Consider the following 115343-nt stretch of genomic DNA (forward strand, 5'->3'; position numbering starts at 1 on the left):
CTATCCAAGCTTCCCGAAGTTCGGTTAAATGCTCCAGCACTTCTGTGGCAGAATTCGTACTTTTTTTAACATTAGCTACTATAAGTTGATTAACCATATAATCATAAATGGACAATAAATCCTTAGATATAGGATAGTCGAAATTAAGAGAAGAAATAAGTTCATGTATTATGGCCTGTGCCTTACACAAATTCGTATTTGTCTTCTCAATATTCTGCTCTTCAATTCCTTCAATTCCAGAACGAACAAAACGGATGGCACCGTCATAAAGCATGATTAGAAGTTTGGGCTTTGATGCGGTCTGAGTCTGTACCTGTTGATATTTTTGATAGGGGGAGTTAATCAATGTTGTAACCTCCTTTATGCCGTGAAACCTGCAAGACTTGAAGATGCACTACTATATCGGTTAATTGCTGTCTCCATAGCGGTGAATTTTTTGAAATAGTTAGTTTCAATTCTATTCAGACGGCTCGTCATATCACTAATTCGGCGGTCTAAAACTGAAAGTTGTTCACCCATGAAACTGGTCCCTAAGAAAGAAGCTGCCAAATCACTGCTGACTTTGGAAGTACCTGCTGTATCCGCCATCTTCTGAAGACTAGTATTCGTAATTTTCTTTAATTTTGCAAATACTCCATCTTGCTGTGTATATTTGTTAGTTAGGGCAGTAGAAGAATCCTGCTTCCCAAAAAAATTGTTGACGATATCAGGATCGGCTTCAAGAGCCTTACGCAGTTTATCTTGATCCAGAATCAGTTTACCCTTTGTATCATATGTTCCTGTTGTGATACCCAGCTCAGAAAGCATTAATGGTTTACCACTGTCTCTACCAATATCAACACCCTGGAGCATAGCAGTACGCATCTCAGAAATTGTCTCTTGGAGAATACTGTCATTCTTCAGCATACCGCTTTTCGCTTTCGAGTTCCAGAGCTTGGCCTCCTCATCACTCATTGCTGCTCTTTCTTCTGTACTAAGAGGGGTATATTTTTTATAGCGTTCTTCACTCACCTTACTATTTAAAAGACCCAAAACATCGTTATAGGCATCCACAAAACTTTGAACTGACTCAACAAGTTTATCTGTGTCTTTAGTAACCTCGATACGTGTCGCCACTCCATCGGTAGGTGTAGGTTGCTTTAATGTAATCGAAACTCCATTTATATCGAATGAATTGGACGGTTTGGTAATGGTCAGACCGTTGACCGTTAGGGTAGCATCAGAACCTGGTTTAGATTGTAACTTAAATGCTGATGCTACATCAGGATGTATATTAATGTTAGTTTCACCAGTTGTTTTACTGGTTAATGATAAGCCTGATTTTTTGTCATATATGGCAGTAACACCGGCGTCTTTACTGCTATTGATTTTCTGAACAAAAGATTCTATCGTGTCCTCAGCCGTTACTTTGATAGTTGTTCCGCCAATTTCATAATCCCCGGCAATCATTTTAGGATTCATATTAGAGAGCAAGGTTGAACTATCCATATCAAAAGTGGTAGTATCAGCGGTCACCATTCGTGAAGCTGTTGCCAAGTTCTTTACCGTAATTTCCATCGTTCCACTAGCTGTAGCCGAGGCTGTTGCAGAAACAGCATCAGTATTGCCTGTGACGGTTGCCTTCTGAGCACCAATCGAACTACTTAGACTCAGCTTCGAAAGCTTATCTTGAAGAAATGATACTAATTTCGTACTAGTCTCACGATAATTTTCACGTTTCCACTCCAATAATTGCTTTTGCTGATTTAGCTTATCAAGAGGCTTACTCTCCGCCTGCATCAATTTTTTTACCATTGAGTCTATATCCATACCAGATGCCAAACCACTTATTCTGGTTACCATGCTATCATCTCCTTATACCTTCTTATCAATGATGACCCCTGTTATCTCCATCATTCTTGCTGCCAGGTCTAGAATTTTTTCTGGCGGGACTTCTCGAATCAAGTCTCCAGTCTCTTTATTCATAACTTTAATCATCACAGCATTCGTTTTTTCGTGAATCGAGAATTCTAGCGTCTTTTGTGGCCCTTGTATAGCATCTATCGCTTTTTGCAACTGAACAATAGCTTCTTCCATGGATTGCTGTGTTCGGTTTGCTCCTTTTACCGCAGGGAAAGCCTGCATAGCAGACTGACTCTTGTCCATCTCTGGACCCGAAACATCGCGTTTCGGTACAGTTGTTTGAGAAATACCATTTCCAGTGCTTGATGATATCAATGGTTCCATCTAAATAACCTCCACATACTATTTATATGAGTAAGTTCGGTCAAGGCTGACTTTGTAGATACTATTACTTTATATATCGGACAATCACTCCGGATATTTATGAAAAACACAAAAAAAGATCCTGCAAAAGCAGGATCTTTTGAAAATTCAAGCTGCAATCTCTGGCAGATTAACGAAGCAGAGACAGAACGCCTTGTGGAGCAGAGTTCGCTTGTGCGAGCATCGATTGGGAAGCTTGCAGCAAGATATTGTTCTTGGACAGACTAACCATTTCCTTCGCCATATCAGTATCACGGATACGGGATTCAGAAGCAGTCAGGTTCTCAACAGTCGTACCCAAGTTGTTGGAAGTGTACTCCAGTCTATTTTGGATCGCACCTAAGTTAGAACGTTGAGTTGCAACCTTTTCAATTGCAGTAGTTACAGCTCCAAGACTAGTGCTTTTTGTCAAATTAGAGAATCCTGAAGTACTTACACCTTTAATCGTGATTTTAAATGTAGAATCATCTGCTTGGATTTTAATGTTAGAAGTAATATTCTTGCCATTGAACTTTGTATTTGTCATAATAGCGTCGATTTGTTTTCCTAGTTGATCCAACTCGGAATCAATATTATTTGTATCGGAAGTTGTGTATGTTTCATTGTTTTTCTGTACGTTCAATTCTTTCATCCGAGTCAACATGGAGCTAACTTCGTTCATTGCACCCTCAGCTGTTTGTGCGAAAGAGATCCCGTCTTGAACGTTACGTTGTGCTTGTTCTAGACCACGGATTTGACCACGCATTTTTTCGGAGATCGAAAGACCTGCAGCATCATCAGCAGCACGGTTGATACGAAGACCGGAAGACAATTTCTCCATGTTCTTACTAGTTGCGTTTGTGTTCAGACCCATGTTACGGTGTGTGTTCAAAGCTGGAATGTTGTGGTTGATAATCATTATTTATTTCCTCCCTGAAATGGTTTAATTCCCACATCCTTGTGGTATGAGCGTCTTCACAGGTCGGCCGCCCTGAAGAATTACCGCTCTATTATATATATCGTCAGGAAGGATCTACATTTAATAGCAAAGTTCACTTTTTTTAATTTTTATTTTTTTGATCTACCATTTTTATTAAAGCGTTCATCCCAGCCTGTGTAGGAGCTGCAGACTCTTGATTAGACTCTTGAATTGAGAGATACACTTCCTTACGGAAAATATCGACCTGTTTCGGAGCCTTGATCCCGACACGAACCGTTTCCCCCTCTACGCTGAGAACGGTGACTTCAATCTGATCTTGAATAACGATGGATTCCCCAACTTTACGTGAGAGTACTAGCATAGTTTAAACACCTTCCCTTCCATTCTCATCAACAGAATCATTCCAGAGACGATGGTTGGTCCGATACGGCACTCCTTGAAGTACAACTTGTTTACCCAATCTCTCTTGAGGGTTGAACACAAGTGGGGCAAGCAGATTGATACTCGATTCTTCTATCTTTTCTCTTACCGTAATCATGCATTTCACGGATAGAGCATCATTGATACGTAACTCCTCGGCGTCACTATCAGGTAACTCAAACTCGTAATCCGGATAAAAAACAAATGGGTCAACAACCACAAACGTGAGATGCTTTTGTTTCAAGGATTGCATATACACAAAAGGGTTATTCTCTTCATGAATAAGAGCAAACTGGTGCTCTTCCTCAAAACCCGGTATTCCTTTAGGAAAATGATAGATATTGCTCTCCGGCGTATCCAATTCTCCCCACATCGACGTTTGAATAATCATAAACAACTCTCCAATCCTAAATAAAATGAAAGAAAGCCATAGACTGACTTACCGCCATCTACAGCTTCCAAGGTTTTGAAATTCGAAATCACTACTATTTCATTATCTCAGGAAATCAACCAAAGTGGGTTGAATAATTTTAGCACCGGCTGATAGAGATGCGTTGTAAATATTCTCCTGTATTTTAGAACGCATTATCAATTCTCCATAGTCAGCATCCTCTGTTTTAGACTGAAGATCCGTCAAGTTAAGTTCAAGGTCGCCCAAACGACTCTCCATAAGTTCAATTCGGTTGGTCTTCGCCCCTACTTCGGCACGCATACTAAGGAGACGGTTCGTGCTCGACTCAATATTAGTTAATTCAGTACTAACATCATCATGTTTTCCGTCCTTAAGAGCTTGGGAAATACGGTCCATCATAGCAAAGACATTGTCATTCCCACTACCAAAAACATCATTCCCAGTAACGTTGATACCGATTTTCACACTTTCACCCACCAAGTATTCAACTGAACCTTGATCAGTGGTTATAGTGGCAGCCGTGGTAGTATCCAAAGACCCATCAGGATTTTTCGGAAAATTATACGGCATCTTGTCATATTGCTGTCCATTAAACACATATTTTCCATTTAGTTTGCTATTGGCTATATCCACAAGTTGCTGCTTCAACTGGATGACTTCCTGATTAATGCTATCCAATCCAGATTGTTCGTTGGTCTCTGAAGAAGCCTGAACAACCAGAGATTTCAAACGATTCAATACCTCACCGGCTTGATTCATCGTACTATCACTAAAATCCAGCCAGGATACTGCACTATCCACATTCTTCTGATACTGCTCATTTGAAGAAAGCTCTCCACGGTAACGCAGAGAATACGTGATTCCTACCGGATCATCGGATGGCTTATTAAGCTTACGACCAGTCGATGCCTGCAATTGTGTCTCGTTCATTCGCGAAGCATTCCGGTTTAAGTTCAGCATCAACTGGCTGCTCATCATATTTGAAGTGACTCTTAACATACTAGGCTACCTTCCTTCCTCATTATCTTCCCACCACGCCAGTGGAATTGATCAACTTGTCCAGCAACTGGTCAAAAGTTGTTAAGAAACGGGATGCTGCGCTATAGGCGTGTTGAAATTTAATCATGTTGGTCATTTCTTCGTCCAAGGAAACACCACTTACAGACATGCGACGTGTGTCAACTTGTGAGACCAGGAAGGAGGAATTCTCCGCCTGACGCTGTGTCTCTTGTGTCTGAACACCCAGTTGTCCAACCATCGAGCTGAACAATCCATCCACTGTCGAAGTGTTAGTGCTGCCCGGTACGGTGAATGAGGAATTCTTAAGGTTTGTGAGTAACTTCGCTAAATCATTATTACCCTTGATCACAGAGTTGCCGTCCGTTGAAAGTCTCATGGAAGTAGCAATCTTATCTGGATTATCCGAGATAATCTGATTTAGACGAATATTACCTGCAGTAATATCTGTGCCCCCATCTGCTGCCGTAAAGAACGGTACACCCTTATCTGTAGAACCATCCATCGTATAACCAAGCTGATGCAGGCCGTTAAAACCTTTTACAATAGTAGAGACATCTTTGTTCAGTGTAGCACCACTAGGTATAGGTTGACCCGCTGGTATAATGGATACCTGACCATTAATCTTCACTTCTGCATCAGCAGTTAAAATCGTTCCTTCAGGAGGCATTGCTCCTGCGGGAAGCTTTACCTCAACGTTACCGTTAACCAGTGTATTGGCAAGCGAGTTCATCTGATTGCGATAGTCCTCCACAAGGATATCCTTGGAGATAATCATCCCGTGAACTTCTCCGCCTTTAAGATCACCGCTTTCGTAAGCGGTGTTCAAGAAAGCACCATCAACCGTCGCAGCGACGGTATCACCCTCTACAAGGCTCTGTCCTCCAAGGGATACATTGTATCCTCCCTCGCCATCCGTTACGGTAATATTCATAATTTTGGACAACTTATCAACCATCAGATCTCGCTGGTCACGAAGATCGTTAGCCTTATCACCCAGCTGCTCAATCCGAGTTATCGAACTGTTCAAATCCGCAATCGCCGTTAAGTACCCTTGTGCTTCGGTCGCCTTAACATCGATGTTTGAATTCAAATCTCTGCTTAAATTATCAAGCTGCGTGCTCATGTGATTGAAGGCATCAGTCAGGGCTTCTGCCGTCTGCTTTACAATTTTGCGTGCCGTGGGATCATCCGGGTTCTTGGACAATTCCGAGAATGAGTTCCAGAAATTATCCATTACCTTACGAATACCACTATCAGATGGCTCATTAATAATGGCCTCTAGTTTATCCAATGTGTCATACTGAATGTTCCAGCTACCAAAAGAACTATTCTCCCCGCGAAACTGGTCATCCAAAAACTTCTCCCTAATACGCTCAATGCTATTAAACTCAACCCCTGTTCCGAGTTGACCCGCAGCCGTTGAGCGGTTAAGTCCATAGGCCTCCATCGGGATAGATGCTTGCATTTTTACAACTTGACGGGAATAACCTTCCGTATTGGCGTTTGCTATATTATGACCTGTCGTCCCGAGTGCGGCTGTTTGTGTAAACAGGCTTCGCTTGGCCGTTTCAAATGAATGAAATGTAGATCTCATTACAATATCCTCCTGTTTACGCTCGGGTATCGAACAGACCCGGTCGTCCTGTACTGCCGCCTCTATCAGACGGGTGATGATAAATGGCTTCGTCTTGTGATGACTTTCCAGTCAGCATATCAAGTGAGAAGTCGATGAAATCGAGTGATTGAACAAGCAGTTGCTGATTCAGATCATTCTTCTCCTTCAGTTCTTGCAGTGTGCGAGACAGCCGTGACTGAATCTCCAGTAGCATCGTTTTCTCCTCCGGATCGAACACAAGCCTAGCAAGCTCTGTTAGTGTCAGCTCTAACTGTGACTTAACACCGCGGCTCTGTAAAAAAGCAAACGATGCTTCGATGCGTTCCCGCTCCAGCTGCTCGATTATCTTCATTCCTTTAGACTCTCGATTAAGTAGCTGAACGACGGTATCAACATCGTTCTTCACAATCGCCGCTCTCTTCGCTTCAGCCACGTCTAGCATGTCATTGTACACCGTTTCGAGCCGTTGTAATGAATCAATTAACGTCTGTACTGTCATATTAGACATCCCTAGCTCTCAGGAAACTGCTTGAAATAAGGTAGCAGCTTCTCCGCAAGTTTATCAGCACTCACATTATAGGTTCCTGAAGAAACCTGTTCTTTCAAAGATTGAATCTTCTGTGCGCGAGCTGGATCACCAGCACGCTCCTGAGCCTGGAGCATCTCCATCGCTTCGGTTGAAATAGACACCTCGTCCTTGCGGCGAGTTTTAGTGTGTTGTTCCTGTCGGTTAGTCTCCATGTTCCGTTGATACGAATGGACAGCGCCGACGCGTCCGGTTTCGTTAATCTTCATAACGCTCACCTTCCTTTTATATAGAAAAAGAATTTGAAATTGTTCCTCGTACATACATTTTACATAAACCTAAAGATAATGTGAAAAACCGATAACCTTTACTAAGATTATCGGCCGGGATTGTAACATAGTTAATAGTTCGATTGTAGCGTTTTAGTATTTGCGTAATTTGTCAACCGCTCTATAGGTTAGGTCGTCCTTCTTATTGGAACTGTCATTTCCGGACTGATCATCCCCAGAAACACTTCTTAATTCCTTAGTCAATCGTGTTCGACACGATTCACACATATTACTCTCGCGTATCAGCGTGCCGCAAACCTCGCAAGGATAAGACAGGTTCGGTGCGTTAGCAATGGAAATACGGCCTTCACGAATAAACTTCGTGATCTGACGAATCGACACTCCTGTTGCTTCAGATACTTCATGGATTGTAGCACCTCTAGATTCTCTTAAAAACTGGGCGCATTCCTGATATTCCACCTCAATGCCTTTCAAACAGTCAGAACACATATCCCGGAAGTTTAGCGCATATAATTTGCCGCACTTCGGACAATTCCCCAAATTCATACTAACCGCCCTCCATGTCGCATAAATCCTTTGATACTTATAACCATAGATTACCGTATAATAGGTCCTCACGTCTATCATTAATAGGAAAAATATGCGTATTTATCCCTAAGACAATTAAGACCGTGCCCAAGTAAGACTATACACCTCTACCGATATCCCCTGAGATTGGCCCGCATTCTTAAGTGCCTGAGAGCATGCATTAATTGTACTGCCTGTCGTGTATATATCATCTATCAATAGAATCCGGAGCGAAAAAGGCACCTTTGTGGGAGCAATCGATCTTAGATGTCTTTTTCTATCACTTGAAAAGATTCGATTCGCTTGTAACTCTATCAAATGCCCCGCTTCCGGTAGAGTACGAAAAATCCCCTCCATATCTTTCAATCGATCCATCCGGCTCTTAAAGCTTTGCTTATTCGTATGCCGATCCCGCTGAAGAAGCTCTGCATACGGGAGATTAATAGCATCAGCTAAACCGCGAGCCAGTACCTCAGCCTGATTGAACCCCCGCTCTTGAAGTCTTTCATAACTTACCGGTACGGAGGTAATCATATGAGCCTGCCAATGTTCCTGAACCCGAGACTTATTACTAGCTTCACGAGACGATACAAACTGCTGCCTATTCCTAAATTCCCGCTGCATTTGACGGTATCCCCTCTCCATCATCCGTATCAAAAGGGGCGCATATGATTCGTTCCCACGATACTTGTATTGTGCCAACCATTCTCTCATATCGGCGCTATACGTTACTGCACTTCGATTACATACAAAATGCCAGGGTCCTGCACCTTCACGCGTACAATCTGGACACCCGATCGTTCTTCCGCAGTATACGCATCTCAGACTTGTGATCCATGGAATCAACAAAGAACAAGGTCGGCATATTCCAAAGTGTTCTCGTGATAAGGATGTCGTTCTCCCACAGGTCAAACATTTCTGCCCGGTTACTGCTAGCAAACGATAGAGCGGCTTTAGGATTCGGTCGAGTGTATCGATCAACATGAGTAGTAGCCTCCTTACGTCGATTAGAGGAATGATAGAAGAAGCATAAGATTGAAAGCATAAGGTATATAGCATTCATCAGATCCAACACTCTACATCTCTGACTCCCATCTGACAAAGCCTTTTCCACGTTCAGCGCTTCAAATATCCACCCCGCCACGCAATCCGGTTCATTCGCTTAATCTGGTTCATCGCGGATCGCTGACATCTTGTCCACTGGGGCGAGCCAAATACAACCCTTCCCGCTGGATCATCCTTGGAACGCCCCGCCCGACCGGCCATCTGGATCAGCGCCGCCTCATCAAAAAGCTCACTGTCCGCATCCACGATAAACACATCACTCTTAGGTACGGTGACACCGCGTTCAAGTATCGTTGTCGTTACTAACAAGCGAATGTCTCGATTACGGAATGACATTACTTTCTCTGCCCTACTAGGATCAACAGAAGATGTTCCTTCTATAGAAATGTCCTTGAAATAACGGCGTAATAGCTGTAAAAAAGGTTCAATGTGACGTATCCGTGATACGAACAAAAAGACCTGCGCTCCCCGCTGTAGTGACGCCTTAAGCTCGCGTACTAATCCTGAAGGAAGACTCTTCTGCGTTAGAGAACGCTGAACTGAAGGGATTTTCAGTGCCTTTGGCACAGGTAAGGGATGTCCGTGAAAACGAGCTGGTACTTTCGCATGAGGCAACTTTCCTGCAGCAGCCTCACGTTGGAGCTTCGCAGGAGGAGTCGCGGACAAATAAATATATTTCCCTCCGGGCTTGCACGCGCCCTTGGCTGCAAAATCCAGCATCGGATCGTTATGATACGGGAATGCATCAATCTCATCTATAACTACCAGATCAAAAGCGTGGCGAAAACGAAGCAACTGGTGAGTTGTCGCTAAAGTAATACTCCCCCGCTTCCAGCGGTCTGGGCTTCCGCCGTATAGTGTCGCTATGCTCTCACCCGGAAAAGCGGTGGCGAGACGTGGTGCCAACTCCAGCACCACATCCCTTCGAGGCGCCGCCACCAGTACCCGCCCGCCGGCATCCAGCACGGACTGAAGCAACGGGAAGATCATCTCCGTCTTCCCGGCGCCCGTCACCGCCCAGATCAGGAAGCGGGCGGCCGCGGAGCCCGCCTCCGGCGGCTCCGCCAAGAACCGCAGCGCAGCGCCTGCGGCGGCGCTTTGCGCTGCGCTAAGCCCCCACCGGCCCAAGGCCGCAGTGGGGAAACCCCCGGCCGTGCCCCGCACGGCCGGATGCGCTGCGCCCTGCAGTAGCAGCGCACAAGAGCGGCTGCGCCCCATAGCGAGGCAGGCCTCGCAATAGGCGCAAGCCGCCGAGCCGCACGTGGCGCATGCCGTGCGGCTAAGGGCCTCGCTGCCGCAGCGCCGGCAGCGAAGGGCCATGGCCCGGCTGCGGCGCAGCCAGCCGGGCTTCTCCCGCGGGGTGGGCTGTGCCAGCCCCGCTTCCAGGCGCAGGTGGCCCAGCAGGTAGCCAAGCTGGGCCGCGGCAAGCCAGCCGGCGCGCATCCCTGCGCCGCCGCCATATCGTGCGGCGTTATCCCCCGCCGCACCGCCCACTTGAGGCTTCGCACCAATAGAAGCCTCATAACCCTCCTCCAGCAATAACTCCATCTCTCCAGCCAACAGTGCTCGGCCTGCCAATCGCTGTATTAACTCCTCCGCTTGCGTATGGAGCTTGTCCCAAACGACCGGATCATCCAGATCCGTGCTTATCTGCTCTCTCTGCCCTGTTATCCACATTGCCATGTCATCTGGCTTACCCAGTAACAGATCTCCCTGCCTTTGCGGCTCTAAAGCCAAATTGTCAGCGAGTGCCTGACGAACATAATGGCGCCATTTTTTTAATCCCCAACTATCCATCTGCCGCTCCGAATGAAGTCCATCCCGCAGGCTAACTGCCCACCCTAATGGCATACCTCTAGCTAAGAGAATGAATCTATCTAATTCATGGGACATTCGTTCACCCGCGTCAACTCCCCTAGCTGACTCATCACCCCTACCATTCACCCAAGCTCCCACCTGCTGTTCATTACCTTTCTTCTTACCAGTTCCTAGCGCATCACTTCTCTTCCATGCAGATTCCCTATCTCCCATTCCGCCTAACATCCACCAACGTATATCCACTCGAATATCCAAAGAAATGTCAACACACCAATAATCTTTAATCTTCACCGCATAAACAGCTACTTGCACGCCCCTCCCCCCTTTCACACAATCAACACGTACGCCATTCCCTCCATCACCCCACACAACACAAAAAAGCACCCTCCTCTCCCTTTTCAGGTTGGAGTGTGCTTCACACCATCATATTTATAACCCGGCTAACACCATCACGTTCCAATAGTCTAGCTCTGGACATAAGGGATTCGGACAACCTCACTTACATTACGCAAATCAAGCACAATACGTTGTTCATCATCTTCTAAAGTCGGAGGAGATATCTGCTGTACGCCGGCACTCGTGCTTTCATTTGCACCTAAATTTGCGCTTGCACTTGTACTTCCACCTATACTCGTACTTACGCCTGAACTTGAACCTCCGCTTAAACTGCTACCTATTCCCACAACCGAATTCCACTCACCTACCGTAAGCTCAATACCGGATAAGTTCACCAAGCGATGTACAATTCTCAAGGTATCATCCACGGACCGATCATCAAGGACGGTTACGCGCACCCGCGTCCCGCTTAGCAGGGCATATAGTGAAAGGGCTCTCAAATACCATTCCACCTGCCGCTCATGGTTGGAAGTAATCAATACATAATGCATTCTAGGGCGCTGTTGTGATGATTCTCTGCCACGCCGACGAGCATACAGAACATGCACCAATACAACTGCGACTCCATATATGGCCAGTATCCACAGCAAATGGGCAACCATGAGACTCACCTCCTTCTCTTAAAGGCAGTATATGCCGAACGAGAAAGAGCGGTGACAAGGATACCAAACACAACCCACACTGATAACCAAGGTCACGGCATTTCGCATATTACGAACACACTTAAGTCGGATAAGGTATTCCAATTTTTATTCCATATTTTCATTTGATATTCCACTATACTACACACTCTACGCATAGCTCGGAGCACGCTCGAATGACTGTCTACCGCACCCACACCTATCCATTACTTATGCCTGCTTAATTGGAATAGGAATCTAGGGGGGTATATTGACACGTTAATACCGTAGCATCGTATCATCAAATTGCTATTTCATCTCCCCTAAACACACAAAAGGAACCGCCAAAATCCTTGGCGATCCCCTCTCCCATGTGTTAAGCCATATCCGTACTTCGGATTACAACCTACAGTGTCACCCAGCCATACTTGATGGAGTTGATAACCGCTTGTGTGCGATCGTCGACCTCCATCTTTTGCAAAATGCTGCTGACGTGGTTTTTTACGGTTTTTTCACTAATGAATAGGTATTCCCCGATCATCTTGTTGCTCTTACCCTCAGCCATCAGACGAAGAACTTCAGCTTCGCGGCGCGTTAATGGGTTGTTCTCACCAGCTACGAATTTAACACCAGCTTCACGAGTTCCACCTTCGGCCATAGCCCCAGCTTCATTCACGTAAGTCATGCGGCGCAGCTGCTGGATAAGCTTACCCGTCACCTTCGGATGAATGAACGCATAGCCCTCATGAACGGAGCGGATCGCGTTGATCAGCGACTCGGCCTCCATGTCCTTCAGTAAATATCCGTTCGCTCCTTTACGGAGTGTCTCAAACACATAACTCTCATCATCGTGAATCGAAAGAATAATCACTTTAATCTCTGGGAATAACTCGCGCAGCTTCTCTGTAGCCTGCACGCCATTCTCCGTAGGCATGTTGATGTCCATTAGAACGATGTCCGGCTTAACCTGATTGCAGAATTCCAGCACTTGAATGCCGTCTCCACATTCACCGATGACGTCAATGTCATCCTCCATGTTCAAAATACGTTTCAATCCTTCACGGAAAAGCTGGTGGTCATCCGCTAATAGTACTTTAATGACCGGAATTTCATTCTCCAAATGTTCCATCCTGTTACTCCTTTCTCTTCTCTACGTTCGTCGGGATATGGATTATGATCTTTGTACCTTCATTCTCGGCTGATATAATTTCCATTCTCCCTTCGAGCAGTTCGACCCTCTCCCGCATGCCGATTAACCCAAAGTGGTCCTTGCTCTTCTGTTCCAGTAATTCAACCTTGAATCCTAGTCCGTTGTCTTGTACGACGATTTTAACCATTTGCGCCTGGTATGTAAGCTCCACTAGCACATATGTAGGGTAAGCATGTTTGGCCGCATTCGAAAGTGCTTCCTGCACCAACCGGTAGATGGCCGCCTCCATCGCAGAAGAGAGACGATGCTCCTTGCCACGTGTTTCAAACAACATGCGGATTTTGGACTTTTCTTCAAAATCATGCACGTATTTACGGAGTGTAGGAATAAGCCCCAGATCATCGAGTGCCATTGGACGCAGATTAAAAATAACTTTACGCATTTCTTCTAAACTTGACCGAACCTGTCCCTTCAAATCTACTATTTCGTCTTGGACCATCTTAAATTCCTGCTTAAGAAGCATTCTTTCAACAATTTCTGTCCTAAGAACCAGATTCGCCAGTAACTGAGCCGGTCCGTCATGAATTTCGCGTGCGATCCGCTTGCGTTCTTCTTCCTGCGCCAAAATAATCTTCAATCCGATAACCTGACGATTTTTGGCGGATTCGATAATTCGGGATACTTGTCCTAGTTCACCAGACAAATATTCCAAAACCACACCCATCTGCGAACCGATAGATTCTGCTCGTTCTACCGAGTTCTCAACACTACGAACCCGTTTCTGGAGTTCGTCGCGCCTTGCCTTTAAGTACATTTCCTTCTCGCGATAAATCATGAGGTCAAGCTGAAGCTGAGTTGCCTTTTCGTACGCCTGCTTGATGTCTTCTTCCTTATACCGGACAAAGTCCCGACTGACTTCCGTCAGCCGGATCCGGGAACGGCGGTAGTTCAGCTCCAACTGGTCTACCTTTTCCAAGGTTTCCGTCGTTTCTTTCAGTACCTGCTTCAGTTCCTGATTGAGAGACACGAGCTCATCGCGCGATGTCTCTAATATTTCAAACATCTGGTATTTGCTGTCTTCCATCACTTGGATGGCGTTCTTTATGACACGGTCGATGGCATCAGCTTGATAATCCACGCACTCTACTCCATTTCTAACGTTTCATACTCACATCATACCATATCACGATTCTATCGTAACGGTCTTCGTGTTCTTGTCCCATTTTACTTTCAGGCCCAATTGCTCTGAAACGAGACGCAGAGGGACCAAAGTCCTACCACCTTGAATCATCGGTGCTACTGCAGTAGATATTCTTTTCCCGTTTAAGACTAGTTCCTTCTTCCCTACTGTCAGATCCATCAGCTTACTACCGCGAAGTACAGTTACTCGCTGAGCTGTTTTATCCCATGTAGCCTGACCGCCGAATGCGTCGAGCACATGTTTGATCGGAACATAGGTTGTTCCACCTTTTAAGAGTGGGGCTGAATCAATCGCTATCTTGTTTCCATTCATCGTGAGTGACTTCTGACCAATTGTCATCACAGCCTTACCTGTTGGTAGACCTGCATCACTCGAAAGCGCAGGCATCGTAAACCGGATATCGTCAAAAGATACCGAGCCCGTCAATGCACGCTCATCCTGACCTTCCTCTACGTTAACAACGTACATTCTTTTCAGCTGTGCTGGGAAAGCAATGTTATAACCGCTCAGATCAAGATTAAGCGTCTTCCACCCTGTCCAATCGATCACTTTTGCGAGATCTATATAAACAGTTTTGCCGTTTTTGTCTTTTAACTCCGCGCGGAGCCAGTTTAGACTATTATCCCCTTCCACGTCAAGTGTCATGGCGGTAGCTGCTGCTGGGATGGTTTTGCCGGTAGAACCGTTAAACTGAGCGTAGGCGTACATTTTTTGCCCAATTCCACCGTTCATATCGTAATCCAGCTTCAAAACTTTGGAAGTCGAATGCGTTCCACTTCCCTTCACAATCGCTGCTTTTCCTGTAACGCCGGATACATTCGTTGTGAAGCTAACCGGATAGTTCACATTCTCAAAATTCTCCCACGTGCTTTCACCCGCCGCCGAGAGAACAACGACGGTGCTGAAACCGTCATAACGAGCAACCGCGTAGCCGACTTTTGCATTCGCATTCACTGAAGTTACGGTCAGTCGTCCGTCTGTCACTTTGCCTTTGAAGCCGATAAATTCCCATTTCAGTGCGCTATCCGGAACTTGAATACTCTCCCCACTGCTCAGCGTCGCACTGACAGGTACAGAGACAGTTGTTCCTGCTGCTAACGGAGCCGCTGATGTACTCGCCTGTAAGGACACGACATCTTCTGCACCAAGGACTTTTACCTGCATGGTCGCTTTAGCGTTGCCACTAACCGCTGTAACTGTTGATGTTCCTGGTGATACGGCTTTCACCGTCTGTCCGCTCACCTTAATATTAGCGTTACTAGACTTCCAGGTTGGCGTTACCGTCTGCATATCTACCGGATTGTAATACGTATCATAGCCCTTCAACTGGTAGTTTCCAGTCTGTCCGATTAATAGGGTCGTGTTCCCACTTACTTTAAAACCCTTGAGTGCGCCTTTCGGAGCAGTCGAGAACACACCAAGCGCGTTAACGATGCTGCGCTGCGCGGTACCGTATTCCGTGTTAAATGTTAGTCTCGTATCCATCTCCGCCAAAGGACGGTTAATCATCGTTGTCGATCCGCCGCCGTCCAGGTTCAATCCCTTCCACACGCCGATACTTGTCATGAAGCTTTGCAGCTGACTCAGGGACATACCTGTGCTTCCTGCATGCTTCTCTGTTGCTATGAGGTAAGCATAACGACCATCCTTCGAATAACCTAACGAGGTACGTGCACGATAGCCACCGATACTACTTACATCTCGTGAAAAAGATGTCGCTTTTCCATCATTCACAAGAATCGTATGACCGCCAATCATCACCTGAAGCGAGTCCGGATTAACTTGTTTCCCGGTTTTCTTAGAGACAAGAGAATAATCAGCTGTAAGTCGTTGTCCAACTTGCAGATTATTTTTCACAAAATTCGCCGCCGTACCATGTGTACGCAGAATAAAACTTCCTTTAGGAATGGATGATTGAATGCTCGCTTTGTCCGAGATTTCCGTGATCACCCCATCTGTTACCATAACCTCGGTTGGCGTTGTCGAACTGTTCGTTGGACGTTCAACTGCCTTCCAAGCACTTGTGTATATATAAGCTGCATTCAAATGGCTAAAGTTAGAGGAGCCTCCCTCTGGTACATAAGCCGATTTGTTCATACCCGCCAGCGTAAACTTCTCACCATTCTCTGCCGTCACACTACCGGAGAACTCGAACTCATCGACCATCGGTGTGCCGTCTTTCGTCACGGCAAAAGCATACATGCCCTTCAGCATAGATGGTGTGGACATGAGCAGTCCGCTTGATACCTGTCCACCCATTGGAGCCCCTTGTGCTCCTGTGTTAAAATAGTCACCGTTAATCGCAGCAACTGCACCATTTTCTTTCGCCATGCCACCTGTTGATTGTTTGGTTGTAAAATACCCTTCCTTACCTGTCATCACATCCAGCTTCACGTTCTTATTCTTAAGATCTACCTGAATGACATTGGCAAGTGAGGTCTGCGAACCTGTGTTATATTGATATTTGATCAGCGTTGCACCCGATGTTATGATCTCCTCACTTAGCTTCTTAACAGAGGATGCTGCCGCTTCGACTATAGAATTAGATAATGGCCCGTTCAGTACCGGAACACCACTTCCTAGCACTGGACCGATCCAGATCACACCGGCTAAAGTAACGATGGCCCATTTCTTCCCCGACTGACTCTTTCTCGACGTTTTTAACTCTTCCTTACGTATCATGTGAATTGTAACTCTCCCATCTTTATGTCCAGACTTCCAATCTATCTGCTGAACATTTAAGTCTCTACTTTAATAGACTGAATTTTAGAGGAAAAGTTACGAAATTAGTCCAACAATCTACTAGTTTCACATCATTTTTCTTGGAATCTACGACATTTTCTTAGAATGTCTTGTTATTAGAGGGTAACTAATCTAGTAAACCTAATTATGAGGACAAAAAAAGAAGCCAATACCTGTTACCAGATATCGGCTTCTTCAATCATTCATGGACATTTCATGTCCTCATATTTATATTACACCCAAGATGTAACAGGTTGTTACACTACTTAGATGCCAGCCTGAGCTTTCAACAGCTCCGCTTTATCCACTTGTTCCCAAGGCAATTCTACATCAGTACGTCCGAAGTGGCCGTAAGCTGCAGTCTGCTTGTAGATTGGACGACGAAGGTCGAGCATACGGATAATTCCAGCAGGACGAAGGTCGAAGTTGTTACGAATGAGTTCAACCAGCTTCTCTTCGCTTACTTTACCTGTGCCGTAAGTGTCTACGCTAATGGAGACAGGGGTTGCTACACCGATCGCGTAAGCAAGTTGAATCTCACATTTGTCAGCAAGACCTGCGGCAACAAGGTTCTTCGCTACATAACGAGCTGCGTATGCTGCAGAACGGTCTACTTTTGTAGGATCCTTACCGGAGAATGCACCGCCGCCATGACGAGCATAACCGCCATAGGTATCAACGATGATCTTACGTCCAGTTAGACCTGCATCCCCTTGAGGTCCGCCGATTACGAAACGGCCTGTCGGGTTAATGAAATATTTCGTTTCTTCATCCAAAAGTTCCGCAGGAACAACTGGAAGAATAACTTGTTCTTTAATATCTTTCTGGATTTGCTCCAGTGTTGTTTCTTCAGCATGTTGAGTGGATACAACGATTGTATCTACACGAACAGGTGTATTGCCATCATACTCAACTGTAACCTGAGTTTTACCATCTGGACGAAGGTAGCTCAGTGTACCATCCTTACGCACTTCCGACAAACGGCGTGCAATACGGTGGGACAATGCAATTGGAAGAGGCATCAATTCAGGAGTTTCGTTGGTAGCAAAACCGAACATTAAACCTTGGTCGCCGGCTCCAATGTTCGCAGTTTCCTGATCCATTTGGGATGGGTCACGATTCTCTAGTGCAGCGTTTACCCCTTGTGCAATATCAGCTGACTGCTCGTTAAGCGATGTCAATACAGCACAAGTATTGAAATCAAAACCGTATTTAGCACGGGTATACCCGATTTCTTTCACGGTATTTCTTACGATGGACGGAATGTCCACATATTCGGATTTAGTGCTAATTTCACCAATTACGAGTACCAGACCTGTAGCTACAGATACTTCGCATGCAACGCGTGCGTTGGGATCGTTGGCCAAGAAAGCGTCGAGTACCGCGTCGGAAATCTGGTCGCAGATTTTATCCGGATGTCCTTCAGTTACGGACTCAGATGTAAATAAACGTCGCCCTGTTACAGACATGAGATCAACCTCCCATATGGATAGTATTATACTTGCGAAACAAATCATTCGTCTTTCTCACAAAACGATGCTTGATTCCACAAGAAAATATAAGCAAATATAAATGGCTATTATACTTCTTATATTATTAAAGAGGTCCTACACAAAAAATGAACCTTTTCCAATTGGAAAAGGTTTGAATGTACAATCCTCAACATGCATATTAACGTATTTGAAACCTGGTGTCAATCCAGCTGACAAGCAGTTTTTCAAGGTTTTTCGCTGATTTTCCACACTTTTTCATTCTGAAAAAAATTCATGTAATAAGTACCTGTTTTTTATGAAAAAATACTACAGCTGACCATACATACTTTGTTCCGCTTGACGCACCAAACGCTTCGTTATTTCTCCGCCTACAGAACCATTATCACGAGAAGTTAGGTGTCCCCATCCAGGACGTCTGGATGATGAACCTCCGCCCATAGCTCCCAGCTCAGAACCGAACTCGGTATCTGCCCCATAAGAGCTGCTACCGTGTCCTACGTTCAATCCAAACTCTGCTGCGATCTCATACTTCATCTGATTCAACATCTGACGGCTCTCTGGCACAACCTGACGACTACTGCGATTACTATTTGCCATGTTACTACTACACCTCCTGCAATGTTGGTTTACAGGAGTATTATCTGTGTTTCTTTCCTTGTTAACACGTATAAAACGTTGTCACATATGGCAATAATTATTAGTAAGGAAATTTATTAAGGGCAATTGAATATGATAATAATAACTAGTGCTGATCAACACTATTGCTGGTTCTGTAGCGTGTAACCACCACGAACCATAACAACCATATTGCTGTTCAGTCCATCTTTAACCTTAATCCCGCGACCTTCCCTTGGGAACGACAGCAAATGGTTCGATGGTGCAGCTTGTCCATTCAGTAGATCCACACCGTCCGTCAGATCAGCCACACCGTTAGCGTCTTGTGTGTAGATAACAGCCTTACCGGAACGCACAATAAACTCAGCGCCGGCTTTAGCGATCAGGATTTTGCCTGGCTTGATCGTTACGACTTTGATCTCGTCTCCACTCTGAGATGGCTCAGATGGTGTTCCCGGGTTGCTTGGTTCAGTTGCGCCACCACCGTTGCCAAGTGCCTTCTGAATTTGTTGTTCTACGTAGCTTTTGGTTACGACCGGGTCGTCGGTTGTGCCGGGTTGGGTGGAGCTTGCTCCGTCGGCTGATGTATTAAGTATTGCCCCAACAATAAACCCTACAATAAGTACAACTAATACTGGTATAATTTTTTGATTCTTTTTCATTGTTTCCACCTGCTATAGATATAATTTAGAAGTTGTCACCTATACATTTAAAGGGGAGTTCATTCTTAAGAATGAACTCCCCTGATTAACTAAGTACTTCAGCTATTAGTTAGCTTTTTTAATTGCAACTGCGTTAGCAGCGTTACCTGCTGCGTCAGTCACAAATTTAGCCGAAGCAAAATTACTGCTGGAGTAGATTTCAACAGTTTTTCCTGCAACAGAAGCAGCCTTAAACGTAACATCTACTTTGTTAGTGCCGTTAATTTTCACTTCTGTAACGTCAACTGGCTCACCATCTACATGTACAACAAACGCAGTTGGGTTATTGAATACAACTAAAGCTTCATCAAATGTCAATGTAGCAACAGTGTTGTTACCACTTGCATTGAATACTACGCTATTTTCAACATAAGATGGGCTAATTGCATCTGTAATGTTTTTACTTCCACTAGCTTTTAAGCCATTATTGTTCACAGTTTGAACTACATGACTTCCACCTTTTACGCTGAGAGTTACATTTTGCCCAACTTCTGGAGCAAGTTTATTATCACCAGCAAGATCAAAAGTGACAACGCCGTTATTATTGCTTATAACAACAACATCATAAGTAGCTGCGCCAGCTGTAACAACAAAGTCTGAAGCTTGAACATATGAAAGCGGTCCTTCAAATTCAGCTACAATTGTATTGTTGTCAGTAGCCTTAACTTTATCCAACTCAACAAATTGTTGTCCTTTTTCGCTAACAGTCGTAGTTACAACATTATTAGCAATGTAGTTCCCCTTAGCATCAGCAACGTTAACTACACGAAGGCTGATTGCTTGATTTCCTGTTACATATCCACCTTCTTTAGCAGGCAAGGAAATACGTACTGTTTCGGCATTAATTGCAGAAACACTTGCATTTACTGGTAATGGAAGGTATGTTGAAGAACTTGCAGTAGAAGCATAATTGTATTTATTAGCTTCAAGTGCGTTTCCTACGCCATCAAATGCCATTGCTTTACTGTAATGAACAATAATATCCAAACCAGTAAATGATGAAGAGTTACCAGGCTGAGTTACTTCATAGTATGAAGTTGACAGCACTTTTGGCTTCTCAATATCAGCTAAGTCGATAGTTGTAGAATATGGCAACATAGTGTTACCGATAGCAGCTACATCACGGATGTTACTGATTTCCAGAGTATAAACACCGGAAGCCAATTGACCGATAGAAGTAATCTTAACTTTTTTGTTTTGCGAACCAGTTACAAATTCAGGAGCTTTAACTGGGTTACCTTTAGTGGTAAAGCCTTTACCAGTCACAACTTTACCATCTTTATCTTTAAGAACATAGTTAGCTGTCTCAGTGACATCACCAAGCTGTACAGCTTCACTGAATTCTACAGTAAACTCATGGTTACCATTTTTAACGTCTGCTTCAACACCAACTACTGTAGGGCGTTCTGTGTCAAGAACAGGGGTAACTTTAACTTCGCGGTTTGCAGAGTTACCGCTGTAGTCAGTTACGCCTTCAAGATAAATTGTTGTTTCTGCCAAGCTGAGTTTGTTAGTACCAGAGAAAGTTGCAATTACTTTGTTGTCAGAGACTGTGTAAGTAGCTGTTTTGCTAGCAGAAGTTTGATACACTTTGCTCACTGATTTGATTGTTTCATTGAATTCAATTTCAACTCTTGTCAGATCGTTAGTAGTTGCACCTACAACTTCTGGAGCAGTTTTATCTTCAGCAACAGTGAAATTTGAAGTAGCAGTAAGATTTGTGAATCCTGCATAATCCTTTACATTTTTAACAGTCAGTTCGTGGGAACCAACAGCAAGGTCTGTGCTAATGATTGCAATGTTAGGATATTGGTAAGTAACGTATCCACTAACCGCTTTACCATCTACCATAAAGTTTGAAGTTGAAACAACAGAAGACTGTTGCACTGGCTCAGAGAATACAACTTTAAATGCTTTTGTTCCCAATCCAACTACTTCTTTAACTTCTGGCAATGTAGTATCAACTGGTGAGAACTTCACAGCATCACTGAAAGTTTTAGTTCTATCAGCGTTTTTAACACCTTTAAGGTTAATTGTGTATTCTTTCTGACGATCCAATACTCCACTATCTTGAGCGATAGTCAAAGTAACTGTTTTAGCATCTTCACTCAAAGCTGCTGCAGAGAAAGCAAGACCTGTGATGGAATAGTTCGAAGGATTAGTTGCAGTAGCTTTATCAACATCTCCATCAAATGCTACAACAACTTGTTTATAGTTGCTAGCAGATACGCCTTGTACTTTAGTTGCTGCGGTTACAGTCCAAGTTACTTTGTGGCTGTAATCGTAGTTACCGTTTTTAAACTTAACTTCAGTTTCTACGTTAGCTTTCAGAGGAGTTTCAAGAGTTACTTTCACAACTTCTTCGTTAGCAAGTTTGAATTCAACTACTTTACCATCTTCCTTAACTTCGTAAGAAACTACTTTTGGTTGTTGTTGATCGATCCAGATTGCATATGCAGTGTCAACCATTTGAGCTCTAGTTGCATTTGCTTTTGGAGCAGCATCTTTGGAGATGATGCCAGCGTTAACTGCTGCTTGAACATAACCTTTAGCCCAAGCGGATGCAGCGTTGTCGGTTTCAGCTGGTACTTCAAGTTTCATTGCACGTACCAATACTGCAGCCATTTCTTGAACGGTAATTTTACCGTTGTAGTCGAAGATCATCTTCGTAGTGTTCTTACCTTCCATCAGGCCAGCAGAGTATACTGCTTCGATGTAAGGAACAGCCCAATTCTTAGCTGTGTAACCTTTGTCTTTGAAAGACAGTTGACCAGTGATTGGCTTAAGGCCCATCAAGCTGGATACAACTTTCGCGAACTCAGCGCGAGTCAAGTCTCTGTCCAGACCAGCGGAACCATCTTGGTAACCAGTCAGGATCTTAGCGTCTTTCAATACGTCAAACTTTTGTTGGGATGTAAGTTTTGCATCGTCACCGAATGCAACAGAAGCAAACATGGAGAATGCCATTGCTGTAGACAGTGCTACGGATAAAATTTTCTTCATAACCTTTTTTTCTCCTCCTTGAATCGTAACCTGATTATTTTCTTTAATTTGTTTAGAATGATAGCTCGTGTTACTCATTCGTCGTACACCTCCTTCCTCGAGTGTGAGCAGAAATCATATAAATGATGTCTGTGACGGGTATCACAGAAACATGTTAACAAAGAGAACATTACAAACTAGCGTAGTTTCCTATAATCCTACCTAGGTATTATACAATGAGTCCCATAGACCGTAAAGAAGATTTTTCTAATTAATAGACAAGTTTCTTCAATCGGTACATATTGGGTGTTTCATTGTGTTCTACATCTTAAACGTTCTACAGAGGAAAAAGTTGCGGATGTTTCCAAGTTTTTTTTATTTTTTTTAAAAAAACTCAAATAATCCGCTGCAACTTCATCTAACATATCACTTTCGTGGCATTAAAACAAAAAAAGACGCCTTTCGGCGCCTTTGTCATAATCTAGCGGATCTTCATAGCAAGCTGGATAACCCGAGCACGCATTTCTGGATCTTCATTAAGCTTGCTGTACATCATCTCAATCTCAACTTTATTATCACGATAAGTCTTCTCATGTTTAATGGTAACGTGGGACCACTGGATTAGGGCGTTCTCTGCCAGTGTCAATTCATTAAATGCATCGTGGAAGCCTGTCTCCATTACGAGTCCTTCCATGATTTCTTGTGTAATCTCATCATGAACACCGCGAGCAAGCTCAATCTTCTTCTCCATAACCTTGGCTCTATCTTCGAATTGAGTCTTCGCCTTCATATAGTCCAACTGTGCTTTCGATAAAATCGGCTTCATAAATTCTTCTTCACCCTCTAAAAAATAGTATGTGCTCTGGTTATTGTAGCGCATTCTAAATCAAATTACAAAGAATTGTAAGCTTGATAGGATTATTGTCAATAGATAGCTAGACTTAATATAGAGAAAAATAAGAGGAGAGCCGGACCATACCGCTCTCCTCTTATACTTGATTCTAACGAGATTTCTGGGATGCCTATATAGGGAGAACTATTCCCATAACCTCAGCCTAACTCAAGTTCTTAGGGAAGACATTCGTGCTCTTCTTCAGAAGCTCAACGGCAATTTTACCAGCTTCTGCACGAGTCAGATTGCCTTTTGGGTTGAAGCTATATTGCGGTTTTTTCTGCCCAGCAGGTGTGGACGCCGAACCTTCCATGATCTTAGCTTTGGATACGGCCAGTACTGCAGGACCCGCATATTTATCAATTTTGCCTGAATCGACGAAGGCTTTAGCCAATGAGGCTTCAAGTTTTGCATCGTTATTAGCTAGCTTGAGTTTCAGTGCACGGGCAATCATGACCGCTGCCTGTTCACGAGTCAGTGGTTGATCTGGAGCAAATACTCCATCCGTAAGACCCGCCACGATCCCTGCTCTTGCTGCTGTCTCGATACTGTCATAATCCCATGTTGCAGACCGCGATCCTGGTACGATGTCTACAAATGTACGATTGTCATCAGAGTTAATTGGCAAACTCAAACCTTTTACAAGAAGTGTTGTGAACTCCCCTCTCGTAGTCTGATCGTCTGTACCGAACTGTTCAAAGCGAAGGTTATTCATAAAGCCTTTCGCATAAAGACCATTCAAAATATTACGTGCCCAGTTATGGTTCGTCACGTCATTATAGCTACGGCTTAATTTCATGACTTTATAATAACCAAACTCGTCGAATGGAACGCTAATGGTATGGTTCTTCATGTTGACTTCTCCACCAATGTTCTCCCATTGCCGTTTTGCTGTATATCGATAGACGGTAATAGTTGCACCTGCTTCATCTACCACATTCGAGTTAAAGGACAACGTCAGAGTTCCGCGTTTCGATGGTGTAATTCTCCGCTCAGCAGGAATCTGTGGATCACCAAACAATCCTTCCACCGAATAAGGCGTCAATCCATTCGTCTTACCCGCATAAGTGGCTGTCCCCAGATCACCCTTCTCCCCAAGTCCTCCACTAATCCAGTAGACTTGTGAAATTCGCCCAAAGTTGCTGGACTGCGATGTCGACCCGAATTTAAGTAAGTATTCATCTGGTATGCTCCATGATGGAGCTCCACTATCCTCACCGGTTCCAGGGAAACCAATGATATTCCCGTAATCATTCTTACGTTCAACGATCCCCGTTATTGGATCCGCAATGCCGAACAAAAGCTTCGTATCCGGATAATATTTCGCGATTCCTCTAGTATCTGTACTCTGCATTACCGTCCCTTTAGGGAGATCAAGCAGCAATTCCTTGTTAAAGACAGTATACTTATTAGCTACTTTCGGAGCCATGTATTGTGCATCTACACCAACTGTCCCCGTATAAAACACTTCGATGGTATCTGAAATCTTGGTGCCTGCCCGATTAATTGTGATCTTGATCTTATTGGATTTATCTTGCTTCAACCCAACATAATCATATACAAAGCGATGCTCGCCTAAATCCGTTCGCTTCGCTGCCGGTTCATTACCTATAATGACCTCTGTTGCACCCTCTGCTTCAATATCGAAACGAACAAAGTTCTTATTCACCACAATTTGCTTACCTACGGTTGGTTGTGGAGCGAGAATGCGATATGCACTTACCTCACGAACCAATTCTAGTCGCTGGGTTGTCTTAGCCCCAGTCTCATTCAACAATTCTAATGTATACACATTCGTTCCTGGTGCACTTGCCGTAATATCATGAATTCGCATAATAAAGTCATTCTGGGTACCTGCGAAATCATACGTATACCGCTCACCATTAAATGTAACTACTTCGTTCGTCGTAGTAACCGCTGGCAGATCCACGGACAAAATGTTCTTTGTACCTTGGTTCAAGTTCAGCTTGACGGCACCACTTCCACGGAATACAAGGTCGTACGTACCTAAGCTTGTTGTAAACTTATTATCATTGTAAATAAATTCAGGTGTTAAGTTAAAGATCTGTTTCAAGAGCGGATCAGCTGCAATGAAATCTCTTGGTGGGAAGCTAGGACGATCCTTACCAAGTGCTGGCTGGAAATTCGCAATCGTCGATACATTGTTATCTACGATATAAATACGAAGCTCTTTGCGGATCTCTCTGGCTTGTCCCTTATCATCTGTACCAATACCCGTAAGGATAATTTTATTCTCCCCGAATACTAGCGGACCATCTATCATAGAGATATTCAATTGGATATTGAACTGACCATTGCTTTTAGTCAACCACGTAGGGTCAAGCCCCTCTGTTGTATTGGTTGATTTTTCTTTCTTGCCGTTTACAAACACTTCAGCAAGAAAATGATTGCTGTTAATTGTGTTACCAAATCCAATATATTGACCTTTTACATTCAATTTAGTTCCATTTGCAGAATCCAGGGTATAAGTCTGTCCATCAATTAAATTCTCAATATAAATATAGTTCTTGGATGCAAATGAAATTGTGGCGTCTTTGTATGCCGTCGAACCGTTATAGTTAAAGCGCACAGTCTGATTACCGTTCTTCAAACCAACAATTCTGTACACGTAACTGGTGGCAGATACATCCTCCACGTGTACAATCTGAATTGAGCTTGTTCCAAGCGGAAGATAGTTAGCTCTTAGACCGTTTACTGAATTAGCAGGCTTTCCATTCGTATTGACCATAATATAGAAATCACCCGAATCTACCTTAGCTCCGTTCAGTGCTTCTCCTGTCGGAATCGTTCCACCCGGTTCATATCCTTTAAGATATTTCAATCCCGTAATAACCGTCTGTCCTTTCATATACTGAAAGTCCATTCGCTTGTTTATTGTCTTAGTGCCATAAGTTACGGATAACACATGCTTCTGACTAAGTAATCTCTCTCCGCTTGTATCCTTGTTGAGCGCCAACTTAGGGATTTCAAATGTTACCATCCAGTAAGAAGGAGTATTCCCCTTAACACTTGGAATGAAGAGTTCCTCCGTAAACGACGGTGTCACCTTATTATCATTGACCAATATCTCTGCACTTTCACTAAACTTTGTATTATTCGCAGTATCTTCAGGAACCAGCATTTGCACTCTTACCATCGCATTGTCTGTGTCCTCTGTAAAGATTGGCTGCACTCCTAGGAGACTTTGTGGATTTTTACCAGTCGAATCCAACAAATCAAGGAGTACGATCGGATTCTTCTCATCGTAATAAAACAAGGAGTAGTTGAATGTAAGCGAGTCAGAGCCATTCTGTGCTACCAGCTTCAGGCTATTCAATCCTGGATTCAGCTTAAGCTGTGGTGAGAAGAAGCTACCATCTTGCAGCAATGATGTTGACAAGGCTGATCCATTATTGATCGATACAGTTACCTTGGTCGTATTCATCGCTTTACCCTGCAAAGTAATTTCATCTCGATTTACAACGATCTGAGCGCCTTCATTCAAATCGAGGTTGTCTGAACCACCTAGTACCTGTAACTTCTCAACATAAGGCACTTGATCAAACAGGATATAAAACGTCTCAGAGCGTTCAACTTGACCCTGCTGCCCTGTAAAAGTAACTCGGTTCATACCAGGATACAAGGTAAGGTTGGCCTTGAATCGTTGGTCCGGTCTTTCGTGATCAAGTGTAACCACGGCCGGCGCAATACGACCTGAATCCTCTATCCACTCTTTCTTATTTTGATCCCAGTTAAGTAATTGGACATTGGCTCCGAGTGTGGAGTCCGTGACCATTCTGTATGTCCCTGTAATCTCTTGCTGTGCATCAGTTACCTTATACACATTGCCTCTACCTAGCTGGTTATTTCCTTGAGTCAAGGTTAAGTCAACCGTATTTCGTAGATCTGAAATATCCGGAGTAAAATAACTAGTAAGCTTGTCAGCTGCCGATGCCGTCGGTACAAGCCCTGCTGGTATCAACGACACAATCATAGCCACCATCATCAGCCAAACAATCGGCTTCTTCGTACGCTGCATTCGATCATCTCTCCTCAGTTAAGTCAATTACCTCTTATATCGGCACCATCCCCCCCTTATTTTAGAAGAAAACACAAAAAAACCTCACCCTAATTCGGTGAGGTTGCTTGTACACATACTGTGTAGTGATATGAGAAAAAGTTACGATAACTGAAAACTTCATTTAATAGTAGGTTATTAAAATTATTAATACCTAAACTTGTTACTTCGTGCGGGACTCTGCGTTCGTCTTCACTCGTATCCGGTTGATGAGTCCGAGCAGTGGGCGCTTGGTCTTACCGACCAATCCAATTACCTCTGCACCGATCTGCAGGAAGAACATCATGATACAGATCACGACGAATGTGACCCAGTTCGCTTCATACATCGCAGCTGAGGACTGAATGATAGCCAGCACTCCGAAGAATGCAGCAATACCATAAATAATCAGGACCGACTGGCGATGGCTGAAACCAAGTTCGCGCAGGCAGTGATGTAAATGTCCTTTATCCGGAGCAAAGATCGGTTTCTTTTGGATCTTCCGGCGGATAATCGCGAAGAGAGTATCCGACAAAGGCACACCGATAATGATCAGTGGCGTGATGAAGGAGACAATCGCAATCTGCTTAAATCCGAGCAAGGACAGCATGGCCAAACTGAACCCAAGGAACAGCGAGCCTGCGTCACCCATAAAGATCTTAGCCGGATGGAAGTTAAAGAAGAGAAATCCGATAATTCCGCCGAGCAAGAGCAAGCAGAGCAGTGCTACTGTCGTATTCCCCATCAAGAGGGACATGACAAGAATCGTACTAATGGCAATACCGGATACACCGGCAGCCAGACCATCAAGCCCATCGATCAGGTTAATGGCATTCGTCACACCAACGATCCAGAAAATCGTTAGCGGAATGGAAATCCAGGCTTCAAGCGTCGAGTAACGGTCCTGGAAAGGTATATTAACAAAATCAACTGTAATATTAAATCCAAACACAACAACACAGGCAGCAATAATCTGCGCCAGGAATTTCACCTTAGCAGACAGTTGAAAACGGTCGTCCAATGCTCCGATCAAGACGATCATCGATCCGCCAATGAGAAATGCTTTCATAAAGTTTGCGTCACGTGGTGAAAGACTTTCAGGAATAAAAGGGAGCACGGCAATCAATCCGAGGATAAATGCCAGATAAATTCCTAATCCGCCCAGCCGGGGCATGATTCGTGTATGCACTTTACGGGCATCCGGAACGTCCACAGCGCCAACCTTTACCGCAAATTTTTTCACGAGCGGTGTCAAGAACAGAGCCAGTACCAACGACACGACAAACCCGATGATGTATATCGTTACCATGTAATCATTCAACCCCCAATATTGTCTACCGTGTTGAATTATACTCCCTTCGCTTCCGAAAACCAATGTTAATTTCCGGCGATTTACCGGATTTTACCCACAAAAAAGAGTTAATTAGCTTGTTTTCGTAACTTTTTCTTTCTCGCGCAGCACTTTAACTGCGAATTTCGGGAGCGCAAGCATTCTTTTGGCCCGGAATGGCTCACGTAATAGACGATAGAACCACTCCAAACGGAGCTTTTGAAATACTTTGGGTGCCCGTTTGGACTTCCCCGAAATAATATCAAAGCTTCCCCCAACACCCATCATGACAGGTACCCCGAGACGTTCTTTATATCGAGCAATCCATGGCTCCTGCGTGTCTGCCCCACGGGCCACAAACAGCAAGTCTGGAGACACAGCTCTAATCTCTTCAATAACCTCATCATCTTGTTCTGGTCCAAAAAATCCATCACGATATCCGGCAATCACAGCTGCCGGATACTGCATTTGTAACCGCTCGGCTGCTGCCTGAATCACTTCCGGTGTCGTACCCAGCAAATAGAATTTCCATCTATAGCTTTCGCCAACCTTCATTAATTCATGTAGCATATCAAAACCGGTTACGCGTTCGTTAAGCGGATCGCCACCTACGTTCGCTGCCCATACGATCCCCGTACCATCAGGAACAATTAAATCTGCATTTTGCATCATGGTCTTGTACTCCGGGTTGTCGAGTGCAGTCATAACCATGATTGGATTCGCGGTAATAACCTGATGCGGTCTTCCGGATTTAACGGCTTCTGTTAGGTATGCCACCGTATCATTCATATTCAGCTTCGAGAACGGTATATCAAAAATAGAAACGGTTGGAATCTTGGTTGTCTGGTTCATTTTATCACCTTCTATTACCTAGGAATTCAACAATATGCCGAGCTGGGTTCTGAGATTCCTGCTTAAGCTGTGTGATCTGAGCACTATGCTCTTCCTTCCAGGCTTCTAAGGAGTCCAACATTGTAATCAAATGTCTTGTCAAATCTGCAGGAACCAGTGATTGGCTGCTCCCTATAGGTGCACTGTCCAACCGCTTCAGAAAATGATCGATCTTCGGATCATACGAAATACCGATAAGAGGTACACGCTGATTGGCTGCATAGATCAAGCTGTGTAGACGCATGCCAAGAATCAAGTCACAGCGGCTTACTTCAAGAAGCATATCTTGGGGCTCCTGTTCCTCCCGGTAGAAACTTATCTTTCCACCATATGATGTAATATCACCCATCTTGTCCGCAATATACTGTGAAGCTTGTTCATCTTCAGGCTGATAAAACGGCAGGAATCTTAAATGAACGGGCCGCTTACGAGCTAAATCTGTTAGCGCATCAGCTATCGCATTCAATTCCCGGCGTTCCTTATCCCAGAAACGGACCGAAATGCCGATTACAGGAAGCTCTTCTTCACCTGAAACTGAAAGATCAGCAAGCTCTTCATTATTCTGCTCAGGCAAAGGCATTCCCATCACAGGATCAGGGACAATATGAATGTCCTCTGAGCGAATGCCCATCGACTGAAGGAGCTCACCCGATTGAATATCTCGTACAGAGATATAAGAACATTTGCGGAACACAGACCGAATCATGGGATTGAATATCTTTCGATTCACTGGTCCCACACCTTGTGCATAGATAAAGGTTGGTTTCTTCAGCCACTGTGCAATCTTGATGATCGCCAGATAATACGGGATCGTCTTGGGGCTAGTTGCATCCTGAAGCAAGCTCCCTCCCCCGCTGATCAATCCGTCACTTTCTTGAATCGCACGTCTAACTTCACCAAGCTGCATTCGATGTACCGCACGGACACCATACATGGATGATGTCCACTCCGGATTGATGGAAAGGACAACGGGTTCAATCTTAATACCCGCTGCCTTTCCCTGCTCTTCGAGCGCAGTCAAAATTGATTTCAAAACGGCTTCATCGCCGCTATTCTTAAATCCGTAATATCCGGAAATGACTATTGTCTTAGTAGAGGAGACCATCTTTTCCAGATCCTTTCCGCGAGTTGCCATACCAAGATCGCAACCAAGCCAAGAATAAGTCCGAGAACAAGACCAAGCAATCCACGGACCGCCGAAATATAGATTGGTGAATGGATATGCGTAAATGTACCGACGATTGACAATTGACCCATTGCCCCGAAGATTAACAGATACGCCGCATGGCGATATTTAAATGACAGGAACAGACCGAGCAGCATAATCGGATGAGCGAACAGGAATTCTTTATTCCGTGGACGTACACCGAAAGTGTTCTCTAAGAATGAACGGAATGCCATCTCAATGGATGATACCTGACCTGCATTTCCTGTACGGCTTAAGTAGTACATACCAGCGACACCCAGAATACCCGCAGCGATAACCATTGCAATGTTAATCGGTGTCTTGAGCAGAGATGTTACGCCGCTGCGTGTTGCCTTACCACCACGATACAAGAGTACATATATCGCCGTCAGTAACATAGGCGCCATAGCCAGCAGGTTAACACCGCGGAATTGATCCAATACCAGCATGTATGTCACATTGTTCAGCAGTGCGATCACAAGCGGTACTGCTGCAAGGGATAGAATCGTTGTCTTCAAGAACAGCACGATCGCGTGCGTTAAGCGTCTTCCCGTACTGATATCTGTGAATGTACGGCTAGCGACATTCACTTTACGAATAGCCAGAATCATAGCAACCGTAGGACCACTAATCGATGTTCCCAGTGCCAAAGCCTGTTCCATTAATTCGGCGTTCAAGACATACAGCCCCGCACTTCCAATGAGTCCAAGGACGAAGGCTGGAATGGTCAGGAACGGAATGAAGTACGATATCATTAGCGCGATAAGCGCGACCGATCCAATAAGAGCACCAATCTTGAAATAGCGCTGCATGGAGGAGTCCTTAACCTTAAACGGCTCTGCTTGTCCAATGGTAAAGCCATTTTTCTCAATATCCTTAATCGCATTTCCTGGCTCAGTCAAACTCTCAATGAGATTGTTGAGTGGATCTGTGATGGATGCTTTTGTAGAATCTCTAAGCGGTTCTGCATTCAAATAGAACATCCGGATATTCCGGTCTTTGGATGCGAGTACGAAACGGTCGCTAATCACATCCACTTTCAAAGATGCATCTCTCTCACTGAGTGAATAGATACGCACAACATTATAGTCAGTGAGATAGGCGAGCTTTTCAAAGCCTTTTTGCGGCTTCTTTATATTCTCAATGGCTGTAAGACCGATGTTGTACTTATTTAGCAGTTCACCAAAGGCCTCCAAGCTCTCCATGTCTTCATTGTCATTAAAACCTCTTACGGATTCACCGTCGAATAACACCCGTTTAACCCCGTTATCGGCAAAATAAGACATCAACCGCTCCATATATGCCTGATCATACGGTAAGCTGTCGGATAGACGCGGAACAATCGTAAAGCCACGATCCCGAAGCATAGCAATCGTAATTGGGTCTTGAGACATTGGCTTCAAGTATGCATTCGCTTTAGGCGTCTCCAGTATTAACCCGTCACGATCTTTGAACGTCCATGAACGTACTGGAATATCAATTCTCTTGAAAGTTTCTTCAATGATCGGCTTAATCTGATTCTTACTCTCATCTGTATTAAAAGTGATGTACGTATAGTTATCATTCGTTGGGGTAACATTTCCTGTCAGATCGGCTACTTGCTGCCCATCGTATACTGTGATCCGCCGTGACTTGACGAATTCATCCAAAGTACTTTCGAATAAAGCCATACTGCCAACACCGGCTTCCTTCAACCGGTCCAACTGTTCTGAAATAAAGTCCTGTGGATGGGTCTGATAAACCGATATATCCACCAAGTCACGATAGTCAAATACAAACTCAACATTCTTAGCCGTTGATTCAGTCTGTAAGCGGTCATAGCCAACAGGCAGAGCGGCCGCAACGCCCAGAACAACTAGAATCCACAGCCACTTACGAGCTGCCACATTCCAGTGTTTCCATTTCTGATGCACGAAAGTTCCTCCTCATTGAACTTACGGGATTCTTCCGCTGAGTAATCAATAGCGAAAGAACCCCGGTCGTTTAAATCTATACTTAATTTATCGATTAAGCATCTACTCTGGTCATGACATGACTTGCGAGCGTCTGCATCTTTTGCTGCGCGTCTTCAAGTGACTGACCCCGAACTGCAAAATACACCTTAATCTTCGGCTCTGTGCCAGATGGACGCAAACAGAACCAAGAACCATCTGTGAGCATGTACTTCAGTACATTCTCCTTCGGTAGTCCATCCAGACCTTCTGCATAGTCAAGCACGCTCTCAACCGCAATACCACCAACTTCTGTTGGAGGCGTACTGCGCCAATCGCTCATAATGCCTTGAATCTGAGCAATGCCATCTTTACCTTTGAGCGTACGGGACTCAAGGCTCTCCAGGAAGTACCCGAATTGCTCGTATAGCTCTTGCAATACATCATAAAGGGTCTTACCTTGACCTTTATAATAAGCAGCCGCTTCACAGATCAGCATGCTAGCAAGCACTGCATCTTTGTCGCGTGCATAATCTCCTGCAAGATAGCCGTAGCTTTCCTCATATCCGAACAGATATGTATGCTCACCGGATTGTTTGAACTGGGTCATTTTTTCACCGATATATTTAAAGCCTGTGAGTGTGTTCATGACTGTTGCTCCGTAGTGTTCAGCGATAACTGCTCCCATCTCACTCGTTACAATCGTCTTCACGACAGCAGCATTATCAGGCAGCTTACCCGCTTCCTTCAATTGACTGAGCAGATAATGAATCATAATTGCACCCGACTGGTTACCGGATAGAACCACATATTCGCCTTGGTTGTTCTTCACAACAGCACCCATACGGTCCGCATCGGGATCTGTTCCGATTAGAATGTCTGCAGAAACTTCTTCACCCAGCTTCATCGCAAGTGTGAATGCTTCACGCTCTTCTGGATTTGGAGACTTCACAGTAGAGAACTCTGCATCTGGCTGTTCCTGCTCAGGAACAATGTATACATGCTTAAAGCCGACAGCCTCAAGCACCTGACGAACTGGAATATTCCCTGTTCCATGCAGTGGAGTATAGACAATCTTAATATCTTCTCCCAAGCTAGAAGCAATCAGATCACGGTTCACACTAATACTTGCTACAGTGTCGATAAACGCTTGATCTTCTTTCTCGCCAAGCCAAACCAGAAGCCCTTCTGCCTCTGCTTGTTCTTGGGATAGCTTCTTCACAGCAGCAAAGGAATCTACCTTCTGAATGTTCGAAATAACCTGTTCCGCTTCATCCGGCACCAACTGGCCGCCTTCTGAGTTATACACCTTATAGCCGTTATACTCCGGAGGGTTGTGACTTGCTGTGATAACAATCCCACCTGTCGCATTTAGCTCACGAACACTAAATGACAACTGTGGCGTGGACCGAAGGCTTGGATACAGCTTCGCGACAATGCCATTACCGGCCAGTACCAGTGCCGCTTCAAGAGCAAATTCTGGTGAGAAATGACGGGAATCATGAGCAATAACGACCGAAGGCTTACCTTCCGCAGTGCCGTGAGCATCCAGGATATAACGAGCAAAGCCTTGAGTCGCACGGCCCACTGTATATTTATTGATCCGATTGCTACCCGCGCCAATGATCCCACGAAGACCACCTGTTCCGAACTCCAAGTCACGGTAGAAGCGCTCTTCTAATTCTTTCTCGTCATTTCCGATCGCACGCAGTTCCTGCTTCGTCTCTTCATCTACATAAGGATCGTTTAGCCAACGATCTACAGTCTCCACTGTTCTCTGACTCATTACTGCCATGATAATTTCCCCTTCCATATCCAAAAATAGTTATCGAAGTTTCTATTACTTTTTGTCTGATAGTGCGAACATAATCTCGCCTTCTGCGACCGTACGGCCATCAACCGATGCCGTTGCCTTCCCTTTACCAATCATCCCTTTAAGTCGGGTGATTTCAACTTCAAGGCGCAGGGTGTCACCAGGCACAACCTGTCCGCGGAAACGGAAGCCATCAACGCCTGCCAAGAAACCAAGCTTGCCACGGTTGCTCTCCACATTCAGAATCGCTACGGCTCCAACCTGAGCAAGTGCTTCCACGATCAGAACACCCGGCATAACTGCGTATTCTGGAAAATGGCCAACAAAAAAAGGCTCGTTAATGGTTACATTCTTGATTCCTACGGCTCTCTTGCCGTCCTCGATTTCCACGATCTTGTCCACGAGCAGGAACGGTGGGCGATGAGGTATAATCTCTTGAATTTGTCCGATATTCAGCACAAAAAAACTCCTCTCTTATGTAAGTAACCGCTAAGCACTACCTTTGAAAAGCAACAACTCATTCCTTCGGTGTGTTATTTCATGCCAACTCATGCATAAAATATGGCGGATACGGAAAAACTAAAGATATCCTTCATTAACTGCAGACATGAAGGTTGAGATAAGGGGCTTTCTCTTTAGGCGTTCGCCTAGGAGGAGGCCCTTTTTTTGTTGTTATGTCTAAAAAAATGCGCTAGTCCATCCCATTATAACGTTTTCGTGAAAAAAAAGAAAACTCCCCCAGGGGGAGTCTTAAACCATTATTCGCTCGTTCTATACCTTACTCCATTTAAGGAGCAAAGACTAAATCGAAAACATGCTTCCAAGTACTCCACTGGAAAGCTTCCCCGATATCCTGTTTACCTAAGACGACATATCCGACTACCATTCCACCGACCAAAGCCAGTAGCAAAAAGATCGGAACCATGATTCTAAGAGCGATCTTCCACCCTGAAGTCTTACGTCGTTTAGGCTCGCTTGCTTCACTCACGGTTCATACCACCTATCCTCGCATAGTGTTGGCAAGGTTCATCATGGTGTCGCTGGAGCTCAGCGCACGTGCAGCCAGCTGATAAGCTCGCTGGACTTCCATCATCTTCGTCATTTCGTCCGACATACTCACGTTAGACTGTTCCAAAAAGCCGGATTGAACTTCAGATTTCAGCTGCGTAGGATCTGTTTGCGTTGCTTCGAATACCTGCGCTTCCGTTAGACCTGCTGCCAGCATGTATAGATTGCCATCCATCTTCACGAGTCCCTCTGGACGCTGCAATTCAGCAAGCTTCAGCACACCAACTACATTCCGGCCCGCAGCAGTCTCGGCCAATACCTGCCCAGCACCATCTACAGCAACTTTGGCGTTCGCAGGTATACGAATCGGGTTATTATTTCGGTCCAGAACCTGATACCCTTGATTGTTAACCAGATTCACATAAGCTGCATTCTGCGGATCCGGTGAGACATGAAACCCACCTTCACGTGTATACGCGATACCGCCATTACCTTGCACCGCAAACATCGCATTCCCTTCAATCGCAAGATCCAGCGGGTTCCCTGTTTCCTTATGGGAACCTTGTGCTAAGTTCTCAACAATGGAGGCAAGCCTAGTACCGAAGCCCATCGTATATCCTGACGGCGTAGATCGTCCAGCCAGCGCGAAATCCTTATGATGTCCCTGCACCTGAGTCAGCACATCTTCAAATGATGTATCCTTGCTCTTATATCCAACCGTATCCACGTTCGCAATATTATCAGCAATGACATCCAGTCGCTGCTGCATTGCGTTCATAGACACCATAGCACTAATCATGGAGTTATTCATACCCAAACCTCCTGTGGTGTAGACATATTGTATTTAGACATATGCCTTACTTAGACTCTGCCAATCTCATTCACTGCTTTTTCGAGAGACTTATCGTAAAATTGAACGACTTTCTGGTTCGTCTCGTACGCACGAAGTGCTGCAGTTAATTCAACCATGGACTGAGAAGGGTCCACATTGGACGCTTCGATAAACCCTTGGCGAACAATTGCATTATCTCCTGCAGCTAGAAGACGAGAACCATCTCCATTCGCTGCATCTAGACGAAAAACACCATTGCCTTCTCGCACGAGCTGATGAGGCTTGTCCACCACAGTAATTCCTAATGTAACTCCTGTCGGAATACCTGCTTCACTCAAGATTTGCCCTTGCTCATTCACTGTAAGGTTACCAGACTGCCCTGTCAATACAATCGGCGTATTCCGCGCATCCAATACCTGGTACCCCGTCGACGTCAGAACATTCCCCTGATCATCAACCTGAAATTGACCATTCCTTGTGTAACGAACTTCACCATTCTCATCCTGTACTGTAAAAAAAGCTTCAGGACGATACGTAATTTCACCGTTTCTATCTATATATTTACCAGACGCATCAAAATTCACGTTCTCGCCAGTCGCCTGATCCACTAGTCCAAGCTGAGAAACAAGGGCAAAGTCTGTCGATTGGCCTGTCTCGCGAAGTGCTCCTTGCTTATACAGTGACAGACTCTCCTCTGCGAACACACCGGTATTCAGCTTACCGACCGTTCGATTCGGATTCTCTGCATTGCCACCAATCATGGATACGAGCACTTCCGGAAAGGAGCGCTGCACACTGTCTGTCTGCTTATAGCCAGCCGTATTTAAGTTCACAATATTTTGCGTAATCGTATCATGACGCCGCTGCTGTGTAACCATACCTGCTGCTGCGTTATAAAGTCCTCTTAACATGAAGGCACTCTCCTTCTCATGGACCCCTCAAAAAAGCTCCATAAATTCTTTCACTACCATTGTATATCGGTAGATTAGAATTTTTTCTTAACCACTTTATCCAAATTGTCCAGCATAATCCCCGTTCCCTTAACGACACAGTGCATCGGGTCCTCTGCTACCAGTACCGGCACTCGCAGCTGTTCGGTTAACAGCTCGTCCACTCCATGAAGAAGCGCGCCGCCGCCTGTCAGAATAACTCCACGATCAATAATATCTGCCGATAGCTCTGGTGGTGTCCGCTCAAGCACTAACTTGGCTGCCAAGACGATCGATGACATCGGATCCCATAGTGCCTCCTGCACCTCCGCAGATGTAACAGTTACCGTGAGCGGAAGTCCCGATACCATATCCCGGCCCCGAATATCCATCTCCGCTTGTCGTCCACCCGGACGAACGGTTCCGATGGCTACCTTGAGGTCTTCAGCTGTACGCTCTCCGATAAGCAATTTATATTTATTCTTAATGTATTTAGTAATGGCCTCGTCGAACTTGTCCCCAGCCATTTTGATAGAAGAGGCGGTTACCACATCGCCCATGGACAGGACGGCTACGTCTGTCGTGCCGCCCCCAATGTCCACGACCATGTTACCACTAGGCTGATAAATATCCATACCGGCGCCAATAGCAGCCGCTTTAGGCTCTTCTTCCAGGAACACATCTTTCGCACCGCTTCGCTCTGCCGCTTCTCGGATCGCCTTCTGCTCCACAGACGTAATATTCGTAGGTGCGCAAATGAGGATGCGAGGACGACTGTACCAGCTGCGTGCTCCAACGCGGTCAATAAAATACTTAAGCATCGCTTCTGTAATTTCAAAGTCGGCAATAACCCCATCCCTAAGCGGACGGATCGCCATTATATTACCGGGTGTACGCCCTATCATGCGCCGTGCATCTTCCCCGACGGCAAGGACTCTTTTGGTGTCGCTCTCTATGGTCACTACGGAAGGTTCGTCAAGCACTACCCCCTTCCCTTTGACGTGAATAAGCACGTTCGCTGTCCCGAGATCGATTCCAATATCCTTGCTAAACATCATGAAAAGCCCCCAAAGTGTTATTTTATGGTAAGTGAATGTTGATTCCGAGCATGTCTGCCGAGGTTCGACAAATAGTAGCATAACATGATGTAAATCGGCATACGAAGTTCTTATCATTCAGTCTGATACCATCTTTTAACATATCATACTTTAGGGGAGGGATTCAATCTTCTTCTAGCGACCTAAGAACTATAATTATGATTTCGCTGTTGTGACAGGTTCACGGCTTCCGCTTCCAGTCTTTTTGTATTTGATCTTGGTGGCTTCTCCGCCTCTAAGGTGGCGGATTGACTTGTGGTATTCGAGAATATGCTTAACCTGATCCGCTAAGTCCGGGTTGATCTCCGGCAGACGTTCGGTTAAGTCCTTATGCACCGTGCTCTTGGATACGCCAAATTCTTTGGCTATCGTACGGACTGTATGCCTTGTTTCCACGATACAGCGTCCGATTTTAATGGTCCGCTCTTTGATGTAATCGTGCACGCTCCCGCCTCCCTACTGTGTGGATAGTTTGGTACAGTATATGAATGGCATGGCGGGATATTCGCGGTTTCACGGGGTGACAAGCTCCACTGTACCCATTTATTTTGAGGACATGCTAAGAAGAGACCTAATCTTTAGTGCTTGTTACGGGACATATTCGTACCATCACTTGCCCTTAAAGCCTTGAGGACAAAGAAAAAAGGCAGGATCATGGGATCCTGCCCTAGGTGCCCGAAGGGCACTGTCTATAGACTGAAAAATTTATTTCTTCGGAAGATACTCCGATGGGTTAGCCAAGTTATCGCCCTCGTACACTTCAAAGTGCAAGTGGTTACCCAGCTCTTTCTCGAATTCACTACGTCCAGCCGTTGCGATGGTATCGCCTTGCTTCACTTCTGCACCTTCCTCAACCTTCACACCGCTTAAGCTTTGATAAACGGTCTTCAGATTGCCCGGATGGGTGATTTCTACCACCGTTCCATTCACTGGATGATCTTCTACTCGACTAACCGTTCCATCCAATGTTGCTTTTACATCAAATGGCTTGTCGTCTTTAGAAGCAAAGTCAATGCCGAGGTTCGGTGTAAAGGTATCGTTGTACTGAACCATCGCCTCTTGATTCTCTTCTACTGGAGCTTCTGCATCATAGAACTTCTTCACAACACTTACATCTGCTACGTCGCCTGTTGGTAAGATCATGTTCTGTGCGTTAGCCACAACTTCAACAACATCCTCTTGTTTGCCTTCCGCTCCAGTCTTGGCATCTGTACCTTTCTCGGTACCACTTACAGCCACGTCTGTGTTAAGCGGTTTTTGGCTGGCGTCCTGGTAGACCCACACGAGGGTTAGTATAATTGCCGCTGCTGCCAGATATGCTGCCGGGAACACCCACCGTCTGGAAAACATTTTTTTCCACGAAGACGACGTTACTGCCGTTTCTCCTTGATTGGTTTTAGGAGCTTCTTCGCGGGTTTGACTGTTCTTGTTTTGTTCATTCATTTGTAATCACCTCAGTAATCATTGTTACCGGGCTCTACTCTTTTATACGTGTGTTTCTATTATTTTTTTGGAGAGAGAAGTTTTGAAGTTTCTTCAAATGAAATACCCGTATAGTAGTGTCGCAGAATCTCTTTCGCCTTAGCTCCTTCGCGTGCCATTCCCTCTGCGCCGTACTGGCTCATGCCGACCCCGTGCCCGTTGCCGTAGGTCGTAATGATCACTTCCCCATCTTTCAAACTCCAGCTAAATTGACTAGAGCGAAGCGCGAGCTTCTCTCTTATTTCTCTACCTGTAAACTTCTGACCGCCAATTCTCACTTCTTGAATTCGGTTGCCTTTCGTATAAGAGATTACTTTAATCCACGATGCCGAGTTGCCACCTGAGGCGGATACAGGTATCGCAGCATCTGATAGACCAAGTCGTTTCGAAAACTCAGCGCGCGACATCCGGACCGTAGATTTAAACTTCGGAGAGATTTGCTCATCCCAGGGGCTCTCTACACTTCGAAGATAGGGAATCTCGTTCTTCCAATAGTCCTCTGAATTTTCGGTATAACCGTTACTAGTTGAGAAAAAAGAAGCCGTGATCGGCTGACCGTTATAAGTCATGACAATGCCTCTGGTTTCCTTAACGGCTCGCCGCAGCTTATCAAGTTCAGCTTGCTTCCCTTGCGCTGCCCACTCTTGCTTCAGCTTCTCTTGTGATATGTATGCCTGATGGGTGACCGTATCGGTCACATCACTCTTATCGTCCGGCACACCGCTCTTGTCGCCGGACTTCAGCCGCTGCACGATATAAGTCCGTGCTGCGATGGCTTGAGCTTTAAGTGCCTCAAGCTGGAATTCTGCCGGCATTTCGGCGGCTACGACGCCGACAATGTAGGTTTCCAGCGGGAGGGTCTCCACGGTGTCCGTCTTCGTTAAGTAGACGGACACCATGGGCTCTTCCGCCACCTGCGGAGCGGCGGAAGGGGCGGGCGCTGGCACGGGCGCCGGCGGTGCAGGCTTGTAGTCGCCGGGGGCGACAACAAGCAGCGGCAGCGCAAGCGCGAGGGCCAGCAGGCCCGCAGCGGCCCAGGCGGCAGGGTGCACCCGCACCCGCCGGCCAGGGGCCGCTGGGCGCCGCGTGGCGAAGCCGCGGCGCCCGAAGCGAGAGGGCCGCGCGCGGAACGCGCGGGCGTCTCGTGGGGTTTGGCCGGGCTGCACCCCCCTGTTCCATGCACCGCTAAGCCGCACATCATCAGGCTCAGAACTGCCGTGTACCTCACTACCAGGCTTTACACTGCCTGCCTCGGATGAATTAATGGCTTCTTGAGATGAATGCTCATGTTCAAGTCGCTCTCGCGGCACTTTCATTTTTTTAAAGAATTCTTCTACAACTCCTTCACCGTTGCACTCCTCTAAACCTTCTATATGAGAGTCTTTAGATTCATTATCACTATTCTCACTAGCTGGAAACTTCCACTCAATCACTTTTGCACTGGAACCTTCTGTTTCAAACTTTTCTTCGTTATAGTCTTTTGATATATGACCTTTTGAATTTTTCTTCTCTGTTGTAATGGGGATTTGTATACGAACCTTCGAATCTTTCATTCCGACTCCCTCCTTATGCAGTTTAGAACACCTGAACTAGCTTAAAACTTAGTCACTCGGCTTCTATTTTCATTTTTACTAGCTGCTTATAATTATGAGAGCCTTTCATTTGATAGAACCTTTTTGAGAGAGAAAGAAGAATCCACCCCATTTCTATTCTCTAAATAAATAGTAACTTAATCGCTTACGAGCTTTAGACTCCATCGATAGTAAACAAAAAAAGGGCCCTGCCACTGGCAGGACCCTTCTTCATATGATGTTACGTCTCGTGCAATTGCAAAAGTAGTAACACTTACACCCAAGTTGGCTGTACTTTAAACAATTTACTGTCATCGGTCTTCGAAGCTTTAGGTGCTTTCTCATAATCCTTATCTTCTGTCGAAATACGCCAGATATCTGCACCTAAACCGGATAGCTTCTCAGCCAAATGAACATATCCACGATCGATGTGGTGTGTACCACTAACCTCAGTCGTTCCTTCGGAAACAAGTCCCGCCAAGATCAGTGCAGCTCCTGCGCGCAGGTCAGTTGAACATACCTTCGCCCCAGTCAGACGAGCACCACCTGTCACAATCGCCGAACGACCTTCAACCTTAATCTCAGCATTCATCAACTGAAACTCATCCACATGCATGAAGCGGTTCTCAAACACGGTTTCTGTTACAACACTTGTGCCTTCAGAAACGAGTAGGAGTGCCATCATCTGTGATTGCATATCTGTTGGGAATCCTGGATAAGGTAAGGTCTTAACGTCTACAGCCTTCAGTGGCTTATCCGCAATAACGCGCACACCATTCTCATCAGGCTGAATCGTTACACCCATCTCTTCCATCTTGGAGATGACTGGCCCCAAGTGATCTGCAATGGCACCTTCCACATATACATCTCCACCCGTAATCGCTGCAGCAGCCATAAAGGTTCCTGCTTCGATACGGTCTGGGATGACATTGTGCTTCACACCATGCAGCTTCTCAACACCTTCGATACGAATAACGCCCGTACCTGCACCGCGTACAATCGCGCCCATTCCGTTTAGGTAGTTAGCTAAATCGACAATTTCTGGCTCTTTCGCCGCATTTTCGATAGTCGTTACACCTTCTGCTAATGTGGCAGCCATCATAATATTCTCAGTGGCTCCTACGCTGGCAACATCCAGATAAATCTTCGCGCCACGCAGTCTACCGTTACTTTTAGCTTCAATATACCCCTGACCGAGGCTGATCTCGGCACCCAACGCTTCGAATCCTTTAAGATGCTGATCGATCGGTCTTGTACCGATTGCGCATCCGCCTGGGAGTGAGATACGGGTCCGGCCGCAACGAGCCAGAAGTGGTCCCATGACCAAAAAAGAGGCGCGCATTTTCCGCACCCATTCATAAGGTGCTTCACATGTGGCTATGTGCTCTGCATTTACACGTATGACTTCGTCTTGATATGTAACGCCTGCACCAAGCGACTCCAACACTTTGCTAATTGTGATTACATCGTCAAGAGGAGGCGCATCAATAATGACGCTTTCTCCCACTTCCCCTAGAAGAGAGGCAGCGATGATCGGAAGAACTGAATTTTTTGCTCCGCTGACTTTGACGCTTCCGGTCAGTCTTTTGCCACCGCGGACGATAAATTTGCTCATCATGGTTTCCCTCCGCGTCCATAATTTTCCTGTAATTTAAAATCAATATTTCGATATTACTCATTCTCTAAATGCCATCTTATCATTGTTGATTTCAACGTTACAAGCGATTATAGGACTAATTCTGTTGTCAGGAAAACATTACCTAAATTATTAGGTGTATTCCTGATCATATTTGGTAAATAACATATGGTTATGTGAAGCCCAGTCCTCAGAATAGCCTATGCAAGATTTCTGTCTTGGTGACGCAGATTATGAGCATGTGAATGTTCATGTAATCTTTAATAGTCCGTAAGTCGTGTTAACTTTACAGACCGTGTATTTATTATTCATTGTTGACATAATAAAATGCGTTTATTCGACAACTTGCGCTGAGTTATCCTAAAGAGATATAACCATTCAAACAACATTCAAAACATTTACATAAAAATAGCTTTCACTCGTGTACAGCAGTTTTAAAACATATATCGAATCATTTGGCTCCACATCATATAGTCGATTAAAAATTCGGCTACAAAACGACCAAGTACCACGGCAAGCAGTAAGTGAAGCAACTTACCTTGAGGGCTTTTGGGATTGCGGATAACCAAATCTAACTTTAAGGTTTGCAATGCCCACCACGCCAGCGCTATGCAGACAAGCGAAATGATAATAGATAATAGTCCGCTAACGCCAACCGCACCAGAGACAGTGTTTGAAATATCTTGATTCATTGCTCCCTCCTCATTCTTAGGTATACCATCCCCAAAAGGACCGACCCTTCTATAATACTTGTCAGCGCGACAAGAATCCAGTACTTTCTAATGCCATTTCCTCGGAAATAAAATATTTTGATCAGAATGTCATATAAATGATCTAATTGGCTCCGAAGTCGTCCCATTCATATTATGCAATGATTGGAGTACTTATATGAATGAATGCAAAAAAAGGCAGTCTGCTTGTAACAGCGGACTGCCTTTGATTCTATTGATTATTGCCACCGGAGATTTTAATCCGGTTCATAGCCCGTTGTAGAGCTAATTCAGCACGACGGTGGTCAATTTCATCTTGTCGTTTGCCGGCTTTCAGACGCATTTCAGCACGTTCTTTTGCGGCTTCCGCACGCTCCAGATCGATCTCTTCTGCTCTCTCAGCACTCTCCGCCAAAATAACAACCTTGTCCTTGCGGACTTCCACGAAGCCCCCTTGTACTGCAAACGGGGTTCTTTCGTTTCCGATCTTCACGAACACAGGTGCTACCTGAAGTGGAGTAACAAACGGGATGTGACCTGGTAAAATACCCAGTTCTCCTTCGACCCCACGCACCGTAACACTATTAACCTGCTCTGAATAAACGAGTCGGTCCGGTGTTACGATCTCTAACAAAAAGGTACTCACTTCCATCCCTCCTCACCGTTTTCCGCAGAAAACTCGCGTAGCAGGCGCCGTTCGTAAGTTACGGGACGACCCGCATATCACGGAGCGTCAGCTTACATAGTTTTTGCTTTTTCCACTGCCTCTTCGATTGTTCCAACGAATAGGAAAGCTGCTTCTGGAAGATGGTCATGCTTGCCTTCCAGAATTTCTTTGAAGCTGCGAATGGTTTCTTTAACTGGTACATAAGTACCTGGCATACCGTTAAACGCCTCTGCAACGTGGAACGGTTGGGAAAGGAAACGCTCGATACGACGAGCACGGTTAACGATAGCTTTATCGTCTTCGCTAAGCTCATCCATACCCAGGATTGCGATAATATCTTGAAGCTCATTGTAGCGAGCAAGAATTTGCTTAACGCCTTGAGCGACATTGTAATGCTCTTCACCAACAATTTCAGGTGCTAGAATCCGTGAACTTGAAGCAAGTGGATCTACCGCTGGGTAGATACCTTTCTCGGAAATCTTACGCTCCAGGTTCGTTGTTGCATCCAAGTGAGCAAATGTCGTAGCCGGAGCTGGATCCGTATAGTCATCCGCCGGTACGTAGATTGCTTGAATGGAAGTAACAGAACCTTTTTTGGTGGAAGTAATACGCTCTTGTAGACGACCCATTTCGGATGCCAGCGTTGGCTGGTAACCTACTGCAGAAGGCATCCGGCCGAGAAGGGCGGATACTTCGGAACCTGCTTGTGTGAAACGGAAAATGTTGTCTACAAACAGAAGAACGTCTTTTCCTTCCTGATCACGGAAGTACTCAGCCATAGTCAAACCTGTCAATGCTACACGAAGACGTGCGCCTGGAGGCTCGTTCATCTGTCCGAACACCATCGCTGTTTTGCTGATAACGCCGGAATCTGTCATCTCGTGGTACAAGTCATTACCTTCACGAGTACGCTCACCTACACCAGCAAATACGGAAATACCGCCGTGCTCTTGAGCGATGTTGTTGATAAGCTCTTGAATCGCAACGGTTTTCCCTACACCCGCACCACCGAAAAGACCGATTTTACCACCTTTTTGGTATGGAGCTAGCAAGTCGATAACCTTGATACCTGTTTCAAGCATTTCTGCTTGTGTGGAAAGCTCATCATAAGCTGGAGCTTCACGGTGAATCGGGTTACTAACCTCAGAAACTACAGCACCTGCATTATCGATAGGCTCACCCAGTACGTTAAATACACGACCCAGTGTAGCGGATCCTACAGGAACAGTGATAGGTGCACCCAAATCTACGGCTTCTAGACCACGAGTAAGACCGTCTGTTGACGACATCGCGATACAACGAACCAGATTGTCACCCAAATGGTTGGATACTTCCAAAGTCAGATCAATAGAACGGCCGCTTTCCAATGTGCCTTCAATTTTGATAGCGTTGAAGATCTCTGGAAGCTGACCGCGCTGAAATTCAATGTCAACTACAGCGCCTGTAATGCTGACAACGCGTCCTTTGTTCATCTTTTCGTTTTCCCTCCTACCCGTTCGCCTTATATGACGAACGATCATCGTAAAGCGGCACAACGTGCCGCGTATCTATTAACGGAATCTTGTAAAATCTAATTATTGAGCGTCGGCTCCAGCCACGATCTCGGAAATCTCCTGAGTAATGGCTGCTTGACGGGCACGGTTGTAAGTCAGAGTAAGATCGCCAATCAGCTTGCTTGCGTTCTTCGTCGCAGCTCCCATTGCCGTCATTTTTGCACCTAGCTCACTAGCTTTAGCATTCAGCATCGCACTGAATATGAGCGTTTCTGCGTACTTCGGAAGCAACACTTCCAGTACACCTTCTGGTGATGGCTCATATTCGTAGCTCGATACGTTAACTCCTCCACCAATGTTCTCCATTGGCAGAAGCTGATTTACTTCAGGATCTTGAGTCAAAGCATTGACGAACTTGTTGTAGCAAATGTACAACTCATCAATTTCACCAGACTCATACTGACGAACAGCTGCATTAGCGATGGACTTAATGTCCCCGTATGTAGGACTGTCAGACAGTTCCGTCAGCTCTTCCACAACCGGGAGTTCACGGCGACGGAAATAATCACGACCCTTACGTCCGATCACGAAGATAGAGTACTCATCTTTCGACTGATGACGTTCTGCAATAATACCCGATACTTTACGCAAAATATTAGAGTTAGACGCTCCAGCAAGTCCGCGGTCCGAGGTAATAACCAAGTAACCGGTTTTCTTAACTTCACGTTTCTCCAGCATAGGATGGCTGATTCCCTTGGTTCCAGCCGCGATACTGCCTACTACTTCTTTCAGCTTTTCAGAGTAAGGAAGGGCAGCGGTTGCCTTCTCCTGTGCTCTTCTCAGCTTCGCAGCAGCAACCATCTCCATTGCTTTGGTGATCTGCTTGGTGTTCTGGATACTTTTGATCTGCCGTTTAATGTCACGTAATCCTCTTGCCATGTTTTCACCACCTCAAAACTTTGGCGGAGCCAAAGTTACTTCGAAAGCATTAACCTTAAAGCTTTGGCGAAGCCAAAGCTAACTTCGTAAGCGTAAACTAAACTTTGGCGAGCCAAAGTTACTTCGTAAGCAATAACAAAACTTTGGCAAAGCCAAAGCTAACTTTATTAGCCATAACCTAGCTTTGGCTAGACCAAAGCCATCATCCATATGTTGAAAGAGGATGCCGAGCATTTCATCGCTCGGCTCCCCTCCTATTGCACAGCTGAGGAGCTTACACCGAAGCTGCAAAACCTTTTTTAAATTGTTCAATTGCCGCTTTAAGTGCATTCTCATTATCCGCTACCAAGTCTTTAGTATCACGGATCGATTGCAGAATTTCTGGTTTGTTGCTCTCAACAAACGACAAGAATTCTTTCTCGAAACGACGAACGTTAGAAACCTCAACATCATCAAGATGTCCTTTTACTGCTGTATACAGGCTGACAACCTGCTGTTCAACAGAAAGTGGTTGGTTAACGCCTTGTTTCAGAATTTCCATCAGCCTTGAACCACGGTTCAAACGAGCCAATGTGGATTTATCCAAGTCGGAACCGAACTGGGAGAACGCTTGAAGTTCACGGTATTGAGCCAGGTCAAGTTTCAAACCGCCCGCAACCTTCTTCATCGCTTTAATCTGTGCGGAACCACCGACACGGGATACGGAAATACCCACGTTGATCGCTGGACGTTGACCAGAGTTAAACAAGTCAGACTCCAAGAAGATCTGTCCGTCAGTAATCGAAATTACGTTCGTTGGGATGTATGCTGATACGTCGGAAGCTTGTGTTTCAATAAATGGCAATGCGGTTAATGAACCACCGCCGAGCTCATCGCTAAGCTTCGCAGCGCGCTCTAGCAAACGGGAGTGCAGGTAGAATACGTCACCTGGGTAAGCTTCCCGGCCTGGAGGACGACGAAGGAGCAAGGACAATTCACGATATGCCGCAGCTTGCTTCGACAAGTCATCATAGATAATCAAGGCATGCTCGCCTTTGTACATGAAGTATTCACCCATTGCACAGCCCGCATAAGGAGCTATGTATTGCAATGGAGATGGCTCGGAAGCCGATGCAGTTACAATGATTGTGTACTCCAAAGCACCGTGACGACGCAATGTTTCAACAACCTGTGCTACTGTGGATTGTTTCTGTCCAATGGCAACGTAAATACATTTCACGCCGTTACCTTTTTGGTTCAGAATTGTGTCAATAGCGATCGTTGTTTTACCTGTTTGACGGTCACCAATGATCAACTCACGTTGTCCGCGGCCGATTGGAACCATCGCATCAATCGCTTTGATACCTGTTTGCATTGGCTCGTGTACCGATTTACGATCGATAACACCTGGTGCGTTGCTCTCTACTGGACGGTATTCAGCAGCCGCGATCGGCCCTTTACCATCAACAGGTTGACCCAGTGGGTTTACAACGCGACCTAGCAATGCTTCACCTACAGGAACCTGCATGATGCGGCCTGTACGTTTTACTTGATCGCCTTCTTTAATGTCGATATAAGGTCCCAAGATTACGACCCCGACGTTGCTCTCCTCAAGGTTGAGCGCCAAACCTAAGACGCCGTTAGGGAATTCTAGCAATTCCCCGGACATAGCGTTCTCTAGGCCATATACGCGAGCAATACCGTCACTTACTTGAATAACTGTTCCTACTTCGGAGACAGCAATGTCAGATTTATATTCTTCAATCTGACTTTTAATTAAAGTACTAATTTCTTCAGGTCTGATACTCAACGTTTTCACCCCTATCTACTATGCTTGTCTGTTAAAAGACTTTTCAAGACGGTCCAGCTTGCCTGACAAACTGCCATCATATAGCTTATCGCCGATAGCGACCTTAAGGCCGCCCAGCAGACTCTCATCAACGACATTGGTCACGCGGATCTTTTGCTGTGCCAGTTGTCCGAATTCCGAAGCCACTTGTTCCTTCTCCCGATCACTTAGCGGGTATGTGGAGTATACTGTGGCATCGGCCATTCCGAGGCTAGCTCCCTGAATTTTCACGTAGCTGTTCAACAGTTCAGCGAACAGTCCAGTGCGTCCTTTTTCCAGAAGCAGCTCAATTGTATTCAGAACAGGCTTCGATATCTTCCCTGCAAGTGCCTTGTTCAAGACATCCATCTTAACGGAACGGGGAACATTCGGCGTGGATATGAATTTTTGAATGTCGGCGTCTCCTTCAATAGCAGACACAACGGCTCTCAATTCTTGTTCCACTTCCAGACCCTTCTGCTGCTCAGCCGAAACTTCGAACAGCGCCCGCGCATACCGCTTGGCTGCTACCGTTTCTTGGCTCATGGTCTGCCTCCTACCTCTTTAAGGTATTGATCAACCAATTCTTCCTGAGCCTTGTCACTCTTCACTTCACGCTCGATCAACTTGGATGCAATCTTCACAGATGCAGTACCCAGCTCGTTGCGGAGTTCTGCAACCGCTTTGTTCTTCTCGTTCTCGATGTCGCGAACAGCTTCGGATTTAAGACGTGCAGCCTCTTCTTTAGCCAATTCCATAATCTGTTCAGCTTGTTTGTCGCTAGTCTGCTTGGAACGCTCGATAATTTCATGAGCATCCTTACGAGCTTGCTCCAACGCCTGTTTCTGCTCTTCTACATAAGTAATCGCCTTCTGGCGCGTCTCAGCTGCTTCGTTCATCTGATTCATGACCAGTTCACGGCGCTGCTCCATAATGGCAAACAATTTACCGAATGCAAACTTGTTGAGCAGGAAGTACAAAATAATAAACGCAATTATAGAGATTACAATTGTCTCCCAATGAATTGCCATTAAAGTCACTCCTTTCCATTATTGCGAAGTGCATTTCCTAACAAAACGAAGGCGCGGATGGCATCGGCCCTCCCCGCCAAACCGTTGTATTGTTATTAAGTAAACATGATCAAGAACGCGATAACTGTAGCTGCCAAAGGAATAACCTCAACGATACCTACACCGATAAACATTGTAGTCTGCAATTGACCACGTGCTTCTGGTTGACGAGCGATAGATTCTACCGTTCTGCTTACGATCATACCGTTACCAAGACCTGCGCCAAGTGCGCCCAAACCTACTGCAATAGCTGCTGCCAAAAATTCCATTGTTAAATATCCTCCTTAAAATTGTGCTTTTAGTTTTAAACTATAATATATCTCTTTCGAAACCACCCTGTTTAAGGGGCTTATCCGGCCGAGTTTATTAATGCTCTTCTTCGTGAATCGTAGTCTGCGCAATGTAAACCATTGTTAAGATTGTGAAGATAAACGCTTGTAGTGCGCCAATGAAGATACTGAAACCTTGCCAAGCAGCGAGGAACGGAACCCCGAAGAATCCAATTTTCAGTATGACGGAAATCAATACTTCCCCAGCAAAAATGTTTGCGAACAAACGGATTGCCAACGCAATCGGTTTTGCCAAGTTCTCAATAATATTGAGTGGCAGGAAGATTGGGAATGGTTCAATATAGTGCTTCAGGTAATGTTTGCGGTTCAGCTTCAGACCCAGATAGTTCATCAAGATAAATACGACAATAGCAAGACCTGCCGTAACGTTGATGTCTGCCGTTGGTGATTTCCACCACAACACTTCATGGTGTTTAACTCCCACAAGCGGTTGACCGAAAACTGTGAAGCCGTCTGGCACTGTAGTTATCACTGAAAATGGAAGTCCCAGAATGTTGGCTACGAAAATGAACAAAATGAGTGTCAATCCCAAGGATATGTATGGTTTTCCCTTTTTCAAGTCCATAGCACTTGACACAACGCCTTGTACAAATTCCACTACCCATTCCATAAAGTTTTGCAGTTTGGAAGGGTTTTCGACAGATAAATTACGAGTTGCCAGCCATGCAAGTACGAAGACTACTACTCCAGTTACAAGGAGCATGAGTACTGCTGACAAGTCGATATTGAATCCGCCAAGATTAATAATCGGTGAATCATGCATAATTTTGTTTTCACCCCTTTCCAATTAGCGCTGATCAATGATTGTTTCTCAAGCCAAATATAATGCTGACAGGAATGGTCAACAACTGGGGAATGAACAGACCGGCAATGGTTGCGCCGAGTGATACCTGCTCCAGCTTCGCTGCGATGACTACAATCAAGAATCCGGTACAAAGTCTAGTTATAAAACCAAAGCTATACCGTCTGTTGTCTTGGCTGACCGCCAATTGTGCCAGCTGCCGCACTTTAATGGAAAGGAAGCGTACGTTAAACAAACCCGCTGCCATACCCATGATCAAGCCCGAGAGAATCGGACGATAATCAGGGGAAAAAGCCCAACCCAGTAATAATGCAGACAATAGTAGTATCGTCACTCTGGAAACAGCGTTCACAATGGATGTCAAATCATTCACTTTGCGCCCCCAAAAACTTTTTAATGAGAAGAGCAATATTCAAAATCCCTACAAAGAGCCCTGCAACGGTTCCAATCGCGAGCCAGTATCTGGGCCCGTCCAGCAAATCAGCCAGCCACTTCCCACCGAAAAAACCGATCAGGATGTAAACTGCCAGCAATCCTCCGGCACTACTAATGTAAAGTGCAATCAACCAAGGGGAATCTTGACTATTTGGATTTTTCATATAAACCTCTAATCCCAACTCATTTTACTTAATATAACAATGCTTTGTCAATGAATCGATAACAGCGTTTTAGCATATAAAATCAAGCATTTTGCGCAGTCCAAACTGCGCAAAATGCCGCCAGAACCGTACAGTTCAACTGTATGCTGTGATGTTTGTCACGAGAATACACATTATTATGCTTTTGTGAACATTGTGTGAAATTCTTCCGGACGCTCATTTACGACCCCAAAATGGTGCAAAATCGCATTGACAATGCGTTCCGATGCCTGCCCATCACCGTATGGATTTGCGGCTTGACTCATAGAATCGTACAACGCTTTATCCGTTAGCAGAGCTTTCGTACGTGCATATACATCCTCTTCGTGGGTACCCACCAGTTCCAGTGTTCCTGCATCGATTCCTTCCGGACGCTCTGTCGTATCACGCAGCACCAATACAGGTACGCCGAACGATGGAGCTTCCTCTTGCAGACCACCCGAATCAGTCACAATGAGGTGTGTATGCGGATAGAAATTGTGCAAATCAACGACATCCAGCGGATCGATGAGCTTAATACGTGGATGATTGCCAAGGATCTCGTGTGCCGGTTCTTTAACCGCAGGGCTTAGATGAACCGGATAGACGATCGCGATATCCTCGAACTCGTCAGCAATCCGTTTGATCGCACGGAAGATGTTCCGATGTGGTTCACCCTGTGATTCCCGGCGATGTGCCGTCATCAGGATCAACCGTTTACCCGCCGCCCAGTCTAGAACAGGGTGTTTATAATCAGGTTGTACTGTGTATTTAAACACATCTGTTACCGTGTTGCCTGTGATATAAATGGTTGAATCATTCTTATTCTCTTTGCGCAAGTTCTCTGCCGACCAGTTGGTGGGAGAAAAATGAATGTCTGCAAGTATACCCGTCAGCTGACGATTCATCTCCTCAGGGTACGGGGAAAGTTTATTCCATGTACGAAGACCTGCTTCTACATGACCTACCTGTATTTTTTGCAAGAAAGCTGCATAGCTGGCAAGGAATGTTGTTAGCGTATCACCATGCACCAATACAATGTCCGGCTTTGCTTCCCGCAGGACAGGCTCTAGTCCCTCCAGCACTCTAACGGTAATTTCATTTAAGGTCTGACGGTCTTTCATGACATCGAGGTCATAATCCGGGACAATCTTAAACACGTCCAGTACCTGATCGAGCATTTGCCGATGCTGCGCTGTTACGCATACTACGGATTCAATATGCTCGGGATGACGCTGAAGTTCCAGAATGAGTGGTGCCATTTTGATGGCTTCCGGACGAACGCCGAATATGGTCATCACTTTCACTTTAGACATGTTCGGTTAACCCCCTCTTTAAAACATCTAATATTCTCTAGATTGTTACTTCGTGCCGTAGAGACGATCTCCTGCATCACCAAGACCAGGAATGATATATCCATGCTCATCTAAGCCCTCATCAAGAGCAGCCACATAGATATCTACATCCGGATGTGCTTCCTGAACAGCTTTCACACCTTCTGGTGCTGCTACCAGGTTCATCATCTTAATCTGGGTGCAACCACGCTTCTTCAGTACATCAATCGCAGCAATCGCGGATCCACCGGTCGCCAGCATAGGATCGATAACAATCAGCTCACGTTCCGTGACGTCGGTAGGAAGCTTCGTATAATATTCTACAGGCTGCAGTGTCTCTGGGTCACGGAACAACCCTACATGTCCCACTTTTGCAGCTGGAAGTAGCTTAACAACACCGTCTAGCATACCAAGACCAGCACGTAGGATCGGAATCAATCCCAGCATACGTCCTGAAATAACTTTCCCTTCCGTCTCAGCTACAGGTGTCTGTACCGAAATGGATTCCAGCGGTATACTGCGAGTAATTTCATAAGCCATCAACGTTGCTACTTCGTCGACCAACTCACGAAAATCCTTTGTGTTGGTCCGCATATCGCGGATAAATGTCAGTTTGTGTTGAATTAATGGGTGATCACAAATCACCAATTTTCCCATGTGTGGTCCCTCCGGTTGGTTACAATATGTTTTTCAATATGGATATGAATTCTAGCGGGCTCCATAAATCCTATCTATTATATCATCACCAAGCTTGATTTCACACCTACATGCATCATGTTTCTTCTATTCTAATAGGGGGAAAAACATGCCATCTTCAAATCAGTAACTTATCCTAGCATACTAGGTTTTCCAATTATCCGAGAAAAAATGCTGAAATATAATTTTCTCAAAAAAAAGCCCCGCCTTCTTCTGAAGACGGGGCCAATGATTGGATAAAACTAAGATGTGCTTACCTATTCTTAGTATTTCATCTCTGGGTAAAGAGGGTATTTCTCTGTCAATTCAGCTACTCTGCGGCTTGCTTCTGCAAGTGTCGCTTCATCTTGCGGCTGACGAAGAGTGAGGGCAATGATCTTAGCGATCTCAACCATCGCTTCTTCATCCATACCACGGGATGTAATAGCCGGTGTACCGATCCGGATACCGCTTGTTACAAACGGACTTGTCGGATCGAACGGAATTGCATTTTTGTTAACTGTAATTCCAATAGAATCAAGCACCTTCTCTGCGTCCTTACCCGTAATGTCGAGATTACGTGTATCAACCAGCATCAGATGGTTGTCAGTTCCACCAGAAACGATGTTAAGGCCTTCAGCTATCAGTGTGTCTGCAAGCACCTTCGCGTTCTTCACAACTTGCTGTGCGTACACTTTGAAGGAAGGTTCGAGTGCTTCACCCAAAGCTACAGCTTTAGATGCAATAACGTGCATAAGCGGTCCACCTTGAGAGCCTGGGAATACTGCTTTATCAATAGCAGCAGCCCAAGGCTGTTTGCAGATGATCATACCACCACGTGGGCCACGAAGTGTTTTGTGCGTAGTAGTCGTAACAAAATGAGCATGTGGAACAGGATTCGGATGCAATCCTGCTGCAACAAGACCTGCGATATGCGCCATATCAACCATGAACAGCGCACCTACATCGTTAGCGATAGAAGCCAGCGCTTCAAAATCGATGGTACGTGGGTATGCACTTGCACCAGCAACGATTAAACGTGGACGATGTTTGAAAGCCGCTTTACGCACTTCGTTGTAATCGATAAGGAATGTATCTTCTTGCACACCATAGGCTACAAAGTTATACAACAGACCAGATGCATTCACAGGACTTCCGTGTGTCAAGTGTCCACCGTGAGCGAGGTTCATGCCGAGAACCGTATCCCCAGGCTTCAGTGCAGCCAAATATACAGCCATGTTCGCTTGAGCACCTGAGTGAGGTTGAACGTTAACATGTTCTGCACCGAACAACTCTTTAGCACGGTCGCGAGCCAGGTCCTCAACGATATCAACACGCTCACAACCACCGTAGTAACGTTTACCCGGATAGCCTTCCGCGTATTTATTCGTGAGCACGGATCCAAGCGCTTCAATAACCGCTTCACTAACGATATTCTCCGAAGCAATAAGTTCAATGTTGCTGCGTTGACGTTTGAGTTCCAAATCCATAGCTTCCAGTACAGCCGGGTCTTGCTTACGCAAATTCTCCATCATCTTCGTTTCCTCCCCAAATTAAAAAATATTATATGGTATATCATCAATCACAACATCAAACTTACTAGACCTTAATCACAAGAAGTGGAGTTCATATCTTGCTCCAACCGATAAACGGCTCGCTGCCCACCAATCAACTTCGGTCTTGTCAGTGCTGCGGTCACGCGTGCTTCCCCGATAAAACGAATACTAGGCCGAAATGGTACAGCAACCGGGCGCAGATGCATTCCGATCATGGTCTCACCGATATCTATACCGGCATGTGCCGAGATGCTCTCAGCAAGGCACGGAGCAGCAAGACTTCGGTAAGCTGCGGAAGCCATGGACCCGCCCGCATGCGGAATAGGTACAGCAGCCACTTCCGTCAGTCCCAGATGTTCGAGAAGTTCTCGTTCCACCACAAGTGCACGGTTCAAGTGCTCACAGCATTGAAATGCAGTATGAAAGCCAAACTCAGCTTGCACTTCCTCAATACCATTCAATACTTGACGAGCCGTCTCAAGCGCACCACCGGTACCTATCTTGCGACCGGCAACCTCACTTGTACTTGTTCCAATAACCAGTATTTTGCCTCGTCCCAAGCCTGCAGCCTGGGCCAGCTCCCGTACAATCGTCTCGGTTTGCTCTTTCAAATCATGATCATTCGAGTAATCTGTCATGTCACAGCCCCCCATGGATGCGATCGCCCTGAACACAAGCTAACGCCAGAATTAAGCAGGCATTAGCTTGCATCACCTGCGATGAGCTTAACCTTTCAGATAGCGTTCCTCAATGGCCTTGATCTTGTTAACCCTGCCAACATGCCGTTCACCCTGACTAAATTCTGTACCGAGCCAAGCTGTAACAATCTCAGCTGCCAATCCAGGACCTACCACTCGTTCTCCGAGAGCCAGCACGTTGCTGTCATTATGCTCACGGGTAGCTTTTGCCGAAAATACATCATGCGTCAGTGCACAGCGAATGCCTGGCACCTTGTTCGCTGCAATACTCATGCCAATTCCCGTTCCACAGATCAGAATGCCGCGGTCAGCTTCTCCGGATACGACCTTCTCACATACCGGAAGTGCATAATCCGGATAATCGACCGAATCAGAGCAGCCGCAACCCAAGTCCTCAACTTCATGTCCAAGACTGCGAATAACCTGCGAAATTTCCTCTCTCAAACGAATACCAGCATGATCTGTGCCTAATGCGATTTTCATATGAAAAACCCCCTTGTATGTTTCGTCTTTTGTCACCGTAATTCACAAAAACAATGTAAACCACGTGTACAACAACTTGTATCATTATAACCCAAATTGTCATTAAAAGACGAAAAAAAGAGCAGTCCGCGCACGTGAAATGTGCACCAATTGCTCTTTGCCCAGGCGACCGGCCGTATGTTTCCGATGCTCCATCGTGGTTTCATCCACTTCGTCGCCAGTTACATCGGAATCCGTGTTTTTCCACTTCATCTTAAATCAAACTCAGCAGAAAAGCAACGGATAAATGTTTATATATTCGTGCAGCTTCTACTTATGCTCATTCCCTAGCTTATCCAGCAAGCGGAACAACGCTAAGCGAATTTCTGCTGCTGTAGCCTCATAATCCTCCAGTGAACCACCGAATGGATCAGATATGTCAAAGCTCGGAATACGCTGTCTAAGTTCGATAAGACGCACCTTGTCCTGCTCCTGAAGCTCACCACCAAGGGATCTTGTCATCTCCATTGATGCAAGCAGACTGTCCTGCTCTTGCAGATCCCGAAGCACCTGCTCATCATTCTCAACGTACTCCTTAAGCGTATGAACCTTGTCCGCCGCATAAGGAAACTGACGAATCGCGTACTGTTTATGGGATAGCGTCAATGTCAGAATCATATCCGCCCATTCCACAAGATCTGTGCTGAGTGGTTTGGAGCTATGACATTCTTCAATCTGCTGATCCCGAAGAACCGTCCCGGCATGACTAGATATAGGCATTCCCTCTACAGCGGCAACACCTGCGGAACGCACTTCGAGCGAAATCCCTCTTCCCTCGGCAAGCTTACGCAGCATACCCTCAGCCATGGGACTACGACAGGTGTTGCCGGTGCAGACAAATAATATGTTTTTCACGGTCTCCACCTCCCAAAATTCCATTGCCGTTATTGTATCAAATTATAAACATCAAACCAAATGCTAGCAGAATAACGCCGCCTATCATTTCTCCATATTCACCAAGCTTACTAGCTGCATGTCGTCCCAGCATAAGCCCCATAATCGACATGAGTCCCCCAATTACACCGAAAGATACCACGATCAATAAGACATCTTTGACAAACATACCAAGGGAGACGCCCACAGAGAATGAGTCGATGCTGACACTAAGTGCAAACAACAGCATTCCTAGCAGCGTGGTGTGATTAACAAGCTTACCTTCTTCCTTACGAAAAGAATTCCAGATCATATGTCCACCCAGAAGTATGAGCAGCCCACCCGCTGCAAGCCCTGTAACTTGTCCAAGCAAAGAGCCGACATATCTTCCCGCAAATAACCCAATCAGCGGCATAAGCATATGGAAGAACGCAATTAGCAGACTGATATTCAGAATATGCCTCAGCCGAATACCTCTCATCCCAACGCCAATACCTAATGAAAATGCGTCCAATCCCAGTGCCACAGCCATAATTAGGATGGTCGCGAGTTGCCCTGATTGGACAGACGATTCCAACATCCGAATTTCCCCCAAGTCCCTATGGTCTTGTACACCATATGCGGACAAGGAAGGAATCATTCCGGATAGTCGTTATTATTCTACTTGCAAAATATGATGGCCTGCTGCTTTAAGAAGCCGATTCATCACTGCAGCGCCGAGACCCTTCTCCGGGCAGGACTCTGCCAGAAGAAAGGTCGCGCCCTCTTCATCGAATTGGCGCAGCCCGGCGTAAAGCCGGTGGGCCGCTTCCTCCGGTGCGGCCAAACTGCCGAGCGAGACGACGACGTCCGCGCGGTAGCGACCGATGTGCTCGTCGAATGACAGCACACCGGTCTTCTCCCCGCGCGCCTGCGCGGCGTCGAGCTCGGCCTGGATCTTGGCGGACACGGCTTCAGCCGTCCGCCCTTGCACGATGCACAGCGCACCCTTGGGTGCGTAGTGCGTGTACTTCATGCCCGGCGAGCGTGGCGCCGGGCTGTTGGCGCTCCCGGCGCGCGCAAGCGCCGGGTCGCGCTGGACGCTTGCCGCTAATACGGCAAGCTGCTCTTCCGTGACGCCGCCGGGGCGCAGCACCGTCACGGTACCGTCCTGGCTCGCCTGGACGACCGTCGACTCGACACCGACCCCGGCGGGGCCGCCGTCGAGAATACCGTCGATGCTACCCGCCAGGTCCTCAAACACATGGCTGGCCAGCGTCGGACTTGGCCGGCCAGAGCGGTTCGCACTAGGCGCAGCGAGCGGACACCCTGCGGCGCTAATCAAGGCCAGCGCCACCTTATGATCCGGCATGCGCACTGCTACCGTATCCAGTCCAGCCGTTACGCGCGTAGACACCGCACCGGGCTTCACAGGCAAAACGAGCGTCAGCGGTCCCGGCCAGAAGGCATCCATCAAACGCCGTTCGGTCTCATTCACATGCAGAACAAGGCCATCCAACTGACTCTTGTCCGATATATGCACGATAAGTGGATTATCTGAGGGCCTACCTTTTGCTGCAAAAATCCGCTCCACCGCATCCGTGTTTCCTGCATCAGCACCTAGACCGTAGACCGTTTCGGTCGGAAAAGCTACCGTTCCGCCCGCTGCAAGCACTCTGCCAGCTTGTTCAAGCACAACCGCGTCCCCTTGTTCTAGGTGCAATCCAGAAGCAACTTTTTCATCTTTTTCAATATCACTCTTCGTGGAACGTCCAACAATCGTGTTCATCCCGATATCTGATTTATCACCCATGTTCATCCGCCACATTTTGGTGACACGATGGGGAGCAACAATTTCCTGTTCACTGATTCGATTCTCTTTTCGATCCATTGTCATCCCAAACTTTCTATATATTAGATCATCCAGCAGCTATATTAATCTCACATTGCCACAAGGATGGATTGCTATATCGTCATCGATTCAGTACCCATGCACCCTTCACATCTTGGATTTAACTGACCACAAGAAAAAGCGCTTGTATCTCACAGCAACCAGCAGCCCATCATGATCGGACCCTAACGCTAAAGAGAAAGCACTCTTCTGCTAAAAAGTGTATCATATTCTACTGTGATTGACGATTCGAATTCCACCTTAAAGCCTGCACCGTATACTCTAGTATTGTCACCTTAACTATTATTACTGCGATTGTAAGAATCATTGCTAGCTAGAAAGTGCTCTATTCCTTTATGCAAATAACCCAGACACCCATTCCCACAATCCTATGAACATGTCCCACAGGAAGAACCGCACCTCTGGTTCACTTGAATTTGCATTACTTCGTTCTTCTGAAGCGTTGCTGTCATCCGCTTTAGCAGAAGCCGTCCGCACTTCACCATCTACCGGCTGAGCCGCTGCATCACCACTACCTGCATCGATGAAGCATAGCGGTGGGAATAGTACGCACCACCAATTCTGTCCTTTTCCTTCACCTAACGTAATCCGAACAGCCTCATATTCTCCTGCGGGATAGACCGTCCCACCATATAGCTTCGTGGGAAATGGAACGCTTCCCAGTGTCACATCATAAGCATATGTAATACCACGCTTGGACAACTCTTGGCCAACCAACTGACGGATTTCAGGCAAATGACTTCGAGTTAAGACTTTTGCGTCCTCTAAACTTTGCGGATTGTCCAATTCAATTACCCACTGCTGCATTTGGGCTACAACTGCATCACGGATTTCACGTTTCACAAGCTGATCGGACGGGTTATCCGAATTAGCCAAAATCCGAAGACGGATAGACTCTGCCGGGATCGGTCCTCCTGCTACTGCAGCGTCGATTCGTTGCCCTTCCCAGGCCATCACAATCATAAATAATATAGATAAGAGCATGATCATTTGTTTAACAATAATACGTAGTGTCTCGCTATGCTTTCTCATAATGCCAGCCACCTCTCAAGAATAATCTATGATGTCTATCAGTATGTCCGTGATTGAGAGAGTTAAACGTGTAAACTAGCATTTTATTAAAAAGATAGAGTAGAGACACAAAAAGCCCCAAAGGGCTTTTTATACATATTGTATTGATGAGTTAATGATAATCAGAAATATTCCGTGCCTGATTCACCTTGGCAACCACCTTAAATGAGTTCGGTTCAAGCAAATCATCATCGATTTCCTGTCCATAAAACTTCACACTCATCACAACCCCAAGGCTTGCCATATTGATCACCAGTGAGGTGCCCCCAAAGCTAATGAATGGCAATGTAATACCAGTTAACGGCATCAGACCGATAAACATACCTATATTCTCAAAAATCTGATATAAGAACATCGCCACCATTCCAACAATCAAGAGTGGCCCCGCCCGGTCCCGGCACTCCAGTGCAATCAGAATCATTCGATGAATAAGAACAAAATACAATAGCAGCAAGATAGATGAGCCAACAAAGCCGAACTCCTCCGCAATCTGTGCGAAGATCGAATCGGAATATGTATAAGGCACACGGTCTGATTGGACCGACGTTCCCTGCATAAACCCTTCACCACTAAGACCACCTGATGCAATGGCAAGCTTAGCATTTTTCGTATGGTAAATCGCATCTGTCGTCGCTTTGTCCGGTACAAGCCATGGATCAAGTCGAGACATCCAGTGTGCACGAGAACCATTACCGAGATATTCCTTAATCTGATCGTGATAATGAATATAAGCCTGAGACCCACCCAAAACTACAGCTGCTACAAGCACCAAGCCAATGAGTGCATGTAGGAACTTGAGGTTACCGATCCACAACAATCCTACCAAAATAACCACATAACTGAGTGCATTTCCAAGGTCGTTGATCCCCATCACAAGCACAAATGGAAGAAAGGCAAGCAGTCCGACCGGAATCACATCCCGTATAAAGGAGAGCTGAGGTTTGTTTTTGCGAATCAATATATAGGTCAGAAAAATAATCAAGACCAGCTTAAACATCTCCGCTGGCTGCAAGCTAAGGGAAGTGCCGAACTTGATCCATCCCTTCGATCCGTTTATGTCTGCACCAAAAAACATAACGAACACTAATAGCGCAAGTCCAGCCAAATAGATATACCGTGCATATTTAATCAGGAGACGAAAGTCTAATAGACTCATACAAAAGAAAGCAAGGAAACCAACGATGTAATAGATAAGCATCTTCATATGATGACCTTCCAGATCAGTTCCAATCGTAACGCTATATATCGATGAGACGCTAATCAACATGAGCATAATCAGCACGGCCACGATCATGAAATCCATCTTTTGTATTCTCTGAAGCATATATGCCTCCTTGTGCAAACAATAGTTTACTAATTCATTGTTATAGGAAATATAGCAATTACTTTTACTATTGTAAGTAATTACAAGCTGAATCACAACACTTCACATTTCCAGATCTGATTTTGAATCACGTAATATTGAGAAAAGAAAAAAGCCCCGGAGGGCTTTCCTATTGGTCATTGATTGGATTTAAGTATTTATCTTATTTCTGGTCTTAGTAGAACCTCGTTAGCTCTTCTCAGCTGTCGCTGTACGATACGTACTTGGCTGTGGCAGATCCTCATCGATCTCCCGTCCGTGCAGCTTAACACTCATTGCTACACCCATACTCGCCATACTGATCACGAGCGATGTACCACCAAAACTAATAAACGGAAGTGTGATCCCCGTCAGCGGCATCAGACCGATGAACATACCGATATTCTCAAATATCTGGTACAAGAACATGGAGACAATACCTACAATAAGGAATGGACCTGCACGATCCTTACACTCCAGTGCAATCAGAATCATCCGGTGTATCAGAATAAAATACAGTAGCAGCAGTACCGATGATCCAATAAAGCCATATTCCTCCGCAATCTGTACGAAAATAGAATCAGAATACGTGTAAGGTACGCGGCCCGACTGAACAGACGTCCCTTGCATGAATCCTTCTCCACTCATCCCGCCAGATGCAATCGCCAACTTGGCATTATTCGTATGCCAGCTTGCCTTAGCTGTAGCTTTATCGGGTACGAGCCACGGATCAATACGCTCCATCCAGTGCGCACGTGAACCTTCCTCCAACACGGCCTTAATATTATCATGGTAATGGATATAGGCCTGGGCAGCACCAAATGCGGTACCTACAACAAGCACAAAACCAATGAAGGCATGTGATAATTTAACATTACCAATCCAGAATAATCCCAGCAAAATGATGACATAACTCAGCGCATTACCAAGGTCATTGATGCCCATAACGAGAATGAAAGGAATGAACGCGAGTAATCCCACGGGGATGATATCCCGAATAAAGGATAGCTGCGGCTTATTCTTACGAACTAAGGCATGCGTAATGAAGATGATGAGTACAAGCTTAAACATCTCCGCTGGCTGCAAGCTAGCGAATCCGAGATTAATCCATCCTTGTGAACCGTTTATGGTTGCACCGAAGAACATGACGAATATAAGTAATGCCAAACCACCTAAGTAAATGTACAACGCATATTTCATTAAGATACGATAGTCCAGCAAGCTAATTCCAAAAAAAGCGATAAAACCAACGATATAATAGGCGATCATTCGAATATGGGAGCCATCAAACTTGGCATCTCCCTTGGTCACACTATATATTGACGTAATGCTGATAATCATCAACATGACCAGTACGGCCACGATCACGAAGTCGATCTTCTTAAACTTCTGAAGCATATTCGGTCCCCCTGTGCTGCCTGAGCTGAGCTTCAATGCTCCCTAGCGCCCTAAAAAGGCAATTTAACATCCATACTTACTATTGTAAGAAAAAATGGGCCGAATGACAATTAGAGCGAAATTCCCAATACATGTCTATCAATTCCCGCCAAATCCGGAACTGTAATAATACGTTCCCAATGTCCCGCTGACCTTAGTAAATCAGCTACTGCGTCTGCTTGACCCATGCCAAGTTCAAACGCAATGATGCGTGGTGGTGCGGCGAGTAGTGAAAGCTGTTCCATCATAATCCGGTAAGGATTCAATCCGTCAGCTCCCCCATCAAGAGCCGTGCGCGGCTCATGGTCACGAACTTCCGGCTGGAGGCCTTCAATATCCTCCGCTGGAATATAAGGCGGATTAGATACAATAATATCCGGTGCAAGGCCTGTAAAAGGCTCGAGTAAATTCCCCAGACGAAACTCCACATTCGCGCCAAGTCGTTTCGCGTTGCGCCGAGCCACCTCAAGCGCTTCGGGGGATATATCACTCGCGAGCACACGCCAGTCCTGTGATTTCAAAGCTAGTGTCACAGCTATAACCCCACTACCCGTGCCAATATCCAGTGTCGTCAGTCCTCGTGCTGATCCAGCTTGCTCCAGCACCGCTTCGATGAGAAGTTCCGTCTCAGGACGAGGAATAAGTACAGCAGGTGTCACCTCATAGGTGAGTCCGTAAAATTCCTGTTCACCAATAATATATTGTGCAGGGACGCCATTCCCCTTCTGATTCACAGCGGCTTCCCATGCATCACGACGATCAGCCGGAAAAGAGTCTGGCAACGCCATATAATAAGCTGTACCCGTTAAACCAAGCACATGCTCAAGCAGTAGCTTCGCATTATGCTGTGGCTCCATCACCCCGCAGCTTTCTAAAAAAGAAGAAGCCTCTGTGAAGGCTTCTCTTATACTACGCTCCGGTGTTGATACAAATACATGTCTCTCCAAAGCGTTATTCTCCTTTATCCATCATTTCTGCTTGCTCCGCAAGCGTAAGTGCCGAAATGATTTCCTCAATTTCTCCGTTCATCACTTGATCCAGCTTATGCAGCGTCAAACCAATACGGTGATCTGTTACACGGCTTTGCGGGAAATTGTAAGTTCGAATACGTTCACTACGATCTCCGGTACCTACCTTACTCTTACGCTCACCGGAGTATTTCGCTTCTTCTTCCTGACGCATCATATCATAGATACGGGTACGAAGTACTTGCAGCGCTTTCTCCTTATTGGAGTTCTGCGACTTCCCATCCTGACATGTAGCAACGATACCTGTTGGTACGTGAGTAACCCGCACGGCAGATTTCGTCGTGTTAACGGATTGTCCACCTGCACCACTGGAACAGAATGTGTCTACACGAATATCCTTATCATGGATTTCGATATCTACTTCTTCTGCTTCAGGTAATACAGCTACCGTCGAGGTAGAAGTATGAATACGGCCTCCGGATTCCGTTGTCGGAATACGCTGTACCCGGTGTGCTCCACTTTCAAATTTCATTTTGCTATATGCCCCGCGGCCATTGATTAGGAAGATAACTTCCTTAAATCCACCAAGGTCATTGGAGTTCACGTCCATAAGCTCCACTTTCCAGCCCTGACTGTCAGCATAACGGGTATACATCCGGTATAAGTCCGCTGCGAACAAGGCCGCCTCGTCTCCACCAGCCGCTCCGCGAATTTCCACGATAACGTTCTTATCATCATTCGGGTCCTTCGGCAAGAGCAGCACTCGAATGGTTTCCTCAAGCGATTGCTGGCGTGCGCTCAGTTCATCGATTTCCATCTTCACCATCTCGCGCATTTCATCATCCAGCTTCTCGCCCTGCATAGTCTTAGCAGCATCAAGCTCTTCCATCACATTCTTATATTCAACAAATGCCTCGTAAGCAGGCTGCAAATCGGATTGTTCTTTGGAATAATCCCTCAACTTTTTCGAGTCGCTTGCAACGTCGGGATCGCAGAGCAGCTCACTTAACTTTTCATAACGGTCCGCAAGGGATTGCAATCGGTCCAACAAGGGAATTCACCTCTCTACATGTATATTCCTGAGTATGTTCAAACAAAAGATTGTCATTTATTCACGAAAGTTATTTCATTTACACCGTCATAACAGCAGTAACAAACGACTTTTTATTTTAACATGAATCAGCTCGCTTGGCTAGAAGGACAACACCCAAATCAGCATATTGATGAAAAAATTTTCTGCGACATTAATAAACCCTCATCTTCATCCATACAAAAAACGACAGTCCCCCATCAAGGAAGCCTGTCGTTCTTCTTCATCATATCTTATACATTAAAACGGAAGTGCATAACATCGCCGTCTTGCACCGTATAATCTTTACCTTCCAGACGAAGCTGTCCGCGTTCTTTCGCTCCGTTCATCGAACCCGCTGCCAGAAGGTCATCATAAGATACAACTTCCGCACGGATAAACCCACGTTCGAAGTCACTATGAATAACTCCTGCCGCTTGTGGAGCTTTCATTCCTTTGCGGATCGTCCACGCACGAACTTCCTGAACACCAGCCGTAAAGTAAGTGTAAAGTCCAAGCAAGCTGTATGCAGCTTTAATTAGTCGGTTCAGACCAGACTCTTCAAGGCCCAGCTCCTCCAGGAACATCGCCTTATCTTCGCCTTCAAGCTCTGCGATCTCCGCTTCCACCTTAGCACTGATCGGAACAACAGCAGCATTCTCAGCTGCAGCAAATTCTCTAACCTGCTGAACATAAGGGTTGCTGTCTGCTCCAGCCACACCATCTTCACTCAGGTTCGCCGCATAAAGTACCGGCTTCAGTGTCAGCAAATGCAGGTCACGGATAAGCAGTTTCTCATCATCGTTAAGCTCTACGCTACGGGCAGGCTGATCATTGTACAGAGCTTCCTTCACGCGCTCTAGCAGTTCGACTTCCTGTGCGTACGTTTTGTTACCGCCCTTCATATTCTTCTTGGTGCGGTCAATACGCTTCTCTACACTATCGAGGTCAGCCAGAATCAATTCCAGGTTAATCGTCTGGATGTCGCTAACTGGATTCACTTTACCGTCAACGTGGGTAATGTTCTCATCTTCAAAGCATCTTACCACGTGCACGATAGCGTCTACTTCACGGATATGAGCAAGGAACTTATTCCCGAGGCCCTCTCCCTTGCTTGCACCACGAACCAAACCTGCAATATCCACAAATTCAAATGCGGTCGGTACGGTTTTGTTCGGCTGTACCAGTTCAGTCAACTTGTCCAATCGCTCATCTGGTACTTCCACCACACCTACGTTAGGGTCAATCGTACAAAACGGATAGTTAGCCGATTCCGCCCCCGCCTGTGTAATCGCATTAAACAATGTGGATTTACCGACGTTCGGTAGACCGACGATCCCTGCTTTTAAAGCCATTTATGTGACAACTCCTTATCGATTTCTCTAAACAATCTTATTAATTATATCAGAACATCCTTATTGTTCAAACCAAGAATATCGCTCTTACCCGCATTATGAAAAAGGATACCAGAATGCATCCCATCCACTGCTTCTCAGCCAAATTGCCAAACCGAGAATAACCAGCGCTAGTCCAATAACAACCCAGTCAGCAGCCGTCATATCTCCTCCACTATACCAAGTCCTCTTCTTACCTGCACCGAAACCCCGAAGTTCCATGGCGCTTGTAACGGAATCAATCCGATGAAGTGCGGATTGCAGAACAGGTACAACAACAGCAGAAAGGTTCGACAGACGTTTACCTAAGCTACCGTCTTCTTTTGAAATCCCCATCCCTCTAGCTTCCATGGAATGGAGCGTGCTTTTGAACTCTGCAATTAGATCCGGAATATAGCGCAGAGCGATGCTAACTGCATAAGCGATCTTATATGGAACACCTACTCGGTTAAGGCTCGCTGCAAAGGCACTTGGCATCGTCGTAAATAGACAGAGCAGTGTCATGGGTAACATTGTCAAATACTTGGCCGACAAAGTCAGAACATAGAACAGTGTCTCCTGATTGATTACCGCATACCCAATAGGAATAACAGGCGTATCTGTACCCGTCAACCTTGTACCGAACGTTGGTGTAATGAGAAGAATAAACAACCCATTAATAATAGAGAACATTACGATCAATCCGAAGAGAAAAGCCATCTTTCGAAAAGGAACACCAGAGTATACGAGCATTGCAGCTCCCCCGGCTAACATCACAGTGAATATCCGCAGGTCCATAAACATGAATGCTACAACAGTCCATATGAGAAAGAGCACAAGCTTAACTGCTCCATCCATCCGGTGAAAGAAAGACTGCCCCGGTACATATAAACTCCCTGTTCTACTCACTAGACATCCCTCTTTTCTCATGCGACACAAAGGCCTCTACGAAGTGTTCGGGATGTTCAAGCCCGTTATCTCGTGCAAATATGGATAATGAAGTCTCCCTCAGATGGGCAGCTTCTGTAACGGTTGCATCACTTAATATGGAAGCAGGAGATCCACAAGCAATCATCCGTCCACCGCAGAGTACTGCCGCGCGGTCCGCATATTCAAGGGCGAGGTACATATCATGAGTGATGAACAGAAAAGCGGTCCCCTGCTCGGCAAGCTGTGCGATAAAGTCCATGAACTCCTTGTAATGACGGTAGTCCTGCCCTGCTGTTGGCTCATCTAAAATGATGAGTTTCGGTTGTAACACCAGAATTGAAGCAATGGTCAGGCGTTTCTTCTGGCCGTAACTAAGTGCCGAAACTGGCCAGCTGCGGTATGGGTACAGACCACATACCTTAAGCACTTGTTCCACACGCATAGTGATTTCTGCAGGATCTACCTTACGAGCTTTCAGCCCTAAGCCCACCTCTTCTATAATGAGATGCTGGCTGATCATTCGATTCGGGTTCTGCATCACATACCCGATCTCTTCACCACGACGCCGAATCGACCATTTGGCGATATTATCGCCCCGAAGCAGTATCTCTCCAGAACGTGGTTTCAGGAGACCTGTAATGACATTAGATAAGGTTGATTTCCCCGCTCCATTCGCTCCAAGCAGCGCAACCGTCTCCCCGGCACCAATGTCGAGATTCACATCCTCTAATACAGACCTTCCAGCTTCATAACCAAAGCCTATGTGACGAAGACTCAGCAGAACTTCCCGTTCTGTGTCTTTGCGCAGAGTCCTTGCGCTATTAGTGAAGTTCTCCAATTTGTCCTGAGCACCGTCTATGTCCAGCTTACGAGGAACCGCCAGATTCGAAATACCTTCAATAGAAATCCCTGCGTACTCCATCGCATCTACATAGAGCGGCGGACGAAGTCCATATTGACGAAGTGTACCGGAGGCAAGCAGCTCATCCGGGGTCCCAATCGAAACAATGCTTCCTTTATGCAACAGCACGATTCGGTCCACTGGCTCGAGTAACACATCCTCCACACGGTGCTCAATGATGATCACCGTCTTGCCGCTATTCTGGCGAATGCTCTCGATTAATTTCATAGCACGTTTACCCGCAGCTGGGTCCAAATTAGCTAGCGGCTCATCAAAAAGGAGCACCTCGCTGTCTGTTGACAGGACTCCTGCAAGCGATACGCTCTGCTTCTGTCCTCCCGACAGGTCGTGCGGGCTATCCTCAATCCGGTCTAGCATATCCACCATTTGAAGTGAGGAAATAACCGCACTTTTCATCTGTGGTCGTGGCATTTCTCGATTCTCCATGACAAACGCGGTGTCTTCTCCAACGGTAAGCCCAACGAACTGGGCATCTGAATCCTGCAAAATCGTTCCTACCGTGCGGCTTCGTCCGAAAACGCCGCCTTCCTTATAATCGGTTCCACCAACGGTAAGACTGCCGTTTATTTCCCCGTCGTACATAAAAGGAATTAGCCCATTTAGACAATGGGCTAAAGTCGATTTGCCAGAGCCGCTAGGCCCGGCGATCCATATTTTTTCCCCAGGATAGATATCAAGGGTAATATCACGGAGGGTCGGCTCCGTTTGATTTTTATAGCGAAAGCTGAAATCTTGAAATGAGATGATGGGTTGCATGGTCGTCTGTACTCCTCAGTTTATTCGTTAATCGTCAGATTGCCGGACTTCGCACTCCGTTTGGAGTAGCCTAATACGGCTGGAAGACCAAGCACTACAAATACAGCAATGTTAGCGATAGAGGCAACAGTGACTTGAAGCACCAATTTATCCGTTGGCTCTCCCATAAAGATAGCATCAAAATATCCAGAGAATAATAGTGACAACACAATACCCAAAACTCCATAAACGGTAAGCATACCAATCTGTTTACCTGTTACAGAGCCACTGTGTGGATCGAACTTCTTGTGCAAATAAATCAGGCCCATGAATGCCCCTGTAATACCTGACCCAAGCGCCCAGCCCCACCATACCATACCACTGCTCATGAGATCCGTCAGCACGTGACCGATCAAGCCTGCCGCGAAAGCAACCATCGGACCGAATAAGGCTCCAAAAATAGCAAGTAATGCAATGGCCGGTTTCAAAAAGGTATCCGGTCCTGCAGGAATTCCAATCATAAAGGTTGCTCCATACAGCGCGGAACAGATTCCGATTGTCACTACGGTTCTTGTACTAAATTGAAATGCAGGTCTTTTCAAAAAAAGTTCACCCTTTCCATATAACCTTTTCCTAATGATAAAAAACGAACGTTTATCGCTATAGTTACTCTTAATATAAGGTTTTTAGTACGCGTTGGCAAAAGTTTTTTTCGAACTGTTCCCCCTCCTTTATTCGTCGCTTAGTTCCGATAAGACTCCACTTCCATAAAACGCACATTAAAAAGGACCCTATTCCCGTTCTGGAAAGGGCCCTCATATAGATATTTCAGCAAATATACAAGGCTTCAATCTTCATCTAAAGTCACGCGTACCGCTTCACTAAACGGTCTGTCTCTTTCAAAGCGGCAATATTCGCGGCTCCAATACCGAACATTGCTGTACGGAGTTCAAGCTCAACTTGAGCTAACTTCTCGTTCAGGGCTTCCTCCGAAGCGACCGCTGAGCCAAGTAGTCCACGTCCAAAACCAGCTAAGTCTGCACCTAGCGCAATCGCTTTAGCTGCATCAACCCCGGTATTTAGACCACCACTACCGATTAATGCAGCAGTGGGTGCATAGTCCCGTACTTCGGCAATACAATCGGATGTCGGATGACCCCAATCTTCAAAAGCTTCTGCTGCCGCACGCCGAACTGGATCAATACTTCGGAACTTTTCTACTTGACTCCATGATGTACCGCCTGCTCCAGCTACATCAATGAATGCCGCCCCTGCATCTAGCAGATTCAGCGCTGTAACCCCATCAATCCCCCAGCCTACTTCCTTAATTCCCACAGGTACATCCATGACTTGGCATAACTCTTCAATCTTGGACATCAGTCCTCCAAATCGGGTGTTCCCTTCTGGCTGGAATACTTCCTGTAGTCCATTGAGATGCAGTACAAGCATATCTGCGCCAGCAATGTCCACCGCCCGGCGGCAATCATCCAGCCCGAATCCGTAGTTTAATTGTACAGCCCCTAGATTTGCGATAATCGGGATATTCGGTGCCATCTCTCGCACCCGAAAGGTAGGTGCCAATTCACCACGCTCCACTGCTGCGCGTACCGACCCAACACCGAGCGCCCAACCACGCGCTTCAGCAGCGGCAGCAAGGCGCATATTAATCTCTCCTGTTGCCTTGCTCCCACCTGTCATCGAGCTGATCAGGAACGGTGTTCGGAGTTCAAATCCAAGAAATGTGGTACCCAAATTCACTTCGTCAAAATCGACTTCCGGCAGCGCAGCATGGCGAAATCGATAATTCTCAAAGCCTGTTGTCACACCCTGACCATTCACTTCTTCCTCCAGACATAAACGAACATGTTCTATTTTTCGTTCGCCTGTCGGTTTCTCTGGCAACAGCATGCCCCGGTTCACCGAATCGATTTCACTAGCTGAAGGACTACCTTGTCCTTCTACAATGCTTCTATTACCGCTCTGATTGTCCATTCTTCCCTCCAACGACTTCGTTTTTATAAGATATGTAATCCTAAGATAATATCGCTAATCAAACACCCTCGCTACCGTTGATGAATCGAACCAACCAATCCTGCCACTTCTCTGGGGGTTCAGACATCACAAATTCCCGGTATGCCGTTTGATTCTTCCCTTCATATCCATGTCCTCCTAGCAGAAATTTAACGTGAGGATAATGGGAAGAAATCAATTTGACCATTCCATCAGCTTTAGGTACAAGGCGTGAATTCGATATGGACATGCACACAATGCTGATTTCTTGTGCTCCAATCACTTGCAAGACTCCGTCAATCGGCGTATTAGCACCCAGATAAAACACTTCCAAACCGTTTCTACGTAACAATAATGAGAACAACATCAAACCGACCTGATGATGCTCTCCTTCTGGACATAGGGCCAACACTTTGGGCAGATTAGAATGAATCGGGAACAGATGGAAAAACTGAAAAAAGCGCCTCGATACCAGCTCAGTCATAAAGTGCTCCTGAGCTACCGAAGCCTGACCACTCTCCCACTCGTCTCCTACTCGAACAAGAATGGGAACCAATACTTTGTAGAACATAGCATCATATCCGTAAATCGAAAATCCATAATCAATGAGTTTATTTGCCTTTTCCCCTTGGAACTCAGATAAAGTTTCATAGATTTGTGCACATAACTGCTCATAAGATTCTTCACCAATAGGTCCTATTGCTGGAAAAGGAACAGCATTAGTGGCTGCTTCCTTCTGCAACTTTAACTGCCGAACAGCCTGTGATATGCTGCTCCCCTCATTCTCTACCTGCTCTTTCAACCATCGTAAATCATCTACATCCTCTTGGCTGTACATACGATAGCCCGATTCTGTTCGCAGTGGATTCACGGCACCGTACCGATTCTCCCAGGCCCGGATGGTAACGGCGGGCATATCCAGCATAACGGCTACCTGTTTGATGGAATACACGTAAATTCCCTGCCTTTCGGTAAATATCAGGGGAGGCCCCCAAAAATTTTATAATCCGACTCTATACAAATTAAGTACATTGATTATACATTTTTCCCAAACTTCTGTCGACCAAGCCAAGATTCATGCCTTTAACATAAAGGCATTTCGCCACTCTGCTTCAAAATTCATTCGGGTTGTTATATAGGACATAATACAATAACAATCTAGAAAGAAGGTTACCTATGCCACTTTGGCCTTTCTCTCGCAAATCCTGGATACGCTGGATAGGACTCATCATTTCTCTCCTTATTCTCTGGCTTATTGCTGTGATGATATACCAGACTCAGAAACCACTGCCCCCCGGCATATCCTATGAAAGCCCGCTCTATCAGACAGACGATGTGAAATTTTGGACGGATATAACCTATACAGGTGCGGATGGAAAACCCGTTCACGAGCAGCAGATTTACAAACGAATTGAACAGATTATCGATGAATCGAGGCAATTCCTCGTTATTGATATGTTTCTTTTTAATGATTACACACATAAAGATCAGCAATTCCCGCCTGTGAGCAGCAAGCTGACAGAGAAATTAATTCAGCATCAAAAATCTCACCCTGAGATGGAGATCATCTTTATTACGGATGAGGTAAACACCAATTATAATTCGGCTCCAAACCCGCTTCTTGAGCGTATGAAAGCTGCAGGTATCTCTGTCGTCATGACGGATGTAGATCCCCTCAGGGACTCTACTCCTGTATATTCAGCGGTTTGGCGCACTTTTTTTCAATGGTTCGGACAATCCGGCAAGGGAACACTTCCTAACCTGATGGCAGACAATGGCCCACCGATAACCGTCCGTTCCTATTTGAAGCTGCTTAATGTCAAGGCAAACCATCGAAAGGTTGTTGTTAGCGAAAAGACGGCTCTCGTCTCCTCGGGGAACATTCACGCGGCTAGTGCCTATCATTCGAACATTGCGCTTGAAGCAGGCGGAGAGATTATCAAGGATGTGCTGGCATCTGAGCAGGCTGCTGTAAACCTATCTGGAGGAATTGAGCTCCCCGAATATCAACCACAACAAACGAAGCATTTGAACACAACACAGAAGCCACTCGGCATCCGGTATCTAACGGAAGGGAAGGTGTATAAGTATGTGCTTGAGAGCATTCAACAGGCTGAACCGGGCGATATCCTCTGGATGGGTATGTTCTATTTAGCGGAAAGCAAGGTCATGGATGAATTGATCAACGCTGCGAATCGGGGGGTTGATGTGCGTCTTATTCTTGATCCGAATCATAATGCCTTCGGACGAGAAAAGATTGGTATACCAAATAGGCCAGCAGCCGCAGAGTTGCTGAAACGATCTCAGGAGTCCATCGCGGTAAGGTGGTACAACACGGGGGAAGAACAATATCATACGAAGCTGTTATATATTGCGAAACCTCAGGATAATTCCATTATCATAGGCGGATCCACCAACTTCACCCCTCGTAATCTGAAAGACTATAACTTAGAGAACGACCTCTGGGTTGACGTACCGCAGAACCACCACCTGAAGAAGCAGCTGGATGACTATTTTGAGATGCTGTGGTTTAACAATGGTGCCGAGTTCACGCTTGATTTCAGTGCTTATGAAGAACCAACGACATGGATTAAAGACATCATTTTTAAGCTTCAAAAAGCGATCGGCTTTACGACCTTCTAAGATACAATTACAAAAAACCACAGGTGGTAGTACGTGTGCTTATACGCAACATGTACTGCCAGTACCGGTGGTTCTTAAGGTTTGTTATAACAGCGGAGACATCAGGCGTGCCCCCGATTCCAGGATCCGGACGATAATCCGCTTGTTCATAAATGCGTCCTGATCTATCAGACGCGTATACTGCAAATCCCGCTCAAAATCGTTAACCATCTGCTGTACACTTTCCGTCTGAACAAGCAAGGCGTTCACTTCAAAGTTCAAATGGAAGCTCCGCATATCCATATTCGCGGTTCCAATCGTCGCAATCTCCCCATCCACGATCAGCAGCTTAGAGTGCAAAAATCCTTTTTCATATTCATAAATGCGGACACCTGCATCGAGCAAAGAAGAGAAATAGGAATGCGAAGCCAGAAACGGAAGCCACTTGTCTGGTTTGGCCGGAAACAGAATCCGTACATCGAGCCCAGAGAGAGCAGCTACACGCAGCGCCGTTAATATATCGTCATCCGGAATGAAATAGGGCGTGGCAAGCCAGACGGATTTACGAGCGGAGACAATCATCGAAAAGAATATGTTCTTAAGTGCTCTTCGTTCATTGTCGGGTCCGCTGGCGATAATCTGGACAGCTCCCTTTCGATTCTCCAGTAAATCTGGGGAATAATACGCTTGTTCGGTCAATTTCTCACCGACCACGTAGTTCCAGTCCTGCATAAAAATAACCTGTAGTGTCCTTACAGCTTCCCCTCGTACAAGCATATGCGTATCACGCCAGAAGCCATACGTCTTGCTACGGCTTAAATATTCATCTCCAATGTTCAAACCACCAATAAAACCAACGCTACCGTCAATCACGACAATTTTGCGGTGATTACGATAGTTTACCCGGCTTGTGAAGAAGATGGTGCGTGGACTTCCGAACACACCAACCTGGACACCCGCTTCCCTCATCTCATTCAAGAAAGAGGATGATAGCTGCAGACTGCCAACGGCATCGACCATGAATCGAACAGCTACACCCTCTTTTGCCTTCTTGATCAGGATTTGCTGAATTTGCGTGCCGATTTCATCTGCCCGGTAAATATAGTACTCCATATGGATATGGTGCCTTGCTTTCTGCAGTTCCGGCAGAAGTGCCGAGAAGGTCTCCTCCCCGTTCGTGAGCACTTTGGTTTCGGTTGAGAAAGAAATCTGCGTACGAGCCAGCTTCTGCGACAACTGGAGCAGCTGCTGATGTTCCTCACGGAAACATGTTAAGTCTGGTGTACTGCGCTGAAGCACTTCACTTTCATAGGCCAATATATCGCGCTGAGCCTTTTTATCATATTTTCTTCGCTTGAAATAATTCTGTCCGAACAACAAATAAAAAAGAAGCCCCACGATTGGAATGAGTGCTAATAGTAAAATCCATGCCATTGTTGCTGAAGGTCGCCTGTTCTCCATAAATATCATCAAGCTGATGGAGATCACCGTTAAAGTAGAGAACACACTGACAACTGTACCTGCCGTTTTACCGAAATAACCGAAACCGAAATAATAAAATGCAATCAAAATTGCCGTTATTATGACCGCTTGTATTCCCTTTCTCATTTCTAGTAACCCCACTTCCATATATCACGAATTCAAATAATAATCTTAAGCTTATCCATCACATTCTACATGAACTCATACGTTCTTCCTACGATCCTGACTCAAAATCAGTTAATTAAGACAAAGTTGTAACCTTTATATGTCTGTAATGAATATCACGATCTTTGAAAATAAATAATTTAAAATCTTCTCTTGACAATAAGTTCAGAATTTGAAAAAATACTAACGAACGTTAGGTAGGAGGTATTGGTGATGAGCGCCACACAGATCATGCAAGCCGCACTTGTTCATTTTGCAAAAGACGGGTACGAAGGAGCCTCTTTGAAAAGTATCGCTGATGATTGCGGCATAAAAAAACCCTCGATATATGCTCATTTTGCAAGCAAAGAGGATTTGTTCATGCAAGTGTTAAAGGCCGTCTTCCAAAAACAAGAGGACAAGATTCAGCAGTATTTCAAAGATCATGCATCGCTCCCACTTGAAGAGTTGTTGAAGGGATTATTAATACGTAAACTCCGCGACTACCATGAGGATCAAGAGGCAAAGTTCTTTCTAAGGATGTCATTCTTCCCGCCTAACTCGCTTTATGACGAAGTCATGGGCATGGTCTATCCTTTTCTGGATAACCAAGAGGAAAATGTGGCTACACTGCTGGCTGCTGGCTGTCCTGTAAACGGAAAGATTATTCAGAACCCGCGGCAAGCAGCGCTCGCCTTCATCACACTGATGGACGGGATTGATGTGGAAACTCTTTACGGCGGTGAAGAGCGCTCAGCTCGGCGACTGGAGCAGGCATGGCCCGTGTATTGGCTAGGTGTAACTAAGGTAATAGGACATCAAGAATAATAATGAAGGAGTATCTGCTATGAACCGCAATTGGATATATGTGCTGCTCAGCGGTCTCGTTGAAATTGTCTGGGTGATTGGATTAAAGCATTCCAGTAATGTTTGGGAATGGCTCGGCACTTTACTCGCTATATGCGCAAGCTTCTATCTCATTATCGAAGCAGCGAAACGCCTTCCGGTGGGAACGGTTTATGCCGTCTTCACAGGAATCGGAACCGCAGGTACCGTTGCTGCTGAGATGCTCTTATTCGGAGAACCTTTTAAACTTGTCAAAGTCCTTCTGATTGGTGTCTTGCTGGCGGGGGTTATCGGGCTTAAGCTCGTTACCGATGATTCATCAGGTCAACAAGATAAGGAGGTGACTTAGCTGATGGCATGGCTCGCATTGATTTTGGCAGGAGGATTTGAAGTCACGGGTGTGATCGGCATTAAAGGTGTTTCCCAGCGGAAAGGATGGCCTTATCTCGCACTCATGGCATTATCTTTTGCCGCTAGTTTCTCTCTCCTGTCCTTCGCTATGACAACGCTCCCGATGGGAACTGCTTATGCTGTATGGACCGGTATCGGTACGGTAGGCAGTACAGTAGCAGGTATGTTCTTGTTCGGAGAGCCTAAGGAGTGGCGCAGAGTTCTGTTCATCTCGATGATTTTGTGCTCTGCTGTTGGCTTGAAGGTGCTCACGTAATCTTCATAAGAAACGGTCACAACTGCTCAAGTTGTAATGGCCGTTTCTTTTTTATATAATTAATTTTGACCAGAGGGTCAATGACAGAACCACATAGTTCTATATAGCGAGGTGAGTAACGGATTGTCGGATAAGACAGCAGAGAAGCGCAAGCAGATTATGGTGACCGCTATGCAGCTCATTTCAAAGAAGGGTTCCGCAGCAACCTCCATGCAAGAAATTGCGGAAGTATGCGGAATGTCCAAGGGAAGCCTCTACCTTCATTTTAAATCAAAAGAGGATCTGGAAAAAAGTATCTATGAATATATTGCGCTTCGAATCCGTGATGAAGTTGTTCAGGTGGATCAGGAATCTCATCTTGCCCCGAAGGAGCAGCTTCGCAAGCAGGTTGAGGTGTTACTGGTACATTTCCTCGAAGTGCGCGAATTTCTATTGAAGCAAATTCATGAGAATCCGGGATCAGGTAAACCGCCTTTCGAACATGAGTGTGCTCATCAAGAAATGAATAATGCTCTTCTATGGTTTAAGAATAAGCTTCGCTCCGTTTACGGGGAAGAAATTGAGCCCTATACGATGGAAATTGCCATGTTTGTTGGTGGTATGCTTGGCGCATACATACGATTCTTATTCCTCCCCGGCTTACCGCTGAATGTCGGAATTCTAACGAATCATCTCACGACCATGCTCGATGATGTAAGCGAGAGTCTGTTGTCCCGGAAACCAGCCCCTCTTGTACCTATTGAGACATGGGAGCAACTTGCAGGCATAAAGCCTGAAGAGACAAGGTTCTCACGTCATCCACTCGTTGTGATCAAGTCACTTAAGCTGAAGCTTAAAGAGCTTCCTCTGGAGACAGAGACACTTCACGATGCGTTAGACTCTCTAAGTCTAATGGAGAAAGAACTACTCGATATGCACCCACGCCGGGTGGTACTTCGAGGTATGCTTCGAAACCTTGAAGGTATTGAGGGCATAGATGAGCTGTACAGTGAATTAAGCACAACAATCCACGGCGTTCTGGACCTCTATCTTTTCTCGGATGGACGGATTCAAGAAGAGCTGTAGATTTATAGACAAAAAGGTAATTTGGAGAGGAGAACGAACCGCCTTATGAAAGGAATTATTAACTTCTCGCTTCGGAACAAGTTCGCTGTCTGGCTGTTAACCATTATTGTTACTTTTGGTGGGTTGTACAGCGGATTGACCATGAAACAAGAGACGATTCCGAATATCAACGTCCCCTTCTTAAGTGTTACAGCAATTTACCCAGGGGCTGCACCTGAGGGTGTCGTACAGGATGTCACGAAACCGCTGGAAACCAGACTACGAAACGTAGACGGGGTTAAGACAGTCACCTCGACTTCCATGGAGAACGCGTCTAATTTATTTATTGAATTCAATTATGGCGTGGATCTCGATAACGCAACTGCAGCCGTTCGAGAAGCACTCAACGAGGTAAAGTTGCCAGATGATGTACAGAAACCTCAAATTTCCAAGTTCAGTTTGAATTCGATGCCTGTTGTATCGCTCAGTATCGCGAACAAAGAAGGCACTGAACTAGATGAGCTTACACGCATAACGGAGAACGATATCGTACCTGAGCTTGAGGATCTCGAAGGTGTTGCTTCCCTTCAAGTTTCTGGTCAATTCGTTAATGAAGTAAGTATCAAGTTCGACCAGAAGAAAATGGATGAGCTTGGCCTTACGGAAGATACCGTTAAGGGAATCGTTCAAGGCTCTGCCCTTTATGCCCCTCTCGGATTGTTCGAGATGGAAGAGTCACAAAAAGCGGTGGCAGTCGATGGCGGCATCATCGGTATTGATGATCTGAAGAATATCACGATTCCTGTTATGCCTAGTGGCGCTGGTGCTGGCGGAGCAGGAGCGCAAGGCGTTGGCGGGGCACCTACAGCAGGAGCTGGGGCTGCTACTGGACAAAATGGAGCTGACAATGCTGCGGGTGCTCCTAACGGAGGAGCTCCTCTAGCCATTCCGACCGTAAAGCTTAGTGAAATTGCCGACATTCAAGTCGTCGGAAAAGCTGAGTCCATCTCCCGCACCAACGGTAAGGAATCAATCGGTGTTCAAGTCGTAAAAGCCAATGACGCGAACACCGTAGATGTCGTTAACCGAGTGAAAGACAAGACAGAAGAATTAAAAGAACTGTATCCGGGCATGGATCTAACCATCATGCTTGATCAAGGTAAGCCTATCGAAGATTCCGTTCATACCATGTTGTTCAAGGCTGTATATGGTGCCTTGTTCGCTGTAATCATTATTATGATCTTCCTTCGTAATATCCGTTCAACCATTATATCGATCATTTCGATTCCATTGTCGCTTCTCATCGCTGTGCTCTGTCTGCAGCAGATGGACATTACGCTAAACATGATGTCGCTCGGTGCGATGACGGTCGCTATTGGCCGGGTTGTCGATGACTCCATCGTTGTCATTGAGAATATCTACCGGCGGATGTCATTATCTACAGAGAAGCTGAAGGGTAGAGAACTGATTAGCGCAGCTACTCGAGAGATGTTCATACCGATCTTGTCTTCGACAGTTGTCACGATTGCCGTGTTCTTACCACTCGTACTCGTTAGCGGTATGGTGGGCGAACTATTCATGCCATTTGCAATGACGATGGTGTTCGCTCTTCTTGCATCACTCGTCGTAGCCGTTACACTCGTTCCTGCACTTGCTCACACTCTTTTCCGTAAAGGTGTTAAGAACAAGCGGAACCATGAAGAGAATCCAGGCTCACTTGCTCGCGGTTATCAAAATGTGCTGAGATGGACGCTGAACCACAAGCTGATTACTTTTGGTGCTGCTATTGTGCTATTGGTCGGTAGCTTGTTCCTCACGAAATTCGTGGGCGTAAGCTTTATGCCGGATCAAGAAGATAAATATGCGATGGTTACTTATTCACCTCAACCAGGCGACCGTCTGGAAGATGTGGAACAACGTGCATTGAAAGCCGAGAAGTACATTCTCGCTCAAGATGGAGTTCAAAGCATGCAATTCTCCATCGGAGGCAGCAACCCACTAGGTATGGGGTCAGCCAATTCCGGTCTGTTTTATGTCATGTACGACCCAGATACGAAGAACTTTGAGGATGTAAAAAAAGACTTAGTCGAAGGCCTCGAGACAGAAGTTCCTGAAGGTGTATGGGCAAGTATGGACATGGGCGGCATGGGCGGTAACCAGCTTACCGTTAATGTCTTTGGTGATTCACTCGATCAGATCAAGCCTGTAGCTGATGAAATTGCAGAACTGGCGAAGAAAGATACAGCCAGCTTCGAAAATGCAGAAACTAGCCTATCAGAAGCCTATGAGCAATACACATTAGTTGCGGATCAAGAGAAGCTTAGCTCTCTCGGTTTGACAGCAGGTCAACTCGCTATGAAACTCAGTCCAATGCGTGAACGTCCTGTATTGACTGAGGTGAAGATTGAGAATAAATCCTATAAAGTCTACATTGAAGCTGATAATCAGACTTATAAGAGCATCAAGGAAATTGAAAATGAGACGGTAACCTCACCGCTTGGCATGGAAGTTCCAATTAAAGACGTCGCTAAAGTGGAGAAAGGTACCTCACCGGATTCCATCACACGTATCGATGGTAAGATGGTTGTTACCATTAATGCTGACATTCTGACTACAGACGTAGGTAATGCTTCCGCTGATCTTCAAGCCAAAGTTGATAAAATGAAACTACCTGAGGGTGTTTCTGTCTCCTTCGGCGGCGTAACCGAACAGATTAATGAAACATTCGGTCAGCTTGGTCTTGCAATGTTGGCAGCCATTGCGATTGTTTACTTCGTTCTTGTTGTTACTTTCGGAGGTGCGCTTGCACCATTCGCGATCCTGTTCTCACTACCATTCATCGTCATCGGTGCAATCGTCGCCTTGCTTATTACAGGCGAAACACTGAACGTATCCGCTTTGATGGGTGTACTGATGTTGATTGGTATCGTTGTAACAAACGCGATTGTACTGATAGACCGTGTTATCCATAAGGAACGTGAGGGAATGTCTACTCGCGATGCGCTTCTTGAAGCAGGTGCAACACGTCTTCGTCCAATCCTGATGACTGCTCTTGCAACTATAGGAGCCTTGCTGCCACTCGTCTTCGGATGGGAGAACAGCGCAGGTATTATTTCTAAAGGGCTCGGTATTACGGTTATCGGCGGTTTGATCAGTTCTACACTGCTGACACTTGTCGTTGTCCCTGTGGTATACGAATTCCTCATGAAATTCCGCAAAAAGCAAATCGAAGATTAATTCAAAAAGGACACACTCCGAATTATAGGAAGTGTGTCCTTTTTTTCATTTGTTCTTATATGAAGAAGTACATCTAGACCTGATTGTAGCTTGTATCAATCATTGTCTCTATGCGAGTACAGGTTCACGAACCGGCTCTTTAACCGTCAGACAAGACTGTCTCCAAGTCCGAAGCATCGCCACATCGTACTCAAGGAACTCTGCAAGCAATCGTGATACCGATAAATAGATCGGACTCATCGTTGAAGCGTTTAGTTCTCTACATAGTGCAGGGATCCAGGTGAGTAAATGTTCTTCCAAGAATCGAATCTGGATATCCATGAGCTCGATCATGCTATCTTCGGAGTACAAACTATTCAGCATACGATCATGCAGTACCGTTATAAATTCAAGCTCAATTGCAAGGTGATCGTCAGGTTCGCCGCTCACTTTCTTAAAAGCGACCCCCGCCGATGCATAGAAATCAGATAGATCCTGTGCCGTACATGAGTAAGGAGAATAACGCGATTCCGCTAGTGGACGCTGTTTCGAATGCTGCAGCAATCTACGGTATTCGGCACCTTCCCTTTCGCAAATCTTCACGAGTTCCTCTGGTGAGCGGCCACTTAAATAATGCATAAGTTCACGGCCTCCACGAGTTAACTCAGCAGCTTTACTAATGCCATGACTGCGACTCCAATGTGCAACTAAAGATAGTGTAGGCTTGTGGCCTAGAAATTCAGTGAGCAGCTGATAAATCGTCCCGCGATTTTCCAGCCACCTGTGACAGACGTCAGGTACCTCCAATGTTTGAACAGACGATATCGCCATATCGAACCTCCTAATGGTGACCTCTTGTTGGATGTGATATCCTTCACAGTATATCGCAAATGACTGAACTATGGGTGATTTAATGAAAAATGATTCCCGGAAGTTTCTGAAAATTATGGAAATTATCCTGAAAACAGCGGCCATCCCGATCAGGATGGCTTAACTGTTAACTCAGGGCATATTTCCTAGGGGAAATTCATGTTCCTGTAACTACAGTATAAAGACACCTGAAAACGTTTTCTGTGATAGAGTTCACATGGATCGCATTTATATGCGAATTTTAAAGTTAAAATTTAATCTTTTATCATGTCCACTCCATTGACTCCCGCTTCGGCAATCGCTACAATGTGACCATGCTAGCTGGAGAGGGGATTCCGATAGATGAAACCAAATGTTGAACCACTGACGGACTCCTTTGGAAGGATCCATGATTATATCCGAATATCGGTAACCGACCGTTGTAATCTTCGCTGTGTGTACTGCATGCCTGAAGAAGGAATGGTATTTCAGCCGCATGACGAAATCATGAGCTATGAAGAGATTGCAGCTGTACTTAAAGTCCTTGCGCCAATGGGCGTGTCCAAGGTACGGCTCACGGGTGGCGAACCGCTCGTTCGCAAAGATTTAGAGTCTCTTGTCGCTATGATCTCCGCGATTGAAGGAATTCAGGATATTTCGCTTACAACCAACGGGCTTCTATTACCTTCTAAGGCCCGTCTTTTAAAAGAAGCAGGACTTACTCGGATCAACATTAGCCTTGATTCATTACAGGAAGAGCGCTATGCCTCAATTACCCGAGGTGGCGATGTGCGGAAGGTGCTTGAAGGCATCGAAGCTGCATATGAGGCTGGACTCGATCCGATCAAGCTCAATATGGTTTTAATGAAAGGTTTTAATGAGGATGAAATTCGAGCGTTTATTGCAATGACCCTTGAGCGTCCTCTTCATGTCCGCTTTATTGAATATATGCCCATTGGACAGGCTTCTGATGAATGGCGAAAAACATACATTCCTCTAAGCCATGTAACCGATGTTTGTCGCGAAGCGGGTTGGTCTATTCAAGAGGATCAAGGTCCCGCGGGTAATGGACCCTCTCGCAATATGAGAGTTGAAGGCGCGGCAGGCACTTTCGGGCTTATCCATCCGGTAAGTGATCACTTCTGTGACTCCTGCAATAGACTTCGCCTCACCGCAGATGGACATATTAAGGCTTGTCTCTATTGGTCTGATGAGTTCAACGTTCGCCGGGTTGCTCATGATCCGGAAGCCACAGCTGCATTATTCCGTAAAGCCTTAGGAAATAAACCGCAAAACCACGAGATGGCTCTAGCACTCGAGAAAAAAGCCCAAAGTCACACGCCCACTCATCGACGTATGTCGCAGATTGGTGGCTAAGGAGCGATTTCCAATCCATGCCCAGGACATGTAAACAAAGCAGCTTTCGGGAAATCCGAAGCTGCTTATTTCATTCCCTACCGTTCAGCACGTTTCACTCGGTCTCTACGAATCAAGAAATGTCACCCGAAGTAGAATCCTCCACCCACTTACATGCTGTAACATAGTCTTCAGGCTCATTCATGTTAAATAAATCCCGTGTAGTTTCCCTCCCTACTCGCTGGGACAAGTCTCCCACTGGAACATACAATACATGTAATTGAGCAAGCCAATCCATCATACGCAGTTCATTTCGGCTTAAACAGTTCGCAAGGCTAGTCTGAACATCCCGGTGATAAAGGGCAAAGAGAGGCTGTGCTTTACCTCCAACTACAGGTATTACCGCGTCGAGCTCAGTGCGTCCAACTGCCTCATCCCTAAGATCATGGGGCAAGTCCGCCCTTGTCTTTTCCACTTCGGTTTCTCTGGTCATATCACCTGCCGCAATTTGAATAAGCGCCTGCATCGTCTCTGCACTCACAAATGGCATATCACATGCCACAACCATATTCCAAGCTGTTTCAGATCTATTTAGACAAGCATGCAGCCCAGCCATTGGCCCCTTGCCGATATAAATATCCCTTACTGTTCTTAATCCTAGGAATTCATAAGACTTCGGGTTGCTGATGGAGATAAGCACTTCCCTGCATACCGCTCTAAGAGACAGTGCCGTGCGTTCAATGGAAGTAACACTGCCAACGGGAAGCATCGCCTTATCCCTCCCCATACGCCTCGAAGATCCACCAGAGAGGACGATGCCTGTCAAATCTATCGCTACTTCCGTTACATGAAAATCCATCTGAAAACTACCCATTTTCATCCTCCCAACCCTGCTCTTTATGGTTCAAATGTTGCTATGAGAATCGACTACTATTCCATCAAGAGTACATATATTACACTTGTATTACATTAACATTAAATGGATAATATCATAGAAGATGGTTTGTATCCCTTTTCAATGCGTGATACATTGAGAGAAGATATTCGGCTCTCAGGCCATTTTTCTGTATTGCATTCGGTTTGAAAGGAATGACCTATTTGCGGAATATGAACAATGATCAACCATCATTAAAGTCACTAAAACTATATAACTTTTTCATATATGGAACCATGGTCATATTCACCGGGTTCTTTCAACTATACCTGCAAGATATCGGAATGAGCAAAGTAGAGATTGGTAGCCTGATGGCTATTGCCCCGTTTGTCTCCGTGTTCGCTAACCCCTTCTGGGGGTATTGGAGTGATCGTGCAGAGAACATCAAGCGCGTTATTCTTATTATGATGACGGGAACGCTACTTCTTGTACAGTTTGTTTTTCAGGCGAATACGTATGCGATGATCTATTCAACAATGATTCTATTCTATTTCTTTCAAACACCCATGTTCTCACAGACGAACACCCTTATTCTAGGATATATCGAAGGTACAAGTCAGAAATTCGGCTCATTCCGGTTATGGGGTTCCATTGGCTGGGCACTAACAGCCGTTGCTGCAGGACCTGTGATTGACCGATTAGGATCCGGACGGATCTCCATTGTTTTCTCTATTATGCTGGTCATTGCAGCCGTCTTCATGTTGTCTCTTCCGAATATTCAGAAGACAACGGGCTCGGCTACCGTAAATTTACGCGGGTTTAGCAAGCTGTTCCTGAATCCTTATTTCATCTGGTTCATCCTGCTTGGTATTGTTGTCTCGATTCCTAATACGATGAATAACACGTTCATGTCCCTATATATCCTTGATCTCGGGGGTACTAAACAGATGGTGGGACTGGCTATTTTCTTCGCTTCAATATTTGAAGTAGCCGTCTTCCTGCTCTGTGACCGGTACTTGAAACGTAAGATCAATGTGTTAATTGGATGTCTGACAGTGGTAAGCCTTCTCTTCTCTCTCCGCTGGTTGCTTATGGCTGAAGCTTCAACACCGATGGAGGTTGCTCTTATTCAGGTTCTGCACTGCATTACCTTTGGCGGTTACTTCTATGTTGGAACTCAGTTGACTATGCTGTTTGTACCCACGCAGTACCGCGCGTCTGGACAGGCCATCTACACCTTATCCTGGAGCGGCATCTCTGGTGTCATCGGAGGTATTGCTGGGGGTTGGATGTTCCAGAACTTTGGCGCTCAAACCATGTACCGAACGGGTATGATGCTAGCCTTAGTTGGTGCTATTGGTTTCGGATGGATGTGGTATATGCTTCGCAAGCAAGAAGATATCCTGACGCCCGATCTGGAAACGGATGAGGATTATGAGGAAGAACCATACTCGACCCATTAATCAGATTGTAAAATAGGACAAGGCCCGGAAGTCTTCCCTCTAAAGGGAGCTTCCGGGCCTTGCTAGTTCTAGCGGGAGTCCGTGCTACTTAAGAATTCTTCGGCAGCTGGAATGAGCTTTTTAAGGATACAACCCGGTTAAATACAGGGCGACCCGGCTCAGAGTATTTAGAGTCTACATTAAAGTATCCATGACGGAAGAACTGGAATTTATCCTGCGGCTTAGCATCTATCATATTCCGTTCTACGAAGCCATGTACAATCTGTAAGGAATTCGGGTTCACGAAGTCGAGGAACGTCTTCTCTGGCGCCTCAGCTGCATCTTCGCTTGAAATAACATCCCCTGCAACTTCTTGCTCCAATTCTTCATCGGGCTCCTCATCTTTAATAAGAGGCTCGAACAAGCGGAATTCAGCAGGAACAGCTTGAGTAGCTTCAACCCAGTGAATAGTCCCTTTCACTTTACGTCCTGTAAATCCAGTTCCACTCTTTGTCTCTGGATCATAGGTGCAGTGAATTTCAACGACTTTGCCGTTCTCATCTTTAATAAATTCGTTACACTTGATGAAGTAGGCATGCTTCAAGCGAACCTCATTACCAGGGAACAGGCGGAAATACTTGTTTGGCGGATTCTCCATAAAGTCTTCCTGTTCAATATATATTTCACGAGAGAATGGAATCTGACGAACACCCATCTCTGGATTTTCCGTATTATTCTCTGCATCCAGCCATTCCACTTGTCCCTCAGGATAGTTCGTAATGACCACTTTGAGCGGATCAAGCACAGCCATCGTACGCGGAGCCTTCAGCTTAAGATCCTCGCGGATAAAGTGTTCCATCACTTGACGATCCACTTGTCCGTAAGCCTTCGATATGCCTGTCTCATAGACAAAATTCCGAATCGCATCCGGTGTATATCCGAGGCGACGAAGACCCGAAATGGTCGGCATGCGCGGGTCATCCCAGCCATCCACATAGTTCTCATCCACAAGCTGCTTCAGTTTACGCTTACTCGTTACCGTCTGGGCTACGTTCAAGCGACCAAACTCATACTGATGCGGAGTAGCTGGCATTTCACACTCTGCGATAACCCAATCATAGAATGGACGCTGATCCTCGAACTCGAGGGAACAGAGGGAATGAGTAATCCCTTCAATCGCATCCTCAATAGGGTGAGCAAAAGCATACATCGGATAAATGCACCACTTATCTCCCGTATTATGGTGGTGTGCATGAGAAATTCGGTAGATAACCGGATCACGGAGATTGATGTTCGGAGAAGACATATCGATCTTCGCACGAAGAACACGCTCTCCATTAGCGAACTCACCCGCACGCATTTTCTCAAATAGTTCAAGGTTCTCTTCAACAGTGCGATCCCGATATGGGCTGTTCTGTCCGGGCTCTGTTAGCGTTCCGCGGTTTGCACGAATTTCATCTGCTGACTGATCGTCAACGTATGCCTTTCCCTTCTTGATCAGAAGCACTGCGCGGTTGTACATTTCTTCAAAATAATCGGAAGCGAAGCGAAGCTGATCCCAGTCATAGCCGAGCCACTTCACATCTTCTTTAATGGAGTTTACATATTCAACATCTTCTTTAACCGGATTCGTGTCGTCAAAACGAAGATTCGTTCTGCCGCCGAACTCAGCTGCTAATGTGAAGTTGATCCAAATCGCCTTTGCGTGACCGAGATGAAGATATCCATTCGGTTCAGGTGGAAAGCGAGTTACAATCTCTTTGACTTTACCGGATTTCAGGTCTTCGGTAATGACATTTTTTATAAAGTTGGAGGGTGTTTCAGGATGGTTCTCCACGTTAATCAACCTTTCGTCCTGTATATTCTCTCTTTTCCTGTATAAACGAGTTTCTTATAAATATACCTGTATCGCCCGGATTGTTCAAGGAATCTGCAAGGATTAAAGACTTCAACCGTATGTAGTAGGTGATCTCTGTTTTAAAAACGAGACATAAAAGAAATATCCTACCCTAGCAATCGTTAAAAACGGCTTTGACGAGGTCTTTTTTTTAGTTTAGCATGGAAGAAAATAGCGAAAAGGAGGTCCGTTAATCCGATGAAACCAGTGAAATTTCCGAAAGAGAAGCGCGAGCTTCTCATTGAGCAGATTCAGGAATATTTCGAAGTAGAACGCGGCGAAACGCTCGGACACTTAGCAGCGGACAACATGCTTGAGTTCTTCATGACCCATATCAGTCCTCATGTATACAATCAAGCTCTGGATGATTGCAGACATCTCGTCACCCAGCGGATGGTCTCCATGGAGGAGGACATCTACGCGCTTGAGCAAAAAGTAAAACCTGTCCGCTGATCTTATCTATCAGAATAAAGGAGTTGGATCATGTTTACATATGCTTTAGATGATCATGTAGAACTGCGCCCGCTTGCACCCGAACATGCACGCGCCCTTTATGAACTTACGGATCGGTCACGTGACCGTCTTCGCCAGTGGCTTCCTTGGGTGGATTCCGTTACGGAGGTTGAACATAGCGCCAACTATATCAAAGGAGCAATGAAGCAGGCTGCTGATAACGGTGGATTCTCCGCAGGTATCTGGGTACGTGAGGAATTAACAGGAACGATTTCATTTCACGAAATCGATTGGAATAATCGATCTGTCGGCATCGGTTATTGGCTCGATAAACAGTTCCAAGGACAAGGACTCATGACAAGTGCTTGTCGGGCTTTCACGGACCATGCGCTTATGCGGATGGGGCTGAATCGTGTAGAAATTCGCTGTGCTACAACCAATCGCCGCAGCCGTGCCATTCCGGAACGTTTAGGGTTTGTTTTGGAAGGCGTTATCCGTGAGGCTGAGAAACTTCCCCAAGGTTACGTCAACCATGCAGTGTATGGCATGATCCGTAGCGAATGGAAACGAATGAGATAGTGCTTTTGCAATTTTAAATCGAATAAATAGAAAACAAATAAGCATACCCATTTTCCTTATTAAGGAACTTTAGGTATGCTTATTCAATTACTGGATTCATCAATCAGCATGAGGATTCCAGCTTATCCAGCCATCCTTGAAATTTCGTACGGACACTTTCAGCTAAAACCTCAAGATCAATCATTCGGCGAAGCGCAGCTGCCTCCTGTCGTCCATGGGTAAGGAGCTGTAGAATATTCAGAATACTCACCTGATCAGGGTGAGACTCTAGCTGTGTGATTCGTGAATCGGCTGATAGATATCCTTCTTGCAGCACCCGTAAATAGAACCCGCTATACCCCGTCTCTAGCACCCGAGCTGGCATGTCCTTCACACCATGCTTCTGAGAAAGCTTGAAGCAAGGATAGCGCGGCTGACTCACTTGTACAACTGCCTCACCAATCTGATACACATCACCAATACATACTTTATCTTCAAGCAGACCTCTTACCGTAAGATTCTCACCGAACGAAGCGTATTCCATCTTCTTCGCCAAGACTGCCTCCCAGTAGGCATAGTGTTCAAAAGGATACACACAAACTGCCTTATCTGGTCCTCCATGAAACACCAGATCAGCTTGTCCATCCCCATCAATTTGAACTGAACTTAAATAAAGCGGTCCCTGTACCGGTTGTTTATAGATTCCTGTTGATAGGGACTTACCGAGATAATCGACTGTAATCGGCTTACCAATATTCAGAGACACGATGTCTGCTGCCATCAATAATTCCCTCCGTATGTCCTTTTGATTAACACTATACACTAATGAAGATGGTATCCATATTATATAAAGTAACCCATTAAGATATCATCAACATAATGCCCATCAATGAAAAATTCCCGTTCTAACCGGCCTTCTTCGTGAAATCCGCATGTCTTATAAAAAGAAATAGCACCCGGATTACTTGAAAGTACTCTCAGCCTCAACTTGCGCTTATGCTCTAATCTCGCCATATCTTTAGCTGCTTGCATAAGCCGGCTGCCTAGCCCCTTCCGCTGGTAAGAAGGATGAATCGCTATATTTAGCTCTAGTACATGGTGATTACTCTCAAGTCCTGTTGGAGTACGAAAACCGACATATCCACAGATATCATCTTCACATACTGCCACAAGCTGTGAGCCGGGTGGGCAGTGCAGAAGATAATTATCTCTTGAGCTCCAATGTAACGGCTCTGGAGCCGTGTACTTGTCCCATACGATATCGTCAATCTCCATGAGCTGAGCGGCATCCTTGATCTCGGAGAATCGGATCGTTACGGTTTGCTGACTTATACTCATGCTCTCATCCCTCATTTCGATAACAATCTTCCTTCATTATATCACTCAAGTGAAATTCACAAGGTTCAATTCATATATGCTAGGCTGCAATACTTTCACTTATCTGGTTACGCTTGCTTAACTTTGAATGAACAAGGAATGATAGAAGTGACATCACAGCCGTGCCCACCGCGAGCCAAGCTACTGGCGTGAGCCCACCACCATCGTATAGTGTTCCCATCGCATAGGGCCCTACAACACGTCCAGCTGCCCCCATCCCACCTGCAACGCCGATGTAAAATGGAGCATGATTCCCTGCACGATCTGCTATATATGCAGGTATCGCTGGTGAGATCAGCATCTCCCCAAGTGTGGCAAGAATCATCGCTAACACAAAGCCGGGATAGTTATTCATCACCACGATGATCATATACGCCGCCATATAGAATACCGCACTCATGGTCATCTGAGCAGTCTCCGTACGGGCGAACCAGCGTTTAATCATTGTTGTCAGTGGCTGAGCCACAAAGATCAAGATTCCATTGAGCGTCCACAAATAACTAAAAGCGGTCTTAGACATCCCCTCAGAAATAATATGCGGCGACACGCCATTATTCCATACCGAAACACCAAACCACATAAACAGAGACCCAAAGCCCATGAATAGATAAATCCGAATGTTCCGCAGCAGCGCCCAAGCACCGGGACCCGCTGGTAAAGGTGTCTTCACTTGTGGCGAGTGACCTTTTTCCTCTGGATTCTCAGCTTCTGATCCATCTAATCGCGTTAAATAGACTAAGAAGAAAATAGCAAACCCGAGTGAGGTTATACCGTTTGCCACAAAACTCAGATGGTAGGATATTTCGGCAAGAAATCCACTCATGGCTGTTCCAATCGCAATACCGATGTTGTTAGCTACGTAGATTACGTTAAACAACTCTCCGCGCCGATCCGCAAAACGGAATCCGACAAAAGCCTGTATCGCTGGCAGCGATACCGCATTGCAAAATCCGATAAATAGCATCATCGGTAGCAAAAGCGACCAATATCCGTTGATAAACGGCAGTGAAAACAAACCGAGTGCATTCAGCATCAGCGACCCTACGATTAATCGCTTCACCCCGATACGGTGATACATGGCGCCACCAAGCAGCTGTCCGGCGATCCCACCCACGGATTGGATAAGGATAACAAGTCCTGCGTCTTGCATATTGCGACCGAGCTCATCAAACACATACATCGTTGTTAGTGGCCACATCAGTGAGCCACCAGCGGAGTTTACGAGGCTTGCTACTAGAAAACCCCTTACTTCCTTAGGATACTGTTGTAAAAATTTCATCTGTCTCTCCCGTATTCTCCTAAAATTAAGAAGAAACGGTTTCCCACTCCATCGGGAGCGTTAGCCGTTTCTACGATAAAACCTCATATTCAGCATTTCAATCGTATGATTGCAAAATACTCAAATAATGCATATCAAAAAGTAGAAACGACTTTCCTTGTGCCTTATCAGCATGGCGAAAGAACGTTTCTACTAGTTCGCATATGAAAAAAGTTATCTTTGGCCTCGACATACAGTATTGCTCAATTCAGCGCCGCAGGCAAGCACATTCAGTGACGCTTCACCTTAATAGGCTATTCTATACTTCTCTTCTCCCCGTAAGCTTCCTCTCCCTTGCAGGAATACGAATTTGTGCCGTCGTTCCGATCCCAACCCTACTATATATAGAGACACCATATTCGTTCCCGTAATGCAGCTTCACACGCTGATCAATATTTCGGATACCGCACCCCATATGGCTATCATCTCTAGGATCAAATATCTCCTTGATTCTCTCTTGCTTCATACCCAGACCATCATCAATAATTCGGTAAACGATATCCTTGCCTTCCTTAGTTACCGAGACCCGAATATGAATTCGATCCCCACTCCAAGCATGTTTGAGCACATTCTCAATAAAAGGTTGCAAGATAAGTTTTACCGTCTCATACGGCCAAATATCCGCATCAATATCATAAGTGACTTCCATCCTCTGTCCATACTTCACCTTCTGGATGTCCAGATAAGCATTTGCCTGCTCAATCTCTGTTACAATGGGAATCATCGTTTTCCCTGAATTTAGAGTGAGACGATAAAATTGGGCCAGCTGTACGACCATATCCTGAAGCTTCTCAGTCTCTCCAAATTTAGCGAGCTGGTTAATCGATGATAATGTATTATATAAAAAATGTGGATTGATCTGTGATTGGAGCATCTCAAGCTCCGCTTCCTTCTTTTGAAGCTGAGTCAAATACACCTTATTAATTAATGATTCAATATCTTCACCCATCGCATTCAGTGCTGTCGCAATCTGAGGGAACTCCCCTTTGCCACGATACGTAATCCGCTTATGTAAATCTCCTTCACGGAATGCATTAAGTACGCCTACAATCTTTAGAATCCGCTTCGAAAAAGATTGCGAGATAAGATACCCAGTGTATGCAAAAAGGAGAACGCAGATCAGACAGATAATAATGAACACCGTCCGAACTCGCTTCGCTTCTTGTTCAATAATGTTTAAGGGTACTTGGGCAACGATCTTCCAATTCTTCTGTGGCAGATCTTCTTGTAGGGTTAAATACTTCTTCTCATCATATTTTGCCGGTATAGCATATTTACTCACCTTGTTCTGTGACTCATCACGATCTTCTAAATCCTGTCCAGAAGTGAACACTACATTACCCACGGGGTCCAGTACCGATAGTATACTTCCTTCACCGAGCTTCGTGTAATCCACACTATCGAACAACTCCGATAAGCGCACACTAAAACGCATGATGCCTATCTCCTTGATTTCAAGTGGATTGTTCATGTCCAGCATCCGTCGAATCATGGATATTCGCTCGTCTCGCGCATCCTCTTCGACCTGCCTCCATACCATTGTCACATTGAAAACTTCTTCAGGAAGTGTAAAATACCAAAACTTATTGGATATATGCTTCATATAGTAGATATCGTAGGTCTGTTCATTGAAATTTTCGCCTCTACCATTACTCCAATTTCTGTAACTCTGAAATAATGTTTGATTATGAAAATATACAGATAATCTTAAATTAAGGCCAACCGCCTTCGCAGCACTCTCTAACTTGGGACTGATTATATCATTCATGCGATTATGATTATCAAGGCCATACAAATTCCTACGAACGCTCTGGGCTAATGTAGTATCATCATACAGTGTAGCTGATGTTTGGACGATATCATCTACTTTGTAGGCTACGTTATCTCTAATCTGTTTAAGTGTCCCTTGGATGTTCACCCGCGTTTGTTTTCGCATCGTTTCATCGTACATGGAATGCGATATATAGAAGTTAACCGAAACCAGTATCACAATAAATATTAAAAAAGTAAGCATTAACTTGTAACCGATCGGTATATACCCTAACTTCTTTTTGTTTCCTTGGCGTAAAGGAATCCAGCGTCTATTCATTCGAGCTCTCTCTTTCGATATTCCATAGGTGTCATACCAAACTTCTCTTTAAATTGCCTACTGAAATAAGGGAGATACCGGTATCCTACCTGATCGGCTACTTCATAAATCTTCATACCTGGCTGCTTTAATAATTCACACGCCTTTTCCATACGGAGCTGGACAAGAAGTTCATTAAACGTACTCCCTGACTTCTCTTTAATCAGGAAACCTATATGACTAGGCGAAAAGGAAAAATGCTGTGCAATATCCTTTATCGTAATATTCTCACTCATCCGTTCTTTCATCGTTTGGATCACACTTCGAATAAATTTACCATTCTTAGAATTACTCTTCTCGTATAGACTTTCAGAGATTTCAAATATCCGATATATAAACCAGGAGCGAATATCACTCACTGTATCGAATTTCATCAAAATATCCAGATGATGAATCTCCATTCCTAGCAAATCAAACAAATCTTCGTTTCTGCTCGTTAAATATTGATCCAACTTCCAAATGATATAATTAGACATATTGTGTACAGTAAATCGGGAACGCAGACTTTGAATCGAACCGAATAAGTTCTCCAGTTCATCACAGATTTGGACGAGTTCGTACTCCTCCATGGCCTTAATTAGTGTATTCATCCGTTCATCCAGCATCCTTGCATCAAGCATGCCAGGCTCACCGCTTACGTCTTCGAACCGAATTACACTTCCCTTACCAAGAAACATCTTTCCTTCAACGGCCTCAACTGCTTGTCTATAAGATAGCTGCAGCTCATCTAACGATTGTACTGGCTCACCAATTCCGGTTGTAATCGAAGAGGATTCCATTTTACTTTGAACTGCTGTTGTTAATGCCTCTACTATTTCATTGGTGACAGCGTCTTCAATTAATATCGCAACTCGATGCGAGGATAATTTACAGTATGGAACGGGCCCTTGTGCTGAGATCGCCTCGTGAATGTATTGCAAGAACATGCCTGACATCTCTCGCTGTGAAGAAAATCCTACAGCTTGTCGCCATGGCAAATTATCAAGCTCCATCACAACGACGCGAATCGGCCAGTTCAGCTGATCAAATTCCTGAGATATACTCATTTTTGTCATCGCCTCATCCGTTTCTTCACGTTCAAGTAAACGTATGAGAAAATCGCTTTTGACGATGGGTATCATTTCATGATAAGCCTGCTCCACTTCACGCTGCTTCATCTCTTCATCAAGATCTCGTTTCACCTTCAGTAATGAAGATACAAGCTCCTTATCATTCATTGGCTTCAGCACATAGCTGTATGCTTTTAGTGAAAGAGCTTCCTGAACGTAGCTAAACTCTTGGTATCCACTGACAAATATAATTCGTATATTAGGTTTGCGTTCTATGGCAATACGCGCAAGCTCAAGCCCAGACATATAGGGCATGTTAACATCGCTTACTAAAATATCAACATTCTTACTCTCAAGAATTTTACAAGCTGATAATGCATTATTAACACTATCCACTACCTCCATGCCGAGATCAGGCCAAGGAATAAACCTCTTCATTCCTTCCAAATCAAGCTCTTCATCATCTACGAGCAGCACCTTGTACATGGAAATCCCCCTAGCTAATTGTAAAAATTGCCCTTATTTGCATACTCATATCATACTATACATATTGCTCTATTGGATACATATACAAGGGTAAGAGTTCTTAAAAAAGAACCATCCCAAAGAGTAAATTGAACTCCTTGGGATGGTTAACTACTTTATTCGATTACAAGATTACTTTTTCATTTTTGCAACGTTTGCCTGCCACTTTTCTGTACGGAAATCAAGAAGCTGTTGGTAACCCAGATCCATAAGATCTTTGTTTCCTTGATCAAGGATTTGATCTACTTCTTCATCACTCTTCGCCATAACCGATTTAGCATAAATCTCTAGGAACAATTCATCTACAGATTTACCAATAATATCTTCATCTGAGTTTGGAGCTGCATCAAGGCCAACAAATTCAGTAATGTTTAATTGTGTCGGCCAAGTAACTGTTTGTTGGTAACGCACTTCCCACTGCTGTTCTTCTTCAGGAAGGCTCTCCATATACTTCCACTTAGCAGGGTCAATGTAACTTGTATTACCTACAAGCTGCCACGGGCTGTTCTCAGCAGAGATTTTTGTTACTTCTTCTCTATCATAGTTCTCTGTGAAGTTTGGTTGACCATTCTCATCGAAACCTTTCCAGTTCTTTCCTTCTGGACCGAAGAATTGAACGTTCATACCTTCAGGACCTGTCATCCAGTCAAGGAATGCGAAGATTGCCTCTGGATCTTCAGCTGCAGTCGTAATATGTGCAGCGTTCCATCCAAAGCTCGTGTAAGTACCTGCTGTAATTTTGTTCTTATCTAGTCCTGGCTTATGAATTGGCCAAATCATGAAATAACCGCCATCTGGATCGTCTTTCGTTAATTCGATCTGTGCTTTTGCTGCGATATCTGTCGGGCTTGAACCCGCAAATACAGCCACTCGACCAGTCATTACTTTTTCTTTAACCATATCTTCTGTTTGGCTAAATGCATCTTGAGAAATCAGTTTTTCTCTGTAGAGCTTAGCGATGTACTTCTGAGCTTCACGGAATGTTGGATCTGTAAGTAATGATGTAAGTTTTCCATCTTTAGGAACAGCAAGTAGATTTGCTTTTAAGTTTGAATAGCTTACTTGCTCTCCAAATGCCGTATACAACAAACCAAGCCCTTGTCTATCTTGTGCACGGTGCGGCTCGAACGGAACGATTGTATCACCATACTTGTCTTTAACCATCTTCAAGTAGTTGTATAAATCTTCAGTTGTTTCAAGTGCTGGCTTACCTAGTTCTTCATAAATTTTCTTGTTAACTACATAACCTGCAGTACCATAAGGATTGGATGAATACCAGTTAGGGAATCTGTAGATCTTTCCATCTTCAGCGCGAAGCAAATCCAGATCGCCCATCCATGTTTTCAAGTTCGGATATTTATCGAGGTAAGGATCAAATGCAACGAGCTTACCTTCTTTTTGAAGACTTAGAATCATTGGCTCATCACGGTCTGTCCAGATCAGATCTGGTAGATCGTCAGATGCAATCATTGCACTCAACTTTTGCTTATGAGCTCCATTAGCCGCAATTACATCAATTTTTACTTGTTTCTCATCACTCAAGTACTTACCGAGCGGAACGCTTTCCCATTTAGGAAAGTCTATTCCTTCATAGTGAGCATAAGCTGTAAATTGAAGTGGCTTCTCACCAAGTACCCATTTTTCTCCAGAATCTGCTGGTGGAGTCTCTTTTACTGTCTCCTCCTTGTCTTTGGTTGGTGCTGGTGGTGTTGGTTCAGCTTTACCGCATCCGGCAAGAGCAGTAGCCAATACCATGATCAGTGAAACCATCAACAGTAAAGACTTTCTTGTCTTTCTCATTTACTAAACCCCTCTCATTCTAAAAATATATATGTTCAAAGCTATTCGCCTTAAACCGTACGTAAAATTACTCTTTCAGCGATCCTACAAGAACACCTTTTACAAAGTACTTCTGTACAAAAGGATATACAAGAACGATTGGCAAGGTGGCCACAATCATCATCGCCATTGTGAGTGACTTTGATGTGATTTGTTTGGATCGATTCATTAACATTACCGAAGCACTATCAAGTATGGCATTCGAATTCGTTACAATATTGGCATTCAGCGTCTGCCTTAAAATCGTCTGTATTGGCAATAAACTTTCAGTAGTGATATAGATGCTTGGTAGGAACCAATCGTTCCAGTGGCCTACCGCTGTGAACAACGATAGGGTTGCGATAACCGGACCGGACAGCGGAAGTATAATCCGGAAGAACATTCCCCAGTTGCTGCAGCCATCAATACTAGCTGACTCTTCCAACCCAGCAGGGAGACCTCTAAAGAAAGTTCGGAATATAATCATGTTCCACACACTAACTAAGGACGGAATAATAAACACCCAGAAGCTGTTCATCAAACCAAGCGAACGAATTAGGAGATAAGTCGGAATCAATCCTCCCGCAAAGTACATTGTGAATACAAAGAACACCATATAAAAATTCCGGCCGATCAAATAGCTACGAGTCATTCCGAATGCCAAGATGGCAGTCATTAGTATCGAAGTTGCGGTTCCGATTATAGTCCGACTAATGGATATAAGAAATCCATTACCCAATCGCTCATCCTTCAATATGATTTTGTAATTCTCCAATGTGAATTCTCGGGGCCAGAAAGTAATTCCGCCTTTAGCCGTGTCCACACCCTGGTTAAAGGATACGGCAATTGCATTCCAGAATGGATAAAGTGCAGAAAAGGCCAGTAAAGAAAGAAATACATAGATCGTGATAATCATGATCTTGTCACCAAGACTAATTCTCTTTAGCATGCTGTACCTCCTGAAGGCTACTGATAATTACCATAGACTGTTACCTGATCTTCGGGCCACATAGTTCGCGATCGTAAGCAGTACTATGCTGATGACTGCTTTGAACAATCCAATCGCAACTCCGTAAGAATAGCGATTTGAACCTAGACCGACTCGGTAGACATATGTATCAACAACATCAGCTACCGGCCTCAGTACAGGGTTGGAAGCCAAGAGCAAGATATCTTCGAAACCTGCATTGAGCAAGTTACCAATGGCCAGGATCATGAAAATAATAACAACTGGCATGATGGAAGGAACTGTAATCAGATAAATCTGCTTTGTCTTGCTAGCCCCGTCAATGTCTGCGGCTTCATACAGAGCTGGATCAATACTGGCTATGGCTGCAAGATAAACAATCGAGTTAAATCCAATCTCTTTCCATACGTTGGCCGAAATCAGGATTGACCAGAAATATTCCTTAATAGAAAGGAAGTTAATCGGTTCATCGATGGCTCCCACACTCTGAAGCAGCATATTTACACTACCGTTCTCTGTGGATAACATTGCCATGACAAATCCCGCGACTATAACCCAAGACAAGAAGTGAGGCAGGTATGTAATGGACTGGATTATTCTTTTGAAAAACATATGACGAACTTCATTCAATAAGAGTGCTAGGATAATCGGTGCCGGAAAACCGATGAAAAATTTAAGTAAACTGATAACAATCGTATTCCGAATAATCCTCTCAAACTCAGGAGCATTAAAAAATGCTTCGAAATGTTTTAAACCAACCCATGGGTTTTCAAAAATCCGTGAACCTGTAAATATGCTGTAATCCATAAATCCGGTAATTACACCGTACATCGGCAGATAGGCAAAAATGAAAACCAGAACAATTCCTGGAATGACCATAAGCTGAACATCCCATTGCTTCATTAAGCGTTTCAAGAAACTCTTGTTATGGACCTTTGGCTGCCGGGAAATCGGTGTTTGCTGCTGTCCCGCTGTAGATTGTGGCATCTTCTTCCTCCCGTAAAAATGATATAATGCGCAGCGATTCTCTGAATGCGTTTCCACTCCATTACTAATCGTTTGCATTTGACCTAATATCATTCTACCTTTGGAAATATATTGAAACTATATAATAAAACCCCGATTTTTTATACTTCGGCAGGAAAATGTTATAAAAGTATAAATTTATATCAAAATAAAAAAACTGCCATGTAGGTCTTATTGACCTAGAAGGCAGCCTCTATTTTTCAACTTTATTCCAGTTACTAAGTCCTATTCAAGCGAAACGGATCTTTCGTAAGTACTCCTATTTAGTTCCTTTAATCTTTCAGTTTAACCTCTACCACCGTCGAAAAGAATGTCGCTCCTTCTCCAAGATCAGACAACCGATCAGAAGTAAGGGCATTCGCCCGCTGTTTTCGACCTTCTCCTTCCCACCACAGACCCTGGCTTACAACGGTACCAGGAAGCATTTTATCTGTTACCTTAGCTCGCACCTCAAAGGTACCCCGGTCATTGTATACAGTTATCCACATACCATCCTCAATTTTTCTCTCCGCAGCATCTTCTGGGTGAATTTGCAGGAAAGGTTCTTTTTCCAGCTTCTGATGCTTAGGAACATTGGCAAACGTCGAATTCAGAAAATTATGATTTGGTGGAGAAATGAACATGAGTGGATATTTATGTCCTCGGCCTCGGCGGACTCCATCGTATCCTTCTTTTAATGGTACATAGGTAGGTAACGGGGGGAGCCCAGCAGCTTCTAAGCTTGCTGAATACAACTCAATTCGGCCGGAGGCCGTTGGTAAATTGTCTAAATATGAGGCATATGGAGACATATCCAGCTTCACATGACGATGTTCCTTCAAACCGCTGAGTGTCACTCCGTTTAAATACGGATTATCTGGGTAATCCAATGCTCGAGCAATCATATCTTCTTCACTCTCTGCAAATGCAGCTTCATTAAATCCCATGGCTTGTCCCAAAAGAGAGAATAACTCTACATTGCTCTTACTCTCGCCAATAGGGGCAATAACCGGCTCTTGCAATTGAATATACTGATGCCAATAGGAGCCGAAGACATCCGTGTTCTCAAATGAAGAAGTAGCTGGCAGCACGATATCAGCATACTTGGCTGTATCTGTCATAAATAATTCATGGACAACAGTAAACAGGTCCTCACGTGCAAATCCGGTACGAACGCGCTCTGTATCCGGTGCTACGACGAGCGGATTACTACAATAAACAAACAGTCCCTTCACCGGATTCTCTGTCAGGGCAAGCGCCTCGCCAATTCGGTTCATATTAATCGTACGCGCTTCGGGATTGGGGCGCAGATCAGGCCGCTCTAGTGCATCGCTATTCATACTGTTATATCCACCGTTTGACTTCGAAGCGCCGCCGCCTGTTTTTAACCAGTGCCCTGTAATTGCCGGAAGACATGCAATGCTACGCACAGCCATCCCACCATTATCATGATGTTGAAGCCCGTTCCCAATGTGGATATAAGCCGCTTCTGCACGACCATACATTTCAGCTAATTGCTCAATCTGCTCAGCTGGTATCCCTGTAATAGACGAAACATACTCAGGTGTATATTGTTGAACATGCTGACTAAGCTCTTCATGTCCCACAGTGTACTGCTCCATAAATGCCTCATTCACAAGACCATCGCGGAACAAAATATGCATCAATCCTACGGCAAGCGCTGTATCTGTACCTGGGTGAAGAGGAATGAACCAATCCGCCCACTGGCCTGTCTGGTTTCGATGCACATCGATTACGACCACCTTAGCCCCATTCTTGCGGGCCTTCTCGGCTAGTATCACTTGATGCATATTCGTACTTACGATATTAGCACCCCAGACGATGATCATATCTGCATGAATGGTCTCCTCCGGTAACGTTCCCCCGTTAAAGCCCATCACGGATGTCCAGCCTGCCGTACCGGCAGAATTGCAAATACTCTGCTTCAGCTTGCTTGAGCCAAGTGCGTTAAAGAAACGCCGATCCATTCCATCCACACTAAGCACGCCCATATTGCCATAAAAACTATAAGGCAGAATGCTCTCAGAACCATACTCTTCGGATAATGACTTAAAGCGATCTGTAATTTCTGTGATAGCTTCGTCCCAGCTAATCCGTTCAAAAACCCCTTCTCCCTTCGGCCCCACTCGGCGCAAAGGATATCGAAGTCGTTCCGGGTGGTACACCCGCTCCGCCATATTCCGAACCTTATTGCAGATCGCACCCTTTGTAACCGGATGATCCGGATTCCCGGCCACCTTCACAATCTTCCCGTTCTCTTTATGCAGCAAAAGGCCGCAAGTATCCGGACAATCCAGCGGGCATACCGCCGGAAATACACCATTCTCTTCATGAATCATTCCGTTAACCCTCCTAGCTGCATCGATTCCTTTATCTTAAAACGGGAAGACTCTTCTCGTAAAGTGAATACGACGTTAAAAACATCCAACTTTTATGTAAAATTATTCATTAGATGTTTCATCCCCTAGCTAGCCGGGTAAGTTCGTATCAAGAGCAACGAAGAGGAACCCAGACCCTTTCTCTTCTTGCCGTATCATGGACCACTCCCAAAAAAATTAGCCATGCCGTGTTTCTTCCCCCGAAACCCGGCATGGCTAATTTGTTTTATTTTGATCATAAAATGGATATAAAAGTTAAGCACGCTTCTGTGTCATTTCGCTTGTTTGAGCCACAGATTTATTATATGCAGGTACCTCAGTAAGCTGCGTCTTTGCTTCCGGTTTACCGTCCTTCAGATACACAGCCCAGTATGCCAGTGCAACGAACACGGCTCCTCCCGTCAAATTACCTAACCACACAGGAATAAAGTTCATAACATATTCGCCCCAGCTGAAATAACCTTCAAAGATCGCTGCCGGGATCAAGAACATATTCGCCACTACGTGCTGAAATCCGATCGCTACGAAGGCCATGGTCGGGAACCAAATCCCAAGAATTTTGCCGCTCATTGAATCAGATCCATAGGATAGCCACACTGCGAGTGCAACAAGCCAATTGCAACCAATCCCCGAAATAAACGCCTGCAGGAAGCTATCATCGAGCTTATGTCCCGCCATATCCACGAGCTTATCCAGATAGACCCCACTGCTGGTCAGTCCAACCACATGCCCAAAGAAATAAGCAACAAAAAGCGCGCCTACAAAGTTACTGAGTGTAATCAGCGTTAGATTCTTAAAGACTTCGCCCCAAGTAATACGCTTGGATATCTTGGCCAGCGACACCGCCATCATATTACCTGTAAGCAGCTCACCACCGGCAAGCAGTACTAAGATAAGACCAACTGGAAACACCGCTGCTCCGATAAACCCGGCAATGCTTCCCCACTCCTTGGGTGCGCCAGCGATGACTCGTATATCAAGCAAAAAACCGAGTGCTATAAATGCTCCAGCTAAGAAGCCAAGAATGAGTACGGTTAAAAGCGGATTATGCGCTTTTTTGACGCCATTTTCCACTGTGATTTCTGCAATCTGTTGCGGCTTATAAAATGCCATCTCTCTATCCCCTCTATCCCTATTGACTTTGTATCCTGTAAAACAGTTGCTCTGTATTTTCATGAATTTTATCGTTTGTTTTCATTGTAACGCAGACGAAAAATTTCGAACGTAAACTATGTCACGTTTCTGTTGTTTCCTGCATCGGCTCAGCACTTCTACGCTTTATGGCTTTAAATGAGTTTTCTTTTTCATTATAATGACGGAATGGATGGGTCATACATCGGGAAATCTATCTAAATAAACATCTAGGAGACTCCATTTATGAGTTTGAAACACAAGCTGCTTCGCAAGAAGCCGATCCCCGTGCTGCACGGTGGAGAAGTTCGTTCTTCTTTAAAAAAACAACTGGGTGCTATGGACCTCATCGTCCTTGGTGTAGGCTCGATTGTGGGAACGGGCATTTTTGTATTAACAGGTGTCACAGCCGCTACTCACGCAGGTCCAGGACTTATCCTCTCGTTCATACTGGCAGGCATTGTCTGTGTATTCTGCGCGTTATGCTACGCAGAGTTTGCCTCAACTGTACCTGTATCAGGGAGTGCCTATACCTACAGCTACTCTACATTCGGTGAAGGGGCCGCTTGGATTCTAGGTTGGGATCTCATATTGGAATATGGCTTTGCCAGTGCACTTGTCGCCAGCAGCTGGTCCGGATACATTCAGGGCATATTGTCCGGATTCGGTATTCACCTGCCAAAGGCTATTAGCAGTGCTTTTAATCCAGCAGCGGGAACCTACATCGACATACCAGCCATCCTAATTGCATTAACCATTGCTTGGATCATATCCCGAGGTGCTAAGGAATCCACGCGTCTGAACACATTCATGGTATATCTCAAGGTTTCTGTTGTTCTCCTATTTATCGTCGTTGGGGCATTCTTCGTTAAACCAGATAACTGGACACCTTTCATGCCTTTCGGATTCGAAGGGGTGGTGACGGGTGCTGCAATTGCCTTCTTGGCATATGTCGGTTTTGATGTTATTGCTACAGCAGCGGAGGAGGTTAAACAACCACAGAAAAATCTCCCCATTGGCATTATAGGATCCCTCGTTATCGTGTCCATTCTGTATGTGGCTGTTACAGCAGTGCTTACCGGACTTGTACCTTATAATCTGCTAAACGTGAAAGATCCCGTCGCGTTTGCACTTCTGTATATCCAGCAGGACTGGATGTCTTATTTCATCTCCCTTGGTGCAGTCGCCGGTCTGACTACCGTTCTTATGGGCGTGATGTATGGACAATCCAGACTACTGTATTCACTGGGTCGTGACGGACTACTTCCTAAAAAAATGAGCTCTGTTGACCCGAAAACCCAGTCTCCGAAATTCAGCACTTGGGTAACGGGTATTGCCGTCGCTTTGTTCTCCGGCTTGGTTCCACTTGGTCACCTAGCCGACCTGACAAGTATCGGCACATTATTTGCCTTTATTTCTGTATCGCTCGGGATCATCGTTCTGCGCAAAACCCATCCAGATCTAAAGCGCACCTTCCGTGTGCCTTTTGTTCCATGGCTACCGTTAATCGCTGCCATAAGCTGTGTCTACCTGCTAACAACGCTGCAGACGATCACTTGGATCGGCTTTATCATTTGGCTACTCATTGGTGTTATTATTTACGCAGCATACGGATATCGAAACAGCAGACTGGGTAAAAACGAACTGGGGGATGCGGAGTAAACCTCTTATCTCTCTACAATTAACAAAGGGACCGTTCCAATAGCACACATGTGCTGGAATGGTCCCTTTATTCAAGGACGGCCTTATATTTATTAATCAAGAGACCAAACCGCTTCTCCCTCCAATAACGGAATCGCAAAGGTCAGCTTCAAATCCTTGGCGTTCTTGCTGACTTCATAAGGAATTTCTCCACGAAGCACCTGATCTGGTGCAACAACACCGTCAAGACTCTGTTTAATATCAGAAGTCACTACAGGCATATGCGTCTGACCACGGTCATCCGATAAACTAAACGAGAGGGCTGAGGACACAACCTGCTCCTTGTCTCCTGTGTTAACCACGGTAATTTCAAGTACCTTCAGGACGTTTCCTTCCTGTGGCTTCAAGTAGTCGTCCCCGGCTGATTCCCTGATCGAATCGACTCGAATAATCATGCCATGATAATTAAGCCATTCACCCAGACTGGCTGGTTGATCTGAAGGTTCCTCTATTGTCTTCGACTGAACTTCAGTTAGAATGGAATCCAAATTCTCTGGTTCACGATTCGGCTCATTCCCAGTCTCCGTCTGCTTCTCACCTTTATCCTTCTGTGTCATTGTCGTCGTTAAGGTCTCTTTAAAAGAATCTGGTTGATTATCATTCGAGCATGCTGCTGTCAGTATTAATCCGCATATAGCCGCTGTTATGATGATCATTCTGCGTATTGTCATCGTTTCGTATCCCTCCAACATTAACTTCTCTTCTCTATAGCTTAAATAATATTTTCGCCATATCCTTCCATATTCCTGCCAAAAAGACAAAAAAAGCCCCCCTTTACAGGGAGGCTTTAAAGCGAATTATACGATTTCATGGTGTAATAACCTCAAAAATGTCGATTACGTGTGACTTAATTGTTCACTCTTCACTTCAGGCAACGCTGCAAGTCCGGCAGAATTGAGGAAGTTCCAAGGTTTATTGTAATGCGGTTGGAAGAAGAAATCTACAAATGCCAGCTGGTCAATGGTCATTTTATTCTGGATACATACCGACAAGGTATTCATCGATTGTGTTAGATCTGCCTCCGAAATGATCTGGGCACCAACCATTCTACGACTATTTTTCTCAAACACAACCTTTAAGGTTACCGATTCAAAGGTCGGCATGAACTCCGGCCGGTAATGATCCGTGATCGTGACGGTATCCACATCCATATTCTCATCTGCACAAGCTCCTTCTGTTAGCCCAGTTGAAGCAATGTTCAAGTTATATATTTTTAATCCCGAGGTTCCTTGAGTTCCCAAATACTCGGTTGTTGGCTGCACCAGATTCCGGGCCACGAGCGTTCCCATCCGGACAGCATTCGTCGCAAGAGGAATATACGTATTCTTCCCTGTTGGGTTATAGTGAACGGAACAACTATCTCCAGCTGCGTACACGTCCTTCTTACTCGTCTGCATATATTTATCTACAATGATCGCACCATTCGGAAGCATATCTACTTGGCCTTTTAGCAACTCTGTGTTAGGGCGGAATCCGATACAAAGAATAACCAGATCGGTTTCAATCTCACCCTTATCTGTAATCACACGGTTGACCTTTCCATCTTGACCTTGAAAAGATTGCACTGTCTGATTGAGTGCAAGCTCAATACCTTTTTCTCGGAACGCATCTTCAATCTTATCGCTGAATTCCGCATCCAAGTACTTATTCAGTATTCGATCTGCACTGTCAATCAACGTAACCTGTTTACCATTGGCCTCGAAAGCCTCTACCAGTTCTACTCCTATATAGCCTGCCCCAACAACGGTAATATGTTTGGCTTGCTTAGCTTTATCTATAATCGTATTCGAATGGCTGTAGTTCTTGGAGAGCAATACATTATCAAGTTCAATTCCATCCAGCTTAGGCACAATTGGCCATGAGCCTGTCGTCACAATCAGCTTATCAAAACTGTCCTCAAAAGTTTCCCCTGTCTCCATACGACGTACCTGCAACGTCTTTTTGTCTGTATCCACCGATATAACTTCATGAAGCATCTTCGTGTTCACACCAAGTTCAGCAAGTTTCTCTGGTGATGAATAGAACAATCCATCTGGATCCTTCACAACGCCACCGACATAAAGAGCAATACCACAAGACAAGAAAGAGATATTATCATTGCGTTCATACACGGTAATATCAGCATCAGGATAAAGATTAGCTGTATTAACTATAGCTGCCGTTCCGGCATGTGTACATCCGATTACTGCTACTTTCATGATTGGTTCCTCCTCAGGATGGATCTGTACTTGTTTAATATGGTCGTCTTCCTACACAATCATGCTTCACATTCGAAGATAATGTGAAAAATTTCACCTTAACTTCTTGTTACCCATTATAGTGTGATAAATTTCACATTGCAAGAGACATTCGTTAATCTTTACACTTTGTTCACATTTTCACAACCACAGTGTGATATATCGCACCGACACAAAAAAACCACCGAATCAAGGCGTAAAGCCTCAATCCAGTGGTTATCCTAATAGCTAAGTTCAACTGTATAAACGAGTTATCCAAGCAGCGATTCGATGGCTTCCTTCATGACTTCAGGTGCTTCTTTCGGCTCAAACCGAGCAGCCACCTTACCGTTACGATCCACTAGAAATTTCGTGAAATTCCATACGATTTCCCCATCTGGTGAATCACCGGGTTGCTCCTTCTTTAAGTAACGGAATAATGGATCTGCCGCTTCCCCATTCACAACTACTTTAGCAAATACAGGGAAGGTGACACCATAGTTAATCTGGCAGAATGAAGCTGCCTCTTCACTCGTACCTGGCTCCTGTGCGCCGAATTGATTACAAGGGAATCCAAGAATCTCTAAGCCCTGAGCCTGATACTGATCATAGAGCTTCTGAAGCTCTCCGTATTGTGGAGTCAACCCGCATTTGCTGGCTGTGTTCGCAATCAGTATGACTTTTCCCTTATATTGCTCTAAGGAGACCTCCTGCCCTGCTGGATTGACTGCTTTCATCTCGTAAATTGTCATCTTCATTTCCTCCTCATTGTAGGTACTGTTGTAATGCTTCACATGCTTCTTCATAAGCTGGTAGCAATAATTTCACCGTTTCCTTGTAGGTATCGATCCGGCCCTCTTTAGCAGCCGTCTCAATCTGGGTCAATATGTCAGATAAACGGACAATTCCCAGACTTAAACTGCTTGATTTAAGATCATGTGCTACAGCCGCAATCCTATCCGTGTCAAGGTCCTCTCCAGCCTGCTGAAGGTCATTTATTTTTCCTGGTGTATCTTCAGTATACATTTGAAAAAGAACGGATAACAAATCGCTCTCTTCCCCCTTACTCAGAGCTTGAATTTCCCGAATGATTGAATCATCGAGAATCAACGATTCTTGAGCATATGGAAGCCATCTTCGCAAAATTTTTGCAAGCGGTCCCACTGTGGATGGTTTCGGTAAGTAATCATTCATCCCAGCATTCAAACATTGCTCCAGCACACTTTCACTTGCATTGCCTGTTAATGCTATGATCGGAACATGTCCTGACGCCTTGGCGGTTTCATGTTCTCGAATTCTTACAGCAGCTTCCAAACCCTTTATCTTCGGCATCATATGGTCCATAAATATTAATGAATAATTTCTTCTCCGGGCTGCAAGGATGACTTCTTCGCCGTCGTTAACGGTATCAACATCGTGAACACCCAGCTTTCTAAGTTGCATCACGATCACTTGACGATTAATGGGGTTATCTTCAGCAACAAGAACCGGCGCTGACACATTCACTGTACGGTTATCTAATCGTTCTAGATCCAGATTTGAATGGTTTTGTGGATCCTCATGATCAGAATTCACAGCTCGGTCACCTTTTTGAAGCTGAACTTCAAACCAGAAACAGGAGCCTTTTCCTGGCTCACTATCCACCCCGATCTGTCCATTCATTAGTTCAACAAAAGATTTACATATCGAAAGCCCGAGTCCAGTACCGCCATACTGAGGTGAACTCCCTTCATCTGTCTGAGTATAGGGCTGGAATAGTCTATCCTGATCCTCCAACGATATTCCGATCCCGTTATCCTCTACCTCAAAGCGGATATACTGGTAATCCTCTGCGTCTTCTAGCAATTTCACTCGTAGGTTCAGATGGCCATAGCTCGTAAATTTATTCGCATTGCTCAACAAGTTGAGTAAAATTTGAGTCAATCGACCAGAATCTCCGATGAGATTCTCATTCAATTCCTCATCTATATGAAATAGTAGGATATTCCCATTATTTTTAATTTTAATATCAAGTAGTTTAACGATATGGTCAATTATGCTCTTAATCCGAACTTGCTCCGTCTTGAGTTCCATTTTGCCAGCATCTATTTTAGATAAATCCAGCAGGTCATTGATCATATTTAATAATAATCCCGCTGAATCTTGTATCACATTCATCATTTCACGGTGTTCAGTAGATAGCTCTTCACTCTCTATAAGCTCCGTCATACCAATAATACCGCTCATCGGGGTTCTAATCTCATGACTAATCATGGCTAGAAGTGAACTCTTGGCTTCGTTGGCCCGCTCGGCAGCAATACGTGCCTCTGTAAGCTCCGCATTTGTCTTTGCTAATTGACGTTGTAAAGTAACTAGTTCGTTATTCATTGCGGAAAACTCAGTTAATGCCTTTTCTTCCTGTGCTTTACTGCGAATAATTTGGTCAGATAAACGCTCGATCGTATTCTTCAAATGATCCATTTCACTATTGGATGGTTGCAAGGGATTACCCCCTTCCTGGTGGTTTACACCACCCTCGTACTCAACTATTAATTATAGGAGTAACAAGCTCTTCTGCTAAAGATACCGTAGTCTCGGCATCTGGCGCATATCCATCGGCACCTACTTCTTGCCATAAGTTTGGATCTAGATTAAAGGGAAAGCCCCCAACCATGATCTTTACGCTGCAAGCAGAAGGTTCCGCTTTGATCTTCATGATCAACTCGCGCACCAGATGAACGTGATAAGTCATCGTAGCAGAAATAGCGATTAGATCCGCTTTATATTCCACAATAGCTTGCACTATACTCTGGTCAGGTACATTGGCACCCAAGTAGTAGGTATCCCAGCCCTCCATCTCAAACGTATCCGCAACCATGCGTAGTCCGATCTCATGCATTTCACTTCCAACACAAGCTGCTATCATCCGCAGACCCTTGTGTCCTTTTCCGATCCAATGAGGGTAGAGACTCGATATAATCGACTGCGTAACCGCGGTACAATAATGTTCCTGTGCAACAGTAAGCGTCTTATTATGCCATAAACGTCCAATCTCATATTGGGTTGCTTGAAAAATATGCTTATACAATGCTTTAACCGGAACACCTTCATCCATGAGCTGATGAACGATAGCTACAGCTTGTCGTCGCTCGCCATCTAGTAATGCCTTCAGATAAGCCTCCGCCTCTGCAGCTAAAGGGCTATCCGGCTTAATAAAACTTGGAGTTGGGGACGCTGGCTCATTCATTGCTAATTCGAGATGCTTCAGAACCAACGATTTGTCAGGATGCTCGAATTTCTCAACAATTGCCTCTCTAATTGTCTCCAGATTCACTCTCACATCCTCATCAGATACCTTGTATCCTGCAAGTAAAACTTTTAGCCAAGATACATAGTGAATAAACAGTGTCGAACTGTTCACAAGAACGCTCTCGGCTAAGTAATTCAAGGTGTATAACGAATCCTGTTTGGTTCTCATTCTGCCTAAGGGGCCGAAACGCTCTATCAAATCAGGTTGCCGTGTATACTGTTTGTCCGTAACCCAATCTGCCAAATCTCCCGCCTGAGTTAACAGTTTCTCTCCTGCGGTGCTATGTTGTATGCTCAGGGTGCATACCTCCTCGCACTATTCACTCCGCCGAAACCGTGATCACTGCTGTTCAACCGATTCATTATTGTTCTGTAAGAGTTATAAGAAAGCCGGGCTGTTCATCAACAGACCGGCTCCCATTCTGATAGTCCTATCACTACTTCCTGTGCTCTCTCAACTCACGTCCTGTACAGCAGACAGGGCGATACATACTCTTGAGAAAAACCTTTTGTGAAAGATATTCCTATCTATATGATGAATGAATAGTATTTTCTGGTTATCTGTATTATAACGCAAATCAGATCATATTTCGAACGCAGAGGGTAGGATCCTGTCGAATTATGTTAACCCCACTAAAATAAAAACAAAAAAATCCTTCTCCGACTTGCGTCGAAAGAAGGATTTGACACTTCATTATCTACTGTTACTATTCTGCCTTGCCTTGAGCCAACTTAACTAACAGATGAGCAAGCTTATGCTGCTCTTCCTGTGTGCCGACTTTCCACAATTCTTGTAACAATTTCTCTTCACTGTTACGTGGTTCTTCGTTCGCGGCCAAATATCCGGCCACCTTCTCAGCTGCTTGAGCAAGCTGTTCATCATTCAAGCCGATACTTTGTGCCAGTTGAATGCGCTGGTGTAAATACGATTTGAAAGAGTCGAAGTTCTTTAAAATTCGATCCTTTTCGCCATCGTCAATCCGGCTGATTGCGTCATCCATCTTACTCATATCCAAATCACCATTTTTCTTCACTACATGATTATGTTCAGACATGGTAACGCCTCCTTATACATTGACTATGGTAACGTATTTTACTTAACCTGCCCAAAACAGCTTGAATCTATGAATTTACATTATTCTTGCATCGATTAGCGATTACGGCCACGACGGCCAACGCTTTGGCTTCGTCCACCCTCACGGTTCGCAGTCCCACCTCGGCTTGGTCCGTTCGTTCCACGGCCGCCGCCTGAGGTTCTAGCCTTGCCAGCTCCCTCTGGAGCTTTACGCCCGGAGCCTGTACCACCTTTGCTCCAACCGCCCTGACCACGATCACTGCTCGGTGCACCTGATCTTGCCCCTTGACGTGTATCCTGTCTGCGATTGTCTTTATTCTTCCGTGCACTTCCTGTCCCTGCCGAAGCCTCACTGCGACTACCGCGAGCTTCTTGGGAACGCGAAGCGTTACCACCACGTCCTCCTGCCTCTGGACGTCTGCGCCCCTCACCTCGATCATAGTCACGTGCAGCAGAGATATCCCGAGCACGGCTTGTGCGGTTGCCACTGCTGCGATCCGATCCGGAACGATCACGATCACGTGACGCTCCTGAAGCCGTTCTGCGTGGTCTGCCTTCACCTAAACTACTATTTCCGGTAGATTCACGCATCTCACCGCTTGCACCATCCCAGCGAGTCCGTTTCAGACGTAGTGAAATGCCCTGTTCGATCTTCTCCAGCTCTCCACGATCTCTTGGAGATGCGAATGTGATGGCCATACCATTACCACCGGCACGGCCTGTCCGGCCAATTCGGTGAATATAGCTCTCTACATCATGCGGAATATCGTAGTTAAATACATGAGTGACACCTTCCACGTCTAATCCCCGAGCCGCAACATCCGTTGCTACCAGAAGCTGTAGCTTCGCATCCCGGAATCGCTTCATTACCGCTTCCCGTTTGGCTTGAGACAAATCACCGTGGAGCTCGTCTGATTGATAGCCGTGAGCTAACAATGCTTCGTTCAGTGTCGATGCCCGGCGTTTCGTCCGGCAGAAAATAATCGCCAAGAACGGACGATACTGTTCAATCATACCTCGAAGTGCGTCCTGCTTAGCACGGTCACTGCACTCCACAACTACTTGCTTAATCTGCTCAAGTGGGATTGGGGAAGCACCTTTAATTACAATATCCTCTGGCTGGTTCATATAGTTACCTGCCAGCTGCTTCACACCTGCAGGCATCGTAGCGGAGAACAACATGGTCTGGCGACGATACGGAAGTGCTGCAATAACAGCTTCTACTTCATCCAAAAATCCCATGTGCAGCATCTGATCAGCCTCGTCTAGAACGAGTTGTTTTACGCCACCAAGCTCCAATGTACCCCTGCGTAAATGGTCCAGAAGTCTTCCTGGTGTTCCGATGATTAGATGACGTCCACCCTCCAGCTTACGAAGCTGTTTCTCCACATCTTGACCACCATAAACAGCCAAGATTTTCACTCCATCTTCTGCTCCGGAAGTCAGCTTTCGTGCTTCCTCTGTTATTTGGAGAGCAAGTTCACGCGTAGGCGCTACAATCAGCGCTTGTGGATATGCGCGTTTCGGGTCAATCCGCTGCAGAATGGGTAGCAGAAAAGCAAGCGTTTTGCCTGTCCCGGTGCGTGCACGGGCAATGACATCCTTTCCAGCCAGCAGTGGAGGAATGCTCTCCAGCTGTACCGGCGTCGGCACGGTAATTCCTTGTTCTTTTAGCGTCCGTACCATTTGTTCGTCAATGCCCAATTGTTGAAAGTTCGGCAAACGTTCCACCTCATTTATAGTATTTCCCGGTAACATCCGGATTGTTTAGAGTGACATTCCAAAAGAAACTGACAAAAGCTTCGCTCTCTGGTAATGTCAGTGTATAGTTCATATTTACGACAAGGAGGTACTTGTATGAATGCAGTTCAGCTTATACTAGCCTTCCTCGTGCTCATGTTGCTGTTCGGAATCATGAACCTGACCATTAATTATATCACGCGCAGGGATCGTAAGGGTCAAGTTTCCTTGCGAATGAAGCTGTGGCTCATTCCGACCTTGTCCACATTTATCATTGTACCTGTCCTGATATTTTCTGTCTTGTTCGACTTGTTATTTCATTCAACAGCTAACTACACTCAGATTATATCCTATGAGAATGTAGGCAGCCTGCTCAGTTTTGCACTAGTTGTTCTCGTCTTATTTCTCCTATTCGAGAGTCTAGTCCATCCCGTTAGCATCGGCCTACTAAGGTTATGGCTTGGAAGGGATGCTTCCATCTATACCAAACAGTGCATCACGATGATCACAGATACCTGTCTCCTGTATTTGATCTCTATAGTTATTCCAGGTTTCCATGTTAGTGGGTTTCTTCAGGCTCTAACCATTGCAGTATTCTACCATCTTATCGAATGGTTTCTTATGGGGGTACAGACCTTCATTCATCACCGAAAGCAGCTACGCTCTTCCACGTAAGAGTGTTACAAGCCTTTCAAGCTTTAGAACCTTCCCGATTTAAAAATGGAGTACAGCAGCCAGGCCACCATAAGCAGCGCTACAATAAATCCAATCTCAATCGCTGGAAAATTCCATAGCATCGTCGGTTGACGGCTTAAAGATGAACCGATGATCAAGCCGACCATGATGATGCTAAACGCCAGCAGTACTATGCTGAAGGATAGGCGATTACTGATCTGATCCATTTTACGCATGAGTGCCTGTAGTTCAGGTACACTGATCTCTACCTTCAGCTTCCCCTTACTAATCAGTGCAGACAATTGTCTGGCCTGTCCTGGTAGATCGAGCAACCCTTCGGCAAGACTTGTTACCCCATCTAACACCTTACGCCCGATCCGGCGAGAATTGTAACGTTCCTTAAGTAATTTACGACCAAAGGGCTCAGCCATGTCGATGATACTGATCTTTGGATCCAGCTGCTCAATAACACCCTCAAGGGTTAGTAATGACTTTCCGAGCAGTGTTAAATCTGCTGGCAGAATGATCTGATGACGCTGCGCCACACCGAATAGATCACTAAGCGCCTTTCCCACTTTCACCTGGGCAAAAGGAACATCCAAATATTCATTTCTCAGTCGTTCCATATCGGATCTTAAACTCTCAAGATCACATTCATCCGGTACTAATCCCATGCGGAGAATGGAGCGAATCATGCCATCCGTACTCCGCCGCATCAGTGCGATAATCAGCCCCGATAGATGGCCCTTCATATCCTCACTCAGGTGACCCACTAAGCCAAAATCCAAGAATACCAGCTTCCCGTCTTTCTTCACCAGTAAATTACCGGGATGAGGATCCGCATGGAAAAAACCTTCAATAAATATTTGGTGGAGCATGCCCTCGATTAAACGCTCGGCTACCGCCTTCAAGTCATATCCCTTGTCCGCAAGTTCCTTGCTTCTACTCAGGGTAATGCCCTCAACATATTCCATCATAAGTACTCTAGATGTTGTATATTCCCAGTATATTGAAGGTATCTCAAAGTCCTTGCTCTCGATAAACCCTGCAGCGATCTTCTCTGAATTCCGCGCTTCATGACTATAGTCCATCTCGGTCAAGACCGCACGGGCAAATTCGTCTACAATCCGATCAACCCGGTATTGTTTCACCCAATCCCAATGTTTCTCCGCTAAAGAAACCATGTCCTTCAGAATTTCAAGATCTCTTCCAATCATCTTCTCAACACCAGGGCGCTGAACTTTTATGGCAACCGTCTCTCCGCTCTTCAATACCCCGGTATGTACCTGACCGATCGAAGCTGCGGCAAGCGGCTGGTCCTCGAATGAGCGAAGCACCTGATCAATAGGAACCCCCCATTCATGCTCAATCAGTGCCCTGGCGCTTTCTGAAGAAAAGGGAGGCACCCGCTCCTGCAGTTTCACCAATTCCTGTATAATATGGTCCGGTAAAAGATCCGAACGCGTGCTAGCCAACTGGCCAAACTTAACGAAGGCCGGACCTAAATCTTCGAGTACTCGCCGAATTCTCTCACCCAGTTTAATGCTCTCCGGCTCCTCATGAGATATCCATCTCACAGGAAGTGAGAGAATATGAAACAGTCCCATCTCCTCCACCATATAGCCAAAGCCATGACGCATAAGCGCCATGGCGATTTCCCGGTACCTTCCGGCATGTCTAATACGAACAGCCATTTATTCGGACCGTGGCCCTTCCAGCTCTTCTACTTTCTTCTCCAGAGCCGCAATCCGCTGTTCCAGGCTGACGATATCATTCTCTGTCGGAACATCCAGTTCAGATAATACACGCTTTACTTGATCTTGAATGAACGTCTTAATTTGGGACTGCTCTTCATCTCCGCGCTCAATAAGGCGACTCACAAGCGCTTTAGATTCATCCGGGGCTAGCTCTCCCCGCTTCACCAAATCATCCACTACTTTTTCAACTTTTTCCTTGCTGACTACGGTAAGGCCTAATCCTAGCGAGATTGCTTTTTTAAAAAGATCACTCATGGTTTTTTCCTCCCGGTCTTAGTCTTAGGTTCATTATACCCTGAATACATATAAGAAAAAAACGGCGTGCTTCCACGAACATAAAAGTCCCGATAAACAATTATCCTGGGAAACGTGATGCCCATTTCGCAGCCTG

103 protein-coding genes and 1 riboswitch (2 of these 104 cut by a window edge) are annotated in these 115343 nt (G+C 45.4%); of the genes, 12 read left to right on the forward strand and 91 right to left on the reverse strand.

The genetic code is table 11. From position 1 onward, the window contains the following. The 67 genes from fliS to ACK8P5_RS23735 form a co-directional block, all read right to left on the reverse strand. Window positions 1–346 carry the 5' portion of a flagellar export chaperone FliS gene (gene fliS, locus ACK8P5_RS23405; protein WP_422658576.1) on the reverse strand. Its footprint begins 38 nt before the window's first position, so the window shows 346 of its 384 coding nt (coding positions 1–346); its start codon is at window positions 344–346; the stop codon falls past the left edge of the window. Between the two features lie 14 nt (window positions 347–360). Beyond that, window positions 361–1842 (reverse strand): flagellar filament capping protein FliD, encoded by a 1482-nt coding sequence (gene fliD / locus ACK8P5_RS23410; protein WP_422658577.1) that lies wholly within the window; start codon window positions 1840–1842, stop codon window positions 361–363. A gap of 12 nt (window positions 1843–1854) precedes the next feature. Beyond that, complete coding sequence (locus ACK8P5_RS23415; protein WP_422658578.1) at window positions 1855–2226, reverse strand: flagellar protein FlaG; 372 nt, start codon at window positions 2224–2226, stop codon at window positions 1855–1857. 169 nt (window positions 2227–2395) lie between these two features. Then, window positions 2396–3163, reverse strand: a complete 768-nt coding sequence (locus ACK8P5_RS23420; RefSeq protein WP_422658579.1) for a flagellin — start codon at window positions 3161–3163, stop codon at window positions 2396–2398. Between the two features lie 142 nt (window positions 3164–3305). Continuing rightward, window positions 3306–3545: a carbon storage regulator CsrA gene (csrA, locus tag ACK8P5_RS23425; RefSeq protein WP_422658580.1), complete on the reverse strand. Its 240-nt coding sequence runs from the start codon at window positions 3543–3545 to the stop codon at window positions 3306–3308. A 3-nt stretch (window positions 3546–3548) separates the two neighbouring features. Continuing rightward, complete coding sequence (gene fliW / locus ACK8P5_RS23430; RefSeq protein ID WP_422658581.1) at window positions 3549–3995, reverse strand: flagellar assembly protein FliW; 447 nt, start codon at window positions 3993–3995, stop codon at window positions 3549–3551. Window positions 3996–4097: 102 nt separating this feature from the next. Beyond that, window positions 4098–5015 (reverse strand): flagellar hook-associated protein FlgL, encoded by a 918-nt coding sequence (flgL, locus tag ACK8P5_RS23435; protein WP_422658582.1) that lies wholly within the window; start codon window positions 5013–5015, stop codon window positions 4098–4100. Between the two features lie 22 nt (window positions 5016–5037). Beyond that, the gene (flgK, locus tag ACK8P5_RS23440; RefSeq protein ID WP_422658583.1) at window positions 5038–6630 is read right to left on the reverse strand and encodes a flagellar hook-associated protein FlgK; all 1593 of its coding nucleotides are present in this window, start codon (window positions 6628–6630) and stop codon (window positions 5038–5040) included. A gap of 16 nt (window positions 6631–6646) precedes the next feature. Next, window positions 6647–7150 (reverse strand): flagellar protein FlgN, encoded by a 504-nt coding sequence (locus ACK8P5_RS23445; protein WP_422658584.1) that lies wholly within the window; start codon window positions 7148–7150, stop codon window positions 6647–6649. Between the two features lie 11 nt (window positions 7151–7161). Further along, a complete protein-coding gene (flgM, locus tag ACK8P5_RS23450; RefSeq protein ID WP_422658585.1) occupies window positions 7162–7446 on the reverse strand; it encodes a flagellar biosynthesis anti-sigma factor FlgM in 285 nt (94 codons plus the stop codon). A gap of 153 nt (window positions 7447–7599) precedes the next feature. Further along, complete coding sequence (locus ACK8P5_RS23455; RefSeq protein WP_422658586.1) at window positions 7600–8013, reverse strand: TIGR03826 family flagellar region protein; 414 nt, start codon at window positions 8011–8013, stop codon at window positions 7600–7602. 117 nt (window positions 8014–8130) lie between these two features. Beyond that, a complete protein-coding gene (locus ACK8P5_RS23460; protein ID WP_422658587.1) occupies window positions 8131–9018 on the reverse strand; it encodes a ComF family protein in 888 nt (295 codons plus the stop codon). Window positions 9019–9150: 132 nt separating this feature from the next. Further along, window positions 9151–10992: a DEAD/DEAH box helicase gene (locus tag ACK8P5_RS23465; RefSeq protein ID WP_422661562.1), complete on the reverse strand. Its 1842-nt coding sequence runs from the start codon at window positions 10990–10992 to the stop codon at window positions 9151–9153. Between the two features lie 389 nt (window positions 10993–11381). Continuing rightward, complete coding sequence (locus tag ACK8P5_RS23470) at window positions 11382–11915, reverse strand: hypothetical protein (RefSeq protein ID WP_422658588.1); 534 nt, start codon at window positions 11913–11915, stop codon at window positions 11382–11384. Window positions 11916–12339: 424 nt separating this feature from the next. Continuing rightward, window positions 12340–13062: a response regulator gene (locus ACK8P5_RS23475; protein ID WP_422658589.1), complete on the reverse strand. Its 723-nt coding sequence runs from the start codon at window positions 13060–13062 to the stop codon at window positions 12340–12342. Window positions 13063–13066: 4 nt separating this feature from the next. Further along, a complete protein-coding gene (locus tag ACK8P5_RS23480) occupies window positions 13067–14221 on the reverse strand; it encodes a sensor histidine kinase (RefSeq protein ID WP_422658590.1) in 1155 nt (384 codons plus the stop codon). 45 nt (window positions 14222–14266) lie between these two features. Then, window positions 14267–16966: a stalk domain-containing protein gene (locus tag ACK8P5_RS23485; protein ID WP_422658591.1), complete on the reverse strand. Its 2700-nt coding sequence runs from the start codon at window positions 16964–16966 to the stop codon at window positions 14267–14269. A gap of 326 nt (window positions 16967–17292) precedes the next feature. After that, window positions 17293–18495, reverse strand: a complete 1203-nt coding sequence (gene metK / locus ACK8P5_RS23490) for a methionine adenosyltransferase (protein ID WP_422658592.1) — start codon at window positions 18493–18495, stop codon at window positions 17293–17295. A 330-nt stretch (window positions 18496–18825) separates the two neighbouring features. Next, on the reverse strand, window positions 18826–19116 hold the full coding sequence (locus ACK8P5_RS23495) for a small, acid-soluble spore protein, alpha/beta type (protein WP_422658593.1): 291 nt from the start codon (window positions 19114–19116) through the stop codon (window positions 18826–18828). A 161-nt stretch (window positions 19117–19277) separates the two neighbouring features. Next, window positions 19278–19796, reverse strand: coding sequence for a hypothetical protein (locus tag ACK8P5_RS23500; RefSeq protein WP_422658594.1), 519 nt, complete (start codon window positions 19794–19796; stop codon window positions 19278–19280). A gap of 105 nt (window positions 19797–19901) precedes the next feature. Continuing rightward, window positions 19902–22916 carry an S-layer homology domain-containing protein gene (locus ACK8P5_RS23505; RefSeq protein WP_422658595.1) on the reverse strand — a complete coding sequence of 1005 codons (3015 nt, stop codon included), beginning with the start codon at window positions 22914–22916 and terminating at the stop codon, window positions 19902–19904. 382 nt (window positions 22917–23298) lie between these two features. Beyond that, window positions 23299–23643, reverse strand: a complete 345-nt coding sequence (locus ACK8P5_RS23510; protein WP_422658596.1) for a hypothetical protein — start codon at window positions 23641–23643, stop codon at window positions 23299–23301. A gap of 229 nt (window positions 23644–23872) precedes the next feature. Continuing rightward, complete coding sequence (locus ACK8P5_RS23515; RefSeq protein ID WP_422658597.1) at window positions 23873–27748, reverse strand: S-layer homology domain-containing protein; 3876 nt, start codon at window positions 27746–27748, stop codon at window positions 23873–23875. 202 nt (window positions 27749–27950) lie between these two features. Then, a complete protein-coding gene (locus ACK8P5_RS23520; RefSeq protein WP_422661563.1) occupies window positions 27951–29075 on the reverse strand; it encodes a glycosyltransferase family 4 protein in 1125 nt (374 codons plus the stop codon). 114 nt (window positions 29076–29189) lie between these two features. After that, entirely contained in the window at window positions 29190–29948 is a 759-nt protein-coding gene (locus tag ACK8P5_RS23525) for a WecB/TagA/CpsF family glycosyltransferase (protein ID WP_422658598.1), read from the reverse strand. A gap of 4 nt (window positions 29949–29952) precedes the next feature. After that, entirely contained in the window at window positions 29953–31092 is a 1140-nt protein-coding gene (csaB, locus tag ACK8P5_RS23530) for a polysaccharide pyruvyl transferase CsaB (RefSeq protein ID WP_422658599.1), read from the reverse strand. Continuing rightward, window positions 31068–33086 carry a DUF5693 family protein gene (locus tag ACK8P5_RS23535; protein WP_422658600.1) on the reverse strand — a complete coding sequence of 673 codons (2019 nt, stop codon included), beginning with the start codon at window positions 33084–33086 and terminating at the stop codon, window positions 31068–31070. Before ACK8P5_RS23535 ends, csaB begins: the two co-directional genes overlap by 25 nt. 94 nt (window positions 33087–33180) lie before the next feature. Then, window positions 33181–34899, reverse strand: a complete 1719-nt coding sequence (locus tag ACK8P5_RS23540) for a phospho-sugar mutase (RefSeq protein ID WP_422658601.1) — start codon at window positions 34897–34899, stop codon at window positions 33181–33183. A 45-nt stretch (window positions 34900–34944) separates the two neighbouring features. Continuing rightward, window positions 34945–35376 (reverse strand): 3-hydroxyacyl-ACP dehydratase FabZ, encoded by a 432-nt coding sequence (gene fabZ, locus ACK8P5_RS23545; protein WP_422658602.1) that lies wholly within the window; start codon window positions 35374–35376, stop codon window positions 34945–34947. Window positions 35377–35704: 328 nt separating this feature from the next. After that, entirely contained in the window at window positions 35705–35842 is a 138-nt protein-coding gene (locus ACK8P5_RS23550; RefSeq protein WP_422661564.1) for a DNA-directed RNA polymerase subunit beta, read from the reverse strand. A 75-nt stretch (window positions 35843–35917) separates the two neighbouring features. Further along, entirely contained in the window at window positions 35918–36736 is an 819-nt protein-coding gene (locus ACK8P5_RS23555) for a flagellar hook-basal body protein (RefSeq protein WP_422658603.1), read from the reverse strand. A gap of 50 nt (window positions 36737–36786) precedes the next feature. Continuing rightward, window positions 36787–37668 carry a flagellar hook-basal body protein gene (locus ACK8P5_RS23560; RefSeq protein ID WP_422658604.1) on the reverse strand — a complete coding sequence of 294 codons (882 nt, stop codon included), beginning with the start codon at window positions 37666–37668 and terminating at the stop codon, window positions 36787–36789. 74 nt (window positions 37669–37742) lie between these two features. Beyond that, window positions 37743–38741, reverse strand: coding sequence for a rod shape-determining protein (locus ACK8P5_RS23565; protein ID WP_422661565.1), 999 nt, complete (start codon window positions 38739–38741; stop codon window positions 37743–37745). A 198-nt stretch (window positions 38742–38939) separates the two neighbouring features. After that, window positions 38940–39227 carry a sporulation transcriptional regulator SpoIIID gene (gene spoIIID, locus ACK8P5_RS23570; protein WP_054954622.1) on the reverse strand — a complete coding sequence of 96 codons (288 nt, stop codon included), beginning with the start codon at window positions 39225–39227 and terminating at the stop codon, window positions 38940–38942. A gap of 261 nt (window positions 39228–39488) precedes the next feature. Beyond that, window positions 39489–40226 carry a peptidoglycan DD-metalloendopeptidase family protein gene (locus ACK8P5_RS23575; protein ID WP_422658605.1) on the reverse strand — a complete coding sequence of 246 codons (738 nt, stop codon included), beginning with the start codon at window positions 40224–40226 and terminating at the stop codon, window positions 39489–39491. Window positions 40227–40285: 59 nt separating this feature from the next. Further along, window positions 40286–41212, reverse strand: a complete 927-nt coding sequence (spoIID, locus tag ACK8P5_RS23580) for a stage II sporulation protein D (RefSeq protein WP_422658606.1) — start codon at window positions 41210–41212, stop codon at window positions 40286–40288. Window positions 41213–42110: 898 nt separating this feature from the next. After that, the gene (gene murA, locus ACK8P5_RS23585) at window positions 42111–43451 is read right to left on the reverse strand and encodes a UDP-N-acetylglucosamine 1-carboxyvinyltransferase (RefSeq protein WP_422658607.1); all 1341 of its coding nucleotides are present in this window, start codon (window positions 43449–43451) and stop codon (window positions 42111–42113) included. Window positions 43452–43906: 455 nt separating this feature from the next. Next, a complete protein-coding gene (locus ACK8P5_RS23590; protein ID WP_422658608.1) occupies window positions 43907–44164 on the reverse strand; it encodes a DUF1146 family protein in 258 nt (85 codons plus the stop codon). Between the two features lie 250 nt (window positions 44165–44414). Next, window positions 44415–44828, reverse strand: a complete 414-nt coding sequence (locus ACK8P5_RS23595; protein WP_422658609.1) for a F0F1 ATP synthase subunit epsilon — start codon at window positions 44826–44828, stop codon at window positions 44415–44417. Window positions 44829–44920: 92 nt separating this feature from the next. Further along, the gene (gene atpD / locus ACK8P5_RS23600; protein ID WP_422658610.1) at window positions 44921–46321 is read right to left on the reverse strand and encodes a F0F1 ATP synthase subunit beta; all 1401 of its coding nucleotides are present in this window, start codon (window positions 46319–46321) and stop codon (window positions 44921–44923) included. 102 nt (window positions 46322–46423) lie between these two features. Beyond that, entirely contained in the window at window positions 46424–47281 is an 858-nt protein-coding gene (atpG, locus tag ACK8P5_RS23605) for an ATP synthase F1 subunit gamma (RefSeq protein WP_422658611.1), read from the reverse strand. A 274-nt stretch (window positions 47282–47555) separates the two neighbouring features. Then, window positions 47556–49070: a F0F1 ATP synthase subunit alpha gene (gene atpA / locus ACK8P5_RS23610; protein ID WP_422658612.1), complete on the reverse strand. Its 1515-nt coding sequence runs from the start codon at window positions 49068–49070 to the stop codon at window positions 47556–47558. An 18-nt stretch (window positions 49071–49088) separates the two neighbouring features. Then, the gene (locus ACK8P5_RS23615; protein ID WP_422658613.1) at window positions 49089–49634 is read right to left on the reverse strand and encodes a F0F1 ATP synthase subunit delta; all 546 of its coding nucleotides are present in this window, start codon (window positions 49632–49634) and stop codon (window positions 49089–49091) included. Next, a complete protein-coding gene (atpF, locus tag ACK8P5_RS23620) occupies window positions 49631–50119 on the reverse strand; it encodes a F0F1 ATP synthase subunit B (protein ID WP_422658614.1) in 489 nt (162 codons plus the stop codon). Before atpF ends, ACK8P5_RS23615 begins: the two co-directional genes overlap by 4 nt. Before the next feature lie 95 nt (window positions 50120–50214). Further along, complete coding sequence (gene atpE / locus ACK8P5_RS23625; RefSeq protein ID WP_422658615.1) at window positions 50215–50427, reverse strand: F0F1 ATP synthase subunit C; 213 nt, start codon at window positions 50425–50427, stop codon at window positions 50215–50217. A gap of 97 nt (window positions 50428–50524) precedes the next feature. Further along, on the reverse strand, window positions 50525–51271 hold the full coding sequence (gene atpB / locus ACK8P5_RS23630) for a F0F1 ATP synthase subunit A (protein ID WP_422658616.1): 747 nt from the start codon (window positions 51269–51271) through the stop codon (window positions 50525–50527). A gap of 34 nt (window positions 51272–51305) precedes the next feature. Then, window positions 51306–51683: an ATP synthase subunit I gene (locus tag ACK8P5_RS23635; RefSeq protein ID WP_422658617.1), complete on the reverse strand. Its 378-nt coding sequence runs from the start codon at window positions 51681–51683 to the stop codon at window positions 51306–51308. Beyond that, window positions 51676–51909, reverse strand: coding sequence for an AtpZ/AtpI family protein (locus ACK8P5_RS23640; protein WP_422658618.1), 234 nt, complete (start codon window positions 51907–51909; stop codon window positions 51676–51678). The genes ACK8P5_RS23635 and ACK8P5_RS23640 overlap by 8 nt, the downstream gene beginning before the upstream one ends. A gap of 176 nt (window positions 51910–52085) precedes the next feature. Continuing rightward, window positions 52086–53243 carry a non-hydrolyzing UDP-N-acetylglucosamine 2-epimerase gene (gene wecB, locus ACK8P5_RS23645; RefSeq protein WP_422658619.1) on the reverse strand — a complete coding sequence of 386 codons (1158 nt, stop codon included), beginning with the start codon at window positions 53241–53243 and terminating at the stop codon, window positions 52086–52088. 45 nt (window positions 53244–53288) lie between these two features. After that, window positions 53289–53918 carry a uracil phosphoribosyltransferase gene (gene upp / locus ACK8P5_RS23650; RefSeq protein ID WP_422658620.1) on the reverse strand — a complete coding sequence of 210 codons (630 nt, stop codon included), beginning with the start codon at window positions 53916–53918 and terminating at the stop codon, window positions 53289–53291. A gap of 302 nt (window positions 53919–54220) precedes the next feature. After that, complete coding sequence (gene glyA / locus ACK8P5_RS23655) at window positions 54221–55471, reverse strand: serine hydroxymethyltransferase (RefSeq protein ID WP_422658621.1); 1251 nt, start codon at window positions 55469–55471, stop codon at window positions 54221–54223. Between the two features lie 71 nt (window positions 55472–55542). Next, window positions 55543–56130, reverse strand: coding sequence for a TIGR01440 family protein (locus ACK8P5_RS23660; RefSeq protein ID WP_422658622.1), 588 nt, complete (start codon window positions 56128–56130; stop codon window positions 55543–55545). Between the two features lie 87 nt (window positions 56131–56217). Next, entirely contained in the window at window positions 56218–56673 is a 456-nt protein-coding gene (rpiB, locus tag ACK8P5_RS23665; protein WP_422658623.1) for a ribose 5-phosphate isomerase B, read from the reverse strand. 152 nt (window positions 56674–56825) lie between these two features. Next, a riboswitch (ZMP/ZTP riboswitch) is annotated at window positions 56826–56908 on the reverse strand. 74 nt (window positions 56909–56982) lie between these two features. Beyond that, entirely contained in the window at window positions 56983–57567 is a 585-nt protein-coding gene (locus tag ACK8P5_RS23670) for a low molecular weight protein arginine phosphatase (protein WP_422658624.1), read from the reverse strand. A 37-nt stretch (window positions 57568–57604) separates the two neighbouring features. Next, on the reverse strand, window positions 57605–58165 hold the full coding sequence (locus ACK8P5_RS23675) for a manganese efflux pump MntP family protein (protein ID WP_422658625.1): 561 nt from the start codon (window positions 58163–58165) through the stop codon (window positions 57605–57607). Window positions 58166–58240: 75 nt separating this feature from the next. Continuing rightward, window positions 58241–59455, reverse strand: a complete 1215-nt coding sequence (locus tag ACK8P5_RS23680; protein ID WP_422658626.1) for an L-threonylcarbamoyladenylate synthase — start codon at window positions 59453–59455, stop codon at window positions 58241–58243. Between the two features lie 354 nt (window positions 59456–59809). Next, window positions 59810–60508 carry a stage II sporulation protein R gene (spoIIR, locus tag ACK8P5_RS23685; protein ID WP_422658627.1) on the reverse strand — a complete coding sequence of 233 codons (699 nt, stop codon included), beginning with the start codon at window positions 60506–60508 and terminating at the stop codon, window positions 59810–59812. 151 nt (window positions 60509–60659) lie between these two features. Then, complete coding sequence (locus tag ACK8P5_RS23690) at window positions 60660–61871, reverse strand: FtsW/RodA/SpoVE family cell cycle protein (protein WP_422658628.1); 1212 nt, start codon at window positions 61869–61871, stop codon at window positions 60660–60662. A gap of 228 nt (window positions 61872–62099) precedes the next feature. Continuing rightward, window positions 62100–63287, reverse strand: coding sequence for an FtsW/RodA/SpoVE family cell cycle protein (locus ACK8P5_RS23695; protein ID WP_422658629.1), 1188 nt, complete (start codon window positions 63285–63287; stop codon window positions 62100–62102). A gap of 110 nt (window positions 63288–63397) precedes the next feature. Next, window positions 63398–64273, reverse strand: a complete 876-nt coding sequence (gene prmC, locus ACK8P5_RS23700; protein WP_422658630.1) for a peptide chain release factor N(5)-glutamine methyltransferase — start codon at window positions 64271–64273, stop codon at window positions 63398–63400. A gap of 4 nt (window positions 64274–64277) precedes the next feature. After that, the gene (prfA, locus tag ACK8P5_RS23705) at window positions 64278–65345 is read right to left on the reverse strand and encodes a peptide chain release factor 1 (RefSeq protein ID WP_422658631.1); all 1068 of its coding nucleotides are present in this window, start codon (window positions 65343–65345) and stop codon (window positions 64278–64280) included. Between the two features lie 272 nt (window positions 65346–65617). Beyond that, complete coding sequence (gene ychF, locus ACK8P5_RS23710; RefSeq protein ID WP_422658632.1) at window positions 65618–66718, reverse strand: redox-regulated ATPase YchF; 1101 nt, start codon at window positions 66716–66718, stop codon at window positions 65618–65620. A gap of 96 nt (window positions 66719–66814) precedes the next feature. Further along, a complete protein-coding gene (locus ACK8P5_RS23715) occupies window positions 66815–67645 on the reverse strand; it encodes an energy-coupling factor transporter transmembrane component T family protein (RefSeq protein WP_422658633.1) in 831 nt (276 codons plus the stop codon). Beyond that, on the reverse strand, window positions 67638–69344 hold the full coding sequence (locus tag ACK8P5_RS23720; RefSeq protein WP_422658634.1) for an ABC transporter ATP-binding protein: 1707 nt from the start codon (window positions 69342–69344) through the stop codon (window positions 67638–67640). Before ACK8P5_RS23720 ends, ACK8P5_RS23715 begins: the two co-directional genes overlap by 8 nt. A gap of 20 nt (window positions 69345–69364) precedes the next feature. Beyond that, entirely contained in the window at window positions 69365–69925 is a 561-nt protein-coding gene (locus ACK8P5_RS23725; RefSeq protein ID WP_422658635.1) for an ECF-type riboflavin transporter substrate-binding protein, read from the reverse strand. Between the two features lie 262 nt (window positions 69926–70187). After that, window positions 70188–71231 (reverse strand): type 2 isopentenyl-diphosphate Delta-isomerase, encoded by a 1044-nt coding sequence (gene fni, locus ACK8P5_RS23730; protein WP_422661566.1) that lies wholly within the window; start codon window positions 71229–71231, stop codon window positions 70188–70190. 142 nt (window positions 71232–71373) lie between these two features. Further along, window positions 71374–72285 carry a MerR family transcriptional regulator gene (locus ACK8P5_RS23735; protein ID WP_422658636.1) on the reverse strand — a complete coding sequence of 304 codons (912 nt, stop codon included), beginning with the start codon at window positions 72283–72285 and terminating at the stop codon, window positions 71374–71376. Between the two features lie 224 nt (window positions 72286–72509). On the opposite strand from ACK8P5_RS23735, the gene ACK8P5_RS23740 reads away from it, so the two are divergent. Beyond that, window positions 72510–73976: a phospholipase D family protein gene (locus ACK8P5_RS23740; protein WP_422658637.1), complete on the forward strand. Its 1467-nt coding sequence runs from the start codon at window positions 72510–72512 to the stop codon at window positions 73974–73976. 84 nt (window positions 73977–74060) lie between these two features. Here ACK8P5_RS23740 and cls read toward each other — a convergent pair whose 3' ends face one another. Continuing rightward, window positions 74061–75563: a cardiolipin synthase gene (gene cls / locus ACK8P5_RS23745; protein ID WP_422658638.1), complete on the reverse strand. Its 1503-nt coding sequence runs from the start codon at window positions 75561–75563 to the stop codon at window positions 74061–74063. Between the two features lie 252 nt (window positions 75564–75815). Between cls and ACK8P5_RS23750 the strand changes: the two genes are divergently transcribed. The 5 genes from ACK8P5_RS23750 (at window position 75816) to ACK8P5_RS23770 (ending at window position 81375) form a co-directional block, all read left to right on the forward strand. Next, window positions 75816–76409: a TetR/AcrR family transcriptional regulator gene (locus ACK8P5_RS23750; RefSeq protein ID WP_422658639.1), complete on the forward strand. Its 594-nt coding sequence runs from the start codon at window positions 75816–75818 to the stop codon at window positions 76407–76409. Between the two features lie 19 nt (window positions 76410–76428). Continuing rightward, window positions 76429–76776: a DMT family transporter gene (locus ACK8P5_RS23755; RefSeq protein WP_422658640.1), complete on the forward strand. Its 348-nt coding sequence runs from the start codon at window positions 76429–76431 to the stop codon at window positions 76774–76776. Window positions 76777–76779: 3 nt separating this feature from the next. Continuing rightward, a complete protein-coding gene (locus ACK8P5_RS23760; protein ID WP_422658641.1) occupies window positions 76780–77094 on the forward strand; it encodes a DMT family transporter in 315 nt (104 codons plus the stop codon). A 123-nt stretch (window positions 77095–77217) separates the two neighbouring features. Beyond that, window positions 77218–78159 carry a TetR/AcrR family transcriptional regulator gene (locus ACK8P5_RS23765; protein ID WP_422658642.1) on the forward strand — a complete coding sequence of 314 codons (942 nt, stop codon included), beginning with the start codon at window positions 77218–77220 and terminating at the stop codon, window positions 78157–78159. Window positions 78160–78204: 45 nt separating this feature from the next. After that, window positions 78205–81375 (forward strand): efflux RND transporter permease subunit, encoded by a 3171-nt coding sequence (locus ACK8P5_RS23770; RefSeq protein ID WP_422658643.1) that lies wholly within the window; start codon window positions 78205–78207, stop codon window positions 81373–81375. A gap of 108 nt (window positions 81376–81483) precedes the next feature. On the opposite strand, the gene ACK8P5_RS23775 is transcribed toward ACK8P5_RS23770, so the two are convergent. Beyond that, window positions 81484–82185 (reverse strand): TorD/DmsD family molecular chaperone, encoded by a 702-nt coding sequence (locus ACK8P5_RS23775; protein ID WP_422658644.1) that lies wholly within the window; start codon window positions 82183–82185, stop codon window positions 81484–81486. A 381-nt stretch (window positions 82186–82566) separates the two neighbouring features. Here ACK8P5_RS23775 and moaA point away from each other — a divergent pair, with 381 nt between their 5' ends. Beyond that, on the forward strand, window positions 82567–83580 hold the full coding sequence (moaA, locus tag ACK8P5_RS23780; RefSeq protein ID WP_422658645.1) for a GTP 3',8-cyclase MoaA: 1014 nt from the start codon (window positions 82567–82569) through the stop codon (window positions 83578–83580). Between the two features lie 112 nt (window positions 83581–83692). On the opposite strand, the gene mobA is transcribed toward moaA, so the two are convergent. Next, a complete protein-coding gene (gene mobA / locus ACK8P5_RS23785; protein ID WP_422658646.1) occupies window positions 83693–84433 on the reverse strand; it encodes a molybdenum cofactor guanylyltransferase in 741 nt (246 codons plus the stop codon). A gap of 224 nt (window positions 84434–84657) precedes the next feature. Between mobA and ACK8P5_RS23790 the strand changes: the two genes are divergently transcribed. Continuing rightward, window positions 84658–85896, forward strand: a complete 1239-nt coding sequence (locus ACK8P5_RS23790) for an MFS transporter (RefSeq protein ID WP_422658647.1) — start codon at window positions 84658–84660, stop codon at window positions 85894–85896. Window positions 85897–85984: 88 nt separating this feature from the next. Here the strand turns inward: ACK8P5_RS23790 and ACK8P5_RS23795 are convergent, their stop codons facing one another. After that, complete coding sequence (locus ACK8P5_RS23795) at window positions 85985–87721, reverse strand: glutamine--tRNA ligase/YqeY domain fusion protein (RefSeq protein ID WP_422658648.1); 1737 nt, start codon at window positions 87719–87721, stop codon at window positions 85985–85987. Between the two features lie 249 nt (window positions 87722–87970). Between ACK8P5_RS23795 and ACK8P5_RS23800 the strand changes: the two genes are divergently transcribed. Both ACK8P5_RS23800 and ACK8P5_RS23805 read left to right on the forward strand, forming a co-directional pair. After that, window positions 87971–88225, forward strand: coding sequence for a DUF2164 domain-containing protein (locus tag ACK8P5_RS23800; protein WP_422658649.1), 255 nt, complete (start codon window positions 87971–87973; stop codon window positions 88223–88225). A 30-nt stretch (window positions 88226–88255) separates the two neighbouring features. Further along, window positions 88256–88804, forward strand: a complete 549-nt coding sequence (locus tag ACK8P5_RS23805) for a GNAT family N-acetyltransferase (protein WP_422658650.1) — start codon at window positions 88256–88258, stop codon at window positions 88802–88804. 103 nt (window positions 88805–88907) lie between these two features. Here the strand turns inward: ACK8P5_RS23805 and ACK8P5_RS23810 are convergent, their stop codons facing one another. The 10 genes from ACK8P5_RS23810 to ACK8P5_RS23855 form a co-directional block, all read right to left on the reverse strand. Next, window positions 88908–89564: an MOSC domain-containing protein gene (locus ACK8P5_RS23810; RefSeq protein WP_422658651.1), complete on the reverse strand. Its 657-nt coding sequence runs from the start codon at window positions 89562–89564 to the stop codon at window positions 88908–88910. Between the two features lie 62 nt (window positions 89565–89626). After that, window positions 89627–90121 (reverse strand): GNAT family N-acetyltransferase, encoded by a 495-nt coding sequence (locus tag ACK8P5_RS23815; RefSeq protein ID WP_422658652.1) that lies wholly within the window; start codon window positions 90119–90121, stop codon window positions 89627–89629. 79 nt (window positions 90122–90200) lie between these two features. Then, complete coding sequence (locus tag ACK8P5_RS23820; protein WP_422658653.1) at window positions 90201–91439, reverse strand: MFS transporter; 1239 nt, start codon at window positions 91437–91439, stop codon at window positions 90201–90203. Between the two features lie 298 nt (window positions 91440–91737). Continuing rightward, window positions 91738–93567 carry a sensor histidine kinase gene (locus ACK8P5_RS23825; protein ID WP_422658654.1) on the reverse strand — a complete coding sequence of 610 codons (1830 nt, stop codon included), beginning with the start codon at window positions 93565–93567 and terminating at the stop codon, window positions 91738–91740. After that, complete coding sequence (locus ACK8P5_RS23830) at window positions 93564–95141, reverse strand: response regulator (RefSeq protein ID WP_422658655.1); 1578 nt, start codon at window positions 95139–95141, stop codon at window positions 93564–93566. Before ACK8P5_RS23830 ends, ACK8P5_RS23825 begins: the two co-directional genes overlap by 4 nt. Window positions 95142–95312: 171 nt before the next feature. Beyond that, the gene (locus ACK8P5_RS23835) at window positions 95313–96980 is read right to left on the reverse strand and encodes an extracellular solute-binding protein (protein WP_422658656.1); all 1668 of its coding nucleotides are present in this window, start codon (window positions 96978–96980) and stop codon (window positions 95313–95315) included. A 67-nt stretch (window positions 96981–97047) separates the two neighbouring features. Beyond that, on the reverse strand, window positions 97048–97947 hold the full coding sequence (locus ACK8P5_RS23840) for a carbohydrate ABC transporter permease (RefSeq protein ID WP_422658657.1): 900 nt from the start codon (window positions 97945–97947) through the stop codon (window positions 97048–97050). Window positions 97948–97974: 27 nt separating this feature from the next. Next, on the reverse strand, window positions 97975–98868 hold the full coding sequence (locus tag ACK8P5_RS23845) for an ABC transporter permease (protein WP_422661567.1): 894 nt from the start codon (window positions 98866–98868) through the stop codon (window positions 97975–97977). 395 nt (window positions 98869–99263) lie between these two features. After that, window positions 99264–101330, reverse strand: a complete 2067-nt coding sequence (locus tag ACK8P5_RS23850) for a molybdopterin-containing oxidoreductase family protein (protein ID WP_422658658.1) — start codon at window positions 101328–101330, stop codon at window positions 99264–99266. A 294-nt stretch (window positions 101331–101624) separates the two neighbouring features. Further along, window positions 101625–102482 (reverse strand): formate/nitrite transporter family protein, encoded by an 858-nt coding sequence (locus ACK8P5_RS23855; RefSeq protein ID WP_422658659.1) that lies wholly within the window; start codon window positions 102480–102482, stop codon window positions 101625–101627. Window positions 102483–102746: 264 nt separating this feature from the next. Between ACK8P5_RS23855 and ACK8P5_RS23860 the strand changes: the two genes are divergently transcribed. After that, complete coding sequence (locus ACK8P5_RS23860) at window positions 102747–104162, forward strand: amino acid permease (RefSeq protein ID WP_422658660.1); 1416 nt, start codon at window positions 102747–102749, stop codon at window positions 104160–104162. A gap of 92 nt (window positions 104163–104254) precedes the next feature. Here the strand turns inward: ACK8P5_RS23860 and ACK8P5_RS23865 are convergent, their stop codons facing one another. The 7 genes from ACK8P5_RS23865 to ACK8P5_RS23895 all read right to left on the reverse strand — a co-directional run bounded on the left by ACK8P5_RS23865 (window position 104255) and on the right by ACK8P5_RS23895 (window position 112538). Then, window positions 104255–104962 carry a DUF4352 domain-containing protein gene (locus ACK8P5_RS23865; RefSeq protein WP_422658661.1) on the reverse strand — a complete coding sequence of 236 codons (708 nt, stop codon included), beginning with the start codon at window positions 104960–104962 and terminating at the stop codon, window positions 104255–104257. Window positions 104963–105037: 75 nt separating this feature from the next. Continuing rightward, window positions 105038–106399: an FAD-dependent oxidoreductase gene (locus tag ACK8P5_RS23870; protein WP_422658662.1), complete on the reverse strand. Its 1362-nt coding sequence runs from the start codon at window positions 106397–106399 to the stop codon at window positions 105038–105040. 290 nt (window positions 106400–106689) lie between these two features. Continuing rightward, the gene (locus tag ACK8P5_RS23875; RefSeq protein ID WP_422658663.1) at window positions 106690–107169 is read right to left on the reverse strand and encodes a glutathione peroxidase; all 480 of its coding nucleotides are present in this window, start codon (window positions 107167–107169) and stop codon (window positions 106690–106692) included. A 13-nt stretch (window positions 107170–107182) separates the two neighbouring features. Further along, window positions 107183–108898 (reverse strand): ATP-binding protein, encoded by a 1716-nt coding sequence (locus tag ACK8P5_RS23880; RefSeq protein WP_422658664.1) that lies wholly within the window; start codon window positions 108896–108898, stop codon window positions 107183–107185. A gap of 40 nt (window positions 108899–108938) precedes the next feature. Beyond that, the gene (locus ACK8P5_RS23885; protein WP_422658665.1) at window positions 108939–109949 is read right to left on the reverse strand and encodes a cobalamin B12-binding domain-containing protein; all 1011 of its coding nucleotides are present in this window, start codon (window positions 109947–109949) and stop codon (window positions 108939–108941) included. Window positions 109950–110412: 463 nt separating this feature from the next. Continuing rightward, complete coding sequence (locus tag ACK8P5_RS23890) at window positions 110413–110760, reverse strand: DUF3243 domain-containing protein (protein WP_422658666.1); 348 nt, start codon at window positions 110758–110760, stop codon at window positions 110413–110415. Window positions 110761–110855: 95 nt separating this feature from the next. Further along, window positions 110856–112538 carry a DEAD/DEAH box helicase gene (locus ACK8P5_RS23895; RefSeq protein ID WP_422658667.1) on the reverse strand — a complete coding sequence of 561 codons (1683 nt, stop codon included), beginning with the start codon at window positions 112536–112538 and terminating at the stop codon, window positions 110856–110858. A 99-nt stretch (window positions 112539–112637) separates the two neighbouring features. Here ACK8P5_RS23895 and ACK8P5_RS23900 point away from each other — a divergent pair, with 99 nt between their 5' ends. After that, the gene (locus ACK8P5_RS23900) at window positions 112638–113195 is read left to right on the forward strand and encodes a hypothetical protein (protein ID WP_422658668.1); all 558 of its coding nucleotides are present in this window, start codon (window positions 112638–112640) and stop codon (window positions 113193–113195) included. Between the two features lie 23 nt (window positions 113196–113218). Here ACK8P5_RS23900 and ACK8P5_RS23905 read toward each other — a convergent pair whose 3' ends face one another. The 3 genes from ACK8P5_RS23905 to ACK8P5_RS23915 form a co-directional block, all read right to left on the reverse strand. Further along, on the reverse strand, window positions 113219–114889 hold the full coding sequence (locus ACK8P5_RS23905; RefSeq protein WP_422658669.1) for an ABC1 kinase family protein: 1671 nt from the start codon (window positions 114887–114889) through the stop codon (window positions 113219–113221). Beyond that, window positions 114890–115207, reverse strand: a complete 318-nt coding sequence (locus tag ACK8P5_RS23910; protein ID WP_422658670.1) for a phasin family protein — start codon at window positions 115205–115207, stop codon at window positions 114890–114892. 100 nt (window positions 115208–115307) lie between these two features. Then, window positions 115308–115343, reverse strand: partial view of a ThuA domain-containing protein gene (locus ACK8P5_RS23915; protein WP_422658671.1) — the end only. It continues 603 nt past the right edge of the window; only the last 36 of its 639 coding nucleotides appear in the window; the start codon falls outside the window, past its right edge; it ends in the stop codon at window positions 115308–115310.

The sequence above is a fragment of the Paenibacillus sp. EC2-1 genome, assembly GCF_049311625.1.
Classification (GTDB): domain Bacteria; phylum Bacillota; class Bacilli; order Paenibacillales; family Paenibacillaceae; genus Paenibacillus_AQ.

Bases quoted from the DNA above. Each gene is read 5' to 3' on its own strand.
- fliD (WP_422658577.1), bottom strand. From the start codon at position 1,842: ATGGTAACCAGAATAAGTGGTTTGGCATCTGGTATGGATATAGACTCA.
- ACK8P5_RS23415 (WP_422658578.1), bottom strand. From the start codon at position 2,226: ATGGAACCATTGATATCATCAAGCACTGGAAATGGTATTTCTCAAACA.
- ACK8P5_RS23420 (WP_422658579.1), bottom strand. From the start codon at position 3,163: ATGATTATCAACCACAACATTCCAGCTTTGAACACACACCGTAACATG.
- csrA (WP_422658580.1), bottom strand. From the start codon at position 3,545: ATGCTAGTACTCTCACGTAAAGTTGGGGAATCCATCGTTATTCAAGAT.
- fliW (WP_422658581.1), bottom strand. From the start codon at position 3,995: ATGATTATTCAAACGTCGATGTGGGGAGAATTGGATACGCCGGAGAGC.
- flgL (WP_422658582.1), bottom strand. From the start codon at position 5,015: ATGTTAAGAGTCACTTCAAATATGATGAGCAGCCAGTTGATGCTGAAC.
- flgK (WP_422658583.1), bottom strand. From the start codon at position 6,630: ATGAGATCTACATTTCATTCATTTGAAACGGCCAAGCGAAGCCTGTTT.
- ACK8P5_RS23445 (WP_422658584.1), bottom strand. From the start codon at position 7,150: ATGACAGTACAGACGTTAATTGATTCATTACAACGGCTCGAAACGGTG.
- flgM (WP_422658585.1), bottom strand. From the start codon at position 7,446: ATGAAGATTAACGAAACCGGACGCGTCGGCGCTGTCCATTCGTATCAA.
- ACK8P5_RS23455 (WP_422658586.1), bottom strand. From the start codon at position 8,013: ATGAATTTGGGGAATTGTCCGAAGTGCGGCAAATTATATGCGCTAAAC.
- ACK8P5_RS23460 (WP_422658587.1), bottom strand. From the start codon at position 9,018: ATGTTGATCGATACACTCGACCGAATCCTAAAGCCGCTCTATCGTTTG.
- ACK8P5_RS23465 (WP_422661562.1), bottom strand. From the start codon at position 10,992: ATGTCCCATGAATTAGATAGATTCATTCTCTTAGCTAGAGGTATGCCA.
- ACK8P5_RS23470 (WP_422658588.1), bottom strand. From the start codon at position 11,915: ATGGTTGCCCATTTGCTGTGGATACTGGCCATATATGGAGTCGCAGTT.
- ACK8P5_RS23475 (WP_422658589.1), bottom strand. From the start codon at position 13,062: ATGGAACATTTGGAGAATGAAATTCCGGTCATTAAAGTACTATTAGCG.
- ACK8P5_RS23485 (WP_422658591.1), bottom strand. From the start codon at position 16,966: ATGATACGTAAGGAAGAGTTAAAAACGTCGAGAAAGAGTCAGTCGGGG.
- metK (WP_422658592.1), bottom strand. From the start codon at position 18,495: ATGTCTGTAACAGGGCGACGTTTATTTACATCTGAGTCCGTAACTGAA.
- ACK8P5_RS23495 (WP_422658593.1), bottom strand. From the start codon at position 19,116: ATGGCAAATAGTAATCGCAGTAGTCGTCAGGTTGTGCCAGAGAGCCGT.
- ACK8P5_RS23500 (WP_422658594.1), bottom strand. From the start codon at position 19,796: ATGAAAAAGAATCAAAAAATTATACCAGTATTAGTTGTACTTATTGTA.
- ACK8P5_RS23505 (WP_422658595.1), bottom strand. From the start codon at position 22,916: ATGAGTAACACGAGCTATCATTCTAAACAAATTAAAGAAAATAATCAG.
- ACK8P5_RS23510 (WP_422658596.1), bottom strand. From the start codon at position 23,643: ATGAAGCCGATTTTATCGAAAGCACAGTTGGACTATATGAAGGCGAAG.
- ACK8P5_RS23515 (WP_422658597.1), bottom strand. From the start codon at position 27,748: ATGCAGCGTACGAAGAAGCCGATTGTTTGGCTGATGATGGTGGCTATG.
- ACK8P5_RS23520 (WP_422661563.1), bottom strand. From the start codon at position 29,075: ATGGTAACGATATACATCATCGGGTTTGTCGTGTCGTTGGTACTGGCT.
- ACK8P5_RS23525 (WP_422658598.1), bottom strand. From the start codon at position 29,948: ATGAACCAGACAACCAAGATTCCAACCGTTTCTATTTTTGATATACCG.
- csaB (WP_422658599.1), bottom strand. From the start codon at position 31,092: ATGGTCTCCTCTACTAAGACAATAGTCATTTCCGGATATTACGGATTT.
- ACK8P5_RS23540 (WP_422658601.1), bottom strand. From the start codon at position 34,899: ATGGCAGTAATGAGTCAGAGAACAGTGGAGACTGTAGATCGTTGGCTA.
- ACK8P5_RS23550 (WP_422661564.1), bottom strand. From the start codon at position 35,842: ATGGTTCCGATCTTTTTGCTACTGGCTTTGGTCGGTGGAATGGTAGTC.
- ACK8P5_RS23555 (WP_422658603.1), bottom strand. From the start codon at position 36,736: ATGAATAACTCCATGATTAGTGCTATGGTGTCTATGAACGCAATGCAG.
- ACK8P5_RS23560 (WP_422658604.1), bottom strand. From the start codon at position 37,668: ATGTTAAGAGGACTTTATAACGCAGCAGCAGGTATGGTTACACAGCAG.
- ACK8P5_RS23565 (WP_422661565.1), bottom strand. From the start codon at position 38,741: ATGTTTAGCAAGGATATTGGAATCGATCTCGGGACAGCGAACGTGCTT.
- ACK8P5_RS23575 (WP_422658605.1), bottom strand. From the start codon at position 40,226: ATGAATGAACAAAACAAGAACAGTCAAACCCGCGAAGAAGCTCCTAAA.
- murA (WP_422658607.1), bottom strand. From the start codon at position 43,451: ATGAGCAAATTTATCGTCCGCGGTGGCAAAAGACTGACCGGAAGCGTC.
- ACK8P5_RS23590 (WP_422658608.1), bottom strand. From the start codon at position 44,164: ATGAATCAAGATATTTCAAACACTGTCTCTGGTGCGGTTGGCGTTAGC.
- atpD (WP_422658610.1), bottom strand. From the start codon at position 46,321: ATGAACAAAGGACGCGTTGTCAGCATTACAGGCGCTGTAGTTGACATT.
- atpG (WP_422658611.1), bottom strand. From the start codon at position 47,281: ATGGCAAGAGGATTACGTGACATTAAACGGCAGATCAAAAGTATCCAG.
- ACK8P5_RS23615 (WP_422658613.1), bottom strand. From the start codon at position 49,634: ATGAGCCAAGAAACGGTAGCAGCCAAGCGGTATGCGCGGGCGCTGTTC.
- atpF (WP_422658614.1), bottom strand. From the start codon at position 50,119: ATGGCAATTCATTGGGAGACAATTGTAATCTCTATAATTGCGTTTATT.
- atpE (WP_422658615.1), bottom strand. From the start codon at position 50,427: ATGGAATTTTTGGCAGCAGCTATTGCAGTAGGTTTGGGCGCACTTGGC.
- atpB (WP_422658616.1), bottom strand. From the start codon at position 51,271: ATGCATGATTCACCGATTATTAATCTTGGCGGATTCAATATCGACTTG.
- ACK8P5_RS23640 (WP_422658618.1), bottom strand. From the start codon at position 51,909: ATGAAAAATCCAAATAGTCAAGATTCCCCTTGGTTGATTGCACTTTAC.
- wecB (WP_422658619.1), bottom strand. From the start codon at position 53,243: ATGTCTAAAGTGAAAGTGATGACCATATTCGGCGTTCGTCCGGAAGCC.
- upp (WP_422658620.1), bottom strand. From the start codon at position 53,918: ATGGGAAAATTGGTGATTTGTGATCACCCATTAATTCAACACAAACTG.
- glyA (WP_422658621.1), bottom strand. From the start codon at position 55,471: ATGATGGAGAATTTGCGTAAGCAAGACCCGGCTGTACTGGAAGCTATG.
- ACK8P5_RS23660 (WP_422658622.1), bottom strand. From the start codon at position 56,130: ATGACAGATTACTCGAATGATCATGATTTGAAAGAGCAAACCGAGACG.
- rpiB (WP_422658623.1), bottom strand. From the start codon at position 56,673: ATGAAAATCGCATTAGGCACAGATCATGCTGGTATTCGTTTGAGAGAG.
- ACK8P5_RS23675 (WP_422658625.1), bottom strand. From the start codon at position 58,165: ATGTTGGAATCGTCTGTCCAATCAGGGCAACTCGCGACCATCCTAATT.
- ACK8P5_RS23680 (WP_422658626.1), bottom strand. From the start codon at position 59,455: ATGGATCGAAAAGAGAATCGAATCAGTGAACAGGAAATTGTTGCTCCC.
- spoIIR (WP_422658627.1), bottom strand. From the start codon at position 60,508: ATGAGAAAGCATAGCGAGACACTACGTATTATTGTTAAACAAATGATC.
- ACK8P5_RS23690 (WP_422658628.1), bottom strand. From the start codon at position 61,871: ATGCTTCAGAGAATACAAAAGATGGATTTCATGATCGTGGCCGTGCTG.
- ACK8P5_RS23695 (WP_422658629.1), bottom strand. From the start codon at position 63,287: ATGCTTCAGAAGTTTAAGAAGATCGACTTCGTGATCGTGGCCGTACTG.
- ychF (WP_422658632.1), bottom strand. From the start codon at position 66,718: ATGGCTTTAAAAGCAGGGATCGTCGGTCTACCGAACGTCGGTAAATCC.
- ACK8P5_RS23720 (WP_422658634.1), bottom strand. From the start codon at position 69,344: ATGCAACCCATCATCTCATTTCAAGATTTCAGCTTTCGCTATAAAAAT.
- fni (WP_422661566.1), bottom strand. From the start codon at position 71,231: ATGCTGTTGCCAGAGAAACCGACAGGCGAACGAAAAATAGAACATGTT.
- ACK8P5_RS23740 (WP_422658637.1), top strand. From the start codon at position 72,510: ATGCCACTTTGGCCTTTCTCTCGCAAATCCTGGATACGCTGGATAGGA.
- cls (WP_422658638.1), bottom strand. From the start codon at position 75,563: ATGAGAAAGGGAATACAAGCGGTCATAATAACGGCAATTTTGATTGCA.
- ACK8P5_RS23750 (WP_422658639.1), top strand. From the start codon at position 75,816: ATGAGCGCCACACAGATCATGCAAGCCGCACTTGTTCATTTTGCAAAA.
- ACK8P5_RS23755 (WP_422658640.1), top strand. From the start codon at position 76,429: ATGAACCGCAATTGGATATATGTGCTGCTCAGCGGTCTCGTTGAAATT.
- ACK8P5_RS23760 (WP_422658641.1), top strand. From the start codon at position 76,780: ATGGCATGGCTCGCATTGATTTTGGCAGGAGGATTTGAAGTCACGGGT.
- ACK8P5_RS23770 (WP_422658643.1), top strand. From the start codon at position 78,205: ATGAAAGGAATTATTAACTTCTCGCTTCGGAACAAGTTCGCTGTCTGG.
- ACK8P5_RS23775 (WP_422658644.1), bottom strand. From the start codon at position 82,185: ATGGCGATATCGTCTGTTCAAACATTGGAGGTACCTGACGTCTGTCAC.
- moaA (WP_422658645.1), top strand. From the start codon at position 82,567: ATGAAACCAAATGTTGAACCACTGACGGACTCCTTTGGAAGGATCCAT.
- mobA (WP_422658646.1), bottom strand. From the start codon at position 84,433: ATGGGTAGTTTTCAGATGGATTTTCATGTAACGGAAGTAGCGATAGAT.
- ACK8P5_RS23800 (WP_422658649.1), top strand. From the start codon at position 87,971: ATGAAACCAGTGAAATTTCCGAAAGAGAAGCGCGAGCTTCTCATTGAG.
- ACK8P5_RS23805 (WP_422658650.1), top strand. From the start codon at position 88,256: ATGTTTACATATGCTTTAGATGATCATGTAGAACTGCGCCCGCTTGCA.
- ACK8P5_RS23810 (WP_422658651.1), bottom strand. From the start codon at position 89,564: ATGGCAGCAGACATCGTGTCTCTGAATATTGGTAAGCCGATTACAGTC.
- ACK8P5_RS23815 (WP_422658652.1), bottom strand. From the start codon at position 90,121: ATGAGTATAAGTCAGCAAACCGTAACGATCCGATTCTCCGAGATCAAG.
- ACK8P5_RS23820 (WP_422658653.1), bottom strand. From the start codon at position 91,439: ATGAAATTTTTACAACAGTATCCTAAGGAAGTAAGGGGTTTTCTAGTA.
- ACK8P5_RS23825 (WP_422658654.1), bottom strand. From the start codon at position 93,567: ATGAATAGACGCTGGATTCCTTTACGCCAAGGAAACAAAAAGAAGTTA.
- ACK8P5_RS23830 (WP_422658655.1), bottom strand. From the start codon at position 95,141: ATGTACAAGGTGCTGCTCGTAGATGATGAAGAGCTTGATTTGGAAGGA.
- ACK8P5_RS23835 (WP_422658656.1), bottom strand. From the start codon at position 96,980: ATGAGAAAGACAAGAAAGTCTTTACTGTTGATGGTTTCACTGATCATG.
- ACK8P5_RS23840 (WP_422658657.1), bottom strand. From the start codon at position 97,947: ATGCTAAAGAGAATTAGTCTTGGTGACAAGATCATGATTATCACGATC.
- ACK8P5_RS23845 (WP_422661567.1), bottom strand. From the start codon at position 98,868: ATGAAGCAATGGGATGTTCAGCTTATGGTCATTCCAGGAATTGTTCTG.
- ACK8P5_RS23850 (WP_422658658.1), bottom strand. From the start codon at position 101,330: ATGATTCATGAAGAGAATGGTGTATTTCCGGCGGTATGCCCGCTGGAT.
- ACK8P5_RS23855 (WP_422658659.1), bottom strand. From the start codon at position 102,482: ATGGCATTTTATAAGCCGCAACAGATTGCAGAAATCACAGTGGAAAAT.
- ACK8P5_RS23860 (WP_422658660.1), top strand. From the start codon at position 102,747: ATGAGTTTGAAACACAAGCTGCTTCGCAAGAAGCCGATCCCCGTGCTG.
- ACK8P5_RS23870 (WP_422658662.1), bottom strand. From the start codon at position 106,399: ATGAAAGTAGCAGTAATCGGATGTACACATGCCGGAACGGCAGCTATA.
- ACK8P5_RS23875 (WP_422658663.1), bottom strand. From the start codon at position 107,169: ATGACAATTTACGAGATGAAAGCAGTCAATCCAGCAGGGCAGGAGGTC.
- ACK8P5_RS23890 (WP_422658666.1), bottom strand. From the start codon at position 110,760: ATGTCTGAACATAATCATGTAGTGAAGAAAAATGGTGATTTGGATATG.
- ACK8P5_RS23895 (WP_422658667.1), bottom strand. From the start codon at position 112,538: ATGTTACCGGGAAATACTATAAATGAGGTGGAACGTTTGCCGAACTTT.
- ACK8P5_RS23900 (WP_422658668.1), top strand. From the start codon at position 112,638: ATGAATGCAGTTCAGCTTATACTAGCCTTCCTCGTGCTCATGTTGCTG.
- ACK8P5_RS23905 (WP_422658669.1), bottom strand. From the start codon at position 114,889: ATGGCTGTTCGTATTAGACATGCCGGAAGGTACCGGGAAATCGCCATG.
- ACK8P5_RS23910 (WP_422658670.1), bottom strand. From the start codon at position 115,207: ATGAGTGATCTTTTTAAAAAAGCAATCTCGCTAGGATTAGGCCTTACC.